The organism is Aeromonas sp. Marseille-Q7275 (assembly GCF_965119515.1).
This window is the reverse complement of sequence record NZ_CBCPLW010000003.1, coordinates 125001-239535: the sequence shown is the minus strand read 5'-3', so window position 1 is coordinate 239535 and position 114535 is coordinate 125001. Positions and strand designations below refer to the sequence as shown.

At 63.2% G+C, this 114535-nt stretch carries 99 protein-coding genes, 1 tRNA gene, 2 rRNA genes and 2 pseudogenes (2 of these 104 only partly in view); 46 read left to right on the top strand and 58 right to left on the bottom strand.

All coding sequences use genetic code 11. The features are described 5' to 3' along the window. On the top strand, positions 1-1263 hold the 3' portion of the coding sequence (gene hslU / locus ACWPWQ_RS04945) for an HslU--HslV peptidase ATPase subunit (RefSeq protein WP_005328414.1). It extends 66 nt beyond the left edge of the window; the window shows 1263 of its 1329 coding nt (coding positions 67-1329); the start codon falls outside the window, past its left edge; it ends in the stop codon at positions 1261-1263. Between the two features lie 60 nt (positions 1264-1323). Here hslU and ACWPWQ_RS04940 read toward each other — a convergent pair whose 3' ends face one another. Further along, entirely contained in the window at positions 1324-2712 is a 1389-nt protein-coding gene (locus ACWPWQ_RS04940; RefSeq protein WP_454009148.1) for an MFS transporter, read from the bottom strand. Between the two features lie 188 nt (positions 2713-2900). On the opposite strand from ACWPWQ_RS04940, the gene ACWPWQ_RS04935 reads away from it, so the two are divergent. The 12 genes from ACWPWQ_RS04935 to rraA all read left to right on the top strand — a co-directional run bounded on the left by ACWPWQ_RS04935 (position 2901) and on the right by rraA (position 17416). Beyond that, entirely contained in the window at positions 2901-3821 is a 921-nt protein-coding gene (locus ACWPWQ_RS04935) for a LysR family transcriptional regulator (protein ID WP_454009180.1), read from the top strand. 228 nt (positions 3822-4049) lie between these two features. Beyond that, positions 4050-4682, top strand: coding sequence for a TetR/AcrR family transcriptional regulator (locus tag ACWPWQ_RS04930; RefSeq protein ID WP_454009147.1), 633 nt, complete (start codon positions 4050-4052; stop codon positions 4680-4682). Between the two features lie 85 nt (positions 4683-4767). Continuing rightward, positions 4768-5736, top strand: coding sequence for a secretion protein HlyD (gene hlyD / locus ACWPWQ_RS04925; RefSeq protein WP_454009146.1), 969 nt, complete (start codon positions 4768-4770; stop codon positions 5734-5736). Continuing rightward, positions 5733-7487, top strand: a complete 1755-nt coding sequence (locus ACWPWQ_RS04920) for an ATP-binding cassette domain-containing protein (RefSeq protein WP_454009145.1) — start codon at positions 5733-5735, stop codon at positions 7485-7487. Before hlyD ends, ACWPWQ_RS04920 begins: the two co-directional genes overlap by 4 nt. Next, complete coding sequence (locus ACWPWQ_RS04915) at positions 7484-8593, top strand: ABC transporter permease (RefSeq protein ID WP_454009144.1); 1110 nt, start codon at positions 7484-7486, stop codon at positions 8591-8593. The genes ACWPWQ_RS04920 and ACWPWQ_RS04915 overlap by 4 nt, the downstream gene beginning before the upstream one ends. Positions 8594-8595: 2 nt before the next feature. Beyond that, on the top strand, positions 8596-9684 hold the full coding sequence (locus tag ACWPWQ_RS04910; protein WP_454009143.1) for an ABC transporter permease: 1089 nt from the start codon (positions 8596-8598) through the stop codon (positions 9682-9684). Between the two features lie 237 nt (positions 9685-9921). Continuing rightward, on the top strand, positions 9922-12468 hold the full coding sequence (nirB, locus tag ACWPWQ_RS04905) for a nitrite reductase large subunit NirB (protein WP_454009142.1): 2547 nt from the start codon (positions 9922-9924) through the stop codon (positions 12466-12468). A gap of 100 nt (positions 12469-12568) precedes the next feature. After that, entirely contained in the window at positions 12569-12886 is a 318-nt protein-coding gene (nirD, locus tag ACWPWQ_RS04900; RefSeq protein WP_454009141.1) for a nitrite reductase small subunit NirD, read from the top strand. A 51-nt stretch (positions 12887-12937) separates the two neighbouring features. Next, positions 12938-13744 (top strand): nitrite transporter NirC, encoded by an 807-nt coding sequence (gene nirC / locus ACWPWQ_RS04895; RefSeq protein ID WP_342058877.1) that lies wholly within the window; start codon positions 12938-12940, stop codon positions 13742-13744. 12 nt (positions 13745-13756) lie between these two features. Continuing rightward, positions 13757-15163: a siroheme synthase CysG gene (cysG, locus tag ACWPWQ_RS04890; protein WP_454009140.1), complete on the top strand. Its 1407-nt coding sequence runs from the start codon at positions 13757-13759 to the stop codon at positions 15161-15163. Between the two features lie 133 nt (positions 15164-15296). Continuing rightward, positions 15297-16721 carry a magnesium transporter gene (gene mgtE / locus ACWPWQ_RS04885; protein ID WP_454009139.1) on the top strand — a complete coding sequence of 475 codons (1425 nt, stop codon included), beginning with the start codon at positions 15297-15299 and terminating at the stop codon, positions 16719-16721. 209 nt (positions 16722-16930) lie between these two features. Continuing rightward, entirely contained in the window at positions 16931-17416 is a 486-nt protein-coding gene (gene rraA / locus ACWPWQ_RS04880; RefSeq protein WP_005328442.1) for a ribonuclease E activity regulator RraA, read from the top strand. 271 nt (positions 17417-17687) lie between these two features. On the opposite strand, the gene ACWPWQ_RS04875 is transcribed toward rraA, so the two are convergent. The 3 genes from ACWPWQ_RS04875 to ACWPWQ_RS04865 all read right to left on the bottom strand — a co-directional run bounded on the left by ACWPWQ_RS04875 (position 17688) and on the right by ACWPWQ_RS04865 (position 20199). Next, positions 17688-18362, bottom strand: coding sequence for a 7-cyano-7-deazaguanine/7-aminomethyl-7-deazaguanine transporter (locus ACWPWQ_RS04875; protein ID WP_043554198.1), 675 nt, complete (start codon positions 18360-18362; stop codon positions 17688-17690). Between the two features lie 105 nt (positions 18363-18467). Next, entirely contained in the window at positions 18468-18761 is a 294-nt protein-coding gene (locus tag ACWPWQ_RS04870) for a DUF3630 family protein (protein WP_454009138.1), read from the bottom strand. A gap of 10 nt (positions 18762-18771) precedes the next feature. Further along, positions 18772-20199 (bottom strand): protein adenylyltransferase SelO, encoded by a 1428-nt coding sequence (locus ACWPWQ_RS04865; RefSeq protein WP_454009137.1) that lies wholly within the window; start codon positions 20197-20199, stop codon positions 18772-18774. A gap of 104 nt (positions 20200-20303) precedes the next feature. Here ACWPWQ_RS04865 and ACWPWQ_RS04860 point away from each other — a divergent pair, with 104 nt between their 5' ends. Next, positions 20304-20606, top strand: a complete 303-nt coding sequence (locus ACWPWQ_RS04860; RefSeq protein WP_171272867.1) for a c-type cytochrome — start codon at positions 20304-20306, stop codon at positions 20604-20606. A 108-nt stretch (positions 20607-20714) separates the two neighbouring features. Here the strand turns inward: ACWPWQ_RS04860 and ACWPWQ_RS04855 are convergent, their stop codons facing one another. From ACWPWQ_RS04855 to recQ, 3 genes and pseudogenes are all read right to left on the bottom strand, one after another. Continuing rightward, positions 20715-20846, bottom strand: coding sequence for an HRDC domain-containing protein (locus ACWPWQ_RS04855; RefSeq protein WP_454009136.1), 132 nt, complete (start codon positions 20844-20846; stop codon positions 20715-20717). A gap of 11 nt (positions 20847-20857) precedes the next feature. Continuing rightward, positions 20858-20998, bottom strand: a pseudogene (locus tag ACWPWQ_RS04850) (HRDC domain-containing protein); the annotation flags it as partial. Between the two features lie 2 nt (positions 20999-21000). After that, a pseudogene (gene recQ / locus ACWPWQ_RS04845) lies at positions 21001-22822 on the bottom strand (DNA helicase RecQ). Positions 22823-22955: 133 nt separating this feature from the next. Here recQ and ACWPWQ_RS04840 point away from each other — a divergent pair. After that, positions 22956-23420 (top strand): thioesterase family protein, encoded by a 465-nt coding sequence (locus ACWPWQ_RS04840; RefSeq protein WP_162519265.1) that lies wholly within the window; start codon positions 22956-22958, stop codon positions 23418-23420. A 123-nt stretch (positions 23421-23543) separates the two neighbouring features. Further along, the gene (locus ACWPWQ_RS04835; protein WP_139438026.1) at positions 23544-24071 is read left to right on the top strand and encodes an AbiTii domain-containing protein; all 528 of its coding nucleotides are present in this window, start codon (positions 23544-23546) and stop codon (positions 24069-24071) included. Positions 24072-24774: 703 nt separating this feature from the next. On the opposite strand, the gene ACWPWQ_RS04830 is transcribed toward ACWPWQ_RS04835, so the two are convergent. The 10 genes from ACWPWQ_RS04830 to ACWPWQ_RS04785 all read right to left on the bottom strand — a co-directional run bounded on the left by ACWPWQ_RS04830 (position 24775) and on the right by ACWPWQ_RS04785 (position 37647). After that, complete coding sequence (locus ACWPWQ_RS04830; protein ID WP_454009135.1) at positions 24775-27753, bottom strand: hypothetical protein; 2979 nt, start codon at positions 27751-27753, stop codon at positions 24775-24777. Positions 27754-28317: 564 nt separating this feature from the next. Continuing rightward, a tRNA-Pro gene (locus ACWPWQ_RS04825) sits at positions 28318-28394 on the bottom strand. A 140-nt stretch (positions 28395-28534) separates the two neighbouring features. Continuing rightward, entirely contained in the window at positions 28535-29260 is a 726-nt protein-coding gene (locus ACWPWQ_RS04820; protein ID WP_454009134.1) for an MOSC domain-containing protein, read from the bottom strand. Between the two features lie 89 nt (positions 29261-29349). Beyond that, positions 29350-30192: an ABC transporter permease subunit gene (locus ACWPWQ_RS04815; protein ID WP_025328719.1), complete on the bottom strand. Its 843-nt coding sequence runs from the start codon at positions 30190-30192 to the stop codon at positions 29350-29352. Continuing rightward, on the bottom strand, positions 30189-31094 hold the full coding sequence (locus ACWPWQ_RS04810; RefSeq protein ID WP_139438030.1) for an ABC transporter permease subunit: 906 nt from the start codon (positions 31092-31094) through the stop codon (positions 30189-30191). The genes ACWPWQ_RS04815 and ACWPWQ_RS04810 overlap by 4 nt, the downstream gene beginning before the upstream one ends. Then, the gene (gene potA / locus ACWPWQ_RS04805; RefSeq protein ID WP_005328474.1) at positions 31091-32245 is read right to left on the bottom strand and encodes a polyamine ABC transporter ATP-binding protein; all 1155 of its coding nucleotides are present in this window, start codon (positions 32243-32245) and stop codon (positions 31091-31093) included. The genes ACWPWQ_RS04810 and potA overlap by 4 nt, the downstream gene beginning before the upstream one ends. Before the next feature lie 76 nt (positions 32246-32321). Beyond that, the gene (locus ACWPWQ_RS04800; protein WP_282101263.1) at positions 32322-33401 is read right to left on the bottom strand and encodes a polyamine ABC transporter substrate-binding protein; all 1080 of its coding nucleotides are present in this window, start codon (positions 33399-33401) and stop codon (positions 32322-32324) included. 121 nt (positions 33402-33522) lie between these two features. Beyond that, positions 33523-34620 carry an extracellular solute-binding protein gene (locus tag ACWPWQ_RS04795; RefSeq protein ID WP_139438034.1) on the bottom strand — a complete coding sequence of 366 codons (1098 nt, stop codon included), beginning with the start codon at positions 34618-34620 and terminating at the stop codon, positions 33523-33525. Positions 34621-34674: 54 nt separating this feature from the next. Next, positions 34675-36036 (bottom strand): aspartate aminotransferase family protein, encoded by a 1362-nt coding sequence (locus ACWPWQ_RS04790; RefSeq protein ID WP_454009133.1) that lies wholly within the window; start codon positions 36034-36036, stop codon positions 34675-34677. A 279-nt stretch (positions 36037-36315) separates the two neighbouring features. After that, positions 36316-37647: a glutamine synthetase family protein gene (locus tag ACWPWQ_RS04785; RefSeq protein WP_454009132.1), complete on the bottom strand. Its 1332-nt coding sequence runs from the start codon at positions 37645-37647 to the stop codon at positions 36316-36318. 462 nt (positions 37648-38109) lie between these two features. On the opposite strand from ACWPWQ_RS04785, the gene ACWPWQ_RS04780 reads away from it, so the two are divergent. From ACWPWQ_RS04780 to malZ, 9 genes are all read left to right on the top strand, one after another. Further along, the gene (locus tag ACWPWQ_RS04780; RefSeq protein WP_005328486.1) at positions 38110-38496 is read left to right on the top strand and encodes a TraR/DksA family transcriptional regulator; all 387 of its coding nucleotides are present in this window, start codon (positions 38110-38112) and stop codon (positions 38494-38496) included. 187 nt (positions 38497-38683) lie between these two features. Beyond that, positions 38684-39541, top strand: coding sequence for a hypothetical protein (locus ACWPWQ_RS04775; RefSeq protein ID WP_454009131.1), 858 nt, complete (start codon positions 38684-38686; stop codon positions 39539-39541). 226 nt (positions 39542-39767) lie between these two features. Further along, entirely contained in the window at positions 39768-40238 is a 471-nt protein-coding gene (locus tag ACWPWQ_RS04770; RefSeq protein WP_454009130.1) for an Mpo1 family 2-hydroxy fatty acid dioxygenase, read from the top strand. Further along, on the top strand, positions 40235-40714 hold the full coding sequence (locus ACWPWQ_RS04765; RefSeq protein WP_454009129.1) for a CreA family protein: 480 nt from the start codon (positions 40235-40237) through the stop codon (positions 40712-40714). The genes ACWPWQ_RS04770 and ACWPWQ_RS04765 overlap by 4 nt, the downstream gene beginning before the upstream one ends. A gap of 77 nt (positions 40715-40791) precedes the next feature. Then, positions 40792-41781 (top strand): 2-hydroxyacid dehydrogenase, encoded by a 990-nt coding sequence (locus ACWPWQ_RS04760; RefSeq protein ID WP_139438043.1) that lies wholly within the window; start codon positions 40792-40794, stop codon positions 41779-41781. Between the two features lie 281 nt (positions 41782-42062). Further along, a complete protein-coding gene (gene yegD, locus ACWPWQ_RS04755; RefSeq protein ID WP_454009128.1) occupies positions 42063-43424 on the top strand; it encodes a molecular chaperone in 1362 nt (453 codons plus the stop codon). Positions 43425-43741: 317 nt separating this feature from the next. Further along, positions 43742-44161 carry an META domain-containing protein gene (locus ACWPWQ_RS04750; protein ID WP_025328730.1) on the top strand — a complete coding sequence of 140 codons (420 nt, stop codon included), beginning with the start codon at positions 43742-43744 and terminating at the stop codon, positions 44159-44161. A gap of 69 nt (positions 44162-44230) precedes the next feature. After that, the gene (locus ACWPWQ_RS04745) at positions 44231-45079 is read left to right on the top strand and encodes an HDOD domain-containing protein (RefSeq protein WP_454009127.1); all 849 of its coding nucleotides are present in this window, start codon (positions 44231-44233) and stop codon (positions 45077-45079) included. A gap of 31 nt (positions 45080-45110) precedes the next feature. Continuing rightward, on the top strand, positions 45111-46940 hold the full coding sequence (malZ, locus tag ACWPWQ_RS04740; RefSeq protein ID WP_454009126.1) for a maltodextrin glucosidase: 1830 nt from the start codon (positions 45111-45113) through the stop codon (positions 46938-46940). A 133-nt stretch (positions 46941-47073) separates the two neighbouring features. Here malZ and ACWPWQ_RS04735 read toward each other — a convergent pair whose 3' ends face one another. The 8 genes from ACWPWQ_RS04735 to ACWPWQ_RS04700 all read right to left on the bottom strand — a co-directional run bounded on the left by ACWPWQ_RS04735 (position 47074) and on the right by ACWPWQ_RS04700 (position 54521). Continuing rightward, a complete protein-coding gene (locus ACWPWQ_RS04735) occupies positions 47074-48189 on the bottom strand; it encodes a class I SAM-dependent methyltransferase (protein WP_454009125.1) in 1116 nt (371 codons plus the stop codon). 90 nt (positions 48190-48279) lie between these two features. Continuing rightward, positions 48280-49620 carry a DUF4910 domain-containing protein gene (locus tag ACWPWQ_RS04730; protein ID WP_202047666.1) on the bottom strand — a complete coding sequence of 447 codons (1341 nt, stop codon included), beginning with the start codon at positions 49618-49620 and terminating at the stop codon, positions 48280-48282. Further along, entirely contained in the window at positions 49617-50018 is a 402-nt protein-coding gene (locus ACWPWQ_RS04725; RefSeq protein ID WP_202047667.1) for a VOC family protein, read from the bottom strand. Before ACWPWQ_RS04725 ends, ACWPWQ_RS04730 begins: the two co-directional genes overlap by 4 nt. Further along, a complete protein-coding gene (locus ACWPWQ_RS04720; RefSeq protein ID WP_404837385.1) occupies positions 50008-50772 on the bottom strand; it encodes an AAC(3) family N-acetyltransferase in 765 nt (254 codons plus the stop codon). Before ACWPWQ_RS04720 ends, ACWPWQ_RS04725 begins: the two co-directional genes overlap by 11 nt. Continuing rightward, complete coding sequence (locus tag ACWPWQ_RS04715; protein ID WP_202047669.1) at positions 50769-50993, bottom strand: acyl carrier protein; 225 nt, start codon at positions 50991-50993, stop codon at positions 50769-50771. The genes ACWPWQ_RS04720 and ACWPWQ_RS04715 overlap by 4 nt, the downstream gene beginning before the upstream one ends. After that, positions 50986-52668: an HAD-IIIC family phosphatase gene (locus tag ACWPWQ_RS04710; RefSeq protein WP_454009124.1), complete on the bottom strand. Its 1683-nt coding sequence runs from the start codon at positions 52666-52668 to the stop codon at positions 50986-50988. The genes ACWPWQ_RS04715 and ACWPWQ_RS04710 overlap by 8 nt, the downstream gene beginning before the upstream one ends. Before the next feature lie 97 nt (positions 52669-52765). Further along, a complete protein-coding gene (locus tag ACWPWQ_RS04705) occupies positions 52766-53299 on the bottom strand; it encodes an ATP--cob(I)alamin adenosyltransferase (protein WP_454009123.1) in 534 nt (177 codons plus the stop codon). A gap of 85 nt (positions 53300-53384) precedes the next feature. After that, positions 53385-54521, bottom strand: a complete 1137-nt coding sequence (locus ACWPWQ_RS04700) for a DUF5610 domain-containing protein (RefSeq protein ID WP_454009179.1) — start codon at positions 54519-54521, stop codon at positions 53385-53387. A gap of 169 nt (positions 54522-54690) precedes the next feature. Here ACWPWQ_RS04700 and trmA point away from each other — a divergent pair, with 169 nt between their 5' ends. The 4 genes from trmA to ACWPWQ_RS04680 all read left to right on the top strand — a co-directional run bounded on the left by trmA (position 54691) and on the right by ACWPWQ_RS04680 (position 58554). Next, positions 54691-55797, top strand: coding sequence for a tRNA (uridine(54)-C5)-methyltransferase TrmA (gene trmA / locus ACWPWQ_RS04695; protein WP_454009122.1), 1107 nt, complete (start codon positions 54691-54693; stop codon positions 55795-55797). A gap of 248 nt (positions 55798-56045) precedes the next feature. Continuing rightward, positions 56046-56753, top strand: a complete 708-nt coding sequence (gene rstA, locus ACWPWQ_RS04690) for a two-component system response regulator RstA (protein WP_454009178.1) — start codon at positions 56046-56048, stop codon at positions 56751-56753. A gap of 241 nt (positions 56754-56994) precedes the next feature. After that, positions 56995-58320 carry a two-component system sensor histidine kinase RstB gene (gene rstB / locus ACWPWQ_RS04685; protein ID WP_454009121.1) on the top strand — a complete coding sequence of 442 codons (1326 nt, stop codon included), beginning with the start codon at positions 56995-56997 and terminating at the stop codon, positions 58318-58320. 54 nt (positions 58321-58374) lie between these two features. Then, a complete protein-coding gene (locus ACWPWQ_RS04680; protein ID WP_042649209.1) occupies positions 58375-58554 on the top strand; it encodes a hypothetical protein in 180 nt (59 codons plus the stop codon). Between the two features lie 66 nt (positions 58555-58620). Here ACWPWQ_RS04680 and ACWPWQ_RS04675 read toward each other — a convergent pair whose 3' ends face one another. The 3 genes from ACWPWQ_RS04675 to rpmE form a co-directional block, all read right to left on the bottom strand. After that, positions 58621-59877, bottom strand: coding sequence for a malic enzyme-like NAD(P)-binding protein (locus ACWPWQ_RS04675; protein WP_319913895.1), 1257 nt, complete (start codon positions 59875-59877; stop codon positions 58621-58623). A 178-nt stretch (positions 59878-60055) separates the two neighbouring features. After that, complete coding sequence (locus tag ACWPWQ_RS04670; RefSeq protein WP_454009120.1) at positions 60056-61489, bottom strand: DUF2867 domain-containing protein; 1434 nt, start codon at positions 61487-61489, stop codon at positions 60056-60058. A gap of 122 nt (positions 61490-61611) precedes the next feature. After that, positions 61612-61827: a 50S ribosomal protein L31 gene (gene rpmE / locus ACWPWQ_RS04665; RefSeq protein ID WP_016352348.1), complete on the bottom strand. Its 216-nt coding sequence runs from the start codon at positions 61825-61827 to the stop codon at positions 61612-61614. Between the two features lie 148 nt (positions 61828-61975). Here rpmE and priA point away from each other — a divergent pair, with 148 nt between their 5' ends. Beyond that, entirely contained in the window at positions 61976-64183 is a 2208-nt protein-coding gene (gene priA, locus ACWPWQ_RS04660) for a primosomal protein N' (RefSeq protein WP_454009119.1), read from the top strand. A 218-nt stretch (positions 64184-64401) separates the two neighbouring features. On the opposite strand, the gene ompA is transcribed toward priA, so the two are convergent. The 6 genes from ompA to ilvG all read right to left on the bottom strand — a co-directional run bounded on the left by ompA (position 64402) and on the right by ilvG (position 72146). Continuing rightward, positions 64402-65523: a porin OmpA gene (ompA, locus tag ACWPWQ_RS04655; protein ID WP_454009118.1), complete on the bottom strand. Its 1122-nt coding sequence runs from the start codon at positions 65521-65523 to the stop codon at positions 64402-64404. Between the two features lie 235 nt (positions 65524-65758). Then, complete coding sequence (gene ilvA, locus ACWPWQ_RS04650) at positions 65759-67291, bottom strand: threonine ammonia-lyase, biosynthetic (protein ID WP_454009117.1); 1533 nt, start codon at positions 67289-67291, stop codon at positions 65759-65761. Between the two features lie 3 nt (positions 67292-67294). Further along, positions 67295-69136 (bottom strand): dihydroxy-acid dehydratase, encoded by a 1842-nt coding sequence (gene ilvD / locus ACWPWQ_RS04645; RefSeq protein ID WP_429108789.1) that lies wholly within the window; start codon positions 69134-69136, stop codon positions 67295-67297. 146 nt (positions 69137-69282) lie between these two features. Then, a complete protein-coding gene (locus ACWPWQ_RS04640) occupies positions 69283-70227 on the bottom strand; it encodes a branched-chain amino acid transaminase (protein ID WP_454009116.1) in 945 nt (314 codons plus the stop codon). Positions 70228-70239: 12 nt separating this feature from the next. After that, on the bottom strand, positions 70240-70503 hold the full coding sequence (gene ilvM / locus ACWPWQ_RS04635; RefSeq protein WP_139438078.1) for an acetolactate synthase 2 small subunit: 264 nt from the start codon (positions 70501-70503) through the stop codon (positions 70240-70242). Next, positions 70500-72146, bottom strand: coding sequence for an acetolactate synthase 2 catalytic subunit (gene ilvG / locus ACWPWQ_RS04630; protein ID WP_454009115.1), 1647 nt, complete (start codon positions 72144-72146; stop codon positions 70500-70502). The genes ilvM and ilvG overlap by 4 nt, the downstream gene beginning before the upstream one ends. A gap of 383 nt (positions 72147-72529) precedes the next feature. Here ilvG and ACWPWQ_RS04625 point away from each other — a divergent pair, with 383 nt between their 5' ends. The 3 genes from ACWPWQ_RS04625 (at position 72530) to ACWPWQ_RS04615 (ending at position 76036) form a co-directional block, all read left to right on the top strand. Then, the gene (locus tag ACWPWQ_RS04625; protein WP_454009114.1) at positions 72530-74047 is read left to right on the top strand and encodes a YifB family Mg chelatase-like AAA ATPase; all 1518 of its coding nucleotides are present in this window, start codon (positions 72530-72532) and stop codon (positions 74045-74047) included. A gap of 132 nt (positions 74048-74179) precedes the next feature. Next, positions 74180-75079: an acyltransferase gene (locus tag ACWPWQ_RS04620; RefSeq protein ID WP_025328750.1), complete on the top strand. Its 900-nt coding sequence runs from the start codon at positions 74180-74182 to the stop codon at positions 75077-75079. Between the two features lie 9 nt (positions 75080-75088). Then, positions 75089-76036, top strand: a complete 948-nt coding sequence (locus ACWPWQ_RS04615) for an acyltransferase (protein WP_454009113.1) — start codon at positions 75089-75091, stop codon at positions 76034-76036. On the opposite strand, the gene ACWPWQ_RS04610 is transcribed toward ACWPWQ_RS04615, so the two are convergent. Then, positions 75979-76467 carry a DUF523 domain-containing protein gene (locus ACWPWQ_RS04610; protein WP_342058852.1) on the bottom strand — a complete coding sequence of 163 codons (489 nt, stop codon included), beginning with the start codon at positions 76465-76467 and terminating at the stop codon, positions 75979-75981. The genes ACWPWQ_RS04615 and ACWPWQ_RS04610 overlap by 58 nt on opposite strands. A 77-nt stretch (positions 76468-76544) precedes the next feature. Then, the gene (locus ACWPWQ_RS04605) at positions 76545-77195 is read right to left on the bottom strand and encodes an NUDIX hydrolase (protein WP_139438088.1); all 651 of its coding nucleotides are present in this window, start codon (positions 77193-77195) and stop codon (positions 76545-76547) included. 74 nt (positions 77196-77269) lie between these two features. Between ACWPWQ_RS04605 and ACWPWQ_RS04600 the strand changes: the two genes are divergently transcribed. Both ACWPWQ_RS04600 and pncB read left to right on the top strand, forming a co-directional pair. Next, positions 77270-77905 (top strand): nicotinamidase, encoded by a 636-nt coding sequence (locus tag ACWPWQ_RS04600; protein WP_454009112.1) that lies wholly within the window; start codon positions 77270-77272, stop codon positions 77903-77905. Between the two features lie 101 nt (positions 77906-78006). After that, a complete protein-coding gene (gene pncB / locus ACWPWQ_RS04595) occupies positions 78007-79185 on the top strand; it encodes a nicotinate phosphoribosyltransferase (protein WP_454009111.1) in 1179 nt (392 codons plus the stop codon). A gap of 69 nt (positions 79186-79254) precedes the next feature. Here pncB and ACWPWQ_RS04590 read toward each other — a convergent pair whose 3' ends face one another. The 9 genes from ACWPWQ_RS04590 to rph form a co-directional block, all read right to left on the bottom strand. Beyond that, positions 79255-79863: a thiol:disulfide interchange protein DsbA/DsbL gene (locus ACWPWQ_RS04590; RefSeq protein ID WP_139438094.1), complete on the bottom strand. Its 609-nt coding sequence runs from the start codon at positions 79861-79863 to the stop codon at positions 79255-79257. A 281-nt stretch (positions 79864-80144) separates the two neighbouring features. Next, a complete protein-coding gene (locus ACWPWQ_RS04585) occupies positions 80145-81134 on the bottom strand; it encodes a serine/threonine protein kinase (RefSeq protein WP_139438096.1) in 990 nt (329 codons plus the stop codon). Positions 81135-81257: 123 nt separating this feature from the next. Further along, positions 81258-82709, bottom strand: a complete 1452-nt coding sequence (ccoG, locus tag ACWPWQ_RS04580) for a cytochrome c oxidase accessory protein CcoG (protein WP_454009110.1) — start codon at positions 82707-82709, stop codon at positions 81258-81260. A 197-nt stretch (positions 82710-82906) separates the two neighbouring features. Beyond that, entirely contained in the window at positions 82907-83170 is a 264-nt protein-coding gene (locus ACWPWQ_RS04575) for a YihD family protein (RefSeq protein ID WP_025328759.1), read from the bottom strand. A gap of 30 nt (positions 83171-83200) precedes the next feature. After that, the gene (locus tag ACWPWQ_RS04570; protein ID WP_319913883.1) at positions 83201-84355 is read right to left on the bottom strand and encodes a GGDEF domain-containing protein; all 1155 of its coding nucleotides are present in this window, start codon (positions 84353-84355) and stop codon (positions 83201-83203) included. Positions 84356-84516: 161 nt separating this feature from the next. Beyond that, positions 84517-84906, bottom strand: a complete 390-nt coding sequence (gene cueR, locus ACWPWQ_RS04565) for a Cu(I)-responsive transcriptional regulator (protein WP_005323722.1) — start codon at positions 84904-84906, stop codon at positions 84517-84519. Continuing rightward, a complete protein-coding gene (locus tag ACWPWQ_RS04560) occupies positions 84903-87332 on the bottom strand; it encodes a heavy metal translocating P-type ATPase (RefSeq protein ID WP_454009109.1) in 2430 nt (809 codons plus the stop codon). The genes cueR and ACWPWQ_RS04560 overlap by 4 nt, the downstream gene beginning before the upstream one ends. Positions 87333-87488: 156 nt before the next feature. Then, positions 87489-88142 (bottom strand): orotate phosphoribosyltransferase, encoded by a 654-nt coding sequence (pyrE, locus tag ACWPWQ_RS04555; protein ID WP_043128766.1) that lies wholly within the window; start codon positions 88140-88142, stop codon positions 87489-87491. A gap of 83 nt (positions 88143-88225) precedes the next feature. Continuing rightward, complete coding sequence (rph, locus tag ACWPWQ_RS04550; RefSeq protein WP_025328763.1) at positions 88226-88942, bottom strand: ribonuclease PH; 717 nt, start codon at positions 88940-88942, stop codon at positions 88226-88228. A gap of 147 nt (positions 88943-89089) precedes the next feature. On the opposite strand from rph, the gene ACWPWQ_RS04545 reads away from it, so the two are divergent. Next, a complete protein-coding gene (locus ACWPWQ_RS04545) occupies positions 89090-89953 on the top strand; it encodes a YicC/YloC family endoribonuclease (protein ID WP_265435088.1) in 864 nt (287 codons plus the stop codon). Between the two features lie 229 nt (positions 89954-90182). On the opposite strand, the gene ACWPWQ_RS04540 is transcribed toward ACWPWQ_RS04545, so the two are convergent. From ACWPWQ_RS04540 to waaF, 3 genes are all read right to left on the bottom strand, one after another. Then, positions 90183-91064 (bottom strand): DMT family transporter, encoded by an 882-nt coding sequence (locus ACWPWQ_RS04540; RefSeq protein ID WP_454009108.1) that lies wholly within the window; start codon positions 91062-91064, stop codon positions 90183-90185. Between the two features lie 145 nt (positions 91065-91209). Continuing rightward, positions 91210-92475, bottom strand: a complete 1266-nt coding sequence (waaA, locus tag ACWPWQ_RS04535) for a lipid IV(A) 3-deoxy-D-manno-octulosonic acid transferase (protein WP_454009107.1) — start codon at positions 92473-92475, stop codon at positions 91210-91212. A 1-nt stretch (position 92476) separates the two neighbouring features. Then, entirely contained in the window at positions 92477-93574 is a 1098-nt protein-coding gene (waaF, locus tag ACWPWQ_RS04530) for a lipopolysaccharide heptosyltransferase II (RefSeq protein ID WP_454009106.1), read from the bottom strand. Positions 93575-93798: 224 nt separating this feature from the next. Here waaF and ACWPWQ_RS04525 point away from each other — a divergent pair, with 224 nt between their 5' ends. Next, positions 93799-94587: a glycosyltransferase family 2 protein gene (locus tag ACWPWQ_RS04525; protein ID WP_454009105.1), complete on the top strand. Its 789-nt coding sequence runs from the start codon at positions 93799-93801 to the stop codon at positions 94585-94587. 58 nt (positions 94588-94645) lie between these two features. On the opposite strand, the gene ACWPWQ_RS04520 is transcribed toward ACWPWQ_RS04525, so the two are convergent. Continuing rightward, the gene (locus ACWPWQ_RS04520) at positions 94646-95689 is read right to left on the bottom strand and encodes a glycosyltransferase family 9 protein (RefSeq protein ID WP_454009104.1); all 1044 of its coding nucleotides are present in this window, start codon (positions 95687-95689) and stop codon (positions 94646-94648) included. A 223-nt stretch (positions 95690-95912) separates the two neighbouring features. Between ACWPWQ_RS04520 and coaD the strand changes: the two genes are divergently transcribed. Next, entirely contained in the window at positions 95913-96395 is a 483-nt protein-coding gene (gene coaD / locus ACWPWQ_RS04515) for a pantetheine-phosphate adenylyltransferase (RefSeq protein ID WP_139744767.1), read from the top strand. A gap of 74 nt (positions 96396-96469) precedes the next feature. Here coaD and ACWPWQ_RS04510 read toward each other — a convergent pair whose 3' ends face one another. The 6 genes from ACWPWQ_RS04510 to radC all read right to left on the bottom strand — a co-directional run bounded on the left by ACWPWQ_RS04510 (position 96470) and on the right by radC (position 100141). Continuing rightward, positions 96470-97348, bottom strand: coding sequence for a VirK/YbjX family protein (locus ACWPWQ_RS04510; protein WP_454009177.1), 879 nt, complete (start codon positions 97346-97348; stop codon positions 96470-96472). Between the two features lie 176 nt (positions 97349-97524). Further along, positions 97525-98337, bottom strand: a complete 813-nt coding sequence (mutM, locus tag ACWPWQ_RS04505; protein WP_454009103.1) for a bifunctional DNA-formamidopyrimidine glycosylase/DNA-(apurinic or apyrimidinic site) lyase — start codon at positions 98335-98337, stop codon at positions 97525-97527. A gap of 27 nt (positions 98338-98364) precedes the next feature. Further along, a complete protein-coding gene (locus ACWPWQ_RS04500; RefSeq protein ID WP_454009102.1) occupies positions 98365-98820 on the bottom strand; it encodes a hypothetical protein in 456 nt (151 codons plus the stop codon). Between the two features lie 94 nt (positions 98821-98914). After that, positions 98915-99082 carry a 50S ribosomal protein L33 gene (gene rpmG, locus ACWPWQ_RS04495; protein ID WP_005323752.1) on the bottom strand — a complete coding sequence of 56 codons (168 nt, stop codon included), beginning with the start codon at positions 99080-99082 and terminating at the stop codon, positions 98915-98917. An 11-nt stretch (positions 99083-99093) separates the two neighbouring features. After that, complete coding sequence (gene rpmB / locus ACWPWQ_RS04490) at positions 99094-99330, bottom strand: 50S ribosomal protein L28 (protein ID WP_005307492.1); 237 nt, start codon at positions 99328-99330, stop codon at positions 99094-99096. Positions 99331-99466: 136 nt separating this feature from the next. Next, positions 99467-100141: a RadC family protein gene (gene radC / locus ACWPWQ_RS04485; RefSeq protein WP_454009101.1), complete on the bottom strand. Its 675-nt coding sequence runs from the start codon at positions 100139-100141 to the stop codon at positions 99467-99469. 147 nt (positions 100142-100288) lie between these two features. On the opposite strand from radC, the gene coaBC reads away from it, so the two are divergent. The 5 genes from coaBC to pgi all read left to right on the top strand — a co-directional run bounded on the left by coaBC (position 100289) and on the right by pgi (position 105906). Then, on the top strand, positions 100289-101491 hold the full coding sequence (gene coaBC, locus ACWPWQ_RS04480; RefSeq protein WP_454009100.1) for a bifunctional phosphopantothenoylcysteine decarboxylase/phosphopantothenate--cysteine ligase CoaBC: 1203 nt from the start codon (positions 100289-100291) through the stop codon (positions 101489-101491). A gap of 128 nt (positions 101492-101619) precedes the next feature. Then, positions 101620-102078, top strand: coding sequence for a dUTP diphosphatase (gene dut, locus ACWPWQ_RS04475; RefSeq protein WP_025328776.1), 459 nt, complete (start codon positions 101620-101622; stop codon positions 102076-102078). Positions 102079-102149: 71 nt separating this feature from the next. Then, positions 102150-102746, top strand: a complete 597-nt coding sequence (gene slmA, locus ACWPWQ_RS04470) for a nucleoid occlusion factor SlmA (RefSeq protein WP_005323760.1) — start codon at positions 102150-102152, stop codon at positions 102744-102746. Between the two features lie 269 nt (positions 102747-103015). Further along, on the top strand, positions 103016-103852 hold the full coding sequence (locus ACWPWQ_RS04465) for a mechanosensitive ion channel domain-containing protein (protein ID WP_139438123.1): 837 nt from the start codon (positions 103016-103018) through the stop codon (positions 103850-103852). A gap of 404 nt (positions 103853-104256) precedes the next feature. Then, a complete protein-coding gene (gene pgi, locus ACWPWQ_RS04460; RefSeq protein WP_454009099.1) occupies positions 104257-105906 on the top strand; it encodes a glucose-6-phosphate isomerase in 1650 nt (549 codons plus the stop codon). Between the two features lie 151 nt (positions 105907-106057). Here the strand turns inward: pgi and ilvC are convergent, their stop codons facing one another. Next, positions 106058-107539 carry a ketol-acid reductoisomerase gene (gene ilvC / locus ACWPWQ_RS04455; protein WP_454009098.1) on the bottom strand — a complete coding sequence of 494 codons (1482 nt, stop codon included), beginning with the start codon at positions 107537-107539 and terminating at the stop codon, positions 106058-106060. A gap of 224 nt (positions 107540-107763) precedes the next feature. On the opposite strand from ilvC, the gene ilvY reads away from it, so the two are divergent. The 3 genes from ilvY (at position 107764) to ACWPWQ_RS04440 (ending at position 111615) form a co-directional block, all read left to right on the top strand. Next, the gene (ilvY, locus tag ACWPWQ_RS04450; RefSeq protein ID WP_454009097.1) at positions 107764-108657 is read left to right on the top strand and encodes an HTH-type transcriptional activator IlvY; all 894 of its coding nucleotides are present in this window, start codon (positions 107764-107766) and stop codon (positions 108655-108657) included. A gap of 102 nt (positions 108658-108759) precedes the next feature. After that, positions 108760-108951: a hypothetical protein gene (locus tag ACWPWQ_RS04445; protein ID WP_025328781.1), complete on the top strand. Its 192-nt coding sequence runs from the start codon at positions 108760-108762 to the stop codon at positions 108949-108951. Positions 108952-109041: 90 nt separating this feature from the next. Further along, entirely contained in the window at positions 109042-111615 is a 2574-nt protein-coding gene (locus tag ACWPWQ_RS04440) for a bifunctional acetate--CoA ligase family protein/GNAT family N-acetyltransferase (protein ID WP_454009096.1), read from the top strand. A gap of 99 nt (positions 111616-111714) precedes the next feature. Here ACWPWQ_RS04440 and rrf read toward each other — a convergent pair. Next, a 5S ribosomal RNA gene (rrf, locus tag ACWPWQ_RS04435) occupies positions 111715-111829 on the bottom strand. Between the two features lie 126 nt (positions 111830-111955). Beyond that, a 23S ribosomal RNA gene (locus ACWPWQ_RS04430) occupies positions 111956-114535 on the bottom strand (it continues 310 nt past the right edge of the window).

The window sequence follows — 114535 nt, the reverse complement described above, 5'->3', positions numbered from 1 at the left end:
GCCAAGCGCGCGGTGGCCGTGGCCCTGCGCAACCGCTGGCGCCGGATGCAGCTCAGCGAAGAGATGCGCCATGAAGTGACCCCGAAAAACATCCTGATGATAGGCCCGACCGGGGTCGGCAAGACCGAGATCGCCCGTCGTCTGGCCAAGCTCGCCAACGCCCCCTTCATCAAGGTGGAAGCGACCAAGTTCACCGAAGTGGGCTATGTGGGCAAGGAAGTGGACAGCATCATCCGCGATCTCACCGATGTCGCCATCAAGCTGGTGCGCGAGACCGAGATGGAGAAGATGAAATACCGCGCCGAGGAAGCCGCCGAGGAGCGCATCCTCGACGCCCTGCTGCCGAACCCGCGCAACAGCTGGGGCGAGGAGGAGAAGGCCGACAACTCCAACACCCGCCAGATCTTCCGCAAGAAACTGCGGGAAGGTCAGCTGGATGACAAGGAGATCGAGCTGGATCTCGCCGCCACTCCCATGGGCGTCGACATCATGACCCCGCCGGGCATGGAAGAGATGGCCAACCAGCTGCAGGGGCTGTTCCAGAACCTGGGCCAGCAGCAGAAGAAGAAGCGCAAGATCAAGGTCAAGGAGGCCATGAAGGCGCTGATCGAAGAGGAGGCGGCCCGCCTGGTCAACCCGGAAGAGCTGAAGCAGAAGGCCATTGCCGCGGTCGAGAACAACGGCATCGTCTTCCTCGACGAGATCGACAAGATCTGCAAGCGCGGCGAGAGCTCGGGCCCCGATGTCTCCCGCGAAGGGGTGCAGCGCGATCTGCTGCCCCTGGTCGAGGGTTGCACCGTCAACACCAAGCACGGCATGGTCAAGACAGACCACATCCTGTTCGTCGCCTCCGGCGCCTTCCAGGTGGCCCGTCCGTCTGACCTCATCCCCGAGCTGCAGGGTCGCCTGCCGATCCGGGTCGAGCTGACCGCCCTCACCACCCATGACTTCGAGCGGATCCTGACCGAGCCGAACGCCTCCCTGACCGATCAGTACCAGGCGCTGATGGCCACCGAAGGGGTCAAGATCGAGTTCACCCAGGACGGCATCCGCCGTCTGGCCGAGGCGGCCTGGCAGGTCAACGAGCGCACCGAGAACATAGGTGCCCGCCGTCTGCACACGGTGATGGAGCGGCTGATGGAAGACATCTCCTATGACGCCTCCGAGAAGTCCGGCGAGACCTTCGTCATCGACACCGACTACGTCAACGCCCACCTGGGTGCCCTGATCGAGGACGAGGATCTGAGCCGCTATATTCTGTAAGCGCGCCCCTCCCGATGAAAAAACGCCTCCCTTCGCGGAGGCGTTTTTTATGCGTCCCGCTCAGGCCCTAACCGGCACCCCCTCCCGGCGAGGACCCACCAGCCAGAGCGCCAGGCCAATCAACAGGGCGCTCAGGGCGAAGAGGGCCCGGGTGCCGAACACCAGCTCGCTGGCCAGGGTCAGGCCCTGCTCCCCCACCAGGGCGGCGAACAGGCCGCCGAGCCCGGCCACCCCGGTCAGCTGACCCAGATTGCGCGACAGGGTCAGCAGACCGGCCACGGCGCCCCGGGTCTGCTCACTCGCCTCACCCACCACGGCACTGTTGTTGGCGGTCTGGAACAGGGCATAACCTGCGGTCAACAGCAGTATGGGCAGCAGATAGCCGAGCGGGCCGAACTGCCCCGCCACCCCGGCCAGGACGAGGGCCGCAGCCCCCATGACTGCCAGCCCCAGCCGGACCACCTGCCGTGCCCCCAGCCTGTCCACCAGCCAGCCGGCGGGCATGCCCGTCAGGGCCGCCAGCAGGGGCCCGCCCGATATCATCAGGCCGACAGTCCCGAGACTGAGGCCGAAGACCCCCCTCAGGTAGAAGGGACCTATGAGCAGGGTCAGCACCATGACGCTGGCCACCAGGGCGCTGGCGACAAGGCCGTTGCGCAGCCCAGGGGCCCCCAGCAACGCCAACGGCAGCAGGGGCACAGGGGCGTTGCGCTCGCGGCGAACGAACGAGGCCGTGACCAGCAGGGCCCCCGCCCCCCACCAGAGGGCCAGGGCGCCCCCCAGGGTCAGCGCCAGGCCGTAGCAGAGCAGGGCCGCCACCAGCAGTGACAGGCTAACGAGGTTCACCCCCTCTTCATGTGGCGAGCCGCCATCCCGGGGCAGACCGAGCCGGGCACAGCCCAGTGCCAGCAGGCTGAGGGGCACCAGCAGCAGGAAGGGGGCCTGCCAGCCAAAGCCGGCCGTCAGCAGGCCGCCAAAGGAGGGGCCGAGCGCCGTGCCACAGGCCGACAGGGTACCGAGCAGTCCCATGCCCCAGCCCCGCCGCGCCGGCGGCACCAGCTGGCCCACCATGGCCAGTGCCAGGGAGAGCATGCAGGCCGCAGCGATCCCCTGCAGGGCACGGGCCGCGATCAGCCAGCCTATGGTCGGCGCCAGGGCGCACAGCAATGAGGCCAGCGCAAAGAGCCCCAGCCCCAGGAGCAGCAGGCGACGCCGACCGAACCTGTCCCCCAGCCGGCCGGCCACCACAGTCAGGCAGGTGATCCCCAGCAGATAGGCCACCAGCACCCACTGCAGACTGGCAAAGGGCACAGCAAAGGCCTGCCCCAGGGCAGGCAGCACCATGTTGGCCAGGCTCCCCCCCAGCATGGGCAGCAGGGTGGCGAGGCCGAGCGCCAGCAGGCCGAGGCGGCGAGCGGCAGGGGTCGGGAGGGGGTTGAGTGGCGACATGATCCGATCTCCGGCAGAGGATGATGCCCACAAGGCTAGCGGGAGGCATGATCAGGCGGAAGACGCACGGCTTGCAGCTTATAGCTGCACCAGACGCCATATGAAGAGAGAGGTTCTCGCGTATGATGAAGCCAACCGGCCGTCATGGGTCCATCACCCGGGATCCCCGGCTCGGCGAGGGCAATGCCATGAATACCCCCGACTTCAATCTGCTGCTGACCCTGGATGCCCTGCTGGACGAGGGCAGCGTGGCCGGTGCCGCCAGACGACTCTCCTTGAGCCCCTCCGCCATGAGCCGCGCCCTGGCCAGGCTGCGGGAGACCACGGGCGACCCCCTGCTGGTGCGGGCGGGCCGGGGTCTGGTGCCCACGCCGCGGGCCCTGGCCCTGCGCGCTCAGGTCAGCCAGCTGGTGCAGGATGCGCACGCCGTGCTGCGCCCCCAGCAGGAGATAGATCCGGCCCGGCTGGTGCGCACCTTTCGCCTGAGATCCAGCGACGGCTTCGTGGAGGCGGTCGGCCCTGCCCTGCTGGCCCGGCTCGCCGCCGAGGCCCCCGGGGTCAGGCTGCACTTCCTGGCCAAACCCGACAAGGGGAGCGGCCCCCTGCGCAGCGGCGAGCTGGATTTCGAAACCGGCGTCATAGGCGCAGAGACGGCGCCCGAGCTGCGTACCCAGGCGCTGTTTCAGGACAGCTTCGTCGCCGTGGTACGTCCGGGCCACCCCCTGTGCGAGGGCCCCCTGACCGCCGCCCGCTATGCCGCCGCCCGCCACATACTGGTGTCGCGGCGCGGGCTGGAGCTGGGCCCCATAGACGAGGCCCTGGCGCGCCTCGGGCTGACACGCGCGGCGGCGACCCTGGTCCCCGGCTTTGCCACTGCCCTGGCCCTGGTGCGGGGCAGCGACCTGGTGGCGACCGTGCCCGAGCGGCACTGCGCCGCCCTGCACGCCGATCTGGTGACCCTGCCCCTGCCCTTCCCGCTGGCAGGGATCAGGGTCGCCCTGATCTGGCACCCCAGCCAGGACGCCGACCCGGCTCACCGCTGGCTGCGCGCCCTCATCCGCGAGACCTGCGCCCAGGCCCCCTATGGAGGGGACGCCAGGGAGAGCTGATCGCCCCCCGGCGGCAGACAAGTCCACCTGCGGGCCGCCCGGGAAGCAGGACGTGGCCGTACGGGAGTCCGAGGCTTCTGGTCCGCTGCACCCGCCCTTTCCCTCCTTCACACAGCGCCGCAAGGCGCCGCTCACCCTTGTTCAAAAAAAGATCGACCCGCCCCCTTCCCACGGATTTATACGAGCGTATAATTCAGTTCAAAATCTATACGGAAGGAGCCTTGCTGGATGCACCCCACTCGTCAAAAACTGCTCGATACCGGCCTTGCCATCGCGACCGACAAGGGGTTGCGCGGCCTCACGGTACGCGAGCTGGCGGCGGCGGCCGAAGTCAATCTCGGCACCTTCGTCTACCACTTCGGCAACCGCGACGCCTATATCGACGAGCTGGTGGAGCTCTGGTACGCCCCTCTCTATGACGAGCTCAAGGCGGTGGCGGCCAAAGGCTCCTACCCCTCCGCCATCGCCATGTTCGAAGCGACCATGGAGGCGCTGATCGCCCTGGTGGCGCGCCAGCGCGGCTTCATCAACCACCTGTTTGGCGATGCCCTGGCTGGCGAGCGCGCGGCCCAGCGCTTTCTGCTGAGCCTGCCGCGCCGCCACCCCCTGCTGCTGCTCGAGCAGGTTCAGAAGGCGCAGGCGGAGGGCTCCCTGGTGGCGGGCAACCCGCTGCAGCTGATGATCTTCATCATGGGCTCGGTGGGTCTGCCCCTGGTGATCGCCGGCGGCGGTCGCCAGCTCGGCTGGTTGCCCCCGGAGGCCGCCCCCTTTCTGTCCCAGATAGACAACCCTGAGGCCGCCCGGCAACGCCTGGTATGGGCCCTGCGCGGCCTGCGCCGCCCCGAAGGAGATCCCGCATGAAACAACGCATCGCCATCCTGGCCCTGCTGCTGACCCTGCTCAGTGGCTACCTCGGGTGGCAGGGCCGCCCCGAAGGAGATCCCGTATGAAACAACGCATCGTTATCCTGGCCCTGCTGCTAACCGTTATCGGCGGTTATCTCTGGTGGCAGGGCCGCCCGGCCGACGGCTCCATCCTCTACGGCAATGTCGACATCCGCGATGTGAACCTGGCGTTCAGGGTCGGCGGCAGGGTCAGCGAGGTGCTGGTGGATGAGGGGGACAGCGTGACAGCGGGTCAACCGCTGGCCCGTCTCGATCCCGTGCCCCTCGCCCACGAGCGCGACAGCGCCCGCGCCAATCTGGCCGCCCTTACTGCAGCCAATGCCTTGATCCACAAGGGGTATCGCAGCGAAGAGACGGACCGTGCCCGGGCCGAGCTGGCCGCCGCCGAGGCGGCCGCGCTCGAGGCAGAGCAGCAGTGGCGTCGCCAGAGCGCGCTGGCGGCGACCGGCGCCATCTCCCGTGGTCAGCTCGACAGCGCCCGCTCCCAGCGGGATCAGACCCAGGCCCAGGTGCGCGCCACCCGCGAACAGCTCGGCCAGCTCGAGACCGGCTACCGCCCGGAGGAGATAGCCCAGTCCGATGCCCAGCTGCAAGGGGCCAAAGCGGCGCTGGCCAGTGCCGAGCTGGCACTCGCCGACGCCGTGCTGACCGCCCCGAGCGACGGCATCCTCCTCACCCGCGCCATCGAGATCGGCAGCATGGTGCAGCCGGGGGCCACCGCCTTCAACCTTTCACTGACCGCCCCGGTCTGGGTGCGCGCCTATGTGGAGGAGCCCTGGCTCGGCCACTTCCCGAGCGGCGCCAAGGTGACTCTCACCACAGACTCGCGGCCGGACAAGCCCTATCAGGGGGTGGTGGGCTTTGTCTCCCCCACCGCCGAGTTCACCCCAAAATCCGTGGAGACGCCGGATCTTCGCACCCACCTGGTCTACCGGCTGCGCATCGTGGTGCAGGATCCTGACTCTGCCCTGCGCCAGGGGATGCCGGTCACCGTCAGGCTGCAGCCATGAATGCCGCCATCCAGCTCGCCGGGCTCACCAAGCGCTTCGGCGATCGGGTCGCCCTCAACGCCATCTCGGCCACCATTCCGACCGGCGGCATCACGGGCCTGGTGGGCCCCGACGGCGCAGGCAAGAGCACACTGTTGCGCCTGCTGGCCGGTCTGCTGGTGCCGGAGGCCGGGGAAATCCGGGTGCTGGGGCTGGATCCGGTGCGCGAGGGGGATGCCCTGCGTCAGCGCCTCGGCTACATGCCCCAGCAGTTCGGGCTCTACGAGGATCTCAGCGTGCAGGAGAACCTCAGCCTCTACGCTGACTTGCGCGGGGTGCTGGAGCCGGAACGCACTCCCACCTTCGAGCGCCTGCTCGCCTTCACCGATCTCGCCCGCTTCACCGCAAGGCCCGCGGGCAAGCTCTCGGGGGGGATGAAGCAGAAGCTGGGGCTGGCCTGCGCCCTGCTCGGCACTCCCGACGTGCTGCTGCTGGACGAGCCCGGGGTCGGGGTCGATCCCATCTCCCGCCGCGCCCTCTGGCAGATGGTGCGCGAGCTCGCCCAGGGAGGAATGACTGTGCTCTGGAGCACCGCCTACCTCGATGAGGCCGAGCTGTGCGACCACGTGCTGCTGATGGCGGACGGCGAGGTGCGCACCAGCGGCACCCCGGCGACACTCATGGGCGCCATGGCAAGTCGCTGCTGGCTGCTGGAAGCAGGAGAGCTGGACGGCCGGGAGCGGCGGGCCCTGTTGCGCCGCGCCCTGGCCCACCCGGCCGTGATGGACGGCGCCGTGGCGGGGGAGCGGGTGCGCCTGCTGCTGCACCCGGGCATGACGCCCCCGCCGCTGGCAGAGCTGCAACTGACCAACGGCACCTTTCAACCGGCCCAACCCCGGCTCGAAGATGCCTTTATCGATCTGCTCGGCGGCGGCCCCGGAGGGGAATCCAGCCTGGCGCAGCTGATGCGCGAGGCCTGCCTGCCCGAGGGGGTCTCCCCGGAAGCAGTGATCGAGGCGCGCCGCCTCACCAAGCGCTTCGGCGACTTCACCGCCACCGACGACGTCAGCTTCGCGGTGCGCCGGGGGGAGATCTTCGGCCTGCTCGGCCCCAACGGGGCAGGCAAGTCCACCACCTTCAAGATGGAGTGCGGCCTGCTGCGCCCGAGCAGCGGGCAGGCGCTGGTGACCGGCATCGATCTGGCCCGCAGCCCCTCGGCGGCGCGTCAGCACCTCGGCTACATGGCCCAGAAGTTCTCCCTCTACAAGCAGCTCACCGTGGCCCAGAACCTGTCGTTCTTCGCCGGCATCTACGGCCTGTTCGGTCGCCAGCAGCAGACGCGCATCGACGCCATGGTGGAAGCGTTCGCCCTCGGCCCCTGGCTCGGCCAGCAGACGGAATCCCTGCCCCTTGGCCTGCGCCAGCGCCTATCGCTGGCCTGCGCCCTGCTCCACGAGCCGCCGCTGCTGTTTCTCGACGAGCCCACCTCAGGGGTCGATCCCGTCACCCGGCGGGAGTTCTGGTCCCACATCAATGCCCTGGCCGATCACGGCGTGACAGTGCTGGTCACCACCCACTTCATGGACGAGGCGGAGTATTGCGATCGCATCGCCCTCATTTACCGCGGTCGCCTGCTGGCCCTGGGTACCCCGGACGATCTCAAGGGGCTGGCCGCCAAGGACGCAGCCACTTCTTTGCCCACCTCTTCATTGCCAACAATGGAAGAGGCCTTTATCACCCTGGTCGAGCAGGCCAGCGAGGAGGACGCATGAGCATCAACCGCCGCCGACTGCTGGCCCTGTGCCGCAAGGAGTCCCTGCAAATCGTCCGTGACCCCAGCAGCATTCTCATCGCCTTCATCATGCCCGTGGTGCTGCTGGTGGTGATGGGCTACGCCATCAACCTGGACGTGGACCACCTGCGGCTCGGCATCTGGCGCACCGATAGCGGCGCCCCGGCGGTGCGGCTGGAGCAGGCCCTTCGCGGCTCCACGGCGCTGGAAATCCACGGCGGCCCGAGCAAGGCGGCGCTGCTCGCCAGTCTGGAGCGCGGCGAGATCCGCGGTCTGCTGGTGATCGATGACGGCTTCTCCGCCGCCCTGGCCGGTCAGGGGGATGGCACGCCGAAAGCCCAGCTGCTCACCGACGGCTCCGAACCCAACACGGCGAACTTCGTCACCAACTACGTGCAGGGGATCTGGCAGGGGTGGCTCGCCAGGGAGGGATTCTCCCTGCCGCTGGCGGTGGAGAGCCGCGCCTGGTTCAACCCGGCGCTGGTGAGCCGCAACTTCCTGGTGCCGGGTTCCATCGCCGTGGTGATGACCATCATAGGCGCCCTGCTCACCTCCCTGGTGGTGGCCCGGGAGTGGGAGCGCGGCACCATGGAGGCGCTGCTCGCCACCCCGGTGACCAAGACGGAGCTGCTGCTCTCCAAGCTGTTGCCTTACTACGGGCTCGGCATCGCCGCCATGCTCATCTGCCTGCTCTTCTCGGTGGCCGTGATGGGGGTGCCCTGGCGCGGCTCGCTGATCTCCCTGTTCGTGCTCACCACCCTGTTTCTCGGCAGCGCCCTCGGGCTCGGGCTCTTTCTCTCCACCGTGATGCGCAGCCAGTTCAACGCCGCCCAGGCCGCGCTGACGGCGGCCTTCCTGCCGGCCATGATGCTCTCGGGCTTCGTGTTCGAAATCGCCAGCATGCCGCCCCTGCTGCGGGCCATCACCCACCTGATCCCGGCCCGCTACTTCGCGAGCTCGTTGCAGACCCTCTACCAGGCGGGCAACGTGCTCTCCATCCTGCTGGTCAACGGCGTCTGCCTGCTGCTGCTGGCCGCCTTCTGGCTGGCCCTCACCGCCCGCAAGACGCGGCGCACCCTGGAGTAAACATGCTGATCCGACTCTGGTGGCTGATCCGAAAAGAGTTGCAGGCCCTGATGGGCAATACCCAGGGGCGCTTCCTGCTCATCATGCCGGTGCTGCTGCAAACCGCCCTCTTCCCCTTCGCCGCCACCCTGGAGGTGACCGGCAACACGCTCGCCATCTACGACCAGGATGGGGGGGCGCAGAGCCGGGAGCTCATCGAGCGACTCACCCACATGCCCGCCTTCACCACAGTGATGCCGGTGGCGGGCGAGGCGGGGATGACCAATGCCATCACCGAGCAGCAGGCGCTGATCGGCCTCATCATCCCGCAGGATTTCTCCCGCCGACTGGCGCGTGGCGAACCGGCCAAGGTGCAGCTGCTCATCGACGGGCGCCGCTCCAACGGGGGCCAGGTGGCGGCGGGCTACATCAATCAGGTGATCGCCCGCTGGCAGAGCGAGGGCAAGGGGCTGCCTACGCTCACGGTGCGCCACCTCTACAACCCCAACATCGAGTTTCGCTGGCACGTGCTCCCCTCCCTGGTGGCCATCATCACCACCATAGGCTGCCTCATCGTCACCGCCCTGTCGGTGGCGCGGGAGCGGGAAGAGGGCACCTTCGATCAGTTGCTGGTCTCTCCCCTCACCCCGGGCTGGATCATGGCGGGCAAGGCGGTTCCCGGCATTCTGGTGGCGGTGGGCCAGGGCGCCATAGTCGCGCTGGCGGCCCGCTTCCTCTATCAGGTGCCGTTTGGCGGCAGCACCACGCTGCTGATGGCGGGCATGGTCTGCTACGGCCTGGCGCTGGCGGGGATAGGGCTCTTCGTCTCGTCCCTCTGTTCGACCCAGCAGCAGGCGTTTCTCGGGGTCTTCTCCTTCATGGTGCCGGCGGTGATCCTCTCGGGCTATGTCTCCCCCATCGAGAACATGCCGCTGTTGTTCCAGTGGCTGGCGGCCGTGGATCCCCTCAGCCACTTCATCCTGCTGCTCAAGGGGGTCTTCCTCAAGGATCTCGGCTGGTCGGCGGCCTGGCCCCTGCTCTGGCCCCTGCTCGCCATCGCCGGTGTCACCCTCTCCCTGGCGCTGGCCATGTTCCGCCGCCATATCGCCTGATGACCCGGCCCCTGCCAGGGGTCGGCCTCTTGCCCGCCATGCCGGCACTCAACCGGGGCCGCGCCGGGCACGGAAACCGTCAACTGGTATACCCATTTATGTATAAGTTTGAATTTCCTCGAATTACCCCTGAGGAGATATATAAATAGACACTTGATTTGCATCAATCGTCTGCCCCTGCCGACTGGGTAGCCTAGCCTCAGAATGATGTTTTATTACTCCAAACTTGAGGCAACTATGAGCAAAGTCAGACTGGTCGTTGTGGGCAACGGCATGGTGGGGCACCGCTTCATCGAAGAGCTGATCGAGCGGGCCGATCCGGGCCGCTACGAGATCACCGTCTTCGGTGCAGAACCCCGTCCCGCCTACGATCGCGTCCATCTCTCCTCCTACTTCTCCCACCACACCAGCGAAGATCTCTCCCTCGTCAAACCCGGTTTCTACGACAAGCACGGCGTCCGCCTGCTGCTCGGCGAAGCGGTGAAAAAAATCGACAGGGCCAACCGCGAGGTGCACTCCAACAAGGGCACTGTGGTCGGGTACGACAAGCTGGTGCTGGCCACCGGCTCCTACCCCTGGGTGCCGCCCATCCAGGGCAGCCAGCACCACGAGTGCTTCGTCTATCGCACCATAGAGGATCTCAAAGCCATCCGCAGCGCCGCCAAGAGCGGCAAGAGCGGGGTGGTGATCGGGGGCGGCCTGCTTGGCCTCGAAGCCGCCGGTGCCCTCAAGGCGCTGGGTCTCGAGACCCACGTGGTGGAGTTTGCCCCTGTGCTGATGGCCGAGCAGCTCGACGGTCAGGGCGGCCAGCTGCTGCGCCGCAAGATCGAATCCATGGGCGTGCAGGTGCACACCAGCAAGAGCACCAGCGAGATCCTGATGCACGGCGGCCGCGACGCCCAGCACCGCCTCGCCTTCGCCGACGGCAGCCAGCTGGAAGTAGACGTGGTGGTCTTCTCCACCGGCATCCGCCCGCAGGATACCCTGGGCCGTTACTGTGAACTGGCCATAGCCCCGCGTGGCGGTGTGCTGATCGACGATCACTGCCTCACCTCAGACCCCGACATCTACGCCATCGGCGAGTGCGCCGCCTGGCAGGGCCGCTTCTTCGGGCTGGTGGCGCCCGGCTACAAGATGGCCCAGATCACCGTCGACCATCTGCTCGGCGGCGACAGCCGTTTCGAAGGGGCGGACATGAGCGCCAAGCTCAAGCTGCTCGGCGTCTCCGTCGGCTCCATCGGTGATGCTCACGGCCGCACCCCGGGCAGCCACAGCTATGTGTTCCAGGATGACCAGGCCGGCGTCTACAAGAAGATAGTGGTGAGCGAAGACAACAGCCGCCTGCTCGGTGCCGTGCTGGTGGGTGACGTGGATGACTACGGCAACCTGCTGCAGATGATGCTTAACGCCCTGCCGCTGCCGAGCCACCCGGATACCCTGATTCTGCCTGCCTACGCCGGTGCCAAACCGACCCTGGGGGTGGATGCCCTGCCAGAAAGCGCCCAGATCTGCTCCTGCTTCGACGTCTCCAAGGGGGACATAGCTCAGGCGGTCGCCGAAGGTCACACCACCCTCGCCGCCATCAAGCAGCACACCAAGGCCGGTACCGGCTGCGGCGGCTGCGTGCCCCTCATCAGCCAGGTGCTCAACGCCGAGCTGGTGAAGCAGGGCATCGAGGTCAACAACCATCTCTGCGCCCACTTCCCCCACTCCCGCCAGGAGCTGTTCCATCTGGTCAAGGTGGAGGGGATCAAGAGCTTCGACGAGCTGCTGGCCAAGCACGGTCAGGGCCATGGCTGCGAGGTGTGCAAACCAACCGTCGGCTCCATCCTCGCCTCCTGCTGGAACGACTATGTGCTGAGCCCGCTCAACACCCAGCTGCAGGACACCAACGACATCTTCCTCGGCAACATGCAAAAGGACGGCAGCTACTCCGTCATCCCGCGCATGGCCGGTGGCGAAGTGACCCCGGAAGGGCTGCTGGCGGTGGCCGAAGTGGCCCGCGACTACAAGCTCTACACCAAGATCACCGGCGCCCAGCGCATCGGCCTGTTCGGGGCCCAGAAGGATGATCTGCCCGCCATCTGGCGGAAATTGCTGGCGGCGGGCTTCGAGACCGGTCAGGCCTACGCCAAGGCGCTGCGCATGGCCAAGACCTGCGTCGGCAGCACCTGGTGCCGCTTCGGCGTGCAGGACAGCGTCGGCCTCGGGGTCTTCCTCGAGAACCGCTACAAGGGCATTCGCACCCCGCACAAGATGAAGTTCGGCGTCTCCGGCTGTACCCGCGAGTGTGCGGAAGCCCAGGGCAAGGACGTCGGCATCATCGCCACCGACGCGGGCTGGAACCTCTATGTGGGCGGCAACGGCGGCATGAAGCCGCGCCACGCCGATCTGCTGGCGTCTGACCTCGACCGCGAAACCCTGATCAAGCTGATCGACCGCTTTATGATGTTCTACGTCACCAGCGCCGACAAACTGCAGCGCACCTCGGTCTGGCTCGGCAATCTGGAAGGGGGCATCGACTACCTGCGCGAAGTGATAGTCGACGACAAGCTGGGGTTGGCCGACACCCTGGAGCGCGATATCCAGTGCCTTATCGACAGCTACGAGTGCGAATGGTCGCGCACCCTCAACGAAGAGGAAGCACTCAAGCGCTTCAGCCACTTCATCAACAGCGACAAGCGCGATCCGGACGTCCAGTTCGTCGCCGAGCGCGATCAGCACAGGCCCGCCACCCCGGCCGAGCGCATCCCTGTCTACCAGATCGAGGTGGAAACCAAATGATGAAACTTGCCTGCCAACGCAATGACATCCTGTCGGGCTGCATGGACGTTTGCGCCCTGCTCGATAGCCAGTTCATCCAACTCGACGTGGAGATTAAGCGATGAAATTAGCCTGCCAACTCAACGACATCCTGCCGGGAACCGGTGTCTGCGCACTCATTGAGGGTCGCCAGATCGCCCTGTTCCGCCCGAGCGCGGCGGCCGAGGTGTTCGCCATCGACAACCGGGATCCCTTCTTCGCCGCCAACGTGCTGTCGCGTGGCATCGTAGGTGAACACGAGGGTGAGCTCTGGGTCGCCAGCCCGCTCAAGAAGCAGCACTTCCGCCTGCGCGACGGTCACTGCCTCGAGAACGCCGCCATGTCGGTGCAAAGCTACACCGTTGAAGTGCGCGACCAGCAAGTCTGGGTCGCCGTCTAACACCATGCATATCAGGGCTGCCTGCGGGCGGCCCTCTTGAAGGAAACAAAGATGTATACCGACACCATCAACAAGTGCGCCGCCAATGCGGCCCGCATCAACCGCTTCGAGCGCAGCGACAAGCTCGGCTTCTGGCTCAGCTCCGCCATGGCGGGGGCCTATGTGGGCCTGGGCATCATCCTCATCTTCACCCTGGGCAACCTGGTCGACCCCAGCGTGCGTCCGCTGGTGATGGGGGCCACCTTCGGCATAGCCCTGACCCTGGTGATCATCGCCGGCTCCGAGCTGTTTACCGGCCACACCATGTTCCTCACCTTCGGGGTGAAGAGCGGCAAGATCACCATGGCCGACCTGCTGCGCATCCTGCCCCAGACCTGGGCCGGCAACCTGCTCGGCTCCATAGCAGTGGCGCTGATCTACTCCTACGGCGGCAGCCTGCTGCCGGACGCGGGCAGCCTGGCCCACAAGGTGGCGCTGGCCAAGACCCAGGCACCGGCCCTGACCCTGTTCATGAAGGGCGTGCTGTGCAACTGGTTGGTCTGCCTCGCCATCTGGATGGCGCTGCGCACCGAGGGTGCCGCCAGGTTCATCGCCATCTGGTGGTGCCTGCTGGCCTTCATCGCCTCCGGCTACGAGCACTCGGTCGCCAACATGACCCTGTTCGCCCTCTCCTGGTTTGGTGCCCACTCCGAGGCCTACACCCTGGGCGGCATCGGCCACAACCTGCTGTGGGTGACGCTCGGCAACACAGTCTCCGGCGCCCTCTTCATGGGCCTCGGCTACTGGTATGCCACCCCCAAGGCTGAGCGCCCGGTCGCGGTGAGCGACGCCACCGCCAGCCAGCGCAAAGCAGCCTAATCAGGAGGCCCCATGGACTACTTGCCCATCTTTTGCCGACTCGACAACAAACCCGTGCTGCTGGTCGGCGGCGGCGAGGTAGCGGAGCGCAAGGCGCGCCTGCTGCTGGATGCCGGTGCCCAGCTCACAGTAGTCGCGCCCGAGCTCGACCCCGAGCTGGCGGAACTGGCTGCCAACGGGAGCATCGAGTGGCTGGCCGGCGAATTCGCGCCGGCGCAACTGGCGGGCAAGTGGCTGGTGGTGGCCGCCACCGATCGGCGCGAGGTGAACGCCCTGGTCTACCAGAGCGCGAACCAGGCCCGGATCTTTGCCAACGTGGTGGATGACCCGACACGCTCCAGCTTCATCATGCCGTCGATCATCGACCGCTCGCCCCTGATGGTGGCCATCTCCTCCGGCGGCAAGGCGCCGGTGCTGGCCCGGCTGCTGCGGGAAAAACTGGAAGCCCTGCTGCCCCAGCATCTGGGCGCCGTCGCGGCCTTCGCCGGCAGCCTGCGGGAGCGGGTCAAGGCCCGCTTCGCCACCATGGGAGAGCGGCGCCGCTTCTGGGAGCGGCTGCTCGGGGCGGATCGGCTCGGGCAGGCGCTGGCGCGGGGGGATGGCGCCTCGGCCAATCAGCTGGCCGACAACCTGTTTGCCGAGGAGAGCAAGGCTCACGGCGAAGTGGTGCTGGTCGGTGCCGGCCCCGGCGATCCGGGCCTGCTCACCCTGCACGCCCTGCGTCAGATGCAGCAGGCGGACGTGGTGGTCTATGACCGCCTGGTCTCGGACGAGGTGATGGCGCTGGTGCGCCGCGACGCCAAACGCATCTTCGTCGGCAAGCAGGCGGGCAACCACTGCGTGCCCCAGGAGGGGATCAACCAGCTCTTGCTGGAGGAGGCGAAGAAGGGACAGCGGGTGGTGCGGCTGAAGGGGGGCGACCCCTTCATCTTCGGCCGTGGCGGCGAGGAGCTGGAGACCCTGGTTGGCAGCGGCATCGGCTTCCAGGTGGTGCCCGGCATCACCGCGGCGAGCGGCTGCGCCGCCTACGCCGGTATTCCCCTGACCCACCGCGATCACGCCCAGAGCGTGCGCTTCGTCACCGCCCACGGCAAGGGGGGCGCCCGGGATCTCGACTGGCCGCTGCTGGCAAGAGACAAGCAGACCCTGGTGTTCTATATGGGGCTGTCCAGCTGCTCCACCATCCGTGAGCAACTGCTGGCCCACGGCAAGGGGGGCGACACCCCGGTGGCGCTGATCGAGCGCGGCACCCAGCCGAGCCAGCGGGTCATCCGTGGCACCCTGAATGAGCTGCCCGCGCTGGCGGTGGGGGTCGAGAGTCCGGCTCTCATCATGGTGGGATCCGTGGTGACCCTGGCGGACCAGCTCGCCTGGTTCGGGCAAGGAGGCGCCGCTGACGCGGCCCTGGCTTCGGCCTGATATCACTTCATATGCCAACGCCACCTCAGGGTGGCGTTTCTTTTCCTGCATTTACTGTCATAACCTCTTGTTTTGAATTTGGTATCTTATGGAGCAAGGCCATCCGGCCAACCGAATTCAGGAATCTTGCTGCATGTCTCTCCCCCCCAAGAACAGCGCCAAACAGCGTGAACACGACAGAGCCCGCATCCTCACCCTGCTGCTGGCCGACGATGCCCTCACCGACAGCCTGCTCGATCCCCAAGGGGTGCAGGACGCCGAGCTGCGGGATCAGACCAGCGAGCTGACGCGCCTGGTCAACAGCCTGCCGGCCGCCGACGTCGCCGATGCCCTGGAGTCCCTGCCGCCGGACGAGCGCCATGTGCTCTGGCAACAGGTTGACCCGGAGCGCCACGGCCAGATCCTGGTCGAGGCGTCGGAGACGGTGTGGGACAGCCTGATCAGCGGCATGAGCGACAAGGAGTTGCTGCATGCCCTGCGTACCCTCGACATCGACGATCAGATCTATCTGGGCCAGTACCTGCCTCGCAACCTGATGGGCCGGCTGCTCACCTCCATGGCCCCCGACCAGCGCGACCGGGTGCGAGAGGTGATCCTCTACGGCAAGCACACCGTCGGCGCCATGATGGACTTCGAGCTGATCACGGTACGGGCCGACATAAGCCTGGCGACTGTGCAGCGCTATCTGCGCCAGCTCGGCAAGATCCCCGCCAACACCGACAAGCTGTTCGTCACCGACAGGCGCAACCGGCTGCAGGGGGAGCTGCCGCTCACGACAGTGCTGCTGCACAGACCCGAGACCCTGGTGGCCGAGGTGATGGAGAAGGATCCGATCACCTTCGATCCGGAAGACAACGACGAGGCGGCCGCCCGTACCTTCGAGCGGGACGATCTCGTCTCCGCCGCCGTGGTGGATGGCAAGGGCAAGCTGATGGGGCGGCTCACCGTCGCCGAAGTGGTGGACCTGGTCTATGAGGAGAGCGACACCGATCTGCGTCGCATGGGGGGGATCAGCGAGGAAGAAGACGTGTTCGCCCCTGTCGCCAAGGCGGTCAAGACCCGCTGGGCCTGGCTCGCCCTCAATCTCTGCACCGCCTTCGTCGCCTCCAGGGTCATAGGCCTGTTCGAGCACAGCATCTCGCAGCTGGTGGCGCTGGCGGCCCTGATGCCCATAGTCGCCGGGATTGGCGGCAACACGGGCAACCAGACCATCACCATGATAGTGCGAGCCCTGGCGCTGCAGCACATCCAGCCGGGCAACGTCTCCTTCCTGCTGTGGCGGGAGCTGGGGGTGGCGCTGATCAACGGCCTGGTGTGGGGCGGCACCATGGGGGTCGCGACCTACTTCCTCTACCAGGATGCGGCCCTGGGCGCCGTCATGACGCTCGCCATGGTGCTGAACCTGCTGGTGGCGGCCCTGATGGGGGTCATCATCCCCATGACCATGAGTCGGCTGGGGCGGGATCCGGCGGTGGGGGCCAGCGTGATGATCACCGCCATCACCGACACCGGCGGCTTCTTCATCTTCCTCGGTCTCGCGACCCTGTTCCTGCTATAGCCCCAGATGGCAGCCACCAGGGTGCCGGGTACCCTGGTGGCCTCAGACCCCGGCAGGCCCGGATGGCGGGCCCTTGTCCCGCACAGGAATCCGGGGGCGTCGCCGCGACAAAAACGGGGATTCCCGCCTCTGGGCAAGGAATAGTCGTTGAAATGCCAACCCCACTCCTTATACTGGATCCACCTGTTTCCAGCGGTGGATCTGACACAATGGAATACAACACTTCAGAACTGTGCGACATCTATCAGGACATGGTGGATGTACTCGAACCCATGCTCTGCTCCTTCGGCGGCCGTGCCTCTTTCGGCGGCGTCATCACCACGGTCAAATGCTTCGAATCGAACGGTCTCATCCGTGAAGTCGTCAAAGAGAACGGCGTCGGCCGCGTGCTGCTGATCGACGGCGGCGGCTCCATGCGCCGGGCCCTGATCGACAGCGAGATCGCCACCACGGCGGCAGAAAACGAGTGGGAAGGCATCGTCTGCTACGGCTGCGTGCGCGAGGTCGACATCCTGGAAGATCTCGACATCGGCATCCAGGCCCTGGCCGCCATCCCGGTCGGTGCCGACCACAAGGATGTGGGAGAGACGGACCTTCCGGTCAACTTCGGCGGTGTCACCTTCCTGCCGGACGATCACCTCTACGCCGACACCACAGGGGTGATCCTCTCCCCCGATGCGCTCGACATCGAATAAGCAGACACAGACTGAAGATGGGAGCCTTGGCTCCCATTTTTTATGGCTGCAACTTGCTGAAAAACAGACAAAAAAAGAGGGCCAGTAAACAACTGGCCCCTTAACTGGAAGCAATGTGAGCAATGTCGTGCCTTCACAAGAAGTCCATCACGTTGGAACGAATGAAGTCTTTCCCGGAAAACAAGGTAACAATAATCATTCTCATTTAACTGTGCAAGCCTTATTTATAAAAAGTGCAAAAAAATGACCACCGCGCGGGTGGTCATTCTCGTCAGGCTTGTCGTGTGGCCGTTTGCAGACCGGCCAGGCCGGCCTCCCCCACCAGCTTGCGGCTGAGGTAGCGCAGCAGCACGCCGTAGAGTGGTACAAACAATCCCAGACTTATCAGCAGCTTGAATACGTAATCCACGGTCGCGATCTCGACCCAGTGCTCGGCCATGAAGGGATCCGTGCTGCGCCAGAAGGCGATGCTGAAGAAGGCGATGGTATCCACCAGGTTGCCGAACAGGGTCGAGGCAGCCGGTGCCACCCACCAGGCCCTGAGCAGCCGCAGGCGGTTGAACACCACCACGTCCATGAACTGGCCCACCAGATAGGCCATAAAGCTGGCCAGGGCGATGCGCGCCACGAAGAGGTTGAACTCCGCCAGGTTGCCCATGCCCTGATAACTGCCTTCGAAGAAGAGCACGGAGAGCACATAGGAAACGGCGAGGGCTGGCAGCATCACGGTCTGGATGATCTTGCGGGCCAGCCCGGCGCCGAAGATCCGCACCGTCAGATCGGTGGCCAGGAAGATGAACGGGAAGCTGAAGGCACCCCAGGTGGTGTGGAAGCCAAAGATGGTGATCGGCAGCTGCACCAGGTAGTTGCTGCTGGCGATGATCAGGATGTGGAACAACGAGAGACGCACCAGCGCCGTCTGGTGCTGAGCAGGGGTCAGATTCATGTTGTGACCTTTTTGGTTAATGGGGTTAGGGAACCCATACCGCCACCATGGCGATAATTGAGGGGCGAGATTATACGCCCCGACGCGGATAGTTCAATCCTTATGCTATGAGGCGGCTGAGTGCTGATGGCCGAGCCAGAGCACCACCTCCCTGTCGTCCGGGTGCGTCGCCTCCAGCCAGCAGCCGCTGTGTTGCTCATACTCCAGCCGCAGCTGGCTGCCTTCGAACTCCAGCAGCCAGCTGTGGCGATCCGCTCCCCACTCCCGCTCGAGCGGTATAAGCTCCCACCCCTCGACCAGCTCTTCGGCAAGAGCTGGGAAGTTGTCCCAGTCAAGGCCCGGGCAGGCCAGCAACACCACCCCGGCCTCCCGATCCGTCTGCGTGACACGCCAGTTCATCTGCTGTTCCTCAACTGCTGCAAGAGAGCTCGCCACCGCAATACCACTGGGGCACCGGGGTCGCCAGATCCTCGTATTCCGGCTGCTCGTCATAGGGGCGCTGCAGGGCGGCAAACAGCCGCTCGAACGGCGCCATGTTCCCCGTCTCGGCGGCGTCTATCACCTGCTGGGCAAGGGCATTACGCAGCACGTACTTGGGATTGACGGCATCCATCCGCACCTTGCGCGCCGCATCCTGGCTCCCTTCACGGACCAGCCGGGCCCGATAGGTTTCGAGCCACTCCTGCCAGGCGGCCGGGTCCGGCAGCAGCGCCAGCAGGGAGGCGGGCCACTCCCCCTGGGCGGTCAGCTCACCCAGGCGACGCAGGAAGAGGTGGTAGTCCACCCGATGTGCCGCCAGCGACTGGAACAGCTGGCGGAACAGGGCAGGATCTTCATCCTCCCAGGTCTCCAGGCCAAGCCGGACGCGCATCAGTTCGGAGTAGTGCAACATCAGCTGATGCTCGTACTGGGCCAGAGCCGCAGCCAGCGCATCCCCATCGACGTGGCCAGCCAGCGCCTGGGCCAGCTTCTGCAGGTTCCAGTAACCCACCGCCGGCTGCTGATCCAGGGCGTAGCGGCCACCCGGATCCGAGTGGTTGCAGACAAAGTCCGGCACATAGGCGTCGATGAACCCGTAGGGGCCGTAATCCAGGGTCAGCCCGAGCAGGGACATGTTGTCTGTGTTCATCACCCCGTGACAGAAGCCCGCCGCCTGCCACTTGGCGATGAGGCGCGCGGTGCGACGCACCACCTCGGCGAACAGCTCGGCACCGCTTTCCAGTTCGGGAAAGTGGTGACGCAGCAGATAGTCGATGAGAGCCGGGATCTTCTCCCCCTGGCCGCTCCAGGCGAAGTACTCGAAGTGACCGAAGCGCAGGTGGCTGGGCGCTGTGCGCAGCACTGTCGCACCGCTCTCGACCTGCTCCCGGTAGACGGGTTCGTCACTGCCCACCAGCACCAGGGCCCGGGTGGTCGGAATGCCGAGGGCATGGAGCGCCTCTGAGGCGAGGTATTCGCGGATGCTGGAGCGCAGCACGGCGCGGCCGTCGCCGAAGCGGGAGAAGGGCGTCTTGCCCGCCCCCTTCAGGTGCAGATCCCAGCGTTGACCGTCCGGCGCCAACTGCTCCCCCAGCAGCAGGGCGCGGCCATCCCCCAGGCGCGGGCTGTAACCGCCAAACTGATGCCCCGCATAGACCTGGGCCACCGGCTGCATGCCCGGCAACGGCTGCCCCAGTCCGCAGCAGGCGAGCCAGTCTGCCTCGCTCACCTCACCGAGCCCCAGCGCCCCAAGCAGTGCACGGTTCAGATGCAGCAACCTGGGGGCATGCAACGGCTGGGGGACCACGGGCTCGCAGGCCCAGGGCAGTTCGGTGGCGAAAGTGTTGATCAACTTCATGGTGATGGGGGTTGTCCCTGCGTATGCTCGTGTCACTCTTTATACCGCCGTCTGCCCGCACAGGCTAACAGGCGATCGCGCTATTTCATTTCACGGAGAAAACAATGCAAAAATGGATATATGCCCTGCCCCTGCTGGCACTGGCCTGGGGACATCAGGTCAAGGCCGCCGACATCGAAGCGGGCAAGGCCAAGGCGACTGTCTGCGCCGCCTGTCATGGGGTGGATGGCAAGGCGAGTGTCCCCGTCTATCCCCATCTGGCCGGACAGAACTCTGCCTATCTGCTGAAACAGATGAAAGCCTTCAAGGAGGGCAGCCGCACAGAGCCCCTGATGGCCCCCTTCATGGCGATGCTGACCGAGGCGGATATGGAGAACCTGGCGGCCTATTACGCCAGCCTGAAATAACCCGCCTTACCCAGGCAACCCGGCCCTTTCTTGCAAAGATGACCTTCCTTTACAGAGAGAGGCGTAAAAGTGCCCCTCCATTCTCGAGGGGAAGGCTGGGGGCACTTCCTAGCGGCGGCAATACGCGATGATAAGGTCCATAAAGGCCTCGCCGAAGCGCTCCAGCTTGCGGTGGCCGACACCGTTGATGGCCAGCATCTCATCCTCGGTCATCGGCATCGCCGCTGACCCCAGCTCCACCAGGGTCGACCCTAGCGGCGGCAATACGCGATGATTAGGTCCATAAAGGCCTCGCCGAAGCGCTCCAGCTTGCGGTGGCCGACACCGTTGATGGCCAGCATCTCGTCCTCGGTCATCGGCATCGCCGCTGACCCCAGCTCCACCAGGGTCGACCCTAGCGGCGGCAATACTCGATGATAAGGTCCATAAAGGCTTCACCGAAGCGCTCCAGCTTGCGGTGACCGACACCGTTGATGGCCAGCATCTCGTCCTCGGTCATCGGCATCAGCTGTGCCATCTCCACCAGGGTCGCATCGTTGAATACCACGTAGGGCGGCACCTCTTCATCCTCGGCGATCTGCTTGCGCAGGGCCCGCAACTCCTTGAACAGCCGCTTGTCGTAGTTGGCATTGTCGAGCAGGCCGCTGCGCTTCTCCTTGCGGCTGGAGATGGGCTGCAGCCGCGGCACCGCCAGGGCCAGTGTCGTCTCGCCGCGCAGCACGGGGCGGGCCGCCTCGGTCAGCTGCAGCACCAGGTTGCGGGTGATGTTCTGGGTCAGCAGCCCCTTGTGGATCAGCTGGCGGATCACGCTCATCCAGTATTCGTGGCTCTGATCCTTGCCGATGCCGTAGGTCGACAGCTTGTCGTGACCGTGATCCTTAATGCGCTGGTTGAGCGAGCCCTGAGCACTTCCACCACATAACCCACCCCGAAGTTCTGCCCCACCGCCAGACGCAGGAGAGCGCCTTCTGGGGCATCTTCGGTGCCGTCATAGCTCTTGGGGGATCCAGGCAGATGTCGCAGTTGCCGCACGGCTTGTCGTTGTACTCGCCAAAATAGTTGAGCAGCACCTGACGGCGGCAGGTCTGCGCCTCGGCGAAGGCCGCCATCACGTTGAGCTTGTACTGCTCCACCTGCAACTGCTGGGGATTCTCTATGTTGTCGAGCAGGCGTCGCACCCGGCCAATGTCGGCGGGATCGTACAGCAGCAGCGCCTCGGCGGGGGTACCGTCACGGCCGGCACGGCCGGTCTCCTGATAGTAGGATTCGATGTTCTTGGGGATGTCGTAGTGCACCACGAAGCGCACGTTGGGCTTGTCGATCCCCATGCCGAACGCCACCGTCGCCACCACTATCTCGACGTCGTCCTTGAGGAAGGCATCCTGGGTGCGTAGCCGCTGATCCAGCGGCAGGCCCGCATGATAGGGCGCCGCCTTGCAGCCGTGGCGGGAGAGCCGCTCAGCGACCTCTTCCACCCGGTTGCGGCTGGAGCAGTAGACGATGCCGCAGTTGCCCTTCTGGCTCTGCACATAGCGCAGCAACTGTTCCGCTCCCTTGAACTTCTCCACCAGGCTGTAGCGGATGTTGGGCCTGTCGAAGCTGGCGGTATGGATGAAGGGATCGTTGAGTTCCAACCGGTGCAACATGTCGCTGCGGGTCGCCTCGTCGGCGGTGGCGGTGAGCGCCACCACGGGCACCTGGGGGAACCACTGCTTGAGCCGCCCCAGCGCCGCGTATTCGGGGCGAAAATCGTGGCCCCACTGGGAGACGCAGTGGGCCTCGTCGATGGCGAACAGCCCGAGGGGCAGCTCCGCCAGCCGATCCAGAAACTCGTGCTGCAGCAGCCGTTCGGGGGAGACATAGACCAGCTTGATCTCGCCGCGGCGCATGGCGGCAAAGTTCTGGATCATCTCCTCCCGGCTCAGGGCCGAGTTGATGTAGACGGCCGCCACACCGTTGGCGCGCAGGCTGTCCACCTGATCCTTCATCAGCGAGATAAGGGGGGAGACCACCACCCCGAGACCGGGCCGCAGCAGGGCCGGGATCTGGTAACAGAGCGACTTGCCGCCACCGGTGGGCTTGAGCACCAGGGCATCGCGCCCCGCCACTATCTGTTCGATGATCTCGAGCTGGCCCGGCCGAAATTGCTGGTAGCCGAAGACCGCCTGCAGCAGGGCAAGGGGGGTATCGGGCAAGGTGTCGGCAATGGCGGTCATGGGCTCTCCTTTGGGGTCGCCATTCTAAAGCAGCCGCCGCCCACAATAAACCTGCCATTGCGACTGTTAAGGAAGTGTTGCAGACTGGCTGGAGTTTTTACTCGGCTTTGATGACAGGGATCGGTATCAGAGAATGAAACAGATGTTGAAGAAGATGGCGCTCAGTGGCATTGCCAATCTGTTCGCCGAGAAGATGCCGTTCAACAAGCTCATCGGCATGCAGGTGACCCACTATGACTTCGAGAAGGTGGAGCTGCGCATCAAGATGGATGACAAGCTGATCGGCAACCCCTTTCACAACATACTGCACGGCGGCGTGACCGCCAGCCTGCTGGATGTGGCGGGCGGCATGATAGTCGCCGCCTCCTGCATCGACGAGCTGGAGGACTTCTCCCCCAGCTACCTCAAGGAGCGCTTCTCCCGCCTCGGCACCATAGACCTGAGGGTCGACTACCTGCGGCCCGGTCGCGGCAACGAGTTCATCGCCACCGCCCACATCATTCGGGCAGGCAGCAAGGTCGCCGTCGCCCGTATGGAACTGCACAACGAAGAGGGGACTCATATCGCCTTTGGTACCGGCACCTACCTGGTCGGCTAATGGCCTTTATTGCATAAAAAGTGCGCTTATAAGCTGATTTTAATCATTAGAATTGTTACCCCCACCACCGGTCAGGGTCCATACTGAAAGTCGGGATTGTGTGCAGAGGGAGGATTGCAGACGATGAGCGCGATGCTGGCTACCCAACCATCCAGAGCCTTGTTGACACAGCTCGAGTCCATGCGCGAAGAAGTGCAGACGCCCGAGTGCCGTCACTGGTTGGAACAGGAGCTGGAGGGGTATTCTCTCTGTTCACCCCTGCCTTGGTATCGCATCATTGCCTGTCGGCAACGCGGTCACTTCCTGAATCTGAAGACGGGGAAATATCTGACTTGCCATATCGGCAGCCAAACGCTAAGCCAACGCGACCTGGCCCAAGTTCAGTTCATCTATGCCCGTGAACCCGCCGCCCACTATTTACTGCGTCATGATTCCCATATCGAGCCCTGGCCAGAACAGCTGCTGGAAGCGTATCGAGAGCAGTTGATCCCCGGCCATCTCTGCCTGCAGGCCTGGCACGAGCCCGTGTCTTCTCTGCGGTCACAACTGATGGAGGGAATAGCACATTTCATCAGCGAGTACCCCAAGCATGCGGCTCTGCAAACTCAGCACGGCTTCAAGGCATTGCGGCATCAACACTGGCATATCTGATCATGCGCCCAGAGCGCAAGGAGGGCACTATCGACAAGACCCACAACGAGATTGCCACAATCTAGAGTGCCGGAGTCAGGATCAGACTCCACCTGTGGGGCCACCGAGCGGTGGCCCTTTTAATGGGCTACATTCAGCACCGGACCATCTCCCCTGCATACCGACCATGCGTCTGCCAATCACGGCCAAGGCAAATAGCCAAATGCGAAGGACAGCTCATTGAACCCCATGGTATGCACCCAAGCGGAGCTGCATTGTGAGCCACGGGAAGACAGCTCTTTGAGAGCTTGCTCGATCTGCGCCTCGATGGCCTAGGGGTCTATGAACTGACGGCCGGTACTGCTGCTCTGGTTCCATTGCCGCCGCAACATGTGCCATGGCACCAAGGCGGCAGCCATTGCAATCAACTGCCTGGCCCTGAGCTGGCAGGCAAGCTTGACGCTTCATTGGGGTGCACCTATGGGCGATGCGCCTTCCGTCTGACCAGGCCCACTCTCGATAGCAAGTCCCATAACGCCCGACATACCAACACCATGTTCCTGCTGCTCCGCGTCATCGCGTCCTGTCTTTGGCATCGGGCATGAGCAGTGCGGACTACAGGTTGTGCCACAAGCGCAGGCGCCGCCCTTCGCTGAGGACCGCAGACAGAGAAGAGGGGCCCGCTTGTGCGGGCCCCTCGGATGAACGCAACGATGCTACGCCGTTACGGTCCAGTGCACAGATAGTTGTTGTTGTACTGGTCCAGCGTCGTGGCGAGGTTGTTCGCCTCGGTCGCGAATTGGCCCTTCTTCGGATAATCCCCCATCCCGGTGAAGTTCACCGCGTAGCTGGGTGGCGGTCCATCAAGAATGGCTTGGCCCGCAACCATAGCCGTGACGGCATTCGGACACTGACCCGCCCCGGCTTGTACGTTCAACTTCGCAGCCAGCAGTTGTGCCGCCATGTTGAACGCCGGATCACTCGACTTCTGCTTGCCGCTCCCCACATCCTGCTTGCTCAGGATGCGTACGGCCTCCTGGCAGGTGTCCACGAACAGCTTACCGATATAGACACCGCCACCGGCAAAGGAGGCCAGCGTCTGATCAAGCACGGGTTCCTGTTTGCCATTGGATTTGGCGCAGGACGCCCAGTTCCGCCAGAAACCTATGGTCAATGCACGGCCGCCTGGGGGCGGTGTGTTGTCGATATTGAACACCTTTGTCTCGCCCGGACCCACCTCGAAGTTGCCACAGAGAATACTGTTGTCGACATTCGGGTTGATGACGACGCCATCCGGTGGCATGAACGCATTCGGCACAAAGTTACCGAAGTTGCTGAGCCACCCCGGACCCACGATCTCGCAGATCTGATAGGTCTGGCCCGGGATGAGCTCCTGCATAAATGCCAGGATGCCGCCGTTCCCGGCATTGGCCGACATCGACTCCAGAGTCTCGCCGACGGAGAAGGTGGTAGCCCCCTGCCGCAGCACGAAGGTGAACGAATAGCTGCCCAAGTCGGGAAGTCCGTTCATGGTCTTGAGAACCTGTGCCCTGCCGCGTTCACGGTTAAGGAACGAACAGGAGAAGACCTTGCCTGCATCTTCCGGATAGTCGACCACAAAGTCGCAGACCTTGTCCTGGATCGGCGAGTCCGGATTGGCCGAAATCAGATCCCAACCGGTCTTGGTCGTCTCCACCACGGTATAGGTACCCTCGGCGGTGAGGAGCAGATCGAGGCCAGCGCTCTGGAACTTGCTATAGCCCGCACCCGCACCGACGTCTTGCGTACTCAACAGCCCACCGCCCGGACCATACAACTTGAAGGTCCAGTAATAGTCGTCATCCGAGTTTTCGAGTGCCGGCTCCGTGGTCTTCTGCACCTGCGCCTTGGCAGGCTCGTCTGTCGGTTCGTTCAGGAAGTCGACGGTTGCCGCACAATGGGTCGCGATGCCGTCTTCGAGCTGGAGATCCACCGTCCTCGGGTTCGGATACTCGGCTGGATCGCGCGGGTCAGCCAGACCGACAGGGACGCCAATGTCGCTGCCTGCGGCAAAGAACACGCTGCTCACCTCTTCGACATAATAGGTGTCGGGAACCAGGCCCCACGCCGTGACGGATTGCGTCGTCACGCCTCCTCCCGTGAAGGTAATGACCTTGGTCTTGCTGAACGACTCGTCATTGGCACGGGTAATGTGGAATGTTATCTCGAGTTTCTCACCCGCATCCAGGAAGTTGGGAATGCTCTTCTGGATCGTGAGCTTGGCCTTGGCCGAGGAAGCGATCGGGATCTGCAGCTCGTTGGTGCTGGCCGCAAATCCGTCCGAGGCGGTCAGGTAGGCGGTGTCTCTCAACATGCCCGTCGTGACGCGCTTGGGATCGTCGAGATAAACCATCTTCTCAAAGGTGATGGAACCACTGTCTGTCTGGCCAGTCGTCTGCCACCCTACCTCGCCGTCCGTCTGCGTGTCCGCCAGGTAGCCATCCAGGAAGTCGCCGAACGACGGCACCCCGACCGCATACATCAGACCCACTCCGTCGATCTCCTCCACGTCCTTGATGGTCGTTGACGCATTCGTGACCTCGCCCTGCTGGATCTGGGCGTTCGCGACCGCCGTCGTGGTGCCCGGAACCGGGATGCCGGTTACCTTATCCGTATAGGTCCCTGACACCTCGTTGTGCAGCCAGTCACCGACCTTGCCCGCCGTCGCTGCGTCGAATTCGACCGTGAATTCGGCGACCATGCCATTGAAGCCGGCAGCGAGGTCGAATGGACCCTCGTTATAGGTGTCGAGCAGGGTACCGGTGTTGTCCGATCCCTTGTACAACTTGTCGGTCAACTCGACGGTGATCGTACGCGCGGCTGGATTCTTCGCATTCAACACTATGTTGACCGCAACCTTGCCACCGATGACTTCCGCCTTGGTCCAGGTGACAGTGATCTGGACGGGAAGGGAGGTCGGCGCATCGCTGCGGCAGACGTTGCCAAAGTCCAGCGAATCTTCGGTCCCCTTGGAGATATTCCAGGTCTGCTCCGCGCCCTGGTGGGCCGTCATCGTCTTGGAAATCTCCTGCGGCTCTATCTCCTTCACCGGGATGGAGACGTCGCGTGCACCAGCCCCTCCGGTGTCGAGATCCTCGGCCAGGAGATTGGCGTGCAGCGATGACCCCGGGAACAGGTGCGACCCCAGGGCCAACCGGCCGTAGTAGTCATAGACACAAGTGGTATTTTTCGCCTGTGTGACCGTGATCAGCCGGTAAATCGAGACGTCGGTTCCGCCAATGCCGGGATCCAATTCCGTTTGCGGCGTCGACTGGGCTGCCGCACAGGACGCACTCGACTTGCCCACATTCAGCACCGGGACCGAAATAATGTCATATCCGGGTTTGCCTGCATCCTCGTTGTCCAGTACCACGCCAAGGGTATACATCTGGCTGGCAGGGGCGGAGTTGCCGGCCTGCAGCGTGATGCGATAAGGAACGAGGTCGAGTTCGTTCCACGTCTTGCCTAGGTTACCAGTGGTGTAGTCCGCGTCGGGGCAGATAAAGGGACCGCCATCGGGGAAGGTGAAGTTCGCGTCTTTGCGACACCCCTCCAAGGTAGTCTGCACCCCAACGGGATCGGCGGCCTGCGCCGGCGGCGTGCCGAGCAGCCCGAGCGTGAGCAGGGCTCCCAGCGTCGTCTTCCATCGTTTGCTGACGAACATGTCGATGTCTCCTTGACGTTGTCCTTGTGTGGCCGGGTAGCATCGTTCGACACGAGCACCCACGACCGCCGGTCGTCATGACGAGAGCGATAGAGCAAGTCGTGTGCCAGTGAATGTGAAGTGCAAAAACAAGGGGTTACGGAGATCTGCCGCCGGACGTGTCACAGGCATGAAACACATGGCACCGAACGATCCGTCGGGACGGGCCACAAGTCGTTGATAACTGGACCAAACGAACATGGTGCATGATGTATCGCGATTGATACTCGCGATGCCGGTGCCTGACGCACCCTGCCCCGTCGAGCGACCACGGCAGGGGTGCCCGCGGCTTGAAAGTGGTCTGTCAATGAGCGTCTGGTGCTGGCGAAAGCGGTGAAAGCAGCGTGACTGGCTCAAGGGGGCTGAACGGGATGCGCATGGCCATCCCGAGGAATATGCCCTTGCATGAGGGGTAATGCGCCGAGCGAGGAAGGACAATGACGAGGATATTCAGAGGAGAGCTCCTACAGCGTGGAGGCAGTCCAAAATGCGAAAAGGCCGCTCGATGAGCGGCCTTTTCTAATGTGGTCGGTGTGAGAGGATTCGAACCTCCGACCCCTTCGTCCCGAACGAAGTGCGCTACCAAGCTGCGCTACACACCGATGTCTGCGGGGCGAGAATTTACCGAAAGCCCCGACATGACACAAGCCTTTTTTTGCATCTGCCGTAAAAAAAGGGCTTTACGCTCAATAATCCAGCGTTTCATGGCGATACGGAGCACCGGGCTCGTCCCGGTGCTCCGTTACGCCTTTGGCGGCAGCTGAAACTCGGTCGGTCCCAGCAGACGCCGACTCCAATCGGCAACGACCCCGTGCTCCAGCCAGTGGGCCGCATGCTGGCGCCAGTTGGGAGAGAGCGCCGGGTTGTCCAGCAGCAGTTGCAGGTCCCCTTCGTGGCGGGCCTGGTTGAACAGGATGTCGGCGGTGCGCTTCACCGTCAGCTCGGGATAGGGCCTGTCCATCAGCAGCAGTTCATCCACCGGGGCCACGCGCCCCTCCTCCAGCACCCGCAGCAGCCAGCCGCAGCGGCCGCTGAGCTGCATCACCTGGGAGAGGTGCGGGTAGCCAAAGCGTTGATTGAGCTTGAAGCAGGGGGATCTCGGCTGGCTGATCTGGACCAGGGCGGCGCCGAGGCGATAGACATCGCCGATGCAGGCCTGCGCCTCGGTCAATCCGAGGCCGGAGAGGTTTTCGCCAAAGGCCGCCGGCTGCCAGGAGGCTCGGGGGGCAGGCAGACCCAGCGCGGTTTGCCAGCTCTTCCACCAGGGGTAGTGATCCGCAGGATAGTAGTGCAGGGCGCGATCCGGGCCGCCGTGATGGCGCTTGTCGCTCTGCTCATCGCCCTCCAGGCCCGAGAAGCCGCACCACAGGGGATGCCCTGCCTCATGCTTGTCGATGGCACTGACGAGTCCGGGGGCGAGTTCGGCATTCATCTCGGCGCTCTGGCCGATAAAGAGGGAGATCCGCATTCCATTCTCCTGACGGATGAGAGAATGCGGATCTTAGGGGCTGTTGAGCCGTCGGCGCAAGCCGTGTTACTGCGTCAACAGCCCCTGAGTCAGGCGACGGCCTGCATCTGGGTGGTCATGGCAATCTCGGCGCGGCGGCGTTTCTCCGCCCTCGCCATCAGGTACCAGCTGCCGAAGGTGAACAGCGACACCGACAGCAGGATCAGGCTCGCCACCGCGTTGATCTCGGGTTTCACCCCGAGCCGCACCGCCGAGAACACCTCCATCGGCAAAGTAGTGGAACCCGGACCCGAGACGAAGCTCGCCAGCACCAGATCATCCAGCGACAGGGCGAACGACATCATGCCCCCCGCCGCCAGCGACGGGGCTATCATCGGGATGGTGATGAGGAAGAACACCTTCCACGGCTTGGCGCCCAGATCCATGGCCGCCTCCTCGATGGAGAGATCCAGCTCCCGCAACCGCGCCGACACCACGATCGCCACATAGGCGGTACAGAAGGTGGTGTGCGCAATCCAGATGGTCAGCATGCCCCGCTCGGCGGGCCAGCCCACCAGCTGGGCCATGGCCACGAACAGCAGCAGCAGCGACAGACCTGTGATCACCTCTGGCATCACCAGGGGCGCCGTCACCATGCCGCCGAACAGGGTGCGGCCACGGAAGTGCGGGATCCGGGTCAGCACGAAGGCCGCTACTGTCCCCAGCGCCACCGCGGCGATGGCGGTGTAGAAGGCGATCTCCAGGGAGCGGAACACGGAGCCAATCAACTGCTTGTTGTCGAGCAGACCGAAGTACCACTTGAGCGACCAGCCCCCCCACACAGTCACCAGCTTGGAGGCGTTGAAGGAGTAGATGACCATGATGATCATGGGCAAGTAGATGAACAGCAGCCCCAGCCAGAGCATCAGCTTGGCAAAACCAAAGCGCCTCATACTTTCCCCTCCAGCTCTTTGGCCTGGTTGCGGTTGAACAGGATGATCGGAATGATCAGCACCGCCAGCATCACCACTGCCAGGGCGGACGCCACCGGCCAGTCACGGTTGTTGAAGAACTCCTGCCACAGCACCTTGCCGATCATCAGGGTCTCGGGGCCGCCCAGCATCTCGGGGATGACGAACTCGCCCACCACGGGAATGAAGACCAGCATGCAACCGGCGATGATGCCGTTCTTGGAGAGCGGCACAGTGATCTGCCAGAACCGGGTCAGGTTGCGGGCGCCGAGATCGGAGGCCGCCTCCAGCAGGCTCTGATCGTGCTTGACCAGGTTGGCGTAGAGCGGCAGCACCATGAACGGCAGGTAGGAGTAAACGATGCCGATGTAGACCGCCAGGTTGGTATTGAGGATCTGCAAGGGCTCGTCTATCACCCCTATCCCCAGCAAGACGCTGTTGAGCAGGCCGTTGTTGCTGAGGATGCCCATCCAGGCGTAGACCCGGATCAGGATGGCGGTCCAGGTCGGCATCATGATGAGCAGCAGCAGAACGGTCTGGGTCTCCTTGTTGGCCCGCGCGATGGAGTAGGCCATGGGATAGCCGATCAGCAGGCAGAGCAGGGTGCTGATGAAGGCCATCTTGAGGGAGCCCAGATAGGCCGCGATATAGAGCTCATCCTCCTGCAGCAGCAGGTAGTTGCCCATGTTGAGCAGTATGGTGAGCTGATTGTCGGCCCAGCTCATCACGTCGGTGTAGGGCGGGATCGCCACATCCGCTTCGGCGAAGCTGATCTTCACCACTATGACGAAGGGCAGCAGGAAGAACAGGAACAGCCAGAAGAAGGGGATGCCGATCACCAGCTGGCGTCCCCCCATCTGCTTGAGTCGTCTCAATGCCTTCATGATTGCAGCACCACGCCGCTGTCATCTTCCCAGTAGAGGAACACCTGGTCATCCCAGGTTGGCCGCTTGCCGTGGCGTTCGGCATTGGCGATGAAAGCCTGAACGATTTTGCCCGAGGGCAGCTGGATGTGATAAACCGAGTGGCCGCCCAGATAGGCGATGTCATAGACCTCACCCTTGGTCCAGTTGAAGTCCGGATGCTCGATCTCCTCCGGCTTGTGCAGGCTCATCAGCAATTTTTCCGGCCGCAGGGCGTAGGTCACCTTCTTGTTCTCGGCGCGGGAGCTGATGCCGTGACCCACATAGATGGGCTGCTCCAGATCCGCGCAGGCGATGGTGGCGTGGTCCTGCTCATCTTCCACCAGCAGGCCGTCAAACAGGTTGACGTTGCCGATGAACTCGCACACCAGCCGGCTGGCCGGGGTTTCGTAGATGTCCATCGGGCTGCCGATCTGCTCGATGCAGCCGAGGTGCATGATGGCGATCCGCTCCGCCATGGTCATGGCCTCTTCCTGATCGTGGGTCACCATGACGCAGGTTACGCCGACTCGCTCGATGATCTCCACCAGCTCCAGTTGCATCTTGGAGCGCAGCTTCTTGTCCAGCGCCCCCATGGGCTCATCCAGCAGCAGCAGCTTGGGGCGCTTGGCCAGCGACCGGGCCAGGGCGACCCGCTGGCGCTGACCGCCTGAGAGCTGGTGCGGCTTGCGACGGGCATACTGGGTCATCTGCACCAGCTTGAGCATCTCCTCCACCCGGGCGTCGACCTCTGCCTTGGGCAGGCCATCCTGCTTGAGGCCGAAGGCGATGTTCTGCGCCACCGTCATGTGGGGAAACAGGGCGTAGGACTGGAACATCATGTTGATGGGACGTTCATAGGGCGGCATGTCGGTAATGTCGACCCCATCCAGGAACAGCCGCCCCTCGGTGGGGCGCTCGAACCCGGCCAGCATCCGCAGCAAGGTGGACTTGCCGGAACCTGAACCACCCAGCAGGGCGAAGATCTCGCCCTTGTGGATGTTGAGAGACACGTTATCGACCGCCAGCGTTTCGTCGAACTGCTTGCTTACCCTGTCTATTTTGACCAGCACTTCTTTACGCTGCTGGCTGCCCTCGAGGGCTTTCTTGTAGGCACTGGAGGCTATCGCCATTACCAAACTCCCAAAGGTGATACCGGCCGGGGCCGATCCATCAATACAATCTGGCGCCCCGGGATGGGCGCCAAGGTTAGGTTCCGGACTTGATCTTGGTCCAACTCCGGGTGATCAGGCGCTGCACCGAGCGGGGATGTGCTTCCTGCACATACAGACGCTCCAGCACCGCCTGGGGGGGATAGACTGACTCGTCATCGCGCACGGCCTTGTCCATGAACTCTCCCGCCTTGAGGTTCGGGTTCGCGTAGCCCACGTAGTCGCTCACCTTGGCGATGACTTCAGGTTCGAGAATGTAGTTGATCAGGGCGTGAGCCTCTTTGACGTTGGTGGCATCGGAGGGGATCGCCATCATGTCGAACCACAGATTGCCCCCCTCCTTGGGGATGCTGTAGGCAATCTTGATCCCCTTGCCCGCCTCGTCGGCCCGGGCCGCCGCCTGCAGTATGTCACCGGAGAACCCCGCCGCCACACAGATGTCGCCATTGGCGAGATCCCCTATGTACTTGGAGGAGTGGAAGTAGGTCACATAGGGGCGCACCTTGAGCAACTGCTCCTCGGCACGCTTGAGATCCGCAGGATCGTGGCTGTTGGGATTGAGGCCGAGGTAGTTCAGGGCAGCCGGGATCATCTCGTCCGCCGAGTCGAGGAATGCCACCCCGCAGTGGGAGAGCTTCTTCATGTTTTCCGGCTCGAAGATGGTCGCCCAGGAGTCAATCTTGTCGACCCCCAGCACGGCCTTCACCTTCTCGACGTTGTAACCGATGCCGTTGGTGCCCCACAGATAGGGCACGGCGTACTGATGGCCCGGATCCACCTTGTCGAGCTGCTTGAGCAGCAGGGGATCCAGGTTGCTCAGGTTGGGCAGCAGGGCGGGATCCAGCTTCTGGAAAGCCCCCGCCTTGATCTGCTTGGCCAGGAAATTGTTGGAGGGCACGACCAGATCGTAACCGGTGCGTCCGGTCAGCAGCTTGCCCTCCAGCGTCTCGTTGGAGTCAAACACGTCGTAGACGGTCTTGATCCCGGTCTTCTGCTGAAAGTCACTGAGGGTGGTCTCGCCGATATAATCGGACCAGTTGTAAAAATGAACCACAGGGGCTGCCTGGGTCAGATTTGCAAACCCCAGGGTCAGGGCCAGCGTTGCCATCTTGGTCATGTGCACGTATCAGTCCTCGTTTGTGTGATTTTGCCAGTCGCGCATCCATACGCGCCGTCCAACCTGTCGGGTGGTCACCACCCTCCCGGCCGAACTGCGGACCGGGAGGGGTACTCGTCACTTACTTACCTGATTTGATCTTGGTCCAGCTGCGGGTCATCAGACGCTGCACCTTGGCCGGCAGATCCGGGAAGGTGTAGATCTTCTTGAGGGTGTCCGCCGTCGGGTAGATGCCCGGATCGTTGCGGATCGCCTCGTCCACCAGCGGAGTCGCCGCCTTGTTGCCGTTCGGGAACTGCACCACGTTGGTGATGTTCGCGATCACTTCCGGCTTCATCAGGTAGTTGATGAAGGTGTGGGCTGCCTCGACGTTCTTGGCGTCCGCCGGGATGGCGATCATGTCGAAGAAGCTGCCGGCCCCCTCTTTCGGAATGGTGTAAGTCAGGCTGACACCGTTCTTGGCTTCGGCGGCACGTGCCTTGGACTGCTGCAGGTCACCTGAGTAACCCACCGCCACGCACAGGTTGCCGTTGGCCAGATCCGAAATGTACTTGGAGGAGTGGAAGTAGGCGGTATAGGGGCGGATGGAGAGGAACAGCTCCTCTGCCTTCTTCAACTCGTCCGGCTTCTGGCTATCCGGCTTGAAGCCCAGGTATTGCAGGGCGGCCGGCAGCATTTCGGTCGGCGAGTCGAGGAAGGAGACACCGCACTCCTTCAACTTGGCCATGTTCTCCGGCTTGAACACCAGATCCCAGGAGTTGACCGGCGCATCGGCACCCAGCACGGCCTTCACCTTCTCGGCGTTGTAGGCGTAGCCAATGGTGCCCCACAGGTAAGGGATGGAGTACTGGTTGCCCGGATCGCTCGGTTCGAGCGCCTTGAGCAGATCGACATCCATATTCTGCCAGTTGGAGAGTTTGGACTTGTCCAGCTTCTGGAAGACGCCTGCCTTGATCTGCTTGGCCAGGAAGGGGTTGGACGGGACGACGATGTCATAACCCGAACTGCCCGCCAGCAACTTGGCTTCCAGCACCTCGTTGCTGTCGAACACGTCGTACACCACCTTGATGCCCGTCTCCTTCTGGAAGTTTTCCAGCGTATCCGGCGCTATGTAGTCGCTCCAGTTGTAGACGTGCAGCACCTTCTCGTCGGCCATCGCCCCGGTACTCATCATGACCAGCGCCACGGAAGCAGCCATCATTCCCTTTTTAAAAGACATAGTCCTTGTCTCCTAAGCAAATTGTATGCGTAAGCCAATCTGCCCGGTTTCAGCCTATTCCTGCAGCTTTGCAGCCGTCAGATCCAGACTGAGCCTGGCCAGTTTGACCAATTCATCCACCTGTTCCTCGGTGATCACCAAGGGGGGCGATATGATCATGGTATCGCCGACAGCCCTCATCACCAAGCCATTGTTAAAACAGAACTCCCGACAGGTCATCCCGGCGTGCAGTTCGGCCGGGAAACGACGTTTCGTCTGTTTGTCCTGGACTATTTCCAGCGCGGCAACCAGGCCTTTACCCCGGGTTTCTCCCACCAGCGGGTGATCGGCAAGCTCGCTCCAGCGGCGCTGCAAATAGGGGCCGATACTATCATGAACGCGCTTAACTATGCTCTCACTTTGCATAAGCTGGATGTTGGCGATGGCCACGGCGCAGGCCACCGGATGACCGGAATAGGTGAAGCCGTGGTTGAACTCACCCCCCTCCTCCACCAGCACCCTGGCGACCCTGTCCCCCACCATCACGGCCCCCATCGGCAGGTAGCCCGAGGTGATGCCCTTGGCCAGGCACATGAGGTCAGGCTTGATGCCGAACCCTTCGCTGGCGAACCAGTGACCGGTGCGTCCAAAACCGCAGATCACCTCGTCGGCGATGAGCAGGATGCCGTACTTGTCACAGATGCGCTGGATCTCGGGCCAGTAGCTGTCGGGCGGAATGATGACGCCGCCGGCCCCCTGGATTGGCTCGCCGATGAAGGCGGCCACCTTGTCCACCCCCAGCTCCAGGATCTTCTCTTCCAGCTGGCGGGCACGGGCCAGGCCGAACTCGTGGGCGCTCATGCCCTCCCCCTCGCCGAAGTGATAGGGCTGATCGATGTGGACTATGCCGGGAATGGGCAGGCCACCCTGGGCGTGCATGCCCTTCATGCCCCCCAGACTGGCGCCCGCCACCGTGGAGCCGTGGTAGGCGTTGTGGCGGCTGATGATCACCTGCTTGTCCGGCTGCCCCTTGCTGGCCCAGTAGTGGCGCACCATGCGCAGCACGGTGTCGTTGCACTCGGAGCCCGAGCCGGTGAAGAAGACGTGATTGAGATGGGAGGGCGTGATCTCGGCCAGCAGGGTCGCCAGTTCGGCGGCGGGAGGATGGCTGGTCTGGAAGAAGAGGTTGTAATAGGGCAGTTGCTGCATCTGTCTGGTGGCGGCATCCACCAGCTCCTGGCGGCCATAACCCAGGTTGACACACCACAGGCCCGCCATCCCGTCCAGGATGCGGCGCCCGTCGGAGTCTTCCAGATAGACCCCCTCGGCCTTGGTGATGATGCGGCTGCCCTTCTTGTTCAGGGCCTGGAAGTCGGTAAAGGGATGCAGGTGGTGGCTGGCATCCAGTTGCTGCCACTCGCGGGTGGTCTGCTTCATTGCTTGCTCCTCGGTTCCTTCGATGTAAGCGATGTTTATTCGTCAATGTCGAGGGCGGCTGGCACTCTCCCGGTCACTGCTACTCACGGGCGGAATGCTGCGTTGCCTGCTCCTCGGTTCCTTCGATTTAAGCGATTTAAGCGATCGTCGTGCCGTCATCCATGGGCTGGCCCACGAGCACGGTGCGGCCGCGAGCGGGCGCCATCGGCCGCCCCTCACGAGCCAGTGCCATCTTGCTTTGAGAGTGACGGGAGGGATCTGCGCCCCTCCCGGGACGGGTCAGACGTTCAGCAGCAGGAATTCCCGTTCCCAGCGGCTGATCACCCCGAAGTAGGTCTCGTACTCCTTGCGCTTGACCGCGACGAAGGCGCGGATGAAGCGCTCCCCCAGCATGTCCTTGATGGGCTCGCACTGCTCCAGATGGCTGAGCGACTCCTCCAGGGAACGGGGCAGGCTGTAGGGCAGGTCATAGGCACTCGCCTTCATCTCCTGCATGGGCTCCAGCTTCTCCAGCATGCCGAGGTAGCCACAGGCCAGGGTGGCGGCCAGCGCCAGATAGGGGTTGGCGTCGGCACCGGCGAAGCGGTTCTCGACCCGACGCGCGCTCGGCTCGGAGAAGGGCACCCGCAGGCCGCAGGTACGGTTTTCCACGCCCCACTGCACGTTGCGCGGCGCGCTCTCGCCGAAGGTGAGGCGGCGGTAGGAGTTGACGTTGGGCGCCAGCAGGGCGGTCACCGCCGGGGTGTACTTCTGCAGGCCGGCGATGAAATGCATGAACTGCTCGGAGTTGCCCCCTTCGCTGGTGCCAAACAGGTTGCGCCCCTCGGCATCTTCCAGGCTCTGGTGGATGTGCATGGCGGAGCCCGGCTCATCGCTCATGGGCTTGGCCATGAAGGTGGCATAGATGCCGTGACGGTGGGCCGCTTCCCGCATGGTGCGCTTGAACAGGAACACCTGGTCGGCGAGATCGATGGCGTCACCGTGCAGGAAGTTGATCTCCATCTGGGCGGCGCCGGACTCGTGGATCAGGGTGTCCACCTCCAGCTCCTGGGCCTCGCAGTAGTCGTACATGTCCTCGAAGATGGGATCGAATTCGTTGACCGCATCTATGCTGAACGACTGGCGAGCCGTTTCGGGGCGGCCGTTGCGGCCCACCGGCGGCGCCAGCGGATAGTCGGGGTCTTCGTTGCGCTTGACCAGATAGAATTCGAGCTCGGGGGCCACCACCGGCTTCCAGCCCTGCTTCTCGTAAAATGACAGGACCCGGCGCAGCACGGAGCGCGGCGCTATGTCGATCAGCTTGCCATTGATGTCGAAACAGTCGTGAATCACCTGAGCCGTGGGCTCCAGTGCCCAGGGCACGAAACGAATGGTGTTGGGATCGGGATAGAGCTGCATGTCCCGCTCCAGCGGGTCGATCATGCTGTCGTCATCCGGGTACTCGCCGGTCACCGTCTGGGTGAAGATGACCTCGGGCAGCCGCATGCCCCCTTCGCGCAGAAACTTGTTGGCTGGAATGATCTTGCCTCGGGCATTGCCGGTGAAATCCGGGAACAGGCACTCCACTTCCGTGATGCGATTGCTCTCCATCCAGCCCTTGATACTGTCCATGTTAAACCCCGACTCTACGGTTGTCATTGGCAAGGGTGTCTAATATAAGGAACACCCTTGTTAAGAAAATGTAATCGACCTCACCATAAAAGCCCGTGATAAAGGCCTTTGTCAAGCAGTGGTGTTTAAAAAACTATAAACAACGGCCGATATAATGACCAGCGCGGCACCAAATACTAAACACTCTGTGCCACGATCAGCCCACTGCAAGCCCGATGCCAAGGCTGGACAGAACCTGCTCGATACTCAGTCAGCCCCTGTCGGAGCGGGCCCATTTCTTTGCAAGGGCGCACAATCCTTATCCAATTCTCTTTGCATACCTGCATTTTTTTGGTACAAGGCCCGCCCTGATTTGCACTCTCCTGCATGGATTTGGTGCAAATCGGACTACAGGGGCTTGGTCTGCGGGCCGACAGCCCCCATAAATGGGAAAAATTGGGAAACTGACTGGTAGCAAACCCTATGTGTGATTTCATGACTGAAGACCAACTGGCCTTTTACAAGGGTCAGATCGAGCGACAAATCCTCGAGCTCGAAGAGCGTCTCAACTCCCAAGCCAGCCAGGCCATCGCCACCGATACCAACGAGATGGCCGATGAAATTGATCGTGCCAGCATCGAGGAGGCCCGCCGTCTGGAGCTGAACCGCATCGAGCACGACAAGCTGCATCTGCGCAAGCTGAAAGGGGCGTTGAAACGCATCAATGAAGGAGACTTTGGCTACTGCGAATCCTGCGGTGACGAGATCTCCCTCAAGCGGCTGCAGGCTCGTCCTGAGTCCCGCTTCTGCGTCGAGTGCCAGAGCACCAAGGAATTCAACGACACCCACGTGTTCCGCCGCGTCGCCTGATGCGCCAGTGAACCGTCACCCCCTTGTCGCACCGGGCCGCAGGCAAGGCAGTGCGCAGGCACCGGCGTCCGTATAGACAGACGAGCATGCCGGGCTGCACATGAACCTTGTTTGCGGCTTCACAGCAAGAGCGTGACAACTTCTGTTAGACTCCGGGCAAGTCCCGGACTCTACAGGAGATCAGAGCGTGAAATGGCTCATCAAGCTGTGTTTGTGCCTGCCGCTGCTGGCACAGGCGCAGACTCTCACCGTCAAGGTCCCCAGCCGACCGATCAATGACCTCGACAGCGAATACCAGCTCAAGCTGCTGGAGCTGGCACTCGACCGTGCCGGACAGCCCTACAAGCTGGAACGGGTCGACCTCAATCTCAATCAGTTCACCCTGCAGCAGGAGCTGCGCAAGGGCAAAACCATCAATGTGTTCTGGATGGGTACCTCCAGCGCCCTCGAATCCGCCCTGATCCCCGTCACCATTCCGCTGTTCCGCGGTCTGGAAGGGCTGCGGCTGTCGTTCATTCACGGCGATGCCCAAGAGAAGTTCAACCAGGTCAACACCCTGGCGGATCTCAAGCAGCTGAAGGCGGCCCAGGGGGTCGGCTGGGCCGACAACAAGATCCTGGAGCAGGCGGGCATAGCGACCTACGCGGGGCGCTACAGCAACCTGTTCCGTCTCATCAACGACGGCGACAAGCTCGACTTCTTCCCCCGTGGTCTGGTGGAGATCTTCGCGGAACGCCGTGAGCTGGCGGCCCAGTACCCCAATCTCGCCATAGAGCAGCACCTGCTTATCCGCTACCCCTTCGCCGAGTTCTTCTTCGTCAGCCCAGAGTCTCCCAAGCTGGCCAGGGCGATCCAGACAGGACTGGAGCGGGCCTATGCCGACGGCAGCTTCATGAAGTTCTTCCACGAGAATCCCAGGGTGCGCGAGGCCCTGGCCAGCGCGAACCTGGAGCAGCGAGTCACCATCTCCCTGCCCAACCCGGACATGACCCCCTTGCTCAGGAGCATTCCAGCCCAATATTGGGATTATCCCCCCAGGCAGTAATGCCGGGATTCCGGAACCCTATTTGTTGGGACTATCCGCCCAGACAAGGACAATAACGCCGGGATTCCGGGGCCCTATTTGTTGGGATTATCCCCCCAGGCAGTAATGCCGGGACTCCGACGCACTGGCGTTGGGACTTGCCACCGCGACAAAGGGTGTTGGTCCCTGACCGCAGGCTCGCAGGGAATAAGCGGGCCGGTTTCAACCGCAGCACCAGGGAGGTGCCATGAAACGACTCGACGACTGGTTCAGCGACTACGGCCAGAGCCACCAGCACCCGGTCAATGTGGCCATCCACAAGGTGGCGGTGCCCGGCATCTACCTCTGTACCCTGGCCCTGCTCTGGGGCCTGCCAGCAGGCCCGCTGCCGCCGTCCCTCAACTGGGCGGCGCTGGTTGCCATTCCGGTGCTGGCCTTCTACCTGCAGCTGTCGTTTGCCCTGTTCGTGGGAATGGCGATCCTGACCGCGCTGGGACTGGCCTTCTGCCACAGCTGGCAAGGCCCCTTGCTGTGGCCGGCCCTGTGCGGCTTCGCACTGCTCTGGGTAGCCCAGTTCGTCGGCCACCGGATAGAGGGGAAGCGCCCCTCCTTCCTCGCCGACCTGCAATTTCTGCTGGTAGGCCCCGCCTGGGTGCTGGCCAGCCTCTATCGTCGCTTGGGCATCCCCTACCGAGGGAAACCAAAGGAGAAACCATGACACACCCTTCCCCCCTCACCCTCACCCTGCCTCTGCTGCTGGGCATGCTGTTTGCCGGTCCGGCGCTGGCCGACAAGGCCGACCCCGTCGGCGAGGTGAGCACCGCCTTCAAGCTGGTCGGCCCCAATCACAAGATCCTGGTGGAGGCGTTCGACGACCCGAAAATCGCCGGCGTCGCCTGCTATCTGGCGCGCCCCAAGACAGGGGGCGTCAAGGGTGGCCTCGGGCTGGCGGAAGATCCCTCCCACGCCTCACTGTCTTGCCACCAGATAGGCCCCATCACCCTGCCCGCCAAGCTCAAAGCCGGGGAAGAGGTGTTCGACGTCAGCACCTCGCTGGTGTTCAAGGAGCAGAAGGTGGTGCGTTTTTACGACGAGAAGCGCAATGCCCTTGTCTATCTGACTTACAGCACCAAGTTGGTGGATGGTTCGTACAAGAGTGCAGTGAGCGCCGTTCCCATCATGCCGTGGGGCTGAATCCCCACCATTTATCCCGTGATGACGGTCACTATTTGTTGTAATTTAACCACATCATTATCTGCGGAGAGCGCCCCATGAGAGTCGCCGTTTTCAGTACCAAGAGCTACGACAAGGAACACTTCAATCAGGCCAACAGCCAGTACGGCTTCGAGCTGGAGTTCTTCGACGTGCGGCTGGAGGCCAAGACAGCCCGCCTCGCCCATCACTTCCCCGTGGTCTGCCTGTTCGTCAACGATGACGCCGACCGGGAGGTGCTGACCGAGCTGGCCGCCAATGGCACCAGGGTCATCGCCCTGCGCTGCGCCGGTTACAACAACGTGGATCTGGTGGCCGCCAAGGAGCTGGGCCTGAAAGTGGTGCGGGTGCCCGCCTACTCCCCCGAGGCCGTCGCCGAGCACGCGGTGGGCCTGATGATGACCCTCAACCGCCGCATTCATAAGGCCTACCAGCGTACCCGCGACGCCAACTTCTCCCTGGAGGGGCTGGTCGGCTTCAACATGCATGGCCGCACCGCCGGCATCATAGGTACCGGCAAGATCGGTATCGCCACCCTGCGCATCCTCAAGGGCTTCGGCATGCGCCTGCTGGTGAGCGACCCCTACCCGAACCAGGCGGCCATCGATCTGGGGGCCGAGTACGTGGACATCGACACCCTGCTGCGCCAGTCCGACGTCATCAGCCTGCACTGCCCCCTGTTCAAGGAGAACTACCACCTGCTGAACAAGGAGGCCTTCGCCAAGATGAAGGACGGGGTGATGATCATCAACACCAGCCGGGGCGGCCTGCTCGACTCCAACGCCGCCATCGAGGCCCTCAAGACTTCCCGCATCGGCGCCCTGGGGCTGGACGTCTACGAGGAGGAGGAAGATCTCTTCTTCGAGGACAAGTCCAACGAGGTGATCACCGACGACGTCTTCCGCCGCCTGTCTGCCTGCCACAACGTGCTGTTCACCGGTCACCAGGCCTTCCTGACCCGGGAGGCGCTGCACGCCATCGCCGACACCACCCTCGGCAACATCCAGGCCATCGAGAGCCAGGGCCGCAGCGACAACGAGGTGGAGTAACCCCTCCTCCGCAGCGATGAAGGACAGAGGGCGCCACGCCCTCTGTTTCCTGTGCCGGCAGGCGCCCCGCTCCTCCTGTTGCCCCCCGCGAGCGCAATAACCATGGCGCCGGGTTGTGAGACTCGGCGCCTTCGGGTAGGCTACCAGCCCTTTTTTGTACAGGAGTCTGGCAAGCATGTTCATCGGATTTGCTCACTGTACCTCCGACTGTGCGTCGGGTTGTAAGACCCGGCACCTTCGAGTAGGCCAGTCCTCCTTTCTTACTCTGGAGTCTGGCACCCATGTTTATCGGATTTGATTACGGTACCTCCAACTGTGCCGTCGCCGTGATGGAACAGGGCAGCCCCAGGCTGCTGACCCTCTCCGGTTCCCACTACCTCCCCTCCACCCTGCACGCCCCGCACCGGGATGCCATCGCCGGCCTGCTGGCCGAACGACTGGCCAGCACCCAGCAGGCGGAGTACCTCAAGCTGCGGGGCCCCGTGGTGACCCGGGCCCAGGCGGTGCGTCGCCAGATGCGCGAAGAGGGGCTCATCGACGAGCTCAGCTTCGGCGGCGCGGCACTGGAGCGCTACCTGGAGGAGCCGGATGACGGTTACTACATCAAGTCGCCGAAATCCTTCCTCGGGGCCTACGGCCTCAAGGCGCCCCAGATAGCCCTGTTCGAGGACATCGTCTGCGCCATGATGCTGCACGTCCGCCACGAGGCGGAGCAGCAGACCGGGGCCCCCGTGCGCCGGGCGGTGATCGGTCGCCCGGTCAACTTCCAGGGGCTGGCCGGGGAGGAGAGCAACCGCCAGGCCATCGCCATCCTGGGTGAGGCGGCCCGCCTCGCCGGCTTCGAGCGGGTGGAGTTTCTCTACGAGCCGGTGGCCGCCGGCTTCGAGTTCGAGGCGCGCCTCACCGAGGATGCCGTGGTGCTGGTGGTGGACATAGGCGGCGGCACCACGGACTGCTCCATGCTGCGCATGGGCCCGAGCCACCGCGACCGGCTGGATCGCAGCGGCGATCTGCTCGGCCACAGCGGCCAGCGCATCGGCGGCAACGACTTCGACATCCGCCTGACGGTGGAGGGCATGATGCCGCTGCTCGGCATGCACGAGACCCTCAAGACCGGCAAGCCGCTGCCCCACCCGCTGTTCTGGGACGCGGCCGCCATCAACGACGTCAGCGCCCAGAGCCGCTTCTACAGCCTGGACACCGCCCGCCAGCTGCAGGATCTGCAGCTCGACAGCCAGCCCGGCAGCAAGCTCTCACGGCTCGCCAGCCTGCGGGCCCACAAGCTGAGCCACCAGCTGGTGTGGCGCGCCGAGCAGGGCAAGATCGCCCTGTCCGACCACGAGCTCAATCACCAGACCCTGAACGAGCTGGAGAAAGGGCTGGAGGCGGAACTCACGCGCCCTCAGCTGGCCAGTGCCTCGGCCCCCCTGCTGGAGAAGATCGGCGAGCTGATGGACGAGGCGATCGCCGCCGCCGGCGTGGCGCCGGATCGGATCTTCGTCACCGGCGGCAGCGCCCGCTCCCCCCTCATCAAGGCCTTCATTCGCCAGAAGCTGCCCGCAGTGCCTCTGGAGGGAGGCGATGACTTCGGCTCCGTGGCCTCGGGCCTAGCCCGTTACGCCGAGCGGCTGTTTGCCGGCTGAGCCCCGACACGCCAAAGGCTGCCCACAGCATCCCCTCTGGAAGGAGGGGTGACTTCAGTTCCGTCGTCTCGGGGCTCGTCCGTTACGCCGAGCGGTTGTTCGCCGATGCATAAGCCGGTTTACCGATAGACAAGCAAAAGGGGTCAGATGGTGACCCCTTTTGCGTGCAATCCGACTCGCCCGGGGCGGGTGTTGCCATTTGCCGACACCCCCTCTTCCCCCGGGGCGACAGAAGCGGTCGGGCACCTCCCCCCTCGCCCTGCCGCCCAGGCCCGGGGACGGGTATGCTTGTCATACCCACCACCGGAGCCCCTTCAATGCCCAGATTTCTGCTACTGCTGCTCGCCCTGCTCCTGCTCAGTGCCTGCAGCAGTACTCCCCGCTTCGCCTCGCAAGATCTGCAGCACCACCACTGGGTGCTCGACAAGCTGGATGGCCAGGCCATCCCCAGCAGCCGCGTCAATCCCCCCGACATCGAGATAGGGGAGCACTTCACCGTCAACGGCATCGCCGGGTGCAACCGCTACTTCGGCCAGGGCCATCTCGAGGATGACAGGCTCTGGGTCACCAGCCTCGGCAGCACGGCCATGGCCTGCCCGCCCAGGCTCGATCAGATCGAGCAGGCGGTGCTCGCCACCCTGATGGAGGGCGCGACCCTGAGCGGCACGCCACAGACCCTGATCCTGACCGGAAAACGGCACCGTTTGGAATACAGACTGCGAGACTGGGTGTACTAGGGCTCACAAAACCACTCGCCGACAGGAACAACTGGCCCAGCTGTGGCACAATATGAGGCACTGTTCGCAATGGAGGCTGCCTCAGCCATGTCGATGGATCGCCTGTTTGGCAAGATCAAACAACTGCCCACAATCCCGCAGCTGCTGCACGAGCTGATGCAGAGTTTCAACGATGAGAATGCCCGCATCGACGAGATCGCGGCCAAGATCGCCATGGACCAGGTGATCAGCGTCAAGGTGCTGCGGATGGCCAACTCCGCCGCCCTGCGCCGGGGCAACGAGGTGACCTCCATCGAGCAGGCGGTGATCCGCCTCGGCTTCAACCGCTTGCGCTCCGTGGTGGTCGCCTCCGGCATCATCAGCAGCTTCAAGGCCCCCCCGGGCTTTGACAAGCACCGCTTCTGGACCCAGACCTTCCAGGTCGCCACCATAGCCCGCACCCTGGCCCAGCAGACCAGGGCGGTAGATCCGGAGAGCGCCTTCACCTGCGCCCTCATTCACAACATCGGCGAGCTGCTGATCCAGAGCACCTTGCCGGAGGAGGCCGGGCTCATCAACCTGGCCATCGAGAAGGGGAGCAGCCGGGTCGAGGCCCAGCGGGAGATGCTGGGGTACGACTATGCCCAGCTCGGCGCCGAGCTGGCGAAACGCTGGAATCTGTCGGCCTCCTTCGTCAATGCCATCGCCCAGCAACTGGATCCCCTCTCCCACGAGCCCGTCAGCAAGGAGGCTGTGCTGATCCGGCTCTCCGTCTTCGTCTCCTTCGCTTGGCACGCCGGGGTACCGGCCCAGACCATCATAGCGCGCTTCCCCAAGCCGCTGGCCGACCAGCTCGGGCTGGATCCCGCCACCCTGGCGGATCAGCTGGAGCAACTCCACGAGCAGGGCAATGCCCTCGCCGACCTCCTGACCCAGTAGCCTCTGGCCACCCTCTGATGCAGTAGATACCATGACCCATCCCTTCCTGTTTCATCCCCAGGTGGCACCCTGGTTCAAAGAGAGTGCCGATACCCTGTTGCTCACCCTGTTCAGCGAGCTGGACGCCCCCATCCGCGAGGTGTGGCTGCGTCACGAGCCGGACAACGAGGAGTACCTGGTGGCCATGCGCCCGGTCTCGACCCGGGACAGGCTGCAGGTCTGGCAGGTCGAGCTGCCGCTGGCCAGGGGGCAGGAGATCCACCTCTACTGCTTCAAGTGCCTCACTGACCAGGAGCAGTGGTGGCTGCACGGGGCGGGCGTCAGCGCCGCCATGCCGCCGCGGGAGCAGCATTTTCGCTTCAACAGCCATCACCAGCCGCCGGCCTGGGTACAGGATCAGGTGTTCTACCAGATCTTCCCCGACCGCTTCTGCAACGGCGATCCCTCGCTGAGCGTCAGGCATCACGAGTACGAGTACCGCGGCAAGGCGGTCATCAGCAAGGCCTGGGGGGAACCGGTCAGTCGCCACGAGGAGGGCCACGGCGCGTGCGAGTTCTACGGCGGGGATCTGGCGGGGATAGACGCCAAGCTGCACTACCTGCAATCCCTGGGCGTAACGGCGCTCTACCTCAACCCCATCTTCGATTCGCCGAGCAACCACAAGTACGACACCCAGGACTACTTCAAGGTGGATGTCCACCTCGGCACCAATGCCCAGTTTGCCGAGCTGACCCGCAACCTGCACCAGCGCGGCATGAAGATCATCCTGGACGCCGTGGTCAACCACACCTCAACCGACCACCCCTGGTTCTGCCCGCCGCTGGGGGCCCAGAGCAACCCGGACTCCCCCTGGCGCAGCTTCTACACCTTCGATCAGGAGGGGGATTATGTCAGCTGGAAGGGCATTCGCAGCCTGCCCAAGCTGGACTTCTCCAGCGAGCAGGTGCAAGACGCGGTATATCGGGCAGACAACGCCATTCTGCGCTACTGGATGCGGGCCCCCTACCAGATCGATGGCTGGCGCTTCGACGTCATCCACATGCTGGGGGAGCGGGGCTCGGCCATGGGCAACAGCGGCCATGTGCGCGCCATTCGCGGTGCGGTGAAGCAGGAGAACCCGGACGCCTACGTGCTCGGCGAGCACTTCTTCGAGGCGAGTCAGTGGCTGCAGGGGGATCAGGAGGACGGCGCCATGAACTACTACGGCTTCGCCCACCCCATACGCGCCTTCCTGGCGGGACAGGACATCGCCTATCACCCCATCCGGATCAGCGCCGAGGAGCTGGACAGGTGGCTCAAGCTGGCCCGGGCCCATATCCCCTTCAAGAACCAGCTGGCCCAGTTCAACCTGCTGGACAGCCACGACACCGCCCGCTTCCTGCACCTGCTGGGGGAGGACAAGCAGCGGATGCGGCTCGCCGCCACCCTGCTCATCACCTATATCGGCGTGCCCTCCATCTACTACGGCGACGAGGTGGGACTCTCCGGCGGCAACGATCCGGACTGCCGTCGCTGCTTCCCCTGGGACACCACAGACTGGGATCATGTGCTGCACGATCACTACCGCCGCCTGATCCAGCTGCGCCGCCAGCGTCCGGCCCTGCGCCGGGGAGACATCCAGACCCTCTACGCCGGCCCTCACAGCTATGTGTTCGCCCGCACCCTGCAAAGCGATCAGGTGGTAGTGGCCTGCAACCGCCACCCCACAGAGCCGCGCACCATCAGCCTGCCCCTGTGGCAGACCGCCAGCCCCGCCAGCCGCTTCACCGACGCCTTCAACGGCGACAAGTTCGAGGTGGTGCAAGGGGAGGTGCAGCTCACCATACCGGCCAACTCGGCCAGGGTGCTGCTGTCGAGCTGACCGAGAGAGACTATCAAATAAATGGCGGGCTCTGTCCCGCCATTATTCCCGGCAGTTATAAATTCCCTACCAGTAAAATTAAAATGATTTACTGCCGTCATCCTGACGACCCTCATCACCCTTAAGCCTTTAATCAGGCATCACTGAACACCTCGACATGATCATAGGTGATACCATGAGCCGTCATTGTCTCAAATATTTCTTTATAGAAACTTGAAGCAATTACCAGGTTACTGACATGCTTATTTCTAATCGTCTCGAAATAACTCACCTTGAGATTCACACCAGGTAAGGTGCGATCGACTTTATTCTTGTCACCATCGACAACAATGATATTTGTGCTGTCCAAAATCTCTTTCTCAACCCCGTTCAGCAGAATAACTGACGCAGAACCAGCTCCCCACCAAACGACGCTATCTACTTTTCTGAGAAAATCATTTACTCTATTGCGAGATGCATCGCACCGCTGCTTGAATACTGAGAGACTATCGATATAACTGGCTTTATCAAAGACCATTTCAATTTCATTGTGATGTGTATTTTCAGCCTTGACAAAAACAACCCTTAAACTGTCATTCTCAACACGGTGATATATTATTTTAAGTTTATTATCACGGGCCAGGACTTGCATGAAGTAGATGTTGTAGTAGAAGAGGTGTTGTACATGGAAACCGCCGAAATCAGGGACCTCAATGACGATCCTTCCGGTATCATTCAACGTTTCGGACATCAATTTAAAGATGGAGAAAGGATCTTCAAAATGCTCAAACACATGCATAAGATAGTAACCATCTACCTTGTCCTGAACATGGCTAGCATTAAAATAACCCTTTATAACGTTAAGTCCCAAGCCCTTCGCAGTATCGGCTTGGGGACCGGGCTCAATTCCTGTTACATTGGAGAAACCGCTCTCGCTCAGTTTTTTCAACAAGTAGCCTTCTGAACAGCCAATCTCCAATATCTTTTCATCTTTGCTAAAGTGACTTGTGATGGTATCAATCATGCCGTCATATTTAGAGGCGCCGATATTATTCAGCGGAGAAATATATAAATAGTTATCATATATTTCCGTTAGTTCCTCCGATGATAATTTCTTGGATGCAAACCCCACCAGACAATCCTTGCAAGCACTGACCTGCAATTCCGATACCTTTACCGGAAAATCACCAGAGTATGCAGATAAAACGGCTGGCATCTTGCGTTCAAGGAAAACCAATGTGTTATCACTGTGACAATATGGACATCTCATGATCCTCTCCTAAAGATATGATCAGGATTGATGAAACAAGGTTGAACGATCGCGATATCTCCATCACATCATGCAACGAAGCACCTATTCTCAACGACGACTACGCCTGCGCAGAACCCCTGCATCGATAAGCTTTCTCGCCAAGGGCTCGACCCGCCAAAACGGTACATTGATGATCTCGGCAATCTCAAACAGGCTCAGATGGCCATCGCTGTACGCCAGCAAGTTCATCATATCCCTCACCTGCTCGCCGGAATCACGTGTAGATAGATTCGGATAGAGGCCACGTCGCCCCAGCTGGGGCTCACCCAATACGGCAGCCTCACAGCATTCATCCAACTCCAGACATTCGATCGCCCTCCTCAGCGCCAGGAAGCTATCCGCCAGACCCTGTGGCGTGACCAGGGTAAGGTCATCCAACGAGGTATGATATTCGGCATAACAACCGTATTTGCTGCGCATCATGGTGGTGACTGGCAGGTCTATTCCAGGAGCACATAGCTGACGTTCGTTGGAGCCCCGGTCAAGATAGCTATACGCCATATAATCAGGAGCAATATGACCCAGCACATGACGTCCAATACGATCGGCTAAAGAATTACCCTGCCTGGACGGTAAGAAAGAGTAACACCTCTCGTCCCCCATGCAGGTCAGATTAAAACCGGCCAACGTATGAGATTTGAGGTGCTCCAGATGACGAGAGAGATAAACGATAGCCCCGATTGTCTCTGGAACAAGCATCAATCGATAGCTATAGCGTCGCTTGGGCAAGGAGGAAAGCCAGGCCATCAAAAACACCCCGACGCCTGGGCCGGACAACTCGTTGTTGGCCATGGAAGGATGGCAAACATAGCTGGATAACAAGATCTCCTGCTTACTCTCCCCTGGTAACACCCACTCGGCATAAGTCAGTGAGCCCGGTTGCAAGCTGGTATCTATCACAACCTCATAATTTCCTTCCGGTAACGCTTCCCGCACATTATGGGGTAAACAAAATCCCCAACGGCGCTGGTAATAAGACGTGACATAGGGGATGGCGTCCGGTAACTCAGGTAAGGAGTGCAAGTGTAGTTGTAATTCTGCTAAGGGGAGAGTGCGGCGTACCGGTTCTGAGTAGCCCACCAAGTGTAAGTTACTCTCCTTGAAATCAACCACCCTGTGTCCATCCGGACCTACGATATAAGCCTCTCTGACATTCCACTCATCCGGTACAGTCCAATCAAAAAATGTGCTTCCGCTGGCAACTTCATGGATCTGTAATTCAGGTAAACAATGTTCGCGAAACAGGGTCAATGTTTTTCTTACACCATCGCCTGTCAAGCTGCGATTGAGTGGGAATAGCAGGGCCAACAAGCGATGTAATTGTTCACCAAGTTGAGTCTGATCGTCCCAATCCGTGGGCAGATAACCAATATTATTTTCAGTTATCATATGGTCTCCTCAATCAACTCAACAATATGTCCCAAAGGACTGAGAAAAAACTGGACATGAGACCCACCAAAAGCGATAGCCGGCTGACTGGGTCCAAGAGGAAGATGACGTTGTTCACGCAGTCTGGTGGCGCTTTCCTGCAGACTGGGCACTCGATAGGCGAGATGGTTGATGACATTGCGCCGAGTCTTGAGCACCTGGGCCACAGGGCTGTCCTCTCCGGCGGGTGCGACCAGTTCGTAGCACAACCCATGCTTATCGTGCACAAACTGCACCCAGACCCGTTGCAGCGGATCTTCAACCGCCACAGAGAATCGGCTCAACCCCAGTACATCTCGGCAATAGGCCTCACCAGTGGCCAGGTCCGGCACCACCAGTCCAATGTGATCAAATCGCATGGGAATCCCCTCCCGCCCGGATCAGGGCGTATGGCGCCACCGCCAGCAACTTGCTGGCGGCCTGGATAAAGTCACGGCACGATACCGCCCAGACCGGTACCCGCTGGCACAGCGCCTGGCGCCAGGCACCCCGCTCCTGCAGCAGAACCACCAGCCTGGAGAGGTCGATCTCGCTTGCCAGCGTCAGATCCCGCACATAGTAATCCGCCTGCCACTCCCGCACGCGGCCGTCGACGCGTACCTGGCCCGCAAACGCCTTGTAATAGCGGTAGGAGACGGCCAGCCGTTGCTCCACATAGTGGGTGAAGGTAATACGGTCAGGGTGGCAACCCAGCCCCAGCAACCAGCCGTCCTGCTCCGCCAGCCAGCCGAACGGGCTCTCCTGACCGAAGCAGTCGTGACACTCCCTGGCTACCAGCGCTGGCCCCTGCGGGCCGCTGATCGCCATGCTGAAGACGGGATCCAGCGTACGCACCACCCCTTCGCGCTGGCGGAACAGCTCCGTCATCAACCCCACCTTGCTCGGGGTCTGCGCAGGATCGAAACACTCGTCCGCCATCGGGCTGTAACTGAAGGTCGGCACCAACAGGTGTCCGCCCAGCCATTGCTCGAGGCATGTCCAGAAGGCCGCGATGCCTGCGGCGTTTCCCATGCCTGCAAACTGGGCCACCACCATGGCATCCGAGTGCACCATCAGGGCGCCACCTCTGGGGATCCCAAGCTCGGTCAGCGCCTGCTCGAGTGCCTGGTTCACACTGCAACCCCTTTGCTCTGTAGGGCTTGCTGGATGTCGGTCAGACTCTTCAGCTCAGCCAGCTCGTTCGGTTCGAAACGCACGGCATAGTGTTGCTCGACCAGCAACAGCAGGTTGAAGTGGCCCAAAGAATCCCACTCGGGAAAACAGCCCAGGGCAGAATGTTCGTTGACGCTGGCCTGGGGGAACTGCTGGCGTGCCAGCGCGATAAGGTCATTCATTGGCATAGAACTCCAGAAACGGGAGAGAAAGAGAGCAGAGATCCAGACTGAGGAACACCTCGTCCGCCAGCGGCAGCAACCTCGCTGGAGTGGTTATCGGCCGGGTTGGCAGGCTCGCCAGAAAATCCTGTGCCGGCTGGTTTCGTGTCTTGGCAACCAGGCTGATGACCAGCTCGGTCCTACCTTGCGCTCGCAGCCGGTTTGCCAGATGTGTCAGCAGCCAGTATTCAAAGCCGCGCCCTAGCACCCGGCAGCTGATGGCCAGGGTATCCAGCAGCGCCCTCCCCTCGTCGAGCGGGCGCACCACCAGCAGGGCCGTGATGCCGTGATCGGCGAACCTGTCTTGCAGGCTGGCCAGCCAGACCTCGCCACCCTCGGCGGCCAGCCGGGCCAGCTCCGCCGCCTGATAGCGGCGGCCGGAGAGGTTGAACTGATTGGTCTTCTGGCTGAGCTGTTCGGCTCGCAACTGGTTGCCCGGGGAGAGCGGCTGCCAGTCGGCCTGCAGCGCCAATTGCCGCAGGAAGGTGTGCTCGTCGCCCAGTTGCCGGCGCACCGCCTCAGCCTCGGCCTGGGCCTGATAGGAGTGCTGCCGCAGGCCGTCATCCCGGCTCTGGTGACGACTGCACAGCTCCGGCAGCGTCATCAATGCATCCGGCCACTCCCAGATTTCGGCAGGGGGAGTGACCACCATCACCTCGGGACAATTCGCCCGGACTTCAGCACGCTCCAGTTCGCTGTCGTCCCAGAATACCAGGCTGTCCAGCCCGACATTGAGGCGTGCGGCCAGCCGCCGCAGCCCCTGAGATTTGGGCTCCCAGCCGATTTCGGCGGCGGCGATCTGCGCACGCGTCAGCACCATGCCCGGATGTTCGTCAAACAACAGCCACACATCGTCCGCCAGATTCTTGGAACAGAGTGCCAGCACTATGCCCTGCCCGTGCCAATGACTGGCCGCCTGCTGGAAGGCCTGGTAGAGCCGGCCCATCCCGTCCTGTCCCAGCAGGACGCCGCCGACACCGTCTTCGCCGACCACACCGCCCCACAGGGTATTGTCGCAGTCGAGCACCAGCACCTTGTGGGCGGGTTGCTGCAACCGCTGCAGCAAGGGGACAATCCACTGCGCCAGGCTGGCCAGACCGGCCATGGAGAAGGGGCAGGACATCAAATAGAGGTTGCGCCGATCGAAGCAGTGCTGGCGGCCATGCTGTTGCAGCCAGAGCGGCAAGTGCAGGTCGTCAAGGCCGGGTTGCTGCTGGCGCAGGCGGGCCATCTGCAGCTCAAATGCACTGGCCAGCTCGGCGAGCGCGACAGGGGCTGGACCATAGACCGAGAGGGGCGCGTGACTGCAGGCACCGACCAACAGATGATCCTGCGGGCGGCGCTGCAGATGCTGCTGCAGGGGCTGGCAGAGCACATCGACGAAGGCGGCTACGGCCAACTGCTGCTCATCCTGCGTCAGATGACCCCATGCCTGCAGGGTCCGGGCAGACACTATATCTTCCCACAGCCAGATGATGATGTGAGTCTGGGCCGCAGCATCGGCAGGCTGATTCATCAGAGACTGCAACCACTGACCATGGGGGGTCACTTGAACCTCGCCATATTCAGCCAGAGGTCGCCAGGCAAGGTTGCCCGGCATCAAGAACGAACTGCCACTGAGATGAAGCATGGTCATGACCTTCCCCACTGTATTACCGGAACCATCCCGGCGACCGACAAATGGGATGATCGTGTTTGATCTTCATGAAAAACAAAAGCTTTTTCAGCTGTCTTCAGTAGTTGATGCTGACGTAGGGGACTTCCGGCACATTCCACGCCTGCTTGAGGTAGACGGTCAGCACGAAGAAGAAGTTGGCCAGCAGGTTGGCGAAGCGATAGAGGATGGGGTCGAAGCGCACTCCGCTCTCTTCGAGGCGCACCAGCAGGCGCACCACCTTCTTGCTGCCGCAGCGGCACAGGTGCAGGGTGGGAATGGGCTGGGGCCCCTGGGGCAGCACGAAACCGGTCACCCGGCCGCGGCTCGCCTCGTTGTAGTGATCGTAACGCCCCTTCAGCCAGTCCAGATCCTCCTCGAAGATCCCGAGCCTGCCGCGCACCGAGCCGTTGAGGTTGTAGATGAGTCGCTGCAGCGCCGCGAGATCCGCCAGCACGGGCCGGGTATCCTCATCCGGCACCAGATGAGAGAGCACGGCCCCCACCTGGCAGCAGAGCTCGTCGGTGGCGATCTCGTAGTCGCACTGGAACTGGGTCTCGAAGATGAAGGGGTAGCAGAGCTCGCGCTTGTCTCTTGGCTTCTTGGGGTTCATGGCATCGTCTGGCTGGAGAAAAGGGCAGTTTGCCAGCCCGGGCCCGGGCTGGCAAACGCCGCATCAGAGGGGTGACGAACCGGGATCAGGTGGTCGCCATCTGCTGGCCGAGCAGCCTCATGGCCTCCAGCATCCGCTGGTTGAAGCCCATGAAACCGGCGCCCTCGGCCCCCTCGCTCTGGCCTCGCGCCGCCAGCACCGCAGGGGCCAAGGCCTGCTGCTGGACAGGGGGCAACAGGGCATCGGCCTGCTGCTGCAGCTGGCTCAGCTTCGGCAGGTAGTCCGCCAGCGGCTTGAGCCCCTCCTGCAGCGAATGGGCCCCCTGATAGGTCTGGCTCAAGCGGGCCGACTGCTTGAGCTTGAGGGAGTAGGCGGCCAACTGGCTGTCGTCCAGTTGCAGCCCATCCAGCCTGTCGGCCAGGGTCTTGCCCTCCCCGCTGCCGAAGAACTGGCCGGCCAGCTCGTCCAGCCCCTTGACCAGCTTGCCGATGGCCTCCATCTCGCCACTGTCGAGATCCCCCTCCAGGGAGAAGTCGAAGCTCTGGCTCGACTTGAGGCTGAACTGGCTGCCGCTCCCGTCGTTACGGGACTTGAACTGCCAGCTGTCGCTGAACCTCAGCATCACCTTGTCCCCGTCCCGGGTCTCGATCTCGAGGAAGGCCTGCTGCCGGCTGGCCATCTTGGCCGCCCCGAGATCCGTGGTCGAGACCTCGCCGAAGAACTCTTGTTCGAAGGACTCCAGCCCCTCCTGGATCAGCTTGTAGCTCTGATCCATGCCGGTCTTGATGTCCTCGTTGTCCGCCCAGTCCCCGAGCTGCTTTCTGGCGTCGCCGAAGCCCATGTCCACGCCCTTGCGGGCCTGCTCCATCATCTTGGCCAGATCCTCATCCGACTTGCCGTCGGCACGGGCCGCCCCCAGCCGTCCGGTGACAAACTGCAGCACGTTGTCCGCCACCGTCTCGTAATCGAACAGGGTCTCTGGGGTGATCGCCTCTGGCGGATCCAGCTTGAACTCCTGACTCTTGGGGGCCTGATAGTGCTGGCCATTGATCTCCAGCGCGAATTGCAGCGCCTGCTGGATCAGCACCTGGGCCCACTTCGGGGGCTTGTTCAGGGAGACCTCATCCCCCTTGTCCGCCGTTTTCGACTCTGCCTGTTGAGGCGATTTGGGAGCAATGCCCACTCCCTTGGGTTGGGCTGCGCCCATGCCATCGATCTGCATCATCACTCTCCCGCCATACTGGTGGATCGGTTATCGGCCCGACTGACCACTTCTTGACCACAAAAAACTTGGACAATCCGCGACGGCCTTTTAAAATCCCCACCCTTTGGTTGGCTGCGGCCTTCCCCCGGTTTCTGCCCGGCCCTGCCGGTGTGCATCTGAGGTATCTATGACCCAATCCCAGCGGACCCCCGCCGACTACCAGACCCAGCTCGACGAGAAGCGCGATCGCCTCACCCAGCTGTTCGCCGACTTCAATCCGCCCGCGCTTGAGGTCCATGCCTCCCCCGCCGAGCACTACCGGATGCGCGCCGAGTTCCGCATCTGGCACGAGGGGGATGACCTCTTCCACTGCATGTATGCCCAGGCTACCAAGGAGATCATCCGGGTCGACAGCTTCCCCACCGCCAGCCTGCTCATCAACCGGCTGATGCCGGTGCTGCTGGCAGGGCTGCGCCCGCACCCTGTGCTGCGCCGCAAGCTGTTCCAGATAGACTATCTCTCCACCCAATCCGGCCAGCTCTGCGTCAGCCTGCTCTACCACCGCAAGCTGGAGGCGGAGTGGCAGCAGGCCGCAGAGGCACTGCAAGCCGATCTGCGGGCCCAGGGGTTCGATCTGCAACTGATTGGCCGCGCCCACAAGCAGAAGATCTGCCTGGGGGAGGAGTTCGTCATCGAGCGGCTCAAGGTGCAGGGGCGCGAGCTGGTCTACAAGCAGGTGGAGAACAGCTTCACCCAGCCCAACGCCGCCATCAACGAGCAGATGCTGGGCTGGGCGCTGGACGTGACCCGCGACAGCGAGGGTGACCTGCTGGAGCTCTACTGCGGCAACGGCAACTTCTCCATCGCCCTGGCCCAGAACTTCCGCAAGGTGCTGGCCACCGAGATCGCCAAGCCGAGCGTGGATTCCGCCCAGTACAACATCGCCGCCAACGGCGTCGACAACCTGATCATCCTGCGCATGTCGGCGGAGGAGTTCACCATGGCGATGCGCGGCGAGCGGGAGTTCAACCGCCTCAAGGGGGTCGATCTGGGTGCCTACCAGTGCAACACCATCTTCGTCGACCCGCCCCGTGCCGGTCTCGACGACGCCACAGTCCGGCTAGTGCAGGAGTACGACAACATCCTCTACATCTCCTGCAACCCCGAGACCCTGCAGGCCAACATGGCGGTCCTCGGCGAGACCCATGAGCTGGCCCGCTTCGCCCTGTTCGACCAGTTCCCCTGGACCCACCATATGGAAGCCGGGGCCTACTTGAAGCGCAAGGCAGGCTGATGCCGCAGGGGAGACCGCTTCGCCCTGTCCGAGCCACTTCCCCCTGGACCCACCATATGGAAGCCGGGGTCTATCTGAAGCGCAAGGCAGGCTGATGCCGCAGGGGATACACCGATCCCCGCTCGACAGGCAGAATCAAAACAGGGCCCGCGGGCCCTGTTTTGATTAGTTATCCCGATGCAGAGCGCTGGCGCAGCCGTTATGCTGGCGACACGCGCATTCGCGTCATCGCCGGGGGCCACGCCATCATGCCACGCGTTCTGTTTGTTGAAGATGATCCCGACATAGGCCAGCTCATCAGCAGCTGGCTAGGCCGCCACGACATCGAAGTGCTGCTGGAGACCCGGGGGGATCTGGCGCTCGCCAGGGTGGAGGCCGAACAGCCCGATCTGGTGCTGCTCGACATCATGCTGCCCGGGCAGGACGGCCTCTCCCTATGCCGGGATCTGCGCTCGCGCTTTGCCGGCCCCATCGTCATGCTCACCTCGCTGGACAGCGACATGAACCAGATCCTCAGCCTGGAGCTGGGTGCCAACGACTACATCCTCAAGACCACGCCGCCCCCGGTGCTGCTGGCCCGGCTGCGGGTCCAGTTCCGCCAGCAGGGGCCGGCGTCGCAACCGGCCGCTCCCAGCGCGCCCCCCCAGCGCCTGCAATTCGGCCGGCTGCGGATCGACGGGCCGGGCCGGGACGTGCGCCTCGACGGCAACAGCGTCCCCCTCTCCACCGCCGATTTCGACCTCCTGTGGGAGCTGGCTTGCCACGCCGGCCAGATCCTGGGGCGGGAGGCGCTGTTTCGCAGCCTGCGGGGCCGCGACTACGACGGCCAGGACCGCAGCATGGACGTGGCCATCTCCCGCCTGCGCCGTCGGCTGGGGGATGACAGCAACAACCCGACCCGGATCAAGACGGTGCGCCAAAAGGGCTATCTGCTGGTGCCCCAGGCCTGGGAATGAGCTGATGCCTCACACCCCTGCACACCAGAAGCCCGGGGATGACGACAACAACCCGACCCGGAGCAAGACGGTGCGCCAGAAGGATTATCTGCTGGTCTGCTGGTGCCCCAGGCCTGGGAATAAGCAATTACCGAATGACCTTGATGCTCTCCGCACCCTTCTCCCCTTGCGGGAGAAGGGTTGGGGATGAGGGGACAACAAAACAACGCCAAGACGCAATCCAGGCAAGAGGAGAGCCTCCATGCGACGCCTGTTTATCCAGTTCTACCTGCTGCTGATCGGCTGCTTCGGCCTCGCCATCCTGCTCATCGGCCTGGTCTATCAGGTCAGCGCCGAGCGGGCGGGAGACCGCTATCTGGAGCACATGATGCAGGGCTCCCTGGGGCTGCTCACCGGCGAGCTGGCCCGGCTGCCCCCCGTGCGCTGGCCCGCCCGCATGGGGGAGCAGAGCCACCAGCTCAACCTGCCGCTGCAGCTCGGCACTCTCGCCAACCAGCCCCTGGCCAGGGAGGATCAGGCCTTCCTCGAGGCGGGCAACATCGTCATCTTCGAGGAGGATGACACCTTCCTGCAGCGCATCCCGGGCACCGACCAGGTGCTGATCGTCGGCCCTGTCCCCTATCTCTCCTACCTGCACGAGCTGCACTGGGTGGACGTGGGCCTGCTGCTGCTCATCGGCCTCTCCCTCGGCCTGCCCATCCTGCTCTGGCTGCGCCCCCACTGGCACGGCCTGCAACGGCTCGAGCAGACGGCCCGCCGGGTCGGTGACGGGGATCTCTCCTGCCGCACCGGCCTGCCCCCCGGCAGCAGCCTGGGCCGGGTCGGTCGCACCTTCGATCAGATGGCCGAGCAGTTGCAGGCCATGCTGGCCAGCCGCAAGCAACTGACCGACGCCATCGCCCACGAGCTGCGCACCCCCCTGGTGCGGCTGCGCTACCGGCTCGCCATGCTGGCCGAGCCTCCCACCACCGAGGAGCAGCAGGGGCTGGAGCGGGATCTCGGCGCCCTGGACGCCCTCATCGAGGAGATGCTCACCTACGCCAGGCTGGATCGCCCAGAGCTGCCGCTGCAGTGCAGCGATCTGGATCTGGGCAGTTGGGCCGGGGAGCGGCTCCCGGACTGGCAGGCGCTGCGCCCGGACAGACGACTCGCCCTCCAGCTGCCCGCCCATCCCCTGCCCTGGCGCGGCGACATCCGCCTGCTGGACAGGGCGCTGGAGAATCTCATCGGCAACGCCCTGCGTCACGCCACCAGCCGGGTGAGCCTCGCCATGAGTCGGCAGCAGGATCACTATCTGCTGGAGGTGGCCGACGACGGCCCCGGCATAGCGCCGGCGCAGGCCGCCCAGATCTTCGAGCCCTTCGTGCGGCTGGATCAGAGCCGGGACAGGCGCACCGGCGGCACCGGCTTGGGTCTCGCCATAGTGCGCAGCATAGCGCGCCATCACGGCGGCGAGGTGCAGCTGTTGCCCGCCGAGACGGGAGCCCGCTTCTGCCTCAGGCTGCCCGTACATTTGGATACAAACCGTCACCAGTCCCTCACTGAAGTGCAGGCCCTGCAGCCCTAGGATGACCTCATGGAGAGCCGCTCCATGTCATCAAACCGAACGAGGAACTGGAATATGAAAAAGCTGATCCCCCTGAGCCTGGCTGCTGTCTTCGCCCTGACCTCCGGCTTCACCATGGCTGCCACCCCGACCAAGGCTGCCGCGCCCCACGCCACCCAGACCAAGGTGGTGAAAAAGCATCACAAGGCGACCCATGCCGCACCGGCCGTGAAAGTGGCCCCCAAGACCAAGTAACAGGCGCACAAGCTCCCAATGAAAAGGGGCCCCATCATGGGGCCCCTTTTGTCGTGCTCAGGCGGCTCAATCTTGCATGTAATCTGCCGGCAGCGCGATCCGTGCCACGCCGGAGGCCACCGCCGCCAGCGCCACGGCGCGGGCCACGCGGGGCAGCAGACGGGCATCCATCGGCTTGGGAATGACGTACTCCTTGCCGAAGGTGAGCGCACTCACCCCGGCGGCGGTCAGCACCTCGGCCGGGACCGGCTCCTTGACCAGGCCGCGAATGGCCTCCACCGCCGCGACCTTCATGGCATCGTTGATGCGGCTGGCGCGCGCGTCCAGGGCACCGCGGAAGATGAAGGGGAAGCAGATGACGTTGTTGATCTGGTTCGGGTAGTCGGAGCGACCCGTGCCCATGATGAGATCGCTGCGCACCGAGTGCGCCAGGGCAGGCTTGATCTCGGGATCCGGGTTGGAGCAGGCGAAGATCACCGGATTGGGGGCCATCAGCGCCACCGCCTCGGCAGGCAGCACGTCCGGGCCGGAGACGCCGACGAACACATCCGCCCCGTCGATCACCTCCATCAGGGTGCGCAGGGGGGTGTCGTTGGCGAAGCGCTGCTTGTACTGGTTGAGATCGGTGCGACCGCTGTGGATCACCCCCTGACGGTCCAGCATGAAGATGTTCTGTGGCGCGGCGCCGCACTTGATCAACAGGTCCATGCAGGCGGTGGCGGCGGCACCGGCACCCATGCAGACGATGCGGCTCTGTTCGATGCGCTTGCCCTGCACTTCCAGCGCATTGAGCAGGCCGGCGGCGGTGACGATGGCGGTGCCGTGCTGATCATCGTGGAACACCGGGATGTCGCAGCGCTCGATCAGCGCCTGCTCTATCTCGAAGCACTCGGGAGCCTTGATGTCTTCCAGGTTGATGCCACCGAAGGTGTCGGCGATGGCGGCGACAGTGTCGATGAACTGCTGACTGGTCTCGTGCTTCACCTCGATGTCGATGGCGTCGATGCCGGCAAAGCGCTTGAACAGCAGGGCCTTGCCCTCCATCACCGGCTTGGAGGCCAGCGGCCCCAGATTGCCCAGCCCCAGGATGGCGGTGCCGTTGGAAATGACGGCCACCAGGTTGCCCTTGCCGGTGTAGCGGTAGGCATCGGCCGGATTGGCGGCGATCTCGCGCACCGGCTCGGCGACACCCGGACTGTAGGCCAGGGCCAGATCCCGGGCGGTCTCTGCGGGTTTGGTGAGGGCGATGGCTATCTTGCCGGGAATGGGCTGGGCGTGGTAATCGAGCGCTTGTTGACGAAGATCGTGACGCAGATCGGACATGGGGGACCCCGATACAGAAGTGAGTGAGTGGTGCATTGGCTCGCCTGTGGCGAGGGCTCGGGATCATAAAGAAAACCACCGGGCTTTCACAGCAGAAAATATCGCCAAATACCACTGATGGTCGACTCAGCAGCATCTCCCGCCACGCAAAGATACCCATTTAGTTATAGATCCGCTTTCAGTCCATCACGGGAATACCGGCCCTCGCCTCCGCCTGGCGGGCGATAGCCTCCGTCATCCCCTGGAAGATGAAGAGGTGGAAGGGCAGCATGGCGAGCCAGTAGGCCAGCCCCCAGGCTCCCTGAGGGTGCCAGTGGGCGGTCACCCGCAGCCGGGTCAGGCCGGACTCCTGGGGCTGGATGTTGAACTCCAGCCGCCCGACGCCGGGGGCCTTCATGTTGAACAGCAGATCCAGCCTGCGCCCCTCGTCCACCCCGAGGATCTGCCAGGAGTCCAGCATGTCCCCCTTCACGAAGCGATCCGGATTGGTGCGGCCCCGGGTGAGGGCCGGGCCCCCTATCAGGTGATCCATCCATTCGCGCACCACCCACAGCTCGTTCATGTAGAAGTAGCGCTGCTCGCCCCCCAGCTGCTGCAGCACCTGCCACACCACCTCGGGGGAGGCGAGGCACTCGGCCTCCCCGCTGGCGGTGCGGTCGTAGAAGCCGTACTCGGGATGGCGCCAGCGCAGGCCGAGCGGCGTCTCCTCCCCCTGCTGCTCGGCGCCGAGTTTCTGCTCCAGCGCCAGGCTCTCCGTCAGTGCCTCGTCGAAGCTGAGCAGGTGCTGGGGCAGCAGGGCCCGCAAGGGGCCATCGCCGGCCGGGATGTCGTGCTTGAGGCCGCCCACCAGCGCCTTGGCGATGGGTTGGGGCACAGAGGTGGCAAACTGCAGCCACCAGGCGGAGAGCCGGGGGCTCAGGAAGGGGATGGGGATGATGGGGCAACGCTTGCCGATGTGGGCGGCGAACTTCTGCAACTGCTGCTGGTAGCTGAGCAGCTCGGGGCCCACCGCGTTGAAGATGCGGCCATCCACCCCTTGCGCCTCCACCAGGCCGCCCAGATAGTGCAGCAGGTTGGAGAGCGCAATCGGCGGCGTGCGGGAGCGCACCCACTTGGGGGTCACCATCATGGGCAGGTTGAACACCAGATCCCGCATCACCTCGAAGGCGGCCGAGCCCGGCCCTATGATGATGCCGGCCCTCAGCTCCACCGTGGGCACGCCCGCGTCCCGAAACAGCTCGCCGCAGTGGCGACGGGAGTTGAGGTGGCGACTGTTGCAGGGGATCGGCTGTATGGCCCCGAGATAGATGATGCGGCGCACCCCGGCGGCGCGGGCGGCGGCGGCGAAGTTCTTCACCCCCTGCTGCTCCAGCCGGTGAAAACCGGCGCCTGCCCCCATGGCATGCACCAGATAGAAGACGGTATCCACCCCGGCCAGGGCCGGCAGCAGGGTGATGGGCTTGAGGCTGTCGGCGAGGCGAAACTCCACCCCCTCCGGCAGGCGGCAGGGGCGGCGCGCACCGGCGATCACCCTGTAACCCAGCCCTTGCAGATGAGGCACCAGGTAGGAACCTATGTAACCCGCCGCACCCATCACCAGACAGTTTCGCATTCCGACACTCCTCATCCCCCATGGACTCGCACCACCATAGGGCAAAGCGCCGCATTACAGAACGCCCACAAGCAAAAAAGGCGCCCGATGGGCGCCTTTTTCAGAATTCTTCAGAAGCAAGATTACTTCTTGGTGGTCATCGCACCGAAACGCTTGTTGAACTTGTCTACGCGGCCGCCGCTAGAAACTTCTTTCTGCTTGCCGGTATAGAACGGGTGGCACTCGGAGCACACGTCCAGGTTCAGATCTTTACCCAGGGTAGAGAAAGTGTTGATGACGTTACCGCAAGAGCACTTGGCGGTGATGGCTACGTAGTCAGGATGGATACCAGCTTTCATGGACAACCTCAATTGATAGGCCGTGTCGCCATCCGATCTCTTGTCGGACACCACACGATTGTTGAACACAGTTTCAAAGGCTGCGAATAATATAGGAAATGCCTGAGTTCAGGCAAGTGGCTTCGCAGAAAAAATAGGCAACCTTTTGGTGGATTCATCGCAAACGCTTGATCTGGTTCGTGTCGCTGTCCCGGTGCCCTTGCGCCGTCACTTCGACTATCTTTCTCCCCTGCCCTTACCTGCCCCCGGCTGCCGGGTCGAGATCCCGTTCGGCCCCCAGACCCTGGTCGGTCTGGTGGTGGATCACCCGACCGAGAGTCAGGTGCCCCGCGCCAAATTGAAGCCCTTGAAGCGGGTACTCGACACGGCCCCTGTGCTCGGGCCCGACATACTGGCGCTGATGGCCTGGAGCGCCAGCTACTACCAGCATCCGCTGGGGGAGGTGCTGCCTCACGCCCTGCCGGTGCTGGTGCGCAAGGGGGAGCCCGCAGCCTATCGGGAGCTGGAGTTCTGGTTTGCCACCGAGGCGGGCATGGCGATCGATCTCAACGAGCTCAAGCGGGCGGCCAAGCAGCAGCAGGCCCTCGCCCTGCTGCGCAAGGGGCCGCAGACGCCGTCGGCGCTCAAGCAGGAGGAGATCCAGAGCGCCGCCCTCACCGCGCTGGAGAAGAAGGGCTTGCTGGAGAAGCGTTCGCTGGAGCCGAGCCACGACGGCGACTGGGCTACCCATTTTGACGCGGGGGAAGGGCTGCGCCTCAACGGCGAGCAGGCGCTGGCGGTGGCCGCCGTCACCAGCCAGAGCGACAAGTTCGGCGCCTTCCTGCTGGACGGCATCACGGGCTCCGGCAAGACCGAGGTCTACCTGAGCATCCTCGAGCCGTTGCTCAAGGCGGGCAAACAGGCCCTGGTGATGGTGCCGGAAATAGGCCTCACCCCCCAGACCATCAACCGCTTCCGCCGTCGCTTCAAGGTGCCCGTGGTGGCAATGAACTCCGCCATGAACGACAGAGAGCGGCTCGATGCCTGGCTCGCCTGCCGCGACGGTGGCGCCGCCATCCTGATCGGCACCCGCTCCGCCGTGTTCACCCCGTTCAAGAACCTCGGCATCATCATCATCGACGAGGAGCACGACGGCTCCTTCAAGCAGCAGGACGGTTTTCGCTACCACGCGCGGGATCTGGCGGTGATGCGGGCCCATCGCGCCGGCATCCCCATACTGCTCGGTTCGGCCACCCCGTCGCTGGAGACATTGCACAACGCCCGTACTGGCAAGTATCACCACCTCACTCTCACTCGCCGTGCCGGCAACGCCCAGACCGCCCGCCAGGTGATCCTGGACATCAAGAGCGTGCGGCTGCAGGCCGGGCTCTCCCCCCAGCTGGAGCAGCTGATGGCGGAGCATCTGTCGGCGGGCAACCAGGTGATGCTGTTCCTCAACCGGCGCGGCTATGCCCCTGCCCTCATCTGCCACCAGTGCGGCTGGAGCGCCGCCTGCGAGCGCTGCGATGCCTGGTACACCTGGCATCAGGCCGGGCGGCGCCTGCACTGCCACCACTGCGACAGCGTGCGCCCCCTGCCCCACCACTGCCCCGAGTGCGGCAGCCCCGAGCTGATCGGCTCGGGGGTCGGCACCGAGCAGCTGGAGCAGCTGCTCACCACTGTGTTCCCTCAATATCCTGTGGTGCGCGTCGATAGGGACAACACCCGCCGCAAGGGGGAGCTGGAGACCCACCTCGGCGACATCAAGGCGGGCAAGTACAAGATCCTGATCGGCACCCAGATGCTGGCCAAGGGCCACCACTTCCCGGATGTGACGCTGGTCGGCCTGCTGGATGTGGATGGCGCACTGTTTTCCGCCGATTTTCGCGCCGCCGAGAAGCTGGCCCAGCTCTACACCCAGGTGGCGGGCCGGGCCGGGCGCGCCAGCAAGCCGGGGCTGGTGGTGTTGCAGAGCCACCACCCCGAGCATGCCCTGCTGCAGGATCTGACCCAAAACGGGTACGGCCACTTCGCCGACACCGCGCTCAAGGAGCGCCACCTGCTGGGACTGCCGCCCTTCAGCTATCAGGGGTTGTTCCGGGCCGAGGCCAACGGTCGCGACGAGGTGCAGCTGTTCCTCGCCCGTCTCGCCGATACCCTGCGCAGCGCCCGCTACCCCCAGGTGCAGGTGCTCGGGCCCATCAGCGGCTTTATGGAGCGCAAGGCGGGCAAGTTTCGCATGCAGCTGCTGGTGCAGGGGCCGAACCGGGCGCCCCTGGCCCAGCTGCTGGATTGGGCGGTGAAGGAGCTGGACGGCTGGCCGGAGACCAAGAAGGTACGCTGGAGCCTGGACATAGACCCCACGGAGTTGAATTAAACCACCACCATCACGCGCCGCCAGTGGCGTTCCCCTTATCGTGTGTCTGACTACGCCGCTTAGCGGCGAAATACGGGCCTGGCGATAGTGCGCACCCGCCATGGCGTGTTTGCTCCCTTCTCCCCTCGCGGGAGAAGGGTTGGGGATGAGGGGAGGAGCCAGAACGCGACGAGGGGGCCAAGGCCCCCTCGTTGTTTTTACCCCATGGCTGCTCCGGCTTATTCGGCGACCTGCGAGACCCCGGTCAGGCGCACCTCGACCCGGCGATCCGGGGCCAGACAGGCGATCATCTGCGCCTTGGCGCCGTCCGGGCAGCTGCCCCCCGTCACCGGTGACGACTCGCCCTGCCCCTCGGCCCGCACCTTGTCGGCAAACAGCCCCTTGGCAATCAGGTAGTCGGCCACAGTGCGGGCACGCTGCTCCGAGAGGGCCTGGTTGTAGGCATCGGATCCCAGCCGGTCGGTATGACCGATCACCGTCGCCACCCCGTCTTTCGGGTTGGCCGCCAGGATCTGGGCAAAGAGGTTGTCGAGGGCCTGGCTCGCGGCCGGTTTCAGGGTCGCCTTGTTGAATTCGAACAAGACGTCCGAGTCCAGGCTGAACTGCTTCTCCACCAGCACGGGGGCCGGCGCAGGCTCGGGCGCGGGGGTCGGCGCCACCGGCTCGTCACCGACCTGACCGAAGCGATAGAGCATGCCCACCGACAGCAGGCCGTTGTCCAGCTCTATGCCGGATTCATCCAGCGAGTCCTTGCCGAGCGGCGTGGTGTACTGGTATTCGAGGCGGGCGGCCCAATCCCTGTCGATGGCGTATTCGAGGCCCAATGCCCCCACAAAGGCGGCACCGTGATACTTGCCCCCGCCCGATGCCGAGAGGTTGCTGGTGCCATCGTTGGCCCAGGCACTGATGGAGCTGTCGGTCCAGGCATAGGCGCCCCCCAGCCGACCGTAGATATCCAGGGCCTCGGTCGCCGGGAAGCCGATCTTCATGGTGGCCTGGATCATCTGGGCCTTGGCCTCCCCATCCAGTCCTGCCTCGACCCCGTTACTGCTGAAGCGCTGATCGACCTGATACTTGCCGAGCCAGTCATAGCCGAGCTCGACGGCCACATTGCGGTTGACCTGATAGCCGGCGAAGGCCCCCAGGCCGAGATCGCTGTGGTCCTGGCCAGGATCAAAGGCATCGAGCAGCTCCTTGACCTGATCGTCGTAATCCACCCCGTAAAAATTGGACCAGCCGGCCTTGCCGCCGACATACCAGGTGTTGTCCTGGGCGGCAGCCTGCACCGTCCCCGTTGCCATCAGAGCGCCGACGAAGACGGCGAGCATAGATCTGTTCATGGATGAGCCCCTGCAATGAATTGTTATGACGCGACTGCGCCTCTCTTCCCTGACGGGGCCCTGAACCCAAGCCCCGCACTCAGATTATCCCATCTGCAACCAGCCTCAAACGACCAGGGACTCAGGAGTGTGATATTGGCGACATTATCGGTAGATGCGCGCCCTGGAGCGCTCATAAAAAAACGAAGAGCCAGGCTCTTCGTTTTCATCTCGGGGCGGGATGGTCAAGCCGCCGTCACTGACTGCCCTGGCTCGCCAGGAACAGGCGATAGGCGGGATCCTCGCTCACCTCCTTCCAGCCGTAGCCAATCTCGTGCAGGTAGTCGTGGAAGGCGGCCACGTCCTCGTCCGGCAGCTCGAAGGCACACAGCACCCGGCCATAGTCGGCGCCGTGGTTGCGGTAGTGGAACAGGCTGATGTTCCAGCGGCAACCCAGGGTCTCGAGGAAGCGCATCAGGGCGCCCGGCTGCTCCGGGAACTTGAAGCTGTAGAGACGCTCACCGAGGGGCCGCGCCGGGCGGCCGCCAATCATGTAGCGCACGTGGTTCTTGGCCAGCTCGCTCTCGGTCATGTTGACCACGGGGTAGCCGTTTTCCTCCAGTTGCTGCTGGATCTGGCCCAGCTCCTCGTCACCCCCGGTGAGGCGCACCGAGACGAACAGGGAGGCCTGGGCCGCATCCGCGTAGCGGTAGTTGAACTCGGTCACCATGCGGGGCCCAAGCTGACGACAGAAGTCGAGGAAGGCCCCCTTGCGCTCGGGTATGGTCACCGCCAGCATGCCCTCGCGCTTCTCGCCGATCTCGCAGCGCTCCGACACGTAGCGCAGGCTGTGGAAGTTGACGTTGGCGCCGGACAATATGGCCGCCATCCGCCCGCCCTTGACCTGCTCCCGCTCGCTGTAGGCCTTGAGGCCGGCCAGGGACAAGGCGCCCGACGGCTCGGCGATGGCGCGGCAGTCGTCGAAGATGTCTTTCAGCGCCGCGCAGATCTGGTCGTTGGAGACGGTCACCACCTCGTCCAGATACTGGTTGCACAGGCGGAAAGTCTCCTCGCCGATGCGCTTGACCGCCACCCCGTCCGCAAACAGGGAGACCCGCTCCAGGTTGACCGGCTCACCGGCCTCCATGGCAGCCTTGAGGCAGGCGGAGCCCTCGGCTTCCACCCCGATCACCTTGACATCCGGCAGCAGCTGCTTGATGTAGACAGCCACCCCGGCGGCCAGGCCGCCCCCCCCCACAGGCACGAACACATGGGTGAGGTGGGTGTCCTGCTCCAGCAGCTCCTTGCCTATGGTGCCCTGGCCCGCGATCACCTCGACGTCGTCAAAGGGCGGTATCAGGGTATAGCCCTCGGTCTCGGCAAGGCGCCGACTCTCCGCATAGGCCTCGTCGAAGCTGTTGCCAAACAGCAGCACGTTGCCACCCAGGCGGCGCACCGCATCGATCTTGATGTCCGGCGTGGTCTTGGGCATCACTATGATGGCCTTGATGCCGAGCTTGGCCGCCGACAGCGCGACACCCTGGGCATGGTTGCCGGCCGAGGCCGCCACCACGCCATGGGACTTCTGCTCGGCGCTCAGGGTGGCGATCTTGTGATAGGCACCCCGCAGCTTGAAGGAGTGCACCGGCTGCAGGTCTTCCCGCTTGAGGGAGACCTGGTTGCCGAGTCGCTCGGAGAGTTTTTTCAGGGTCTGCAAGGGCGTCACCCGCGCCGCCTCGTAGACGGGGGAGAGCAGCACCTTGCGTAGATAATCCGCCGCAGAGACCATGGCTTACTCCTCCAGCTTGCTTAAATCGCGCACCGCGCCCTTGTCGGCGCTGGTGGCAAGCATGGCGTAGGCACGCAGGGCATAGGAGACCTGACGCTGACGATTCAGCGGCTTCCAGCCACGGGCCGAGGCGGCCACGCGGCGAGCGGCCAGCACGCTGTCAGCCACTTCCAGCACCATGCTGCGGGCCGGGATGTTGATGTTGATGATGTCGCCATCCTCCACCAGGCCTATGGTGCCGCCGGAGGCCGCCTCGGGGGAGACGTGACCGATGGAGAGGCCCGAGGTACCGCCGGAGAAACGACCGTCGGTGATCAGCGCGCACGCCTTGCCGAGGCCCATGGATTTGAGATAGGTGGTGGGGTAGAGCATCTCCTGCATGCCGGGGCCACCCTTGGGCCCTTCGTAGCGGATCACCACCACCTCGCCGGCCTGCACAGTGCCGTCCAGAATGCCGGCGACCGCCGTGTCCTGGCTCTCGAACACCCGGGCCGGGCCGCGGAAGCAGAGGTTCTCTTCATCCACCCCGGCGGTCTTGACGATGGCGCCATTCAGCGCCAGGTTGCCGGACAGCACAGCCAGGCCGCCTTCCAGGCTGTAGGCGTTGTCCAGGGAGCGGATGCAGCCCGAGGCTCTGTCCAGATCCAGCTCGGGCCAGCGGCAGCTCTGGCTGAACGCCTTGGTGGTGCGGATCCCGGCCGGGCCGGCGCGATAGAAGTCGTGCACCGCCTTGTCATCGCAGCGGCTGACGTCGTACTGCTCCAGCAACTCGTGCAAAGAGGTGCCGAGCACGTTGCGGGTATCGCCGTGCACCAGACCCGCCTTCTCCAGCTGGCCCAGGATGGCGACCACGCCACCGGCGCGGTGCACGTCTTCCATGTGGTACTTCTGGGTGGAGGGGGCAACCTTGCACAGCTGGGGCACCTTGCGGGACATGCGATCGATGTCGGCCATGGTGAAGTCCACCCCGGCCTCCTGGGCCGCCGCCAGCAGGTGCAGCACCGTATTGGTGGAGCCACCCATGGCGATGTCCAGGGCCATGGCGTTCTCGAACGCCGCCTTGGTGGCGATGTTGCGCGGCAGGGCGCTCTCGTCATCCTGCTGGTAGTAGCGGTTGGCGAGGGCGACGATGCGTTGGCCCGCCAGCTTGAACAGCTGCTCGCGATCCGAGTGGGTCGCCAGCATGGAGCCGTTGCCCGGCTGGGAGAGGCCGAGCGCCTCGGTCAGGCAGTTCATGGAGTTGGCGGTGAACATGCCGGAGCAGGAGCCGCAGGTGGGGCAGGCGCTGCGCTCTATCTGATCGCTCTGGGCGTCGGAGACCTTGGGGTCGGCACCCTGGATCATGGCGTCCACCAGATCCAGCTTGATGATCTGATCCGACAGCTTGGTCTTGCCCGCCTCCATGGGGCCGCCGGAGACGAAGATCACCGGTATGTTGATGCGCAGGGCGGCCATCAGCATCCCCGGGGTGATCTTGTCGCAGTTGGAGATGCAGACCATGGCGTCGGCGCAGTGGGCGTTGACCATGTACTCCACCGAGTCGGCGATCAGCTCCCGGGACGGCAGGGAATAGAGCATGCCACCATGGCCCATGGCGATGCCGTCATCCACCGCTATGGTGTTGAACTCCTTGGCGACGCCACCGGCGGCCTCGATCTCCCGGGCCACCAGCTGGCCCAGATCCTTGAGGTGCACGTGACCGGGCACGAACTGGGTGAAGGAGTTGACCACGGCAATGATGGGCTTGCCGAAATCCTGATCTGTCATGCCGGTGGCACGCCAGAGGGCGCGGGCCCCGGCCATGTTACGTCCGTGGGTGGTGGTGGCGGATCTCAACTTCGGCATTGTCTCTACTCCCTGAATGCCCCTGGGGCGCATTGTCTTTCAACATGAATGTGTGATTCGCGGATCGGGAATCGATCCTGGTGAAGGCACCACGGGGAGCCTTCACCGGAAGCGACTCGGGGAGGCGTGACGCCTCCCCTCTCTCATCAGTCGTTGACCGGCGTCAGCCAGCCCCACTTGTCCTCGGTCTGGCCGTTGAACAGGCCGAAGAAGGCGTTCTGCAACTGCTCGGTCACGGGGCCACGGCTGCCAGAGCCCACCTTCATCCGATCGACGGAGCGCACCGGGGTCACCTCGGCCGCCGTGCCGGTCATGAAGATCTCGTCCGCCACGTAGAGCGCCTCGCGGGGCAGTGCCTGCTCGCGCACCTCATACCCCAAGTCACGAGCCAGCGTCATGATGGTGTCGCGGGTGATGCCGGGCAGGATGGCGGCGGTGGCGGGCGGGGTGAACAGCACACCGTTCTTCACCAGGAAGAGGTTCTCACCGGCCCCTTCGCTCAGGTAGCCGTTCACGTCCAGCGCCAGCCCCTCGGCGAAGCCGTTGCGTTTGGCCTCGCGGCTGATGAGCTGGGACGACAGATAGTTGCCCCCGGCCTTAGCACCTGTGGGTATGGTGTTCGGCGCGAGCCGGCTCCAGGAGGTGACGCACACATCCACCCCGTTTTTCAGCCCCTCCTCTCCCAGATAGGCCCCCCAGGGCAGGGCCGCGACCATGAGATCGGCTTTGGCATCCAGCGGCGGATGCAGCCCCAGCCCCACGTTGCCGACAAAGGCCAGCGGGCGCAGGTAGCCGCTCTTCAGGCCGTTCTCGCGCACCACGGTGCGGCAGGCATCATTCACCTCGGCCTCGCTGTAGGGCACGTCCATCCAGTAGATCTTGGCGGAGTCGAACAGGCGGCGGGTGTGCTCTTGCAGGCGGAAGATACAGGTCCCCTTGGGGGTGTCATAGGCGCGCACCCCCTCGAACACCGAGGAGCCGTAGTGCAGGGCGTGGCTCATGACGTGCACCTGGGCATCCTGCCAGGGCACCAGTTTGCCGTTGAACCAGATGTATTGCGGGTGAGTGGCGGATTGGGAAGGCTGTGACATTGGCTTGGCTCCTTAAGCGCTGATCCGGGGTTGCTGTTCCAGTGCATCGACCCGGGAGACATCCACCAGCTTGACCAGCTGGCTCCACAACTGCTGGATGGGACGCTCCGACTCGACAGTAACCGTGATCCGCAGCTGTTGGCAATCCTGCTCCATGTTCAGAGCGCAGAGAGCGAAGCCACGGTGACGCACCACCCGCAGCACCCGCTCCATCACTTCGGGTCTGGGCTGGGCGTGGATATGCAGGGTGTGTTGGTGAAAGCTGTGCTGCTTCATGGGCGTTGCTCCATCATCTTGTGGTTGGCGACTCCCGGCGGAACCAGGGGCCAGACGTTTTCTTCCTCTGAAATGGCCACATGCAGCAGGTAGGCACTCTCGCTTGCCAGCAGGCGATCGAGTGCACCGGCTATCTGCTCCTTGCATGTGATGGTCTCGCCCGGGATGCCGAACGCGGCGGCCAGGGCGATGAAATCCGGGTTGTCGGAGAGTATGGTCTCGCTGTAGCGGCCGTCGAAGAACAGCTCCTGCCACTGGCGCACCATGCCGAGGCGTTGATTGTCGATCAGCACCATCTTCACCTTGAGCTGGGCCCGGCGTATGGTGCCGAGCTCCTGCACGTTCATCATGAAAGAGCCGTCACCGCTCACCAGCACCACCTCGTCATCCGGGCGCGACATCTTGGCGCCGATGGCGGCGGGCAGGCCGAAGCCCATGGTGCCGAGGCCGGCGCTGGAGAGGTGATTGCGCGGGCTGGTGAAGCGCATGTGTTGGGCCACCCACATCTGGTGCTGACCCACGTCGCAGGCCACCACGCTGGTGTCCGGCAGCCGTGCCGAGAGCTGCTTGAGCAGGGCCGGGGCATAGATGGGCTGGCCCGGGTGGTCGTAGCGGAAGGCATATTCGCGAGCCATGGCGGCGCAGTGCTCACGCCAGGGATCGATCGCCAGCGCCATGGCCAGGGCGGGCAACACCCGCTTGAGATCCTTGGTGATGCCCACGTCGGCGGCGCGGCGCTTGCCGAACTCGGCGGCATCCACGTCCAGGTGGATCACCCTGGCCTCGGGGGCGAACTCCTCCAGCTTGCCGGTCACCCGATCATCGAAACGGGCGCCCACCACCACCAGCAGATCGCACTGCTGCACCGCATAGTTGGCGGCCTTGGTGCCGTGCATGCCGAGCATGCCGAGGTAGACGGGGCTGTCAGGGTCGAGGGCACCTATCCCCTTGAGGGTGGTGACCGCCGGCATGCCGGTGGCGGCGGCAAAGTCCCGCAGCTGCTGCTCCGCATTGGCCATGCCCACACCACCGCCGACATAGAGCACCGGGCGCTCGGCGGCGGCCAGCAGGGTACGGGCCAGGGTCAGCTCGGCCGGATTGATGGGCTCGGGCTCCTCCACCGCAAACAGCGGGCTCTGGGTCGGCACGGCGGCCAGCTGCACATCCTTGGGAAAGTCGATGAGCACAGGACCCGGACGCCCTTCGGTGGCGATGGCGAAGGCTTCCGCCAGCACCCGACCCAGATCGGCGGGATCCGTCACCATGAAGGAGTGCTTGGTGCATGAGAGGGACATGCCGAGTACATCGACCTCCTGAAACGCATCCGTGCCCACGGCGGCGCAGGGCACCTGGCCGCTGATGGCGACCAGGGGCACGGAATCGAGCAGCGCCTCCGCCAGGCCGGTCACCAGGTTGGTGGCTCCCGGGCCCGAGGTGGCGATGCAGACCCCCACCTGGCCGGAGGCGCGGGCATAACCCACGGCGGCCATAGCGGCACCCTGCTCGTGACGGCAGAGCTGATGGGCCAGGCCACCGTCATACAGGGCGTCGTAGACCGGCATGATGGCCCCGCCCGGGTAACCAAACACCTGGGTCACACCCTGTTTCTTGAGAGCCTGTACCAAAAACTGCGCGCCGTTCATGTGGAAATCCTGTCCTTTGGTCGAAAAAAAACCCCCGGGCCGTGAGGCTCGGGGGTCGCTTGTTTCGTTCTGTCCGGTGGTGGGTCTATCCCTTGTTCCGTGCAGCTAAACGAGCCCCGAGCGGTGAGATAATAATCACCACTAGGACCACAATAATGCTGACGAAACGGGAGGCCATGTTCATAGTTACAACCGGAAATCCTGTGAGATGGGGGCGGTTTGCACCGCGAATGGCTATTAGAACTAGCACGGTGATTTTTATTGGGCAAGCATTTTTTACCTGACAAGACTCTGATTTTGACTGATCTGCAAGCTGCTCTCTGGAACAAAAAACTAATAAAAAACGGTTAACCAGCACATACATCAAACCAAGGACGGGATTTATGTCATTAGCTGTGGTTTATAGCCGTGCCAGCCTGGGGATCGCGGCGCCGCAAGTCACGGTGGAAGTCCATTTATCCAACGGACTGCCCGCCTTCAACATGGTGGGCCTGCCGGAAACCTCGGTGAAGGAGTCGCGGGATCGGGTGCGCAGCGCCCTGCTCAACGGCAACTTCGAGTTCCCCTCCAAACACATCACGGTCAACCTGGCCCCCGCCGATCTGCCCAAGGAGGGAGGCCGTTTCGATCTGGCCATCGCCATCGGCATTCTCGCCGCTTCCAAGCAGATACCTGCAAAATACCTGCTCGATCACGAGTTTTTAGGGGAGCTGGCCCTGACCGGCGAGATCCGTCCCGTGCTCGGGGTACTGCCCGCGGTGCTCGCCTGCCGCGACGCGGGGCGCACCCTGCTGGTGCCGCGGGAGAACGGCCCCGAGGCCTCCCTCATCCAGGATGCCGAGGTGCGCACCGCCCACCAGCTGCTGGCCGTCACCGCCTGGCTGGCGGGTCAGTACGAGCTGCCCCTGCCGGAGCCCCAGACCACGGACGCCCTGCCCGACGTGCCGGATCTGCAGGATGTGATCGGCCAGTCCCAGGCCAAGCGGGCGCTGGAAATCGCCGCCGCCGGCAGCCACAACCTGCTGTTCATCGGCCCGCCCGGCACCGGCAAGAGCATGCTGGCGAGCCGATTGCCCGGCATACTGCCGCCGCTGAGCGAGCAGGAGGCGCAGCAGACCGCCGCCATCCACTCCATCGGCGGCCTCACCCCCCGCGCCGGTCACTGGCATCACAGGCCCTATCGCACGCCGCACCACAGCGCCTCGGCGGTGGCCCTGGTGGGAGGCGGCAGCCACCCGAGGCCAGGGGAAATCTCCCTGGCCCACAACGGGGTGCTGTTTCTCGACGAGTTGCCTGAGTTCGAACGCAAGGTGCTGGACTCCCTGCGAGAGCCGCTGGAGACCGGCCACATCACCATCAGCCGCGCCGCCCGCCAGGTGGACTTCCCCGCCCGTTTCCAGTTGGTGGGCGCCATGAACCCCAGTCCCTGCGGCCACTACGGGGACGGCCAGACCCGCTCCAGCCCGGATCAGATACTGCGCTACCTCGGCAAGCTCTCGGGCCCCTTCCTCGATCGGTTCGATCTGACGGTGGAGGTGCCGCTGCTGCCCAAGGGGAGCCTGACCGGCAAGGCGGAGCGGGGGGAGTCTAGCCGGCAGATCCGCGATCGGGTACTGGCCGCGCGGGAGCGCATGCAAAGCCGCAACGGTAAACTCAACAACCAGCTTGATAGTCGTGAGATAGAGGATATTTGCCGATTATCACCGCAAGATGCCGAATTTCTGGAGAACGCCATCCAGAAGCTGGGGCTCAGCATCCGGGCCTGGCACCGCATACTGCGGGTGTCGCGCACCATCGCCGATCTGGCGGGGTGCCCCGCCATCGAGAAGGAGCATCTCATCGAGGCGCTCGGTTACAGGGCCATGGACAGGCTGCTGTCACGGCTGCGCAGCGGCCAGTGATCGCGACATGATGGCGAGGAGATCCCGGCGTCAATGCGGTGCATTCATGGTCTAGCGCCGGATCGGCTGATATTATGGCCACAGATCTGACCACCTGGTTACCACCCACAGACACGAAAACGGATCCGATTCATGCATAACAAGCTGATAGAGCGGCTGCGCGGCTGCCTCTCGACCCTGCTCTATTTCCTCAACACCCTCTTCTGGTTTGTCCCCATACTGCTGCTCGGCCTCATCAAGCTGCTGCTGCCGCTCAAGGGTTGGCGCACCCTCTGCAACGCCCTGCTGGACGGCTGTGCCAGCTGCTGGATAGGTTTCAACAACCTGATCCAGAAAACCATCATCAGAACCCCTTTCGAGGTGGTCGGAGTGGACAAAGGGCGCCGGAATGAGTGGTATATGGTGGTTGCCAACCATCAATCCTGGGTCGACATACTGGTACTGCAGCGGATTTTTAATCAAAAAATTCCCTTCCTGAAGTTTTTCCTCAAGAAAGAACTGATTTGGGTACCTTTTCTCGGTCTGGCCTGGTGGGCGCTGGACTTCCCCTTCATGCGGCGATATTCACGCAGCTTGCTGGAAAAGAAGCCGCATCTGAAGGGAAAAGACATAGAAACGACGCGCAAGGCCTGTGCCAAGTTCCGCCACATTCCGGTGAGTGTGATGAACTTCGTGGAGGGCACCCGCTTCACCGCCCACAAGCACGACAAACAGGGCGCGCCCTATCGCCACCTCCTGCACCCGAGGGCTGGCGGCATCGCCTTCACCCTGGCGGCCATGGGGGATCAACTGCACAAGCTGGTGGATGTGACCATCGCCTATCCGGGCGGCATCCCAAGCTACTGGGACTTCATGTGCGGTCGGGTCAAGGAGATCAAGGTTCGGGTCCGCTTTCTGCCGATCGAACGCAATCTGGTGGGGGATTACTTCAATGACCCCGAGTTCCAACAAGAGTTTCAACAGTGGCTGAACGGGATCTGGCGCGAGAAAGACCAGACCCTGGGTCAGCTGCTGGCGGACAAGACGCAGTAAACGACACCCATGCTAAGCCTGCTCCCCGGCCCCCTGGTGCTGCTCATCAGCGCCGGCCTGACCATATTGTTCACCGCCCTGTGCGCCAGCCTGATCCTGCTGGTCTCCCTAGGGAAATTGTTGTTGCCCATCCCGGTCTTCGGCCGTGCCTGCAGCCGGCTCAACAATGGCTTCATGAGGCTGTGGCTGGGTTGCAACGCCCTGGTGATCCGCCTCACCACCCGCATCGACTGGCAGCTCGAGGATGAGACCCGGCTGCGCAAGGATGGCTGGTACCTCATCATCAGCAACCACATGAGCTGGACCGACATAGTGGTGCTGGGCCATCTGTTCCGGGACAGGCTGCCGGTGCCCAAGTTCTTCATGAAGCACGAGCTCATCTACATACCGCTGCTGGGGCTCGCCTGCTGGGGGCTGGACATGCCCTTTATGCGCCGCTACTCACGGGAGTTTCTGCTGCGCAACCCGCACCTGAGGGGCAAGGACATAGAGACCACCCGCCACGCCTGCGAGAAGTTTCGCCACATCCCCACCACAGTCATCAACTTCGTGGAGGGGACCCGCTTCACCGAGGCGAAGCGAGAGGCGACCCGTTCCCGCTACCGCCACCTGATGTCCCCCAAGGCGGCGGGGCTCGCCTTCACCCTGGCGGCCATGGGGGAGCAGTTCGACAGCCTGATCAACGTCACCATCCGCTACCCGGACAACAGCGAAACGCCGTTCAAGGACTTCCTGATGGGGCGGATGAAGCGCATTCAGGTGCGCATCGAGGAGTTGCCGGTGGATGAGGCGCTGGTGGGGGACTACTTCAACGACAAGCAGTTCAAGCGTGGTTTTCAGGCCTGGCTGAACCAGCGCTGGCAAGAGAAGGATGACGTTCTGGAAGAGTGGCAGCGAGCTCAGGAGCCCGCTGCGGTGGCCGCCAGGGAGAGGGCCGACGCCAGCTCGGGCAACTGATCCTCGCTGAACACCTGAATGCCGTGACGGCGCAGCAGGGCCGTGGTCTTGCCCTCTCCCGCCATGGAGACGCCTTCAAAGCGGCCGTTGTAGATGCGACCACTGCCGCAGGAGGGGCTCCCCTCCTTGAGCAGGGCAAAGCGAATGCCCTGTGCCTGGCAGAGTTGCAGCGCCAGCCGGGCGCCGTGATCGAACTCGGCCGTCACATCCAGCCCGCTTATCGTCACCACCAGCTCGCCCTGCCGCTCGGCGGGTGGACGGGGGGTCGGCAAGCCGCCCGCCACCTCAGGGCAGAACGCCAGCGCCCTCCCCTCGGCCCCCAGCGCCTTCAGCCAGTCGCTGACGATCCCCTTGCTCTGACCGTCGTAGCGTACCGGCTGGCCCAGCAGGCAGGCACTCACCAGCACCTTGTGCATTCCCGTCTCTCCCATGCTGTCACTCCCTGTGTGAGGGTGCCCGCGCACCAGACCCGCTATCGGGCGACAATCCGGCTTTCGCAGGCACCGGCTTATGCTTCCGCACCGTGCATCACCTGATCGAACATCACGCAGCAGGGATTCTCCAACCGGTAGAGAATGGCGGGCCTCTGCTTGCCGGTGCGCTTGCGGCCGGTATCCACCAGGATGTCGGCGCGATGGATCCGCTTGCGAAACGCCGCCGTGTTCATGGGGGTCTGCAGGACTATCTCGAACGCCCGCTGCACCTCGGAGAGGGTGAACTCGGCCCCCAGCAGTTGCAGCGGCAGTGTGCTGTAGCGGCTCTTGATGCGCAGCCGCTCCAGCCCCATGGCGACCAGCTGGCCGTGATCGAAGGCAAGATTCAGGTCGGGCAGGTCGGCAAGCGGGTGCCAATGACCTCGCACGGCTTCCGCTTCCGGCTCCACCAGACAGAGATAAACCAGGGTAGTGGACCAGCCACGGGGATCCCGTTCCAGATTGCCGAGGGTACAGACCTGTTCGCTGTAGCAATGACCCAGCCCCCACTCCCCCAGCAGGCGGTGACGGGCGGCATCTAGATCCCGATCCCGGGTCTCGTCGATGCGCAGGGCCGGCAACTGCCAGCAGTGGCTAAAGGGAGGGCGATCCCGGGTCTCGAGGAGCAGCTCGAGCCGCTCCTCGTGCAACCGCAGCACCACCATATCCAGACTCATTCTCGGCATCTCGGTCGACCTGCTCGCCTTCTAATAATGTTTGGTAGATAATATCACAAGAATATTATGTGCAGGAGCCACCCATGGGAACCATCGCCAGCCTGGATATAGATGCGCAGAAGGGATTCACTCCCCTCTGCCCGAACGAGCTGCCCGTCGCGGGCGGGGCTGACATAGTGGCCGCTCTCAACGCGCAGGCCGCCCTCGCCAGCCTGCGAATCGGCAGCAAGGACGCCCACCCAGCGAACGCCGCCTGGGTCGTGACAAACCCCGCCGCCATGCTGCAACCGCTGGACCTGCCCAACGCCGATCTCACCTGGCCGGCCCATTGCGTGCCGGGCACCCCGGGCTTCGAACTGCTCGATGGCCTGCCCGCCCCCATCGACTATGACTTCTTCGTCTGGAAGGGGGTCGAGCCGGACCTGCATCCCTATGGCGCCTGTTACCATGACCTGGCCGAGCGGCGCAGCACCGGGCTTATCGAATTCCTGCAAGCACAGGGGGTCAGCACAGTGCTGGTGGGGGGCCTCGCCACCGACTACTGCGTCAAGACCAGCGTGCTGCAGCTGCGCCGCGCCGGTTTCCGGGTGATCGTCCATCTCGATGCCTGCCGTGGCATAGCGCCCGAGACTGTGGCCCAGGCCCGCACCCGGATGACCGAGGCCGGCGCCGAACTGGCCCAGACCCTGGTCGATGTACAACGCCTGCTGGACGCCTGATATGTCACCCATTTTTTCCCGCCAATCCGATACCGGCGCCTGCAATCTACATATGCGGCAGGGGAGCGCCATCGTGCTCACCCGTCTGCGGGGAGTCTGATATGCCACCCATCCTCACCAGCCTGCTCGACACCGACGCCTACAAGCTGCACATGCAGCAGGCGGTGTTCCATCGCTATCCGGATGCCGAAGTGGTAGCCGAGTTCCACAGCCGCAACGAGGAAGATCTGCTGCCCATGATGGGCGAGATCGAGGAGCAGCTGCGCCTCGCGGGCTCCCTGCGCCTGACCGAACCCGAGCTCGATTTCCTGGCCGAGCGCCCCTTCTTCACCGCCGATTACCTCGATCACCTGCGCCGCAAGCCGCTGGATGCCTCCCTGCTCAAGGTGTTCGAGCAGGATGGCCGCATCAATGTGCGGGTCGAGGGGCCCTGGCAGGACGTGATCCTGTGGGAGATCCCGGTGCTCGCCATTATCAGCGAGATGCGCAACCGCTTCCGCTATCCCCAGTTCGGGGTGATCCAGGCCCTGGCGCGGCTGGATCAGAAGATCGACAAGCTGGAGCGGGAACTCAGCCCCGAGGAGATGAGCGAGTTCAACCTCATCGACTTCGGCACTCGCCGCCGCTTCTCCCATGCCGTGCAGGATGCGGTGGTGGGTCGCCTCAAGGAGCGGCTGCCGGCATTTCGGGGCACCAGCAACTACCAGCTGGCCCAGAAGTACCGGCTGCCGGCGGTGGGCACCCAGGCCCACGAGTGGTTCCAGGCCCACCAGCAGCTCGGCTTCCCGCTGGAACACAGCCAGCGGGCCGCCCTCACCAGCTGGCTCGACGAGTTCACCAACCACCTGGGCATAGCCCTGACCGACTGCATCACCATGGATGCCTTCCTGCGCGACTTCGATTTCGAGCTGGCCAGCCGCTATCAGGGGCTGCGCCACGATTCCGGCGACCCCGTGGTGTGGGGCGAGAAGGCCATCAGCCACTACCAGCGGCTCGGCATAGATCCCAAGGACAAGACGCTGGTCTTCTCCGACGGTCTCAACCTCGACAAGGCCGTCGAGCTACTGCGCCACTTCCGTGGCCGCATCAACACCAGCTTCGGCATCGGCACCAAGCTCACCTGCGATCTGCCCGGCGTCAGCCCGATGAACATCGTCTTCAAGCTGATGGAGTGCAACGGCGGCCCGGTTGCCAAGATCTCCGACAGCCCGGGCAAGACCCTCTGCCGGGACGCGGACTTCATCCGCAACCTCAAGCAGGCCTTCCACGTCGGGGTGTGAACAGGAACAGCAGACAACAAAAAGCCCGCCGGTTCGCACCGGCGGGCTTTTTTATCGACTCGGGAGAGGTCAGTCTTTCTTGGCCAGCAGGAATTTCACCAGCTGGTTGAACTGCTCCTGGGAGGTGATGGATTCAATCTTCACCATGTATTTGCCGTTCACCAGGAAGGCCGGCACACCGCGCACGTTGTAGCTCTCGGTGTTGCGATCGAACTGGGAGACCATGCCGGAGACGGCGAAGCTGTCGACGGCACCGTCAAACTCTTCGGCCGGTACGCCGTTGTCCACGAAGATCTGCTTCACGTCGGCACGGCTCTGCGGCACCTGACGCTGGGTGTGGATCTTGTCGAAGATGACCGGGGTCAGCTTGCCTTCGACGTTCAGCAGGTTGGCGACGGCATAGGCGCGTTGCATCTCCGGGCCCATCTCGCGGCCCAGGAAGGCCACCGGGTTCTTCTTCATCGGCACGCCTTCCGGCAGGCTCTTCTTCAGATCTTCGGCGATCGGCTCGAACTTGGCGCAGTGCGGGCAGAAGTAGGAGAAGAACTCCAGCACTTCAGGTTGGGCGCTGCCGGTCTGGGTGACCACGTCATAGTTGACGCCTTCCTTGAATTCCGGGGCGGCGTGAACCATGGGGATCATCAGCATGGCAGCGAGGAAAAATAGTACTTTTTTCATGACGTTTCCTGTTAAGGGATCACTGTGAGGCACGCCCGGCGAACCGAAGCAGTCCAAGCCTATTGCCTCACCCTCCCGCCGTCAATGGCAAAGGCGGGTGGCCAAGCCTCTCGCCCCGGCATCCTGGGCCGGGTTGCCGGGGCTTGCCCGGCCGGCATCAGCGACCCGGAGCACCGCCAGTTGGCCGAACTCCGCTTGCCTTACCAGTTCAGCATCAGCGTCAGCAGCAGTGCCTGGAGCGCATCCTGCTGGCCGTACTGCGGGTACCGCGAACCGTCGACTTACCAGTTCGGCATCAGCGTCAGGGGCGGCGCCTTGAGCGCTTCCAGCTGATCGTGCAGGGTCGCTATCTGCTGGCGCCAGTAGTGATCCGTATTGAACCAGGGGAAGTGACGGGGGAAGGCGGGATCCTCCCAGCGCCGGGCCAGCCAGGCCATGTAGTGGACTATGCGCATGGCTCGCAGGGGCTCTATCAGCGCCAGCTCCCGCGGGTCGAACTCCATGAACTCCTCGTAACCGGCCAGCAGGGTGTCGAGCTGGATCTGCTGCTCGTGGCGCTCGCCGCTCAACATCATCCAGAGATCCTGGATGGCGGGACCGGTGCGGCAGTCGTCGAGATCGACGAACAGGGGGCCGTCGCGCCACAGTATGTTGCCCGGGTGGCAATCCCCGTGCAGGGAGATCCGCGCCACGTCCAGGCTCATGGCGTCCCCCACATGGCGGATCAGCTCGTCGAGCACCCCGAAGAACTGCTTGGCCAGGCCGCTCGGCACCCACTCTCCGGCCGCCAGCAACTGACGCGGCTCGTGCAGCATGCTCTCCACGTCCAGCTGGACGCGATGGTGGAAGGAGTGACTGGCCCCGACCCTGTGGATGCGACCGAGATAGCGCCCCACCCACTCCAGCTGATCCAGGTTGTCCACCTCGAACTGGCGGCCACCGACGCTATGCCAGATGGCGAAGGGGTAACCCTGATGCTCCAGCAGGGTCTCGCCGGCAAAGGCGATGGGGGCGGCGACCGGGATCTCCGTCTCACGCAGGCGAGCGGCAAACTCGTGCTCCTCGAGGATCTGGGCTCGGCTCCAGCGACCGGGGCGGTAGAACTTCACCACGTAGCGGCGACGATCCTCATCCTGAAACTGGTAGACCCGGTTTTCATAGCTGTTGAGCTCGATGAGACCGGAGTCGATGCGCAGGCCGCTGAGATCGATCGCATCCATGATGAGATCGGGATTGAGGTCGGAATAGTTGAAACGCATGTCATCCACCATGAGAAAGGGGCGCTGTTGCGCCCCATTCTATCCGAGATAGCCGATCAATGCCGCCCATGATCCCGATCCGGGGCATGCCACGGACGCCCGTGGCATGCAGGATCGGCCGCCAGGGACGGCCCCTCAGAGCCGGCTGATAAACTTGCTGGGCTGGCGCAGGGTGCCCTTGCTGTCGTCCGGTGCGGCCCCTTCCCGTTTGAGCACGAACTGGACATCCAGGGTCGGCCGCTTCAGGTTGAAGGGATCCACCGCCAGGCTCACCGGCAGGGTGAAGATTTCCCCTGGCTTGAGCGTCACTTCCCGCGGGCCGAACCACTGGTGCTCCGGCAACCCTTCCACATCCAGCTGATAGGTCTGGGATTGCAGGGTCTTGTTGAGGATCTTCAGGGTATAGGTGTTCTCAATGAGCCCCTCGCTGTTCTCCCGGAACAGCTGGTTGCGATCCCGCAGTATGTCGAACCCCATGGGCATGATGGACATGGCGTTGTAGACGAAGACCCCCAGCATGACGACCATCACCAGGCCATAGCCGATCAGCTTGGGCCTGGCCACATGGGTCTGGTTGTGGGCCAGCTTGTGCTCCGTGGTGTAGCTGATCAGCCCCTTCGGATAGCCCATCCGATCCATGGTCTGATCGCAGGCATCGACGCAGGCACCGCAGTTGATGCACTCGTACTGCAGGCCGTCGCGGATGTCGATGCCGGTCGGGCAGACCTGCACGCAGAGGTCGCAGTCGATGCAGTCCCCCAGCCCCAGCGCCTTGGGATCAGCCTTGCGGCCACGGGCGCCACGGGTCTCGCCGCGCTTGGTGTCGTAGCCGACTATGTAGGTGTCCTTGTCGAACATGGCGGACTGGAAGCGGGCATAGGGACACATGTGGATGCACATGATGGCGCGCATCCAGCCGGCGTTGCCGTAGGTACAGGCGGCGAAGAAGATCACCCAGAAGATGACCCAGCCGCTCGCCTGCAGGGTGAAGAAGTCAGGCACCAGCTGGAACACATCCTGGAAGTAGGCGACGAAGGTGAGGCCGGTGCCCAGGGACAGCAGGATCCAGGCCAGGTGCTTGGCGCCCTTGCGGGCCAGCTTCTCGCCACTCCAGGGGGCGGCATCCAGCTTGCGGCGCTTGTTGGCGGCGCCTTCCAGCTTCTCCTCGAACCAGATGAACATGAAGGTCCACACCGTCTGGGGGCAGAGATAGCCGCACCAGACCCGGCCGAGGAAGGTGGTGACGAAGAAGAGGGCGAAGGCGGCGATCATGAAGACCCAGGCCAGCAGGGTCAGATCCTGCGGCCAGATGGTGGCGCCGAAGATGTGGAACTGCTGATGCTCCAGATCGAACAGCACCGCCTGGCGGCCGTCATAGCGCAGCAGGGGCAGAGTGACGAAGAGAGCGACGAAGAACCAGCCCATGGCCTTGCGCACCCGCTGCCAGTAGCCGGTCTGGGACCTGACGTAGATGCGGTTGCCGGGATTGAACCTGTCATCGCCCGCCTTGAACGTGTGGGGATTGAAGGTCCCGGTGACGTTCTTGTCGGTCACATCCTTGATATCGATCTTGTCCTGGTCGGCCATTGCAGCACATAGCTCCACTCACATTGTTATGAAGCCGATTATATCTTAAACAGCCTGCTAATTGTGTGGGTTAAATGTATCTATAGTTCGAGTGCCGTCGCAATTTCAGGCAACAAAAAAGGCCCATAGCCAGTTGACTATGGACCTTTTTGGAGATTCTCTTGAAACCTTCCTCTTCCGGCAACCCGGCGGCCGGGTTACTTGATGCCGCGGGCCTTGAGCAGGGCTTCCTTGAAGTCAGGAACATGATCCTTGGCCAGGCCCGGGATCATCGCCTGCTTGTCGGATTCGCGCATCTTGAGGTGGTAGATCAGCATGTCGTCGGTCAGCTCGGACAGGGCGCCCTCATAACCGGCTTCTGCCGCCAGTTTGGCGATGAATTGCACCAGGCTGAGATCCTGCTCCTTGATCCAGGCGGGCTGCAGCAGCTCCAGCAGCTCTTCGATACGATGACATTGCATAGACGACCTCTTTAATCTGTCATGTGAAACTCAGGCAACCTTACCCATCAAGGCTACTTCGATACGATCCCGGCCATTATGCTTGGCCTGATAGAGGGCCGCATCCGCTTTTTGGATAAGCTCGGCGATGGAGTGGTGCTGATCCGGCACCAGGGTCGCCACCCCGAAGCTGCAGCTGACCCGGCCGGATACCCGGGACTTGTGGTGGGGAATGCCAAGGGTGCGCAGGGCCGTGCGCACCTGCTCGGCGATCTGCATGGCCCCCTGCAAGGTGGTGCAGGGCAGCAGCAGGGCGAACTCCTCCCCGCCGTAGCGGGCGGCCAGATCGTCCTCCCGCCGCAACACCTCGGCCAGCAGGCTCGCCACCTGCTGCAGGCACTGGTCCCCCAGCTGATGGCCATAGTGATCGTTGAACTGCTTGAAGTAGTCCACATCCACCAGCACCAGGGAGAGGGGCGCCCTGGCCCGGTGACAGCGGCGCCAGGCCCGCGCCAGGGTGTCGTCCAGGTGAGCCCGGTTGGCGATGCCGGTCAGGCCGTCCAGGCGGGAGGTGAGCTTGAGATGCTCGGAGACCGCCTTGAGTTCGGCCACCAGTTCGGCGTTGGAAAAACTGTGGTAGAGGGAGGCCACCTGATCCCGGCGCAACCGGCGCAGCAGGGTCGGCAGAAACACGAACAGGTAACCCGCCAGCATGCAGGAGACGATCCGCTCCTGCTCGTTGCCGCCGCTGAGTTCGAACAGCATGGCAAACCCGAGGGGCAGCACGGCCCCGTAGAGGGTGCGGCGACTGCCGAACAGCATGATGGCGCTGCCGGTGAGGATCAGGCTGGTGAGCATCAACATGGCGGCGCGGTAGGTGTCCGGCAGCCTGTCCATGTAGAGCAGCACGCCGAGGGCCCAGATGATGGAGGTGATGGTCACCCCGATGAAGAGCTCCCGCTCCAGCACCGGCAGCGGCAGATCTGCCAGCCGGGGCTGACGCCAGCGCAGGTGCCACCAGCGTCCCAGCAGCAACAGGAAGACCAGGCCAAGCCAGCCGAGCGCCTCCCTGGCGGGCAGGTAGTCGTGGAACAGCAGGCTCCAGCTGATCGCCAGCAGCGCCAGACAAGGCAGGCTGAAGGAGGCGTGGGTATAGAGCTGGACCATGATGGCCCGCCGCACCTGGTGATTCACACTCTGGGTCAACTGGGTACTCCCTGTACAAGAGCCGCACAGTCTAACACTCCCTTTTCCTGCTCAACAATCAATCGCCCGCTATTAAGCAGCCACTCAGCCCCTGGCTCGTCGCGCCACGCAGGCAGGATCCCGGGACACTCCAGCCTGCTCGCGCTCGCCCGGCAACACCCTCAACCCTTCTCGAGCTCGTCGAGTATGGGGCACTGGGGATTCGCGTCCCCGTGGCAGCACCCCACCACCTCCTCCAGGGAACTGAGCATGGCCTGCAGGCCGGCGATGCGGGCCCGCAGATCGACGATCTTCTCCTGCGCCAGCTTCTTCACTTGGGCGCTGGTCCTGTGCTCGTCCCGGTAGAGCGCCAGCAGCTCCTGACACTCCTCCAGGTTGAAGCCGGTCTCCCGCGCCCGCTTGACGAAGCGCAGCTCCCGCAGGGCGCCGTCTGTGTAGCTGCGATAGCCGTTGTCACTGCGCACCGGCGCCGAGATGAGGCCGATGCTCTCGTAGTAGCGGATGGTCTTGGCGGACAGCCCAGTGGCCTTGGCAACCTTACTGATGTTCATGGATGACTCCTTCTCGATTCAGATTGGCGCTGGCTGCCCGCCCTGGGCTGCCAGCGTTTCAGTAACAGGGAATTGCTCAATACCGTGATGCTGCTCAGGGCCATGGCTGCCCCCGCCAGCTCGGGGCTGAGGTAGCCCAGCGCCGCCAGCGGAATGCCGATGATGTTGAACACGAAGGCCCAGAACAGGTTCTGCTGTATGGTGCGCCAGGTGGCCGCCGAGATGTCGATGGCATCGGCCACCAGGCGAGGGTCGGATCGCATGAGCGTGATGGAGGCGGTTTCCATGGCGACATCCGAGCCTGAGCCCATGGCGATCCCCACATCCGCCGCCGCCAGTGCCGGGGCGTCGTTCACCCCGTCTCCCACCATGGCCACCAGGCCCTGGGTGCGGGCGCGCAACGCCTCTACTTTCTCCACCTTGCCGGCGGGTAGCACGGAGTCGAAGGCGCCGTCCAGCCCCAGCTTGGCGGCGATATGGGCCACGGGTTCCGGGGCGTCGCCGCTCACCAGCCAGCTGGCGATGCCGCGCTGACGCAGGGTGGCGATGGCCTCGGGGCTCTCGGGCCTCAGGGTATCGGCCAGGGCGGCGATCGCCACCGCCACGCCGTCGATGGCGACCCAGACCCGGGTCGCACCGTCGGCAGGCTGTTCATCCTGCGCCGGCACTTCGATGCCGAGCTGGGCCAGCAGGGAGGCGTTGCCGATGGCGACCCTGTGACTGGCCACCTGACCGAGGATGCCGGCACCGACCCGTACCTCCACCGCCTCGGGCTGGGGCAGCACGACCTCCTTGCCGACCGCCTCGCGCATCGCCAGCGCCAGCGGGTGCTCGCTCGCCTGCTGCAGGGCGGCGGCGAGGCGCAACTGTTCGTCGCTGCCGCTCCAGCTCGCCAGCACGGGCCTGCCCTGGGTGAGGGTGCCTGTCTTGTCAAAAATCAGCGCCTTGATGGCGTGGGCCTTCTGCAGGGTATCCACGTCCTTGATCAGGATGCCGTGACGGGCCGCCACCCCGGTGCCGGTGACGATGGCGGCCGGGGTCGCCAGCCCCAGGGCGCAGGGACAGGCGATCACCAGCACGGCCACGGCGGCGAGCAGCGCCTGACCGAAGTCGTTGCTGTAGGCATACCAGGCCAGCAGAGTGAACAGGGCGATGGCCATGACCACGGGCACGAAGATGGCGGAGACCCTGTCCACCAGCTGCTGCAGCGGCGCCTTGCCCATCTGGGCACGCTCCACCAGGGCGATGATCTTGCTGAGGCTGGAGTCTTCCCCCACGGTCGTGGCCTCGATCTCCAGCACACCGGAGCGGTTGATGGCGCCACCCAGCACGGCATCTCCCAGTGCACGCGGCACCGGCAGGCTCTCACCGGTGAGAATGGATTCATCCAGCTCGCTCTCACCGCTCAGGATCTTGCCGTCCACCGGCACCCGCTCCCCCACCAGCACCCGCAGCCTGTCGCCACGCAGCACCTCGTCGATGGCGACGTTCTGCCAGGCCTCGCCGCGCCAGACGGTGGCGGTGTCCGGCCGCAACGCCATCAGCTCGCGAATGGCGGACTGGGTGCTGCGCCGGGCGCGGGCCTCCAGCAGTTTCCCGAGTGAAATCAGGGTAATGATGATGGCGCTCGCCTCGAAATAGAGCTGGCCGCTGGCGGCCATCCCCAGCGTCAGCAGCAGATAGAGGCTGTAGAAGTAGGCGGCGCTGGTGCCGGTCGCCACCAGCACATCCATATTGGCTGCCCTGTTGCGCAATGCGAGCCAGGCGCCGCGATAGAAGCGGGCACCGATCCAGAACTGCACCGGGGTGGCGAGCACCAGCTCCAGCCAGGCGGGCAGATGCCAGGGCAGCAGGCCGGCCATGGCGACCATGCCCACCAGCAGCGGCAGGGTCAGCAGGGCCGAGATGACGACCTGATTCAGCGCATGACGGGCGGCGGCAGCTTCCTGTTCCTCACGCGCCTGCAACTGTTGACGGCGAGCACTGGCAGAGCCCTGCGCCAGCTGGGCACCGAAGCCAAGGGCTTCTATATGCTCGCGCAACGAGGCTGGGGTCTGCATCCCCGGCACCAGCTCGATGCGGGCCTGCTCGAGGGAAAAATTCACCTCGGCCGAGAGCACGCCGGGCAAGGCAGTCAGCATCTTGTTGAGACGCGCCGAACAACCCGCGCAGGTCATGCCGCTGATCTGGAAGGAGATCGTCTCATGGCCATAGCCATAGCCCTGCCCTGTGATGCTGTCGAGGACCTCGGGCAGACGAGCCGGGTCACCGAGTTCGATGGCCGCCTGCTCCAACGCGAAGTTGACGGTAGCCGTCACCCCGTCGAGCTGGTTGAGGGCGGTGCTGATGCGGCTGGCACAGTTGGCGCAGCTCATGCCGCTGAGCGGCAACTGCAGATGGATGGGATCTTGAGTCTGGGTAGTCATGTTGTTCCTCCTCGGAACTCATCGGCCAAACTGGCTGCCGATGACTAAACCCTAACCTTTACTGTAAGGGTAAGCTCAAGCCACCACACTCACTTTTTCAAAAAAAAATGGCGCCACCCCGAGCCAGGGGCGGCGCCATGATGGCAAGAGAGGTCGTCAGATGCCGTACTGGGCGCGATAGGCCTTCATGGCTGCCAGTTGCTCGGCCAGCGCGGGCTGCTCTGCCTGCTTCTCTTCCAGATAGGCGATGAGGTCGCTCATCTGGATGATGGCGATGATGTGGGCACCGTAGTCACGCTCCACTTCCTGGATGGCAGAGAGCTCGCCCTTGCCCTTCTCCTGACGATCCAGGGCGATCAGCACCCCGGCCAGGGAGGCACCGTTGGCCTGGATCAGATCCATGGACTCGCGGATGGCGGTCCCGGCGGTGATGACGTCGTCCACCAGCATGATGCGCCCCTTGAGCGGGCTGCCCACCAGGTTGCCGCCCTCGCCGTGATCCTTGGCCTCCTTGCGGTTGAAGCACCAGGGCACGTCCACGTCGTGCTGCTCCACCAGTTGCACCGCGGTGGCGGAGGCGATGGGGATCCCCTTGTAGGCCGGGCCAAACAGCACGTCGAATTCGATGCCGGCATCCATCAGGGCGGCGGCATAGAAGCGGCCGAGGCGGGCCAGATCGCGGCCGCTGTTGAACAGGCCGGCGTTGAAGAAGTAGGGGCTCTTGCGGCCGGATTTCAGGGTGAACTCACCGAATTTGAGAACCTGTTTCTCCAGGGCGAACTCGATAAATTGACGCTGGTAGGCTTTCATTCTGGCTCCTTGCTTGGCTTGTCGTTGACGGGTGTGGGGGTATAAAAAAACGCGGACAATGCCGCGTTTTTCAAATCAGAAATTCAAGAGAGCGCCTGCTTCTGCAGCGCTATGATGTCGTCGATGCCGCCCTTGGCCAGCGCCAGCATCGCCAGCAGCTCCTCGTGGGTGAAGGGCTCGGCCTCGGCGGTGCCCTGCACCTCTATGATGCGGCCGTCTTCGGTCATCACCACGTTCATGTCGGTCTCGGCGGCGGAGTCTTCCACATACTCCAGATCGCAGATGGCTTCGCCCTGATACATGCCGACGGAGACCGCCGCTATCATCTGCTTGAGCGGGCTCTGTTTGAGCATGCCCTTCTCCACCATCCAGTTCAGCGCGTCCACCAGGGCCACGCAGGCGCCAGTGATGGCGGCGGTGCGGGTGCCGCCGTCGGCCTGCAGCACGTCACAGTCCACCGTGATGGAGTGCTCGCCCAGCGCGGTCAGGTCCACGGCGGCGCGCAGGGAGCGGGCGATCAGCCGGGAGATCTCCAGGGTGCGGCCGCTCTGCTTGCCGGCAGCCGCTTCGCGGTTCATGCGCGAATGGGTGGAGCGCGGCAGCATGCCGTACTCGGCGGTGACCCAGCCCTGCCCCTTGCCTTTCAGGAAGCGCGGCACGCTGGTGTCGACGCTGGCGGTGCACAGCACGCGGGTGTGGCCGAACTCCACCAGCACAGATCCTTCCGCATGCTTGGTGAAGTTGCGGGTGATGGTAACCGGGCGCACTTGCGCGGCACTGCGATCGCTGGGACGGGACATGGGACTGACCTCTGGGCTGGCTCAAATTGGCGGGGGATTATAAGTGATCCCGCCCCAAATATCAGCCGCTAAAACCACGGCATCGGCTGACGGGGCAAGCCTGGCTGAGTATACTGGCCGCACACTTCATCAAGCCCGGAACAATCAATGATTCACAGCATGACCGCCTACGCCCGCAAGGAATTCAAGGGCGACTGGGGCACAGCCGTTTGGGAAATTCGTTCGGTCAACCAGCGCTATCTGGAAACCTATATCCGCCTGCCGGAGCAGCTGCGCAGCCTGGAGCCGGTGCTGCGTGAGCGTTTCCGTGCCAAGCTGCAGCGCGGCAAGGTGGAGTGCAACCTGAGGTTCGAGGCAGCGCAAGCCGCCGCCAGCCAGCTCCATATCAATGAAGAGCTGGCCAGGCTCATCATCGACAGCGCCAACTGGGTAATGAAAGAGGCGGGCCAGGGCCAGCTCAACCCGGTGGACGTGCTGCGCTGGCCGGGTGTCATGGCCGCCGCCGAGCAGGACATGGACGCGGTCGCCACCGAGCTGCTCGGCGGTTTCGATCTGACCATGGAAGAGTTCCTCGCCTCCCGCGCCAGCGAAGGGGCCAACCTCAAGGCACTGATCCAGCAGCGCCTGGACGGCATCCAGGTGGAAGTGAAGAAGGTGCGCGAGCACCTGCCGCAGATCATCGAGTGGCAGCGCCAGAAGCTCACCGACCGCCTGGCCGAGGCCAAGGTGGAGCTGGATCCCGCCCGCATCGAGCAGGAGATCGTGCTGCTGGCCCAGAAGATCGACGTGGCCGAAGAGCTGGATCGCCTGGAGATGCACATCAGCGAGACCATCAAGATCATGAAGAAGGGGGGCGCCTGCGGCCGTCGTCTCGACTTCATGATGCAGGAGTTCAACCGCGAGTCGAACACCCTGGGCTCAAAGTCCATCAACGCCGAAGTGACCCAGTCCGCCGTCGAACTGAAGGTTCTCATCGAGCAGATGCGCGAGCAAATTCAAAACATCGAGTGATCCCTCTCGCCGATGCACCAGCCCCCGCCACCCGGGGGCTTTTTTATGTCATATCCCCAGTGTGATCAACGGCATGGCCTCGTCGCGCAATCCACCGCAATCTGAGCCATCTTGTCATCGGGACGATGGTGGCGCGGCCATGGGGCGACTCCCTGCCAAAAGAACGGGCCTGCAAGAGCAGGCCCGTTCTTTTGCTGATAACCACCCGTTCTGGCTGGGGGGCGGCCTCTTATCCGTTTGACGCTTTGAATTTGCGGCTGCGCAGCAGCAGGGGGAGCTGGTAGAGCACCAGGGCGCCCAGCACCAGACCGGCGCCGGCCAGCTTGGCGGGGCCCAGGGGCTCGTCATAGAAGAGGGTGCTCAGGATCAGGGTCCAGACGGGTTCCAGCAGCATCAGCAGGGCCGCGTGGGCCGTGGTCATCCGGCTCAGGGCGTGGGTGAGCAGCCAGTAGCGCAATGTGGTGGCGATCAGGACGCTGGCGGCAAACCAGCCCCAGATGCCAGAGCGGATGTCGGCGGGCCACTGCTCGGTCAGCAGGGAGAGCAGGGTGCCGAGCAGCCCGGTCACCGCCAGCTGGATGCAGGTGAGCCAGGTGGGGGGAATGGACTGGGCGAAGTGGCGGTGCACCGCGAGCTGGACCCCCAGGGTGGCGGCCGCCGCCAGGAACCAGAACAGGGAGAGCGACACGCCCCAGTGGGTGCTGCTGGAGAGCAGCAGCAGGCCGGCCACGGCGACGGGCAGAGTGAGCCAGTAGTGGCGGCCGGGTCTGGCCTTGAACGCCGCCCAGGCGGCGAGCGGCGCCATCAGGGTGGCCACGCTCATAATGAAGGCGCCACTGCCGAGTGCATCGCTCTGGCTGATGGCGGTGACCCAGAACAGCAGGCTGGCCCCGAGCAGGGTGCCGCATCCGGCGGCGCGCAGCAGTTGCGAACGGCTGGGGGGCGGCTCGCGCAGCCAGGCCAGTGGCAACAGCAGCAGAGCGGCCAGCAGGAAACGGCTGCCGATAAAGGCGGCGGTGGGCAGTTCGCGAATAGCCTCTTTCGAGAAGAGCCAGCCAGCGGCGGCCAGCAGGGTGACCAGTATCATCAGCAGCAGGGGAGCGCGGTTCATCGGGGCATCACAGGGTCAGGGCAAAGGGCCGAGCATAAAGGAAAGCAGGCCGGATTGCCTGCGGCGTTTGCCCTTGCCCCGGGAGCAGGCGGGACGACGGGCGGGAGCAGGATAAGGCACGGGGTGGCCACCAGGGCCACCCGCGCTAGTCGCTTTCCAGCGCGGCGAGGCAGTGGGACAGTGTGCGCGCCAGCGCCCCCTGGTTGCGCAGCACCACGGCACGGGCCTGCTCCCCCATCTGGCGGCGGGCGCCCGCATCGCCGAGCAGTGCATTTACCTTGTCGCCCAGGGCATCGGCGTCCGCCACCACGGCGGCCCCCCCCTGAGCCACCAGCTGGCGGGTGATGTCGCTGAAGTTGAAGTAGGCGGGGCCGGTCAGGCAGGGTTTGCCGAGCGCCGCCGGCTCCAGCAGGTTGTGGCCACCAATCTTCACCAGGCTGCCGCCGACGAAGGCCAGATCGGCGGCCGCCAGCATCAGCGGCAACTCGCCCATGGTGTCCCCCAGGTAGATTTTGTCGCTCTCGCCGACCGCACTGCCCGCCGTGCGCCGCACGCAGCCGTAGGGGGCGCACAGTTCGGCCACCCGGGCAAAGCGCTCGGGATGGCGCGGCACCAGAATAAGCAAGGCAGACGGATGTACCTTGAGCACCCGATCGAAGGCGGCCAGCACCTGCTCGTCTTCCCCCTGATGGGTGCTGGCGGCGATCCAGACCGGCCGCTCCTGTCCAAGCTGCTGGCGCAGGGCGCGGCCCCTGGCCTGCACCTCGTCGCCAAACTGGATGTCGAACTTGATGGAGCCGGTCACCGCCAGCCGCTCGCGGCCGATCCCCAGACGATGGAAGCGATCCGCGTCGTCCTGGTGCTGGCACAGCAGGTGAGTCAGCGGGCGACTGAGGGCATCGAAGGCGCCCTGGAAGCGGGCATAACGCTGGCAGGATCGCTCGGAGAGTCGGGCATTGAGTATGGTCACCGGCAGGTGGCGCGCCTCGCAGGCCGCCAGCCAGTTCGGCCACAGCTCTGTCTCCATCACCCAGAGGGCGCGGGGCTTGAAGGTGGCCAGAAACGCCGAGACGGCCCAGGGGTAGTCCAGGGGCGCATAGCGGTGCACCACCAGATCCCCGAGCTTGGCCGCCTGCTCGGCGCCGGTGCGGGTGGTGGTGGTGAGCAGTATGGGCAAGGAGGGCTGCTCCGCCTTGAGGGCGCGGATGAAGGGGCTGATGGCCAGCGTCTCCCCCACGCTCACCGCATGGATCCAGAGCGGCGCCTCCTGCCCGGTGGCAGGGGCCCGCCCCAGGTGCTCGGCCCAGCGCTTGCCAAAGCCGGGCTTGCCTTTTTTGGGCTTGTAGAGCGCCAGCAGTGCCAGCGGCAGGCCCAGGTGGATCAGCAGGTTGTAGAGCAGCCGATAGATCATGCTACTGGCCTTCACCGCCGGTCGCGGGGCCCGCCACCGGCTGCAGCGCGATCACCAGATCTTCCGACTCGCTGCGTTCCAGCCGTTTGCCCGCCTCGATGACCTGCTCCGGCATCAGCTCGATCAGGCACTTGAGGTGGCCGAACTTGCAGGTGCGCTTGAAGCAGGGGCGGCATTCGATGTCGGTGTGCACTATCTCGACCCTGTCCGCCAGGGGCGGGGTGTAGAGCGGCGAGGTGGAGCCGTAGACGCCGATCAGCGGCCGGTTGAGGGCGGCGGCGACGTGCATCAGCCCCGAATCGTTGGCGATGACCCGACCGGCCAGGGCCATCAGATCGATCGCCTCATGCAGGCTGGTCTTGCCCGCCAGCACGTGGCAGTTGGGCCGGGACAGGGGGTTGATCCGGTCCCGTATGGTGTTCGCCACCTCCACATCCTTGCCGGAGCCAAAGATCCACACTTGCCAGCCTTCATCCAGATGCTTCTGGGCCACCACGGCGTAGTGCCCCTCGGGCCAGCGCTTGGCCGGGCCGAACTCGGCCCCGGGGCAGAGCACCAGCACGGGGCGGGCGCGATTCAGGCCGAGCCGCTCCAGCGCCTTGCCCTGGTTGACGAGATCCACGTGCAGGGACGGATGGGGGATGGACGGAATGTCGCTCCTGCTCTTCATCTGTGCCTTGGGGTAGGCCAGCGCCAGATAGGCTTCCACCATCAGCGGGAAGGCCTGCTTGTTGCTGCGCATGTCGTTGAGCAGGCCGAAGCGATGCTCCCCCTTCCAGCCGGTACGTACCGGGATCCTGGCAAACCAGGGGATGAGCGCCGACTTCATGGAGTTGGGCTGGATGATGGCCTGATCGTACCGCTCGGCGGCCAACTGCTTGCCGAGCCGGCGGCGGGCCCCCAGCTTGAAGTCGCCGTGGCCGAGCGGCATGGGGATGGCCTTGTCCACCTCGGGCATCCGCTCCAGCAGGGCCACGCACCAGGCCGGCGCCATCACATGCAGCTCGCTGCCCGGGTGGTTGGCCTTGAGTGCCTTGTAGAGGCTCTGGGACATCACCATGTCGCCGACCCAGGAGGGGCCGATCACCAATATCTTCATCGCGCGTCTTCTCTCGGGACTGGCCCGGCTGTTAATCGTTACTGGGCGAGATTATGCCCCAAGAAAGGCCGAAGAAATAACAGAAGATACCTGCCTGATGCGCAAGATGCCTTCCGGGGCCGCGCTGTGGCAGCGGGCCCATGCCCCCACCGGGGTTTTAGGCTAGAATGGGCGCCAATCCGAGCATGACCCGCCCGCCGGGCGCCAACAAGAGTCCAGAACCCGTGAACAAACCGACCCTGGCGGCCGTCCTGATCGTCAAGAACGAAGCCGACAACCTGCGCGCCTGCCTCGCCTCCCTCGACGGCCTGGTGGACGAAATCGTCATCCTGGACTCCGGCAGTCAGGATGAGACCCCCGCCATCGCCGCCGAATTCGGCGCCCGCTTCTTCGTCAACACCGCCTGGCCTGGCTTCGGCCGCCAGCGCCGCCTCGCCCAGTCCCATGTCCAGTCGGAGTGGGTGCTGTGGCTGGATGCGGACGAGCGGCTCACCCCCGAGCTCAGGGAGGCCATCAAGGGGGTCATGGCCGACCCGGCCGGCGACACCATCTACTCCATCCCCCGCCTCTCCTGGGTGTTCGGCCGCTTCATCCGCCACAGCGGCTGGTACCCGGATCGGGTGCTGCGCCTCTATCCCAGGGCGCTCACCGGCTACAACGAGGCCCTGGTGCACGAGAAGGTGGAGGTGCGCGCCAACATGAAGATCGTCAACCTGCACGGCGACCTGCTGCACTTCACCTACCGGGATCTGGAGCACTATCTGGTGAAATCCGCCGGCTACGCCAGGGCCTGGGCCGATCAGCGCACCGCCCGCGGCAAGAAGGGCTCCCTCGGCCAGGGACTGGTGCACGCCATCGGCTGCTTCCTCAAGATGTACCTGCTCAAGGCTGGCTTCCTCGATGGCAAGCAGGGACTGCTGCTGGCCATCCTCTCCGCCCATTCCACCTTCGCGAAGTACGCGGACCTCTGGATCCGCCAGCAACCCCAGGCACCGGACCAGGCACCCAAGTAAGCCGGCATGGCGACACCCCCATGACGAGACAGGGCCCCGAGGGGCCCTGTCTGCATTCTCAGCTCTCTGCCCGCCAGAACGGCGGAGCCCAGCGGGCGATCGCCGCCGCCATGGTCTTGGGATCGAGCTGGCTCATGTCTTCCGGATGATCGCTGTCTTCCGGCGGACTGAAGGCCAGATGACGCCCCTCGCTGTTGAGCGGGCGCCAGCGCAGCGGCGTGGCGGAGCGGTGCGCCGGGAAGAAGCCGATGGTCGGCACGTCCAGCGCCGCTGCTATGTGCAGCGGCCCCGTGCTACCTGCCACGAACAGGGCGGCATTGGCCATCACCTGACAGAACTTCGGCAACCCCTCGTCGGAGCGGTAGATCCAGCCGTTGCCACCGTGGGCCAGCAGCTCGGCCGCCAGCTGCTCCGCCTTGCTCTCCTCTCCGGGCCCCGCCGTCAGCACGCACTGCAATTCCGGGCAGGCCTGGTTGAGCTTGATGATGAGGCGCGAGTACTGCTCTATGGAGAGGTTGTTGGCCGAGCCGCCGCTGCCAGCGTGCACCATCAGCCAGGGGCGGCTCGCATCCAGCCTCAACCGGCTGGCGACCTGTTCGCGCACCTGCTGCAGGCTCTCGGGATCGAAGCTGAGGTAGGGCCCATGGGGCTCCACCACGCTCAGTTGCTGGTCGGCGAGGAAGCGGCGCACCAGATCCAGGTTGTACTCGTACTCCGGCTTCTGGGAGCGGGAACGGCGCTGCACCAGCCGCTGGTTGTAGAGCACCTGGGCCAGCTTGGTGGCCGGGGCCAGCCGGTAGGGAATATGCGCCTTCCACACCAGCTTGGCGTTACGGGTGTTGGAGAAGAGGCAGATGGAGGCATCGAAGGCGGCCGCCTTGATGCGGGCCAGCAAGGCCCGTTGCTGTTCCTTGTCGGCCCGGGCACCCGGATCCAGGATGATCTCGTCGATCCAGGGGCAGAGGCGGGCCAGCGGCGCCGTGTAGGCGGGGACCAGGGCAGTCACATGACACTCCATGGAGCGCTTGAGCATGGCAAAACTCGGCCAGGCCAGCATGAAGTCACCAATCTTGTCATTGCGTACTACCAGAATGCGTTTCATAAAAAATCCCTTTGCTCCCTGTCACCAATGCAGGGAGGCTCGATGCGCGGTGCGGCTATTCTTGCCTGATGCCGGGCTATTCTCAAGCGAAGACGCCGAGGGGTCCTGATTTGGGCGATCCAACCTGGGGCGTCGCGCCAGAAATCCGCGCCATCCCGGTCGCGACAAACCACCAACAGACCCTATAATGCGACCAATTTTCCCGGTTGCAGGAATCAGCAGCATGACCAACAAGGTAATCTATCCCGGCACCTTCGACCCCATCACCAACGGCCACACCGACCTGATTGGCCGGGCCGCCAGGCTGTTTGACGAGGTGGTGGTCGGGGTCGCCAACAGCCCGAGCAAGCGACCGCTGTTCGATCTGGCGGAGCGCGTCCTGCTGGCCCAGCAGGTGACCGCCCATCTGCCCAATGTCAAGGTGGTGGGCTTCTCCGGTCTGCTGGTGGATTTTGCCAGGGAGCAGCAGGCCAACGTGCTGATCCGCGGCCTGCGCGCCGTCTCCGACTTCGAGTACGAATTCCAGCTGGCCAACATGAACCGCCGCCTGATGCCGGAGCTGGAGAGCGTCTTCCTCACCCCGGCGGAAGAGAACTCCTTCATCTCCTCCACCCTGGTGAAGGAAGTCGCCCTGCACGGCGGCGACATCCACCAGTTCGTCGATCCCCTGGTGGCACAGGCCATCGCCGCCAAACAGGGCAAGTGACAACGCAAACAGGCTACCTCGGGTAGCCTGTTTGTCGGGGCAGTTGACGCTGCCCCTGTCTCCCGCCCCTGCCGTCAGTCCGGCGTGCAGTTCAGCACCTGCTGACAGTTGAGCGCCAGCTCGTCCAGCCAGGCGTAGCGACGCCGGTACATGGCCCGCTTCCTGGCGGCCACCTCCTCCAGCGGCTTGCGCACCACGGGCTGCAACCGCACGAAGTTGGCATCCTGATCCAGGGCTCCGAACTCCTGCCACAGCTCGTCATAATCCGCCTGCAGGCAGGCTTTTTTCTTCTTGCTGTAGCGTCTGGCCTGGAAGATGTGCGCCTTCATCCGCACGGCCGAGACACGGCTTGCCCCCATGGCTCCGGCCAGCGCCATCACCAGCATCACCACCAGCGACTTGGGTCTCAGGCCATGGCCCGCCTTGGTCAGGGCTCGCACCTGCTCCTGGGGCTGCTCGACACCGGGCTCGGGCCCCTGCACCGAGCCTATCACCAGCGCCAGCTCGTGCTCGCTGCCCGCCAGCGAGAAGGCGCAGCTGTAGAGCCGCTCCCCCTGCTCGTTGACGATGGAGAGGGCCAGCTCGGCCTCCCGGCGGAAGGTGCCGTCGTGGCGCAGCACCAGGCGACAGCCCCCCTCGGGGTAGCGGCCGAGTTCGATCCCCTCCCCCAGATAGAGCGGGTCGATAAGGTCGGGATAACAGGCCAGCAGCAGCCGGTAGTGATCCTCCACCATCCTGACCCGCTGATTCACGGTCGAGCAGGCGAAGCGATAGGGGCGCATCGGCTTGTCGAGCAGCTCGGGATAGTGGGCAGGCAGGGCCCTCAGGGGTTCTGTCTGAAACAGCTCGAACACCCGGTTCAACTGCGGCCGGTAGAGCAGACTGCGTAGCACGAACTTGCCGCGATTGAAGGTCTTGCGGGCGCTGTCATCGGGATAAAGGAAGCGGGCCATTTTCTGGGCGCAATAGTGCCCCTGCTGGGATAAATGATCCCAGTCTATTGATTCTGCTGTCATTTTATTATCTCTTCTGCGTGTACAGCGAGATACTAGTCAGCGACAGCCGGGGCTTCAACAGACTGGAAATACGTCGTTACAACTTCACCGCGTCTCCCCCCAAATGGTCCGGATCAGCGCTGGCAGTGGGAGCAGAATACAGTGGTTCTCTGGCCCATCCTCACCTCGGTCAGCAGGGTATGGCAGTGGAAACAGGGCTGGCCGCCCCGGCCATAGACCTGCAACTGCTGCACGAAATAGCCCGGCTTGCCGTCGGCACTGGTGAAATCCTTGAGGGTGGTGCCCCCCTGGCGAATGGCCTCGGCCAGCACCCGCTTGATCTCTGCCACCAGGGTCCCCAGCCGCTCGCCGCTGATGTTGCCCGCCGCCCGCTTGGGGTGAATGCCGGCGGCGTAGAGCGCCTCGTTGGCGTAGATGTTGCCCACCCCGACCACCACCTGGTTGTCCATCAGGAACTGCTTGATGGCGGTGCTGCGCCCCTTGGCCCGCGCCCGCAGATAGTCGGCGCTGAAGGCATCGGTGAGCGGCTCAGGCCCCAGCTTGGCGAGCAGGGCGTGCGCCTCGGCGGGTTCACGGGTCCACAGCAGGGCGCCGAAACGGCGCGGATCGTTGAGCCGCAGCAGCTTGCCGTTGGCGAGCTCGATATCCACGTGATCGTGCTTCTCGGCCGGGGCGCCTATATCCAGCACCCGCAGGCTGCCGGACATGCCGAGATGCAGGATGGCGGTGCCAAAATCGGTCTCCAGCAGCAGGTACTTGGCGCGGCGGCTGACCCTGTGGATGACGAGATCCACCAGCTCCTGGATCTCGCCTGGCACGGGCCAGCGCAGCCGGCCATCCCTGACCACCACACGGGTCACCTTGATGCCGGTGAGCCAGGGAGAGATCCCCTGGCGGCTGACTTCGACTTCCGGTAATTCAGGCATAGACAGGCCTCTCGCTCACGGCAGGGTTCAGGGGGTGGGACGCAGCAGGTCGCGGTACTGCTCCTGGCTCAGGGTGAGCCAGGTCGAGGGGGGCAGCAGGGCGGCAAACTTGCCGTCGTCCTGATAGAGCCCCACTTCAACCGGATCGCTCTGGCCGGCGACCCATATCTTGAGGGTGACAGGGGGGCCGCGCACGGCCCCGCCCGGGGGCAACAGCCAGCCTTGCCATGTCTCGATGCGGGCGGCCAGCTGGGCGCTGCTGAGCCCCAGATCCGGCCCGCTGCGCCAGCCCTGGCCGATCCGCTCTATCTGCCAGCTCGGCCCCTGCCAGGTCAACACCACGGCAGACTCAGGCAGCAGGGGACGGGCGCGCTGGGCGCTGTTCTCCTGCTGGGCCTGCTCCAGCCGGTGCAGCAGGGTGATAACGATCAGCACCACCACTATGATCACGTTATTCCAGCCTTTACGGCTCAATTTGAACATGGCAAGCCTCCCTTTGAAGCGGCAGTGTACTGAATTCCATCCATAAAAAAACCCGGCACTAAGCCGGGTTTTTTGGGAATGCAGCATCAAGTGATTACTTGATTTTGCCTTCCTTGTAGATCACATGCTGACGAATAACGGGATCAAATTTCTTGATCTCCATTTTTTCGGGCATGGTGCGCTTGTTCTTGGTAGTGGTATAGAAGTGACCAGTACCGGCGCTGGAGTTCAGGCGAATCTTATCGCGAATACCTTTAGCCATGATCTAATTCCTTATACCTTAACGCCGCTGGCACGCAGTTCAGCCAGAACCACTTCAACGCCGCGCTTGTCGATGATACGCATGCCTTTTGCGGATACGCGCAGGCTTACGAAGCGTTTTTCACTCTCAACCCAAAAACGGTGAGTGTGCAGGTTCGGCAGGAAACGACGCTTGGTAGCGTTGTTAGCGTGCGAACGGTTGTTACCAACTGCCGGGCGCTTGCCGGTTACTTGGCATACTCTAGACATGTCAGTCTCTCCAAATCTTACTTCATTGCTCGAGCAAATATCTGCCCCGCTGGCCTTCGATTGCGGGGCAAACAGAAGGCGGCATTTTATACAGCATCCGTGATCAAAGATCAACTAATACAGTGCCAGAGCCCAGTCATAACCAACCACGCTCTGCGAAAGAAACCGTGATGCCGTCACCGATCACCAAGTGATCCAGCACTCTGATATCGACCAAGGCCAGGGCGGCCAGGATCCGATCCGTGATCTGGCGGTCGGCCCGACTGGGCTCGGCTACGCCGGACGGGTGATTATGCGCCAGAATCACGGCGGCTGCATTATGTTTGAGCGCGATCTGCACGATTTCCCTGGGCCAGACGCTCGCCGAATCCAGGGTGCCGTAGAAAAGTTCAACAAATTGAATCACTCTGTGCTGGTTATCGAGTAATAACAGCGCAAACACCTCCCGCGGCCTGTCCCGCAGCTGAGCCTGCAGATACTCCCGGGTCAGCTGGGGGGACGTGAGGGCCTCCCCCCGTTGCAACTGCTCGGCAAGATGCCGTCTGCCCATCTCCAGCACCGCCTGCAACTGGGCATATTTAGCCGGCCCCAGCCCGTGAGCGCCGCAAAAAGCCTGTCGCTCGGCCCCAAGCAGCCCCCGCAGGGAGCCGAACTGCTGCAACAGCTGGCGGGACAGATCCACCGCGCTCAGGCCGCTGACCCCGGTGCGCAGGAAGATCGCCAGCAATTCCGCATCGGACAGCACCCCCGCCCCACGGCGCAGCAGCTTCTCCCGGGGGCGCTCATCTTCCGGCCACTCCTTGATGCTCATTTGTCTCTCCCCCATGGCTATTGAGAGAAAACATAGCAAAAAATCGCGGGAGCCCGACCACAACTCCCCCATGTCAGCCTCTGTCGTCGTCCATCGCCTGTGCTATCTTACCCGACCAGTCAGAGTGAGCCGAAAGAGAAGCAGCAGATGAGATTGGCCGATAAACGCATCCTGTTGGGTGTCAGTGGCGGGATCGCCGCCTACAAGAGTGCCGAGCTGGTACGCCGCCTGAAAGATCAGGGGGCCGAGGTGCGGGTGGTAATGACCCGCTCCGCCAAGGAGTTCATCACTCCCCTGACCCTGCAGGCCGTCTCCGGCCACCCGGTGGCCGACAGCCTGCTGGACCCGGCCGCCGAGGCGGGCATGGGCCACATCGAGCTGGCCAAGTGGGCGGATCTGGTACTGATCGCCCCCGCCAGCGCCAACCTGATGGCGCGCATGGCCGCCGGCATGGCGGACGAGCTGCTCACCACCCTCTGCCTGGCCACCCCGGCAACCGTGGCGCTGGCCCCGGCCATGAACCAGCAGATGTATCGCAACGCCGCCACCCAGGCCAACCTCAAGACCCTGGCCAGCCGCGGCATCCTGCTGTGGGGGCCGGATTCCGGCAGCCAGGCCTGCGGTGACGTGGGCCCCGGCCGGATGCTGGATCCCCTGGATCTAGTGGAGCGCTGCTGCCAGCAGCTGGCTGCCGAGCCGTTGCTGGCGGGGGTCAAACTGCTGCTCACCGCAGGGCCGACCCGCGAGGCGCTGGATCCGGTGCGCTACATCAGCAACCACAGCTCCGGCAAGATGGGTTACGCCATCGCCCGCGCCGCCCGCGAGGCGGGTGCCGAAGTGACGCTGGTGAGCGGCCCTGTCGCCCTGGCCACCCCGCAAGGGGTGACAAGAGTCGATGTGGAGAGCGCCCTGCAGATGCACGAAGCTGTGATGAGCCGGGTCGGTGAGTGCGACCTCTTTATCGGCTGCGCCGCCGTGGCGGACTATCGCCCGGCCCAGGTCGCCAGCCAGAAGATCAAGAAGACTGGTGACAACGACCAGATGGCGCTGACCCTGGTCAAGAATCCCGACATCATCGCCGCCGTGGGGGCACTGTCAGACAAGCCCTTCACCGTCGGATTTGCCGCCGAAACCGTGGATGTGGAACAATACGCCCTCGACAAACTGCGACATAAGCGGCTGGACATGATCGCCGCCAACGACGTGTCCCGCGCGGGTCAAGGCTTCAATGCCGATGACAACGCCCTGACCGTCTTCTGGCAAGGGGGTCAGGCCGCCCTGCCCCTGGCCGACAAGCTGACGCTGGCTCGTCATCTTGTCGCCCTGATTGCACGCCACTATCGACCCTGAGCCCAGGGCCATGACCACTGGCGACGGACTCACGGCGGCCGGCATCGCATTGACAACATGCTGGGCGACCCAAGGGCGCTCACTGAACCACTCGATCGCCCCGGGGCGATCCAATTGAAAAACGATTCATGACGACACAAATTGAACTGAAAATCCTGGATGCCCGCATCGGCACCGACTTCCCGCTGCCTGCCTACGCCACTCCGGGTTCCGCCGGCATGGATCTGCGCGCCCTGCTGGATGCACCGATCACGCTGGCACCGGGCGACACCACCCTGGTGCCGACCGGGCTCGCCATCCACATTCAGGATCCGGGTCTGTGCGCCACCATCTTGCCCCGCTCCGGCCTGGGTCATAAGCACGGCATAGTGCTCGGCAACCTGGTCGGTCTCATCGACTCCGACTACCAGGGCCAGCTGATGGTCTCGGTCTGGAATCGCGGCAACGACAGCTTCACCATGCAGCCAGGCGAGCGCATCGCCCAGCTGGTGATCCTGCCCGTGGTGCAGGCCAGCTTCCAGCTGGTCGACGAATTCAACCAGAGTGAACGGGGTGAAGGCGGGTTTGGTTCTTCTGGTCGCCAATAACAAGACCACACAACCCCCTGGGGTCTGTGTCTAATAACAGAATCAAGCCATTGTTTTTTTTAGGGGAATCCATGGCAAGCAGTAACCAGAAACAGAGTCGGCGCGATCAGATCCTGCAGGCACTCGCCCATATGCTGGAAACCAGTCCGGGCCAGCGCATCACCACGGCGCGCCTCGCAGCCGAGGTGGGTGTGTCCGAGGCGGCCCTCTATCGACACTTTCCGAGCAAGGCGCGGATGTTCGAGGGACTGATCGACTTTATCGAGGATTCCCTGCTGTCACGGGTCAACCTGATCATGGCCGAAGAGAAGGACACCATGGCCCGCTGCCACCATATACTGCAGCTGCTGCTGGTGTTCGCCGAGCGCAATCCCGGCATCACCCGCATCCTCAACGGCGATGCCCTGCTGGGCGAGCACGATCGGCTGCGGGATCGCATCAGCGCCCTGTTTGACAAGCTGGAGACCCAGCTCAAGCAGGCACTGAGGGAGAAGCGGCTGCGGGAAGGCCAGGGCTTCCAGCTCGATGAGACTATGCTGGCCAACCTGCTGCTGGCCTATGCGGAGGGCCGCATCAGCCAGTTCGTCCGCTCCGAGTTCAAGCTCAAACCCACCGCCGGCTTCGAGGATCAGTGGCAGTTTATGCGCAGCCAGTTATTGCAAAGCTGAGCCGAGCCAGAGGGACGGATCGACCTACATATCAGCTCCGAATAAAACCTTTAACCCATCACCGGGTTAGAGGCCCGGTGGCAATAGATGCGCAACCCATAGCTGCAAAGCTGGACCATACTGGTGGGTGCGAAGCGGGAGGCCTTGGCCTCCCTTGTTTTTTGTGGCAGCTTTTGATGGCAGAGAATAAGCATCAGATGCGACCCAGGTTGTCGCGCTCCGGTGTTAGATTTATCCGCCATAAATCTTCAATACCAACAGGACACTCTATGGAACCCGAGATCATCACAGAAGCGCAGACCTGGCTGGTCAATAACCAGGGACTGATCATCGAGTATTCGGTCAACATCGCCGCCGCCCTGCTCACCCTGCTGGTCGGTTACATCGCCGCCAACATCATCAGCGGCGGCGTGACCAAGGTCATGCATACCCGCAAGCTGGACACCACAATCACCCACTTCGTCGGCAGCATCCTCAAGTACACCATCCTGGTGTTCGTGGTGATCGCGGCTCTGGGCCGGGTCGGGGTACAGACCGCCTCCTTCGTGGCCATCATAGGTGCCGCCGGTCTGGCCATAGGTCTGGCGCTGCAAGGCTCTCTCTCCAACTTCGCCGCCGGTTTCCTGCTGATCATCTTCCGCCCCATCAAGGCCGGTGAGTTCATCGAGGTGGCCGGTACCAACGGCGTGGTGCAGGCCGTTCAGCTGTTCACCACCACCCTCACCTCCGCCGACAACAAGATGGTGGTGGTCCCGAATTCCGCCATCCTCAACGGCACCATAGTCAACTACTCCCGCATGGACACCCGCCGGGTCGACATGACTTTCGGCATCGGCTACGGCTCGGACCTGCGCAAGGCCAAGCAGATCCTGGAGCGTCTGGTGAATGAAGAGACCCGCATCCTCAAGGATCCGGCCGTCACCATCGCCGTCGCTGCCCTGGCCGACTCCTCGGTCAACATAGTGGTGCGCCCCTGGGTCAAGACGGGCGATTACTGGGGTGTCTGGTTCGACTTCCACGAGAAGGTGAAGCTGGCCTTCGATGCCGAGGGCGTCGAGATCCCCTTCCCCCAGATGGTCATGCACATGCAGAAGACCCAGGCCTGAATCCAGTGATGATGGCCACGATGCCAGCCTTAGGGCTGGCATCGTCGTTTCCGGGGCAGGGAAAAGGCCAGCCACCGGGCGGCCTGACCCCCGCCCAATACCCGCTCGAAAGGCAGCCGCCTCACCCCATCTCCGGCCCCGCCTCACCCCTGCCACATTGAAACCCCTTTCAACCTGACGAGACCGGCGAAGCATGAGCCAACGCAAGATCTCATGACCCCTGCTGACTCATAATCGCAGCGTTTTGGTTGTAAACTCCTTCGATGCAGACAATTGGTAAAGCTCTGTTACACGGGCCGCACCATGTGCCCGGTATAATGGGCCCGGTATAGTGCTCGAATAATAAGGTTTGGCGGGAGCCTTGCCTGCAAGGTTCAAACACAACTTGGAAGACTGATAATCCTATGAAAAACATCAATCCAACCCAGACCCAGGCCTGGCAGGCACTGGAAGCCCACTTTGCAGCGAACAAAGAGACCCGGCTGAAAGATCTGTTCGCCCAGGATCCCCAGCGTTTCGACAAGTTCTCCCTCACCTATCAAGGCGACATCCTGGTCGACTACTCCAAGAACCTGATCACCGAGGAGACCCTCAAGCTGCTCATCGATCTGGCCAAGGAGACCGATCTGCGCAGCGCCATCGACGCCATGTTCAACGGCGACAAGATCAACATGACCGAAGGCCGCTCCGTGCTGCACGTGGCCCTGCGCAACCGCTCAGACCGCCCCATAGAGTGCGACGGCAAGGACGTGATGCCGGAAGTGAACGCCGTGCTGGCCAAGATGAAGGGCTTCTGCGAGAAGATCATCGCTGGCGAGTGGAAAGGCTACACCGGCAAGGCGATCCAGCACGTGGTCAACATCGGTATCGGCGGTTCCGATCTGGGCCCGGTGATGATCACCGAGGCGCTGCGCCCCTACAAAAACCACCTGCAGATGCACTTCGTCTCCAACGTCGATGGCACCCACATCGCCGAGACCCTGAAGAAGATCGATCCGGAAACCACCCTGTTCCTGGTGGCCTCCAAGACCTTCACCACTCAGGAGACCATGACCAACGCCCTGACCGCCCGCGACTGGTTCATCCAGATCGCCGGTGACAAGGCCCACGTTGCCAAGCACTTCGCCGCCCTCTCCACCAACGGCAAGGCCGTGGCCGAGTTCGGCATCGACACCGACAACATGTTCGAGTTCTGGGACTGGGTTGGCGGCCGCTACTCCTCCTGGTCTGCCATCGGCATGCCCATCGCCCTGTCCGTCGGTTTCGACAACTTCGAAGCCCTGCTGCAAGGCGCCTTCGAGATGGACATGCACTTCGCCACCGCCTCCTATGAGCAGAACGTGCCTGTGCTGCTGGCGCTGATCGGCCTGTGGTACAACAACTTCCACGGTGCCGAGTCCGAAGCCATCCTGCCCTACGATCAGTACATGCACCGCTTCCCTGCCTACTTCCAGCAGGGCAACATGGAATCCAACGGCAAGTACGTGGATCGCAACGGCAACAAGGTCGACTACCAGACCGGCCCCATCATCTGGGGTGAGCCGGGCACCAACGGCCAGCACGCCTTCTACCAGCTGATCCACCAGGGTACCAAGCTGATCCCCTGTGACTTCCTGGCACCAGCCATCAGCCACAACCCGATCGGTGACCACCACCCGAAGCTGCTGGCCAACTTCTTCGCCCAGACCGAGGCCCTGGCCTTCGGCAAGAGCAAGGAGCAGGTCGAGGCCGAGTTCCTGGCGGCTGGCAAGACGCTGGAGCAGGTCAAGGATCTGGTGCCGTTCAAGGTGTTCGAAGGCAACCGCCCGACCAACAGCATACTGTTCAAGAGCCTGACCCCGAAGACGCTGGGTGCCCTGATCGCCATGTACGAGCACAAGATCTTCGTACAGGGCGCAATCTGGAACATCTTCTCCTTCGACCAGTGGGGCGTGGAGCTGGGCAAGCAGCTCGCCAACAAGATACTGCCGGAACTGGGCAGCAATGACGCCGTCACCAGCCACGACAGCTCCACCAACGGTCTGATCAACACCTGGAAATCCTGGAAAGCCTGATTTTCCAAGTCTTTCTGAATGCAAAAGCCCCGCTCATTGAGCGGGGCTTTTTATTGCCGGAAGCCGGCGTTGCCATCCTGTGGAGATCTGGCCAGGTGTCTAAGCCAGCCAGAAGACGGGGATCGTCACCCCCGCCCTTCCATCGCCGGCATTAACCGCCGACGGCGATGCGTTTCATGTCTTTCATATAGCCACGCAGGGTATGGCCGATCGCTTCGATCGGATGGCTACGTGTCGCCTCATTGGCCGCCAGCAGGGCCAGATTGTCCACCGCCTTCGGCTCGGCGCGGGCGCTGCCCAAATCACCAGCCTGAAGGGTCGGCATAAAGTGCTCGCGCAGCAGCGGCACGGCGGCGTTGGCGAACAGATAGTTGCCGTACTCCGCGGTGTCGGAGATGACCACGTTCATCTCGTACAGACGCTTGCGAGCGACTGTGTTGGCGATGAGCGGCAGCTCGTGCAGGGATTCGTAGTAGGCGGACTCTTCATAGATGCCGGAGGCCACCATGGTTTCGAACGCCAGCTCCACACCAGCCTTGACCATGGCCACCATGACCACGCCATTGTCGAAGTACTCCTGCTCGGCGATCTTGCCCGCATAGGCCGGGGCATTCTCGAAGGCGGACTTGCCGGTCTCTTCGCGCCAGCCGAACAGCTTGGCGTCGTCTTCGGCCCAGTCAGCCATCATGCCGCGGGAGAACTCGCCAGCGATGATGTCATCCATGTGCTTCTCGAACAGCGGACGCATCAGGGTGCGCAGCTGCTCGGAGAGCTCGAAGGCGCGCAGCTTGGCCGGGTTGGAGAGACGGTCCATCATCAGGCTGATGCCGCCCTGCTTCAGGGCCTCGGTGATGGTTTCCCAGCCGAACTGGATCAGCTTGCCGGCGTAGGCCGGGTCAGTGCCCTCGGCAACCAGCTTGTCGTAGCAGAGCAGGGAACCGGCCTGCAGCATGCCGCAGAGGATGGTCTGCTCGCCCATCAGGTCGGATTTCACTTCCGCCACGAAGGAGGATTCCAGCACGCCCGCACGGTCGCCGCCGGTGGCGGAGGCCCAGGCCTTGGCGATGGCCATGCCTTCACCCTGGGGATCGTTCTCCGGGTGAACGGCGATCAGGGTCGGCACGCCGAAGCCGCGCTTGTACTCTTCACGCACCTCGGTGCCCGGGCACTTGGGCGCCACCATGACGACGGTGATGTCGGCGCGGATCTGCTGACCCTCTTCCACCACGTTGAAGCCGTGGGAGTAACCCAGGGCGGCACCCTGCTTCATCAACGGCATGACCGTCTTCACCACGTCGGAGTGCTGCTTGTCCGGGGTCAGGTTCAGCACCAGATCGGCGGCGGGGATCAGATCTTCATAGGTCCCGACGACGAAGCCGTTGTCGGTAGCCTTCTGCCAGGAGGCGCGCTTCTCGGTGATGGCGGCCTTGCGCAGGGCATAGGAGATATCCAGCCCGGAGTCGCGCATGTTCAGACCCTGGTTCAGACCCTGGGCGCCACAGCCCACAATCACCACCTTCTTGCCCTTGAGCGCCGCACAACCGTCAGCGAACTCCTCGCGCTGCATGAAACGACACTTGCCCAGTTGGGCCAACTGCTGACGCAGGTTCAAGGTGTTGAAATAGTTAGCCATGGTGATTGCTCCGTTCGATTGATTCCATGCCGGGTAGCGGCGTTGTCCAAACCACTATAGCGCGGGACACTTATTGCCTGAACTGATATATTCGAAACAGTACGTTGCAGAAATTGAAATGTGACTCTTGGCATTCTCAGGCCGTTTTTCCCACCCGGTGCGCCTCGGGGGCTTGCTGCCTGAAGGTATATGGTCGGCACAAGCGCCGCTGCAGGAATTCAAAGATGGACCTTCGCAATCTCGAACTGTTTCTCCACCTCGCCGACTCCCTCCACTTCGGCAAGAGCGCCGACGCCATGGCGGTCAGCCCCTCCACCCTGAGCCGCGCCATCCAGCGGCTGGAGCAGGAGACCGGCTGCGTGCTGTTCGAGCGGGACAACCGCAGCGTGCGGCTTACCCCGGCGGGAGAGAAGCTGAGGGAGTTCGGTGGCAGCCTGCTGCAGGAGTGGCGGCGGCTCAAGCAGGAGCTCAGGCGCAGCGACGAGCCGTTGCAGGGGCGGCTGCGGGTCTTCTGTTCGGTCACCGCCAGCTACTTCCTGCTGCCCGAGGTGCTGGAGCGCTTTCGCCGCCGCTATCCACAGCTCGAGATCAAGCTGGAGACCGGCGACCCCGCCCTGGCGGTGGACAAGATCCTGGCCGACGAGGCCGATCTCGCCATCGCCGCCAGGCCGGATGCCCTCTCGTCCAAGCTGGAGTTCGCCAGCCTGCAGCAGGTGCCGCTGGTCTTTATCGCCCCCCGCAATGCCCCCCAGCAAAGCCAGTGGTTCTCCCAGGGTGAACCCGACTGGGAGCGGCTGCCGCTCATCCTCTCGGAGCAGGGGCTGGCCCGCAAACGCTGTGATCAATGGTTTCGCAACAAGGGCATAGCCCCCAACATCTATGCCGAGGTGGCGGGCAACGAGGGCATAGTCGCCATGGTGGCGCTCGGCTTCGGCGTAGGCCTGGTGCCTGCCGCCGTGATCGATCACAGCCCCATGGGGGACAAGGTACGCATCGTCGATCCCAAGCCCTCCCTCAAGCCGTTCGATGTCGGTATCGCCGTGCTCAAGAAGCGGCTGGAAGAGCCGCTGATCCGCGCCTTCTGGGACACGGCCCGCGGTCAGGGAGGGCTGCGCTGACTCCGGGGCTGCCCCAGCATCAGTGTCAAATGTGTCAGTATGAAAGCCCTGGAGAAGAGGGGACACTGGCCGGCAAATCCATCCACCACAGAGGATCATGCCGTGAGCCAGCATCTTGTCGAAATCCAGAGTGCCATCCTGTTTGCAGAGTACCTGCAGAGCCTCGGAGTCCAGCGCACCCCGCTCGATCGGGAGCAGGAGATCTATGTGCAAGACAGGCACCTGGCCACTGTGCGGCGCATTCAGGGTGAACTGAGATTTTATCTGCGTGCCAATGCCCTGGCCCGGTCGTGATCCGCAATGGGTCACAGAACGAACGCCTGAAGCGTATTAGACTGGCACCATACGTCGCCCTCGCCTCGGGGGTCGCCATGAGGAGTGCCCATGAAACCAAGCGGCCTGGATCGGCTCTTCAAACCCCAATCGATTGCCGTCATCGGTGCCTCCAGTGATCCCCAGAAGGCCGGGCATGTGGTCATCCGGCATCTGCTCGCGGGCCAGTTCAAGGGCCCCATACTGCCGGTCAGCCCTCACTGCCGGGCCATCGCCGGCGTGCTCGCCTATCCCGATATCGAGAGCCTCCCTCTCTCTCCGGATCTTGCCATCGTCTGCACCCGGCGCGAGCGGGTACTGCCGCTCATCGAGGAGCTCGGCAAGAAGGGCACAGGGGCGGCCATCATACTGGCCGCCCACTTCTCCGGCGACGAGCGCCAGCGGCTCAGGCAGCTCTGCCGGCAATACGGCATCCGCCTGCTCGGCCCCAACAGCATGGGCATGCTGTTGCCCGGACAGGGCATCAACGCCAGCTTCTCCCCCATTGCCGCCACCCCGGGGCAGGTGGCCTTTTTGTCCCAGTCGGCGGCGGTCAGCACCACCATCCTGGACTGGGCCAAACAACGGGAGATCGGCTTCTCGGCCTTCGTTTCGCTTGGGGATCACTGCGACATCGACTTCGGCCAGCTGCTGGATCAGCTCTCCCGCGACGGGACGACCCGCGCCATCCTGATCTACATGGACAAGCTGCACGATGCCCGTCACTTTCTCTCCGCCGCCCGCGCCGCTTCCCGCAACAAGCCCATTCTGGTGCTCAAGAGCGGCCGCCACGATCCGGCCAACGGCCTCGACAACGTCTATGACGCCGCCATCCGGCGGGCCGGCATGCTGCGGGTACGGGACACCCACGAGCTGTTTGCCACCGTCGAAACCCTGAGCCACTCCTTGACCCTCAAGGGGGAGCGACTCGCCATCCTCTCCAACGGGCGCGGTCTGGCCAACATGGCCGCAGACGTGCTGCTGGCACGCGGCGGCAAGATGGCCATGCCCCCTCTGGACATAGGCAGCGACGCCGATGTGGAGGCCTACCGAACCGCGCTGGACGAGCTGCTGCAAGGGGACAGGGCCGATGCCATCCTGCTGATCCACGCCCCCTCCCTCACCGCTCGCGGTGCGACCCTGGCCAGCAATCTGATCGATTTCCTCAAGCAGCACCCCAGGGCCAGGCGTTTCAACATACTGACCAACTGGGCGGGAGAATACTCGGCCCAGGAGGGTCGACGCCTGTTCAATGAAGCGGGGATCCCGACTTACCGTACTCCGGAGAGTGCCGTCACCGCCTTCATGCACATGGTGGAATACCGCCGCAACCAGAAACAGCTGATGGAAACCCCCGCCTCCCTGCAAGGGGACAGACTCGATGTCGAGCGCTGCCAGCAGTTGCTCCGCCAGGCGCTGGATCGCAAGCAGCAGGTACTGGACACCCACCTGGCGCAACCCATCATGCAGGCGGCCGGCCTCTCCACCCTGTCGACCTGGATCGTTTCCGATGCCATCGAGGCGGCGCTGACCGCGGAGCAGATAGGTTATCCGGTGGCGGTGAAGCTGCGCTCACCTGACATTGCCCACAAATCCGAGGTGCACGGCGTCATGCTGAATCTGCGCACCTCGGCAGAAGTGGCCCAGGCGGCGGACGCCATCCTGGACCGGGTCCGCCAGCACGATCCGGGGGCTCGTATAGAAGGGCTGCTGGTGCAGCGCATGGCGCGCCGCAGCGGGGGTCTGGAGCTGAGGATCCGCCTGCAGCAAGATCCTGTGTTCGGCCCCGTCATCCTGCTCGGGGAATCCGGTGCCGAGCCCCACGAGATGGTCGCGGCCCTGCCACCGCTCAACCAGGCGCTCGCTCGCTACCAGATCATCGGTGCCCTCAAGAACGGCAAGATCCGCGAACAGGCCAGTCCGGTACGACTCGATATCGATGCCCTCGCCCAGGTCTTGTGCCAGCTCTCCGAGCTGCTGCTGGCCTTCCCCGCAATTCAGGAGCTGGACCTGCATCCACTGCAGGCCTGCGGCGAAGAAATGGTGATCCTGGATGCCAGGCTGGTGCTGATGGAAGAGGGTCGGCAGATGCTGCCACTGGCCATTCGCCCCTATCCCACCGAACTGGAGGAGGGTGCCTGGCTGAAAGATCAGAGCCATGTGCTGCTGCGTCCGATCCGGCCGGAGGACGAACCGGCCCACAAGCAGTTCGTGCTCAAGGTCTCCGATGAGGACAGATACAAGCGCTTCTTCGCCGACGTGGGGGAGCTGGGGCACGAAGAGCTGGCCCGCATGACCCAGATCGATTACGACCGGGAGATGGCCTTCGTCGCCGTGGGGCAGGATGGGCCCTACAACCAGCAGATCCTGGGAGTGGTGCGCGCCATCTCCAACCCGGACCACTCTGACGCAGAATTTGCCATCCTGGTGCGATCGGATATGAAAGGGCTGGGGCTCGGCAAGCTGATGATGGAGAAGATAGTGCGCTACGCCAGAGAGCGTGGCATCGGCCAGCTGTCGGGCATGACCATGCCCAGCAATCGCGGCATGATCAATCTGGCCAAGCGGCTGGGTTTCCAGATCGACATCCAGCTGGAAGACGGCATAGTCAATATGGTGCTGCCCTGCGCAGATCAGGGCCGATGAAGAGAGGATGCGGTTTTAAATCAACCGGATATAGATGGATGCCGTCAATGTCAGGCAATAAAAAACCCCGCTCATCGAGCGGGGTTTTTCGTGTTTGGAGCCTGGCAGTGTCCTACTCTCGCATGGCGAATGCCACACTACCATCGGCGCTACCGCGTTTCACTTCTGAGTTCGGCATGGGATCAGGTGGTTCCACGGCGCTATGGCCGCCAGGCAAAAAACTTCATCTGGAAAGCTGACGTGAGTAACGACTGATTGGCTATTGCCTGGTCGCTATCACTGAATTTTTGAGTAGTTCGTTCATTCGCTACAAGCACCAGAAACACTTCTTGGGTGTTGTATGGTTAAGCCTCACGGGTAATTAGTATGGGTTAGCTCAACACGTCGCCGCGCTTACACACCCCACCTATCAACGTTGTGGTCTCCAACGGCCCTTTAGGACCCTCAAGGGGTCAGGGATGACTCATCTCAGGGCTCGCTTCCCGCTTAGATGCTTTCAGCGGTTATCGATTCCGAACTTAGCTACCGGGCAGTGCCACTGGCGTGACAACCCGAACACCAGAGGTTCGTTCACTCCGGTCCTCTCGTACTAGGAGCAACTCCCTTCAATCATCCAACGCCCACGGCAGATAGGGACCGAACTGTCTCACGACGTTCTGAACCCAGCTCGCGTACCACTTTAAATGGCGAACAGCCATACCCTTGGGACCGACTTCAGCCCCAGGATGTGATGAGCCGACATCGAGGTGCCAAACACCGCCGTCGATATGAACTCTTGGGCGGTATCAGCCTGTTATCCCCGGAGTACCTTTTATCCGTTGAGCGATGGCCCTTCCATTCAGAACCACCGGATCACTATGACCTACTTTCGTACCTGCTCGACCTGTCCGTCTCGCAGTTAAGCTGGCTTATGCCATTGCACTAACCTCCTGATGTCCGACCAGGATTAGCCAACCTTCGTGCTCCTCCGTTACTCTTTGGGAGGAGACCGCCCCAGTCAAACTACCCACCAGGCACTGTCCGCGAGCCCGATTCAGGGCCCTGCGTTAGAACATCAAACATACAAGGGTGGTATTTCAAGGACGGCTCCAGCGCAACTGGCGTCACGCCTTCAAAGCCTCCCACCTATCCTACACATGTAGGTTCAATGTTCAGTGCCAAGCTGTAGTAAAGGTTCACGGGGTCTTTCCGTCTAGCCGCGGGTACACCGCATCTTCACGGCGAATTCGATTTCACTGAGTCTCGGGTGGAGACAGCATGGCCATGGTTACACCATTCGTGCAGGTCGGAACTTACCCGACAAGGAATTTCGCTACCTTAGGACCGTTATAGTTACGGCCGCCGTTTACCGGGGCTTCGATCAAGAGCTTCGCTTGCGCTAACCCCATCAATTAACCTTCCGGCACCGGGCAGGTGTCACACCCTATACGTCCACTTTCGTGTTTGCAGAGTGCTGTGTTTTTGATAAACAGTCCCAGCCATCTGGTCACTGCGACTCCCAACTGCTCCATCCGCAAGGGACTTCACTGTCAAGAGCGAACCTTCTCCCGAAGTTACGGTTCTATTTTGCCTAGTTCCTTCACCCGAGTTCTCTCAAGCGCCTTGGTATTCTCTACCCGACCACCTGTGTCGGTTTGGGGTACGATGACTTGTAATCTGAAGCTTAGAGGCTTTTCCTGGAAGCAGGGCATCAATGGCTTCACCACCGTAGTGGCTTCGTCTCGTGTCTCAGTGTTGTGTCTCCGGATTTGCCTAGAAACACCACCTACGCACTTTCACCAGGACAACCGTCGCCTGGCCCACCTAGCCTTCTCCGTCCCCCCATCGCAATTACAAGTCGTGCAGGAATATTAACCTGCTTCCCATCGATTACGCCTTTCGGCCTCACCTTAGGGGTCGACTCACCCTGCCCCGATTAACGTTGGACAGGAACCCTTGGTCTTCCGGCGAGGAGGCTTTTCACCCCCTTTATCGTTACTTACGTCAGCATTCGCACTTCTGATATCTCCAGCATGCCTCTCGACACACCTTCGCAGACTTACAGAACGCTCCCCTACCACTCACACATAAGTGTGAATCCGCGGCTTCGGTGCCTGGTTTGAGCCCCGTTACATCTTCCGCGCAGGCCGACTCGACTAGTGAGCTATTACGCTTTCTTTAAATGATGGCTGCTTCTAAGCCAACATCCTAGCTGTCTGAGCCTTCCCACATCGTTTCCCACTTAACCAGAACTTTGGGACCTTAGCCGGCGGTCTGGGTTGTTTCCCTCTTCACGACGGACGTTAGCACCCGCCGTGTGTCTCCCGGATATTACTTACTGGTATTCGGAGTTTGCATGGGGTTGGTAAGTCGGGATGACCCCCTAGCCCAAACAGTGCTCTACCCCCAGTAGTATTCGTCCGAGGCGCTACCTAAATAGCTTTCGGGGAGAACCAGCTATCTCCGAGTTTGATTGGCCTTTCACCCCCAGCCACAGGTCATCCCCTAACTTTGCAACGTTAGTGGGTTCGGTCCTCCAGTTGATGTTACTCAACCTTCAACCTGCCCATGGCTAGATCACCCGGTTTCGGGTCTACACCTTGCAACTAGACGCCCAGTTAAGACTCGGTTTCCCTACGGCTCCCCTATACGGTTAACCTCGCTACAAAATGTAAGTCGCTGACCCATTATACAAAAGGTACGCAGTCACCCCGAAGGGCTCCCACTGCTTGTACGTACACGGTTTCAGGTTCTATTTCACTCCCCTCACAGGGGTTCTTTTCGCCTTTCCCTCACGGTACTGGTTCACTATCGGTCAGTCAGGAGTATTTAGCCTTGGAGGATGGTCCCCCCATATTCAGACAGGATGTCACGTGTCCCGCCCTACTCGATTTCACATCAAGGTTGTTTTCGTGTACGGGGCTATCACCCTGTATCGCCG

Coding starts and splice junctions, on each gene's coding strand:
- ACWPWQ_RS04940 (WP_454009148.1), bottom strand. CDS start 2,712: ATGTCGCCACTCAACCCCCTCCCGACCCCTGCCGCTCGCCGCCTCGGC.
- ACWPWQ_RS04935 (WP_454009180.1), top strand. CDS start 2,901: ATGAATACCCCCGACTTCAATCTGCTGCTGACCCTGGATGCCCTGCTG.
- ACWPWQ_RS04930 (WP_454009147.1), top strand. CDS start 4,050: ATGCACCCCACTCGTCAAAAACTGCTCGATACCGGCCTTGCCATCGCG.
- hlyD (WP_454009146.1), top strand. CDS start 4,768: ATGAAACAACGCATCGTTATCCTGGCCCTGCTGCTAACCGTTATCGGC.
- ACWPWQ_RS04920 (WP_454009145.1), top strand. CDS start 5,733: ATGAATGCCGCCATCCAGCTCGCCGGGCTCACCAAGCGCTTCGGCGAT.
- ACWPWQ_RS04915 (WP_454009144.1), top strand. CDS start 7,484: ATGAGCATCAACCGCCGCCGACTGCTGGCCCTGTGCCGCAAGGAGTCC.
- ACWPWQ_RS04910 (WP_454009143.1), top strand. CDS start 8,596: ATGCTGATCCGACTCTGGTGGCTGATCCGAAAAGAGTTGCAGGCCCTG.
- nirB (WP_454009142.1), top strand. CDS start 9,922: ATGAGCAAAGTCAGACTGGTCGTTGTGGGCAACGGCATGGTGGGGCAC.
- nirD (WP_454009141.1), top strand. CDS start 12,569: ATGAAATTAGCCTGCCAACTCAACGACATCCTGCCGGGAACCGGTGTC.
- nirC (WP_342058877.1), top strand. CDS start 12,938: ATGTATACCGACACCATCAACAAGTGCGCCGCCAATGCGGCCCGCATC.
- cysG (WP_454009140.1), top strand. CDS start 13,757: ATGGACTACTTGCCCATCTTTTGCCGACTCGACAACAAACCCGTGCTG.
- mgtE (WP_454009139.1), top strand. CDS start 15,297: ATGTCTCTCCCCCCCAAGAACAGCGCCAAACAGCGTGAACACGACAGA.
- rraA (WP_005328442.1), top strand. CDS start 16,931: ATGGAATACAACACTTCAGAACTGTGCGACATCTATCAGGACATGGTG.
- ACWPWQ_RS04875 (WP_043554198.1), bottom strand. CDS start 18,362: ATGAATCTGACCCCTGCTCAGCACCAGACGGCGCTGGTGCGTCTCTCG.
- ACWPWQ_RS04870 (WP_454009138.1), bottom strand. CDS start 18,761: ATGAACTGGCGTGTCACGCAGACGGATCGGGAGGCCGGGGTGGTGTTG.
- ACWPWQ_RS04865 (WP_454009137.1), bottom strand. CDS start 20,199: ATGAAGTTGATCAACACTTTCGCCACCGAACTGCCCTGGGCCTGCGAG.
- ACWPWQ_RS04860 (WP_171272867.1), top strand. CDS start 20,304: ATGCAAAAATGGATATATGCCCTGCCCCTGCTGGCACTGGCCTGGGGA.
- ACWPWQ_RS04840 (WP_162519265.1), top strand. CDS start 22,956: ATGAAACAGATGTTGAAGAAGATGGCGCTCAGTGGCATTGCCAATCTG.
- ACWPWQ_RS04835 (WP_139438026.1), top strand. CDS start 23,544: ATGAGCGCGATGCTGGCTACCCAACCATCCAGAGCCTTGTTGACACAG.
- ACWPWQ_RS04830 (WP_454009135.1), bottom strand. CDS start 27,753: ATGTTCGTCAGCAAACGATGGAAGACGACGCTGGGAGCCCTGCTCACG.
- ACWPWQ_RS04820 (WP_454009134.1), bottom strand. CDS start 29,260: ATGCGGATCTCCCTCTTTATCGGCCAGAGCGCCGAGATGAATGCCGAA.
- ACWPWQ_RS04815 (WP_025328719.1), bottom strand. CDS start 30,192: ATGAGGCGCTTTGGTTTTGCCAAGCTGATGCTCTGGCTGGGGCTGCTG.
- ACWPWQ_RS04810 (WP_139438030.1), bottom strand. CDS start 31,094: ATGAAGGCATTGAGACGACTCAAGCAGATGGGGGGACGCCAGCTGGTG.
- potA (WP_005328474.1), bottom strand. CDS start 32,245: ATGGCGATAGCCTCCAGTGCCTACAAGAAAGCCCTCGAGGGCAGCCAG.
- ACWPWQ_RS04800 (WP_282101263.1), bottom strand. CDS start 33,401: ATGACCAAGATGGCAACGCTGGCCCTGACCCTGGGGTTTGCAAATCTG.
- ACWPWQ_RS04795 (WP_139438034.1), bottom strand. CDS start 34,620: ATGTCTTTTAAAAAGGGAATGATGGCTGCTTCCGTGGCGCTGGTCATG.
- ACWPWQ_RS04790 (WP_454009133.1), bottom strand. CDS start 36,036: ATGAAGCAGACCACCCGCGAGTGGCAGCAACTGGATGCCAGCCACCAC.
- ACWPWQ_RS04785 (WP_454009132.1), bottom strand. CDS start 37,647: ATGGACAGTATCAAGGGCTGGATGGAGAGCAATCGCATCACGGAAGTG.
- ACWPWQ_RS04780 (WP_005328486.1), top strand. CDS start 38,110: ATGTGTGATTTCATGACTGAAGACCAACTGGCCTTTTACAAGGGTCAG.
- ACWPWQ_RS04770 (WP_454009130.1), top strand. CDS start 39,768: ATGAAACGACTCGACGACTGGTTCAGCGACTACGGCCAGAGCCACCAG.
- ACWPWQ_RS04765 (WP_454009129.1), top strand. CDS start 40,235: ATGACACACCCTTCCCCCCTCACCCTCACCCTGCCTCTGCTGCTGGGC.
- ACWPWQ_RS04760 (WP_139438043.1), top strand. CDS start 40,792: ATGAGAGTCGCCGTTTTCAGTACCAAGAGCTACGACAAGGAACACTTC.
- yegD (WP_454009128.1), top strand. CDS start 42,063: ATGTTTATCGGATTTGATTACGGTACCTCCAACTGTGCCGTCGCCGTG.
- ACWPWQ_RS04750 (WP_025328730.1), top strand. CDS start 43,742: ATGCCCAGATTTCTGCTACTGCTGCTCGCCCTGCTCCTGCTCAGTGCC.
- ACWPWQ_RS04745 (WP_454009127.1), top strand. CDS start 44,231: ATGGAGGCTGCCTCAGCCATGTCGATGGATCGCCTGTTTGGCAAGATC.
- malZ (WP_454009126.1), top strand. CDS start 45,111: ATGACCCATCCCTTCCTGTTTCATCCCCAGGTGGCACCCTGGTTCAAA.
- ACWPWQ_RS04735 (WP_454009125.1), bottom strand. CDS start 48,189: ATGAGATGTCCATATTGTCACAGTGATAACACATTGGTTTTCCTTGAA.
- ACWPWQ_RS04730 (WP_202047666.1), bottom strand. CDS start 49,620: ATGATAACTGAAAATAATATTGGTTATCTGCCCACGGATTGGGACGAT.
- ACWPWQ_RS04725 (WP_202047667.1), bottom strand. CDS start 50,018: ATGCGATTTGATCACATTGGACTGGTGGTGCCGGACCTGGCCACTGGT.
- ACWPWQ_RS04715 (WP_202047669.1), bottom strand. CDS start 50,993: ATGAATGACCTTATCGCGCTGGCACGCCAGCAGTTCCCCCAGGCCAGC.
- ACWPWQ_RS04710 (WP_454009124.1), bottom strand. CDS start 52,668: ATGACCATGCTTCATCTCAGTGGCAGTTCGTTCTTGATGCCGGGCAAC.
- ACWPWQ_RS04705 (WP_454009123.1), bottom strand. CDS start 53,299: ATGAACCCCAAGAAGCCAAGAGACAAGCGCGAGCTCTGCTACCCCTTC.
- ACWPWQ_RS04700 (WP_454009179.1), bottom strand. CDS start 54,521: ATGCAGATCGATGGCATGGGCGCAGCCCAACCCAAGGGAGTGGGCATT.
- trmA (WP_454009122.1), top strand. CDS start 54,691: ATGACCCAATCCCAGCGGACCCCCGCCGACTACCAGACCCAGCTCGAC.
- rstA (WP_454009178.1), top strand. CDS start 56,046: ATGCCACGCGTTCTGTTTGTTGAAGATGATCCCGACATAGGCCAGCTC.
- rstB (WP_454009121.1), top strand. CDS start 56,995: ATGCGACGCCTGTTTATCCAGTTCTACCTGCTGCTGATCGGCTGCTTC.
- ACWPWQ_RS04680 (WP_042649209.1), top strand. CDS start 58,375: ATGAAAAAGCTGATCCCCCTGAGCCTGGCTGCTGTCTTCGCCCTGACC.
- ACWPWQ_RS04675 (WP_319913895.1), bottom strand. CDS start 59,877: ATGTCCGATCTGCGTCACGATCTTCGTCAACAAGCGCTCGATTACCAC.
- ACWPWQ_RS04670 (WP_454009120.1), bottom strand. CDS start 61,489: ATGCGAAACTGTCTGGTGATGGGTGCGGCGGGTTACATAGGTTCCTAC.
- rpmE (WP_016352348.1), bottom strand. CDS start 61,827: ATGAAAGCTGGTATCCATCCTGACTACGTAGCCATCACCGCCAAGTGC.
- ompA (WP_454009118.1), bottom strand. CDS start 65,523: ATGAACAGATCTATGCTCGCCGTCTTCGTCGGCGCTCTGATGGCAACG.
- ilvA (WP_454009117.1), bottom strand. CDS start 67,291: ATGGTCTCTGCGGCGGATTATCTACGCAAGGTGCTGCTCTCCCCCGTC.
- ilvD (WP_429108789.1), bottom strand. CDS start 69,136: ATGCCGAAGTTGAGATCCGCCACCACCACCCACGGACGTAACATGGCC.
- ACWPWQ_RS04640 (WP_454009116.1), bottom strand. CDS start 70,227: ATGTCACAGCCTTCCCAATCCGCCACTCACCCGCAATACATCTGGTTC.
- ilvM (WP_139438078.1), bottom strand. CDS start 70,503: ATGAAGCAGCACAGCTTTCACCAACACACCCTGCATATCCACGCCCAG.
- ilvG (WP_454009115.1), bottom strand. CDS start 72,146: ATGAACGGCGCGCAGTTTTTGGTACAGGCTCTCAAGAAACAGGGTGTG.
- ACWPWQ_RS04625 (WP_454009114.1), top strand. CDS start 72,530: ATGTCATTAGCTGTGGTTTATAGCCGTGCCAGCCTGGGGATCGCGGCG.
- ACWPWQ_RS04620 (WP_025328750.1), top strand. CDS start 74,180: ATGCATAACAAGCTGATAGAGCGGCTGCGCGGCTGCCTCTCGACCCTG.
- ACWPWQ_RS04615 (WP_454009113.1), top strand. CDS start 75,089: ATGCTAAGCCTGCTCCCCGGCCCCCTGGTGCTGCTCATCAGCGCCGGC.
- ACWPWQ_RS04610 (WP_342058852.1), bottom strand. CDS start 76,467: ATGGGAGAGACGGGAATGCACAAGGTGCTGGTGAGTGCCTGCCTGCTG.
- ACWPWQ_RS04605 (WP_139438088.1), bottom strand. CDS start 77,195: ATGCCGAGAATGAGTCTGGATATGGTGGTGCTGCGGTTGCACGAGGAG.
- ACWPWQ_RS04600 (WP_454009112.1), top strand. CDS start 77,270: ATGGGAACCATCGCCAGCCTGGATATAGATGCGCAGAAGGGATTCACT.
- pncB (WP_454009111.1), top strand. CDS start 78,007: ATGCCACCCATCCTCACCAGCCTGCTCGACACCGACGCCTACAAGCTG.
- ACWPWQ_RS04590 (WP_139438094.1), bottom strand. CDS start 79,863: ATGAAAAAAGTACTATTTTTCCTCGCTGCCATGCTGATGATCCCCATG.
- ACWPWQ_RS04585 (WP_139438096.1), bottom strand. CDS start 81,134: ATGGTGGATGACATGCGTTTCAACTATTCCGACCTCAATCCCGATCTC.
- ccoG (WP_454009110.1), bottom strand. CDS start 82,709: ATGGCCGACCAGGACAAGATCGATATCAAGGATGTGACCGACAAGAAC.
- ACWPWQ_RS04575 (WP_025328759.1), bottom strand. CDS start 83,170: ATGCAATGTCATCGTATCGAAGAGCTGCTGGAGCTGCTGCAGCCCGCC.
- cueR (WP_005323722.1), bottom strand. CDS start 84,906: ATGAACATCAGTAAGGTTGCCAAGGCCACTGGGCTGTCCGCCAAGACC.
- ACWPWQ_RS04560 (WP_454009109.1), bottom strand. CDS start 87,332: ATGACTACCCAGACTCAAGATCCCATCCATCTGCAGTTGCCGCTCAGC.
- pyrE (WP_043128766.1), bottom strand. CDS start 88,142: ATGAAAGCCTACCAGCGTCAATTTATCGAGTTCGCCCTGGAGAAACAG.
- rph (WP_025328763.1), bottom strand. CDS start 88,942: ATGTCCCGTCCCAGCGATCGCAGTGCCGCGCAAGTGCGCCCGGTTACC.
- ACWPWQ_RS04545 (WP_265435088.1), top strand. CDS start 89,090: ATGATTCACAGCATGACCGCCTACGCCCGCAAGGAATTCAAGGGCGAC.
- ACWPWQ_RS04540 (WP_454009108.1), bottom strand. CDS start 91,064: ATGAACCGCGCTCCCCTGCTGCTGATGATACTGGTCACCCTGCTGGCC.
- waaA (WP_454009107.1), bottom strand. CDS start 92,475: ATGATCTATCGGCTGCTCTACAACCTGCTGATCCACCTGGGCCTGCCG.
- waaF (WP_454009106.1), bottom strand. CDS start 93,574: ATGAAGATATTGGTGATCGGCCCCTCCTGGGTCGGCGACATGGTGATG.
- ACWPWQ_RS04520 (WP_454009104.1), bottom strand. CDS start 95,689: ATGAAACGCATTCTGGTAGTACGCAATGACAAGATTGGTGACTTCATG.
- coaD (WP_139744767.1), top strand. CDS start 95,913: ATGACCAACAAGGTAATCTATCCCGGCACCTTCGACCCCATCACCAAC.
- ACWPWQ_RS04510 (WP_454009177.1), bottom strand. CDS start 97,348: ATGGCCCGCTTCCTTTATCCCGATGACAGCGCCCGCAAGACCTTCAAT.
- mutM (WP_454009103.1), bottom strand. CDS start 98,337: ATGCCTGAATTACCGGAAGTCGAAGTCAGCCGCCAGGGGATCTCTCCC.
- ACWPWQ_RS04500 (WP_454009102.1), bottom strand. CDS start 98,820: ATGTTCAAATTGAGCCGTAAAGGCTGGAATAACGTGATCATAGTGGTG.
- rpmG (WP_005323752.1), bottom strand. CDS start 99,082: ATGGCTAAAGGTATTCGCGATAAGATTCGCCTGAACTCCAGCGCCGGT.
- rpmB (WP_005307492.1), bottom strand. CDS start 99,330: ATGTCTAGAGTATGCCAAGTAACCGGCAAGCGCCCGGCAGTTGGTAAC.
- radC (WP_454009101.1), bottom strand. CDS start 100,141: ATGAGCATCAAGGAGTGGCCGGAAGATGAGCGCCCCCGGGAGAAGCTG.
- coaBC (WP_454009100.1), top strand. CDS start 100,289: ATGAGATTGGCCGATAAACGCATCCTGTTGGGTGTCAGTGGCGGGATC.
- dut (WP_025328776.1), top strand. CDS start 101,620: ATGACGACACAAATTGAACTGAAAATCCTGGATGCCCGCATCGGCACC.
- slmA (WP_005323760.1), top strand. CDS start 102,150: ATGGCAAGCAGTAACCAGAAACAGAGTCGGCGCGATCAGATCCTGCAG.
- ACWPWQ_RS04465 (WP_139438123.1), top strand. CDS start 103,016: ATGGAACCCGAGATCATCACAGAAGCGCAGACCTGGCTGGTCAATAAC.
- pgi (WP_454009099.1), top strand. CDS start 104,257: ATGAAAAACATCAATCCAACCCAGACCCAGGCCTGGCAGGCACTGGAA.
- ilvC (WP_454009098.1), bottom strand. CDS start 107,539: ATGGCTAACTATTTCAACACCTTGAACCTGCGTCAGCAGTTGGCCCAA.
- ilvY (WP_454009097.1), top strand. CDS start 107,764: ATGGACCTTCGCAATCTCGAACTGTTTCTCCACCTCGCCGACTCCCTC.
- ACWPWQ_RS04440 (WP_454009096.1), top strand. CDS start 109,042: ATGAAACCAAGCGGCCTGGATCGGCTCTTCAAACCCCAATCGATTGCC.